Source organism: Oryzomicrobium sp. (assembly GCF_021287045.1).
Classification (GTDB): Bacteria; Pseudomonadota; Gammaproteobacteria; order Burkholderiales; family Rhodocyclaceae; genus Oryzomicrobium.
This window is the reverse complement of sequence record NZ_JAJTBG010000002.1, coordinates 224,719-338,669: the sequence shown is the minus strand read 5'-3', so window position 1 is coordinate 338,669 and position 113,951 is coordinate 224,719. Positions and strand designations below refer to the sequence as shown.

At 66.8% G+C, this 113,951-nt stretch carries 97 protein-coding genes and 1 pseudogene (1 of these 98 running past the window's edge); 56 read left to right on the top strand and 42 right to left on the bottom strand.

Translation table 11 applies throughout. From position 1 onward, the window contains the following. The 8 genes from LWW89_RS03445 to rpmH form a co-directional block, all read right to left on the bottom strand. Positions 1-826: the 5' portion of an ABC transporter substrate-binding protein gene (locus LWW89_RS03445; RefSeq protein ID WP_293261078.1), read on the bottom strand. The gene continues 320 nt to the left of window position 1, outside the view; only the first 826 of its 1,146 coding nucleotides appear in the window; the start codon lies at positions 824-826; its stop codon lies beyond the left edge, outside the window. 165 nt (positions 827-991) lie between these two features. Continuing rightward, entirely contained in the window at positions 992-1,774 is a 783-nt protein-coding gene (locus LWW89_RS03440) for a TSUP family transporter (RefSeq protein WP_293261075.1), read from the bottom strand. Between the two features lie 420 nt (positions 1,775-2,194). Beyond that, positions 2,195-2,665, bottom strand: coding sequence for a hypothetical protein (locus LWW89_RS03435; RefSeq protein WP_293261072.1), 471 nt, complete (start codon positions 2,663-2,665; stop codon positions 2,195-2,197). A gap of 527 nt (positions 2,666-3,192) precedes the next feature. Beyond that, complete coding sequence (gene mnmE, locus LWW89_RS03430) at positions 3,193-4,548, bottom strand: tRNA uridine-5-carboxymethylaminomethyl(34) synthesis GTPase MnmE (protein ID WP_293261069.1); 1,356 nt, start codon at positions 4,546-4,548, stop codon at positions 3,193-3,195. 91 nt (positions 4,549-4,639) lie between these two features. Next, positions 4,640-6,277, bottom strand: a complete 1,638-nt coding sequence (yidC, locus tag LWW89_RS03425; protein ID WP_293261066.1) for a membrane protein insertase YidC — start codon at positions 6,275-6,277, stop codon at positions 4,640-4,642. A 72-nt stretch (positions 6,278-6,349) separates the two neighbouring features. Continuing rightward, the gene (yidD, locus tag LWW89_RS03420; RefSeq protein ID WP_293261063.1) at positions 6,350-6,559 is read right to left on the bottom strand and encodes a membrane protein insertion efficiency factor YidD; all 210 of its coding nucleotides are present in this window, start codon (positions 6,557-6,559) and stop codon (positions 6,350-6,352) included. Beyond that, positions 6,544-7,044 (bottom strand): ribonuclease P protein component, encoded by a 501-nt coding sequence (rnpA, locus tag LWW89_RS03415; RefSeq protein WP_293261060.1) that lies wholly within the window; start codon positions 7,042-7,044, stop codon positions 6,544-6,546. Before rnpA ends, yidD begins: the two co-directional genes overlap by 16 nt. Beyond that, on the bottom strand, positions 7,041-7,175 hold the full coding sequence (rpmH, locus tag LWW89_RS03410) for a 50S ribosomal protein L34 (RefSeq protein ID WP_293261057.1): 135 nt from the start codon (positions 7,173-7,175) through the stop codon (positions 7,041-7,043). Before rpmH ends, rnpA begins: the two co-directional genes overlap by 4 nt. A gap of 355 nt (positions 7,176-7,530) precedes the next feature. Between rpmH and dnaA the strand changes: the two genes are divergently transcribed. The 9 genes from dnaA (at position 7,531) to LWW89_RS03365 (ending at position 22,262) form a co-directional block, all read left to right on the top strand. Further along, positions 7,531-8,949 (top strand): chromosomal replication initiator protein DnaA, encoded by a 1,419-nt coding sequence (gene dnaA / locus LWW89_RS03405; RefSeq protein ID WP_293261054.1) that lies wholly within the window; start codon positions 7,531-7,533, stop codon positions 8,947-8,949. A gap of 226 nt (positions 8,950-9,175) precedes the next feature. Next, on the top strand, positions 9,176-10,294 hold the full coding sequence (gene dnaN, locus LWW89_RS03400) for a DNA polymerase III subunit beta (protein ID WP_293261051.1): 1,119 nt from the start codon (positions 9,176-9,178) through the stop codon (positions 10,292-10,294). Between the two features lie 70 nt (positions 10,295-10,364). Beyond that, on the top strand, positions 10,365-12,854 hold the full coding sequence (gyrB, locus tag LWW89_RS03395; protein WP_293261048.1) for a DNA topoisomerase (ATP-hydrolyzing) subunit B: 2,490 nt from the start codon (positions 10,365-10,367) through the stop codon (positions 12,852-12,854). A 415-nt stretch (positions 12,855-13,269) separates the two neighbouring features. Then, on the top strand, positions 13,270-15,612 hold the full coding sequence (gene hsdR, locus LWW89_RS03390; protein WP_293261045.1) for an EcoAI/FtnUII family type I restriction enzme subunit R: 2,343 nt from the start codon (positions 13,270-13,272) through the stop codon (positions 15,610-15,612). Positions 15,613-15,628: 16 nt separating this feature from the next. Continuing rightward, positions 15,629-17,122, top strand: coding sequence for a class I SAM-dependent DNA methyltransferase (locus LWW89_RS03385; RefSeq protein WP_293261042.1), 1,494 nt, complete (start codon positions 15,629-15,631; stop codon positions 17,120-17,122). Positions 17,123-17,124: 2 nt separating this feature from the next. Further along, positions 17,125-18,837, top strand: a complete 1,713-nt coding sequence (locus LWW89_RS03380) for a restriction endonuclease subunit S (RefSeq protein ID WP_293261039.1) — start codon at positions 17,125-17,127, stop codon at positions 18,835-18,837. Between the two features lie 10 nt (positions 18,838-18,847). After that, positions 18,848-20,692: an SIR2 family protein gene (locus LWW89_RS03375; RefSeq protein WP_293261036.1), complete on the top strand. Its 1,845-nt coding sequence runs from the start codon at positions 18,848-18,850 to the stop codon at positions 20,690-20,692. Positions 20,693-20,967: 275 nt separating this feature from the next. Beyond that, positions 20,968-21,558, top strand: a complete 591-nt coding sequence (locus LWW89_RS03370; RefSeq protein ID WP_293261033.1) for a YigZ family protein — start codon at positions 20,968-20,970, stop codon at positions 21,556-21,558. 263 nt (positions 21,559-21,821) lie between these two features. Then, positions 21,822-22,262 (top strand): lytic transglycosylase domain-containing protein, encoded by a 441-nt coding sequence (locus tag LWW89_RS03365; protein WP_293261029.1) that lies wholly within the window; start codon positions 21,822-21,824, stop codon positions 22,260-22,262. 173 nt (positions 22,263-22,435) lie between these two features. Here the strand turns inward: LWW89_RS03365 and LWW89_RS03360 are convergent, their stop codons facing one another. The 6 genes from LWW89_RS03360 to flgB all read right to left on the bottom strand — a co-directional run bounded on the left by LWW89_RS03360 (position 22,436) and on the right by flgB (position 27,497). Beyond that, positions 22,436-23,407, bottom strand: coding sequence for a GyrI-like domain-containing protein (locus tag LWW89_RS03360; RefSeq protein WP_293261026.1), 972 nt, complete (start codon positions 23,405-23,407; stop codon positions 22,436-22,438). A gap of 86 nt (positions 23,408-23,493) precedes the next feature. Next, positions 23,494-24,345 (bottom strand): DMT family transporter, encoded by an 852-nt coding sequence (locus LWW89_RS03355; RefSeq protein WP_293261023.1) that lies wholly within the window; start codon positions 24,343-24,345, stop codon positions 23,494-23,496. A gap of 34 nt (positions 24,346-24,379) precedes the next feature. Beyond that, positions 24,380-25,480 carry a LysR substrate-binding domain-containing protein gene (locus tag LWW89_RS03350; RefSeq protein ID WP_293261020.1) on the bottom strand — a complete coding sequence of 367 codons (1,101 nt, stop codon included), beginning with the start codon at positions 25,478-25,480 and terminating at the stop codon, positions 24,380-24,382. 78 nt (positions 25,481-25,558) lie between these two features. Next, positions 25,559-26,365, bottom strand: coding sequence for an enoyl-CoA hydratase (locus tag LWW89_RS03345; protein ID WP_293261017.1), 807 nt, complete (start codon positions 26,363-26,365; stop codon positions 25,559-25,561). A gap of 64 nt (positions 26,366-26,429) precedes the next feature. Next, positions 26,430-26,879 (bottom strand): OsmC family protein, encoded by a 450-nt coding sequence (locus LWW89_RS03340; RefSeq protein WP_293261014.1) that lies wholly within the window; start codon positions 26,877-26,879, stop codon positions 26,430-26,432. Positions 26,880-27,050: 171 nt separating this feature from the next. After that, on the bottom strand, positions 27,051-27,497 hold the full coding sequence (gene flgB, locus LWW89_RS03335; RefSeq protein ID WP_293261011.1) for a flagellar basal body rod protein FlgB: 447 nt from the start codon (positions 27,495-27,497) through the stop codon (positions 27,051-27,053). A gap of 137 nt (positions 27,498-27,634) precedes the next feature. Between flgB and LWW89_RS03330 the strand changes: the two genes are divergently transcribed. Next, a complete protein-coding gene (locus LWW89_RS03330) occupies positions 27,635-28,336 on the top strand; it encodes a 16S rRNA pseudouridine(516) synthase (protein WP_293261008.1) in 702 nt (233 codons plus the stop codon). Positions 28,337-28,545: 209 nt separating this feature from the next. On the opposite strand, the gene LWW89_RS03325 is transcribed toward LWW89_RS03330, so the two are convergent. Further along, positions 28,546-29,517: a ZIP family metal transporter gene (locus LWW89_RS03325; protein WP_293261005.1), complete on the bottom strand. Its 972-nt coding sequence runs from the start codon at positions 29,515-29,517 to the stop codon at positions 28,546-28,548. Positions 29,518-29,525: 8 nt separating this feature from the next. Beyond that, the gene (locus LWW89_RS03320) at positions 29,526-29,657 is read right to left on the bottom strand and encodes a hypothetical protein (RefSeq protein WP_293261002.1); all 132 of its coding nucleotides are present in this window, start codon (positions 29,655-29,657) and stop codon (positions 29,526-29,528) included. 118 nt (positions 29,658-29,775) lie between these two features. On the opposite strand from LWW89_RS03320, the gene LWW89_RS03315 reads away from it, so the two are divergent. Continuing rightward, positions 29,776-30,735, top strand: coding sequence for a LysR substrate-binding domain-containing protein (locus LWW89_RS03315; protein WP_293260999.1), 960 nt, complete (start codon positions 29,776-29,778; stop codon positions 30,733-30,735). A 149-nt stretch (positions 30,736-30,884) separates the two neighbouring features. On the opposite strand, the gene LWW89_RS03310 is transcribed toward LWW89_RS03315, so the two are convergent. The 4 genes from LWW89_RS03310 to LWW89_RS03295 all read right to left on the bottom strand — a co-directional run bounded on the left by LWW89_RS03310 (position 30,885) and on the right by LWW89_RS03295 (position 36,432). Continuing rightward, positions 30,885-33,449, bottom strand: coding sequence for a DNA topoisomerase III (locus tag LWW89_RS03310; RefSeq protein ID WP_293260997.1), 2,565 nt, complete (start codon positions 33,447-33,449; stop codon positions 30,885-30,887). A gap of 251 nt (positions 33,450-33,700) precedes the next feature. Beyond that, a complete protein-coding gene (locus LWW89_RS03305; protein ID WP_293260994.1) occupies positions 33,701-34,162 on the bottom strand; it encodes a DUF494 domain-containing protein in 462 nt (153 codons plus the stop codon). 88 nt (positions 34,163-34,250) lie between these two features. Continuing rightward, positions 34,251-35,366 carry a DNA-processing protein DprA gene (gene dprA, locus LWW89_RS03300; RefSeq protein ID WP_293260991.1) on the bottom strand — a complete coding sequence of 372 codons (1,116 nt, stop codon included), beginning with the start codon at positions 35,364-35,366 and terminating at the stop codon, positions 34,251-34,253. Between the two features lie 13 nt (positions 35,367-35,379). Then, positions 35,380-36,432: a LysM domain-containing protein gene (locus LWW89_RS03295; protein WP_293260988.1), complete on the bottom strand. Its 1,053-nt coding sequence runs from the start codon at positions 36,430-36,432 to the stop codon at positions 35,380-35,382. A gap of 239 nt (positions 36,433-36,671) precedes the next feature. Here LWW89_RS03295 and def point away from each other — a divergent pair, with 239 nt between their 5' ends. From def to htpX, 3 genes are all read left to right on the top strand, one after another. After that, the gene (def, locus tag LWW89_RS03290; RefSeq protein ID WP_293260985.1) at positions 36,672-37,175 is read left to right on the top strand and encodes a peptide deformylase; all 504 of its coding nucleotides are present in this window, start codon (positions 36,672-36,674) and stop codon (positions 37,173-37,175) included. 141 nt (positions 37,176-37,316) lie between these two features. Then, on the top strand, positions 37,317-38,258 hold the full coding sequence (gene fmt, locus LWW89_RS03285) for a methionyl-tRNA formyltransferase (protein WP_293260982.1): 942 nt from the start codon (positions 37,317-37,319) through the stop codon (positions 38,256-38,258). 83 nt (positions 38,259-38,341) lie between these two features. Further along, entirely contained in the window at positions 38,342-39,190 is an 849-nt protein-coding gene (gene htpX / locus LWW89_RS03280) for a zinc metalloprotease HtpX (protein ID WP_293260979.1), read from the top strand. Between the two features lie 103 nt (positions 39,191-39,293). Here the strand turns inward: htpX and LWW89_RS03275 are convergent, their stop codons facing one another. Further along, complete coding sequence (locus LWW89_RS03275; RefSeq protein WP_293260976.1) at positions 39,294-40,247, bottom strand: S1/P1 nuclease; 954 nt, start codon at positions 40,245-40,247, stop codon at positions 39,294-39,296. 82 nt (positions 40,248-40,329) lie between these two features. Here LWW89_RS03275 and rsmB point away from each other — a divergent pair, with 82 nt between their 5' ends. The 9 genes from rsmB (at position 40,330) to LWW89_RS03230 (ending at position 53,987) form a co-directional block, all read left to right on the top strand. Further along, complete coding sequence (gene rsmB / locus LWW89_RS03270; RefSeq protein WP_293260972.1) at positions 40,330-41,736, top strand: 16S rRNA (cytosine(967)-C(5))-methyltransferase RsmB; 1,407 nt, start codon at positions 40,330-40,332, stop codon at positions 41,734-41,736. Then, the gene (locus tag LWW89_RS03265; protein ID WP_293260969.1) at positions 41,699-42,340 is read left to right on the top strand and encodes a DUF4390 domain-containing protein; all 642 of its coding nucleotides are present in this window, start codon (positions 41,699-41,701) and stop codon (positions 42,338-42,340) included. Before rsmB ends, LWW89_RS03265 begins: the two co-directional genes overlap by 38 nt. Continuing rightward, entirely contained in the window at positions 42,337-44,508 is a 2,172-nt protein-coding gene (locus LWW89_RS03260) for an ATP-binding protein (RefSeq protein WP_293260966.1), read from the top strand. Before LWW89_RS03265 ends, LWW89_RS03260 begins: the two co-directional genes overlap by 4 nt. Before the next feature lie 30 nt (positions 44,509-44,538). Further along, positions 44,539-45,801, top strand: coding sequence for a response regulator (locus LWW89_RS03255; RefSeq protein ID WP_293260963.1), 1,263 nt, complete (start codon positions 44,539-44,541; stop codon positions 45,799-45,801). A gap of 171 nt (positions 45,802-45,972) precedes the next feature. Next, entirely contained in the window at positions 45,973-47,403 is a 1,431-nt protein-coding gene (gene trkA, locus LWW89_RS03250; protein WP_293260960.1) for a Trk system potassium transporter TrkA, read from the top strand. 44 nt (positions 47,404-47,447) lie between these two features. Then, the gene (locus LWW89_RS03245) at positions 47,448-49,055 is read left to right on the top strand and encodes a potassium transporter TrkG (protein WP_293260957.1); all 1,608 of its coding nucleotides are present in this window, start codon (positions 47,448-47,450) and stop codon (positions 49,053-49,055) included. A gap of 244 nt (positions 49,056-49,299) precedes the next feature. Beyond that, positions 49,300-50,382, top strand: a complete 1,083-nt coding sequence (gene hemE / locus LWW89_RS03240; RefSeq protein ID WP_293260954.1) for a uroporphyrinogen decarboxylase — start codon at positions 49,300-49,302, stop codon at positions 50,380-50,382. 394 nt (positions 50,383-50,776) lie between these two features. Beyond that, on the top strand, positions 50,777-52,795 hold the full coding sequence (locus LWW89_RS03235) for a primosomal protein N' (protein WP_293260951.1): 2,019 nt from the start codon (positions 50,777-50,779) through the stop codon (positions 52,793-52,795). Between the two features lie 55 nt (positions 52,796-52,850). Further along, positions 52,851-53,987 carry a hypothetical protein gene (locus tag LWW89_RS03230; RefSeq protein ID WP_293260948.1) on the top strand — a complete coding sequence of 379 codons (1,137 nt, stop codon included), beginning with the start codon at positions 52,851-52,853 and terminating at the stop codon, positions 53,985-53,987. Between the two features lie 16 nt (positions 53,988-54,003). Here the strand turns inward: LWW89_RS03230 and LWW89_RS03225 are convergent, their stop codons facing one another. The 4 genes from LWW89_RS03225 to can all read right to left on the bottom strand — a co-directional run bounded on the left by LWW89_RS03225 (position 54,004) and on the right by can (position 57,449). Next, positions 54,004-54,756, bottom strand: coding sequence for an MOSC domain-containing protein (locus tag LWW89_RS03225; RefSeq protein WP_293260945.1), 753 nt, complete (start codon positions 54,754-54,756; stop codon positions 54,004-54,006). A gap of 45 nt (positions 54,757-54,801) precedes the next feature. After that, positions 54,802-55,716, bottom strand: coding sequence for an ROK family protein (locus LWW89_RS03220; RefSeq protein WP_293260942.1), 915 nt, complete (start codon positions 55,714-55,716; stop codon positions 54,802-54,804). 108 nt (positions 55,717-55,824) lie between these two features. Further along, entirely contained in the window at positions 55,825-56,775 is a 951-nt protein-coding gene (gene dmeF / locus LWW89_RS03215) for a CDF family Co(II)/Ni(II) efflux transporter DmeF (RefSeq protein ID WP_293260939.1), read from the bottom strand. A gap of 2 nt (positions 56,776-56,777) precedes the next feature. Further along, positions 56,778-57,449, bottom strand: a complete 672-nt coding sequence (can, locus tag LWW89_RS03210; RefSeq protein ID WP_293260936.1) for a carbonate dehydratase — start codon at positions 57,447-57,449, stop codon at positions 56,778-56,780. A 155-nt stretch (positions 57,450-57,604) separates the two neighbouring features. Here can and LWW89_RS03205 point away from each other — a divergent pair, with 155 nt between their 5' ends. After that, entirely contained in the window at positions 57,605-57,955 is a 351-nt protein-coding gene (locus tag LWW89_RS03205) for a DUF1840 domain-containing protein (RefSeq protein WP_293260933.1), read from the top strand. 57 nt (positions 57,956-58,012) lie between these two features. Here LWW89_RS03205 and ptsP read toward each other — a convergent pair whose 3' ends face one another. The 7 genes from ptsP to gshA form a co-directional block, all read right to left on the bottom strand. Next, complete coding sequence (gene ptsP, locus LWW89_RS03200; protein WP_293260930.1) at positions 58,013-59,755, bottom strand: phosphoenolpyruvate--protein phosphotransferase; 1,743 nt, start codon at positions 59,753-59,755, stop codon at positions 58,013-58,015. Positions 59,756-59,798: 43 nt separating this feature from the next. Further along, a complete protein-coding gene (locus LWW89_RS03195) occupies positions 59,799-60,077 on the bottom strand; it encodes an HPr family phosphocarrier protein (protein WP_293260927.1) in 279 nt (92 codons plus the stop codon). A gap of 45 nt (positions 60,078-60,122) precedes the next feature. Continuing rightward, complete coding sequence (locus LWW89_RS03190) at positions 60,123-60,536, bottom strand: PTS fructose transporter subunit IIA (protein WP_293260924.1); 414 nt, start codon at positions 60,534-60,536, stop codon at positions 60,123-60,125. A 38-nt stretch (positions 60,537-60,574) separates the two neighbouring features. After that, positions 60,575-61,726, bottom strand: a complete 1,152-nt coding sequence (locus LWW89_RS03185) for an FAD:protein FMN transferase (RefSeq protein ID WP_293260921.1) — start codon at positions 61,724-61,726, stop codon at positions 60,575-60,577. A gap of 85 nt (positions 61,727-61,811) precedes the next feature. Continuing rightward, positions 61,812-62,408 carry a gamma-glutamylcyclotransferase family protein gene (locus LWW89_RS03180; protein ID WP_293260918.1) on the bottom strand — a complete coding sequence of 199 codons (597 nt, stop codon included), beginning with the start codon at positions 62,406-62,408 and terminating at the stop codon, positions 61,812-61,814. Continuing rightward, positions 62,405-64,924, bottom strand: a complete 2,520-nt coding sequence (locus LWW89_RS03175) for a hypothetical protein (RefSeq protein ID WP_293260915.1) — start codon at positions 64,922-64,924, stop codon at positions 62,405-62,407. The genes LWW89_RS03180 and LWW89_RS03175 overlap by 4 nt, the downstream gene beginning before the upstream one ends. Before the next feature lie 269 nt (positions 64,925-65,193). Next, entirely contained in the window at positions 65,194-66,486 is a 1,293-nt protein-coding gene (gshA, locus tag LWW89_RS03170; RefSeq protein WP_293260913.1) for a glutamate--cysteine ligase, read from the bottom strand. A 204-nt stretch (positions 66,487-66,690) separates the two neighbouring features. On the opposite strand from gshA, the gene LWW89_RS03165 reads away from it, so the two are divergent. Both LWW89_RS03165 and ubiB read left to right on the top strand, forming a co-directional pair. After that, a complete protein-coding gene (locus LWW89_RS03165; protein WP_293260910.1) occupies positions 66,691-67,161 on the top strand; it encodes an Sbal_3080 family lipoprotein in 471 nt (156 codons plus the stop codon). Between the two features lie 147 nt (positions 67,162-67,308). Beyond that, complete coding sequence (gene ubiB / locus LWW89_RS03160) at positions 67,309-68,829, top strand: ubiquinone biosynthesis regulatory protein kinase UbiB (protein WP_293260907.1); 1,521 nt, start codon at positions 67,309-67,311, stop codon at positions 68,827-68,829. A gap of 205 nt (positions 68,830-69,034) precedes the next feature. On the opposite strand, the gene corA is transcribed toward ubiB, so the two are convergent. Together corA and LWW89_RS03150 are read right to left on the bottom strand one after the other, a co-directional pair. Continuing rightward, complete coding sequence (gene corA, locus LWW89_RS03155) at positions 69,035-69,997, bottom strand: magnesium/cobalt transporter CorA (protein WP_293260904.1); 963 nt, start codon at positions 69,995-69,997, stop codon at positions 69,035-69,037. A gap of 438 nt (positions 69,998-70,435) precedes the next feature. Further along, on the bottom strand, positions 70,436-71,014 hold the full coding sequence (locus LWW89_RS03150; RefSeq protein WP_293260901.1) for a TMEM165/GDT1 family protein: 579 nt from the start codon (positions 71,012-71,014) through the stop codon (positions 70,436-70,438). 339 nt (positions 71,015-71,353) lie between these two features. Here LWW89_RS03150 and rocD point away from each other — a divergent pair, with 339 nt between their 5' ends. The 10 genes from rocD to LWW89_RS03100 all read left to right on the top strand — a co-directional run bounded on the left by rocD (position 71,354) and on the right by LWW89_RS03100 (position 85,066). Then, positions 71,354-73,612, top strand: coding sequence for an ornithine--oxo-acid transaminase (rocD, locus tag LWW89_RS03145; RefSeq protein ID WP_293260898.1), 2,259 nt, complete (start codon positions 71,354-71,356; stop codon positions 73,610-73,612). Further along, positions 73,609-75,081, top strand: a complete 1,473-nt coding sequence (locus tag LWW89_RS03140; protein ID WP_293260895.1) for an aldehyde dehydrogenase family protein — start codon at positions 73,609-73,611, stop codon at positions 75,079-75,081. The genes rocD and LWW89_RS03140 overlap by 4 nt, the downstream gene beginning before the upstream one ends. Before the next feature lie 103 nt (positions 75,082-75,184). Beyond that, on the top strand, positions 75,185-77,107 hold the full coding sequence (locus LWW89_RS03135) for a PrkA family serine protein kinase (protein WP_293260892.1): 1,923 nt from the start codon (positions 75,185-75,187) through the stop codon (positions 77,105-77,107). 111 nt (positions 77,108-77,218) lie between these two features. After that, positions 77,219-78,496, top strand: a complete 1,278-nt coding sequence (locus LWW89_RS03130; RefSeq protein WP_293260889.1) for a YeaH/YhbH family protein — start codon at positions 77,219-77,221, stop codon at positions 78,494-78,496. Between the two features lie 45 nt (positions 78,497-78,541). Next, positions 78,542-80,113, top strand: coding sequence for a SpoVR family protein (locus tag LWW89_RS03125; RefSeq protein WP_293260886.1), 1,572 nt, complete (start codon positions 78,542-78,544; stop codon positions 80,111-80,113). A gap of 327 nt (positions 80,114-80,440) precedes the next feature. After that, positions 80,441-81,892 (top strand): sodium:solute symporter family protein, encoded by a 1,452-nt coding sequence (locus LWW89_RS03120; protein WP_293260883.1) that lies wholly within the window; start codon positions 80,441-80,443, stop codon positions 81,890-81,892. 36 nt (positions 81,893-81,928) lie between these two features. Beyond that, complete coding sequence (locus LWW89_RS03115; protein ID WP_293260880.1) at positions 81,929-83,035, top strand: VanZ family protein; 1,107 nt, start codon at positions 81,929-81,931, stop codon at positions 83,033-83,035. Positions 83,036-83,146: 111 nt separating this feature from the next. Continuing rightward, positions 83,147-83,455, top strand: coding sequence for an NAD(P)H-dependent oxidoreductase subunit E (locus tag LWW89_RS03110; RefSeq protein WP_293260877.1), 309 nt, complete (start codon positions 83,147-83,149; stop codon positions 83,453-83,455). Next, positions 83,452-84,105 (top strand): alpha/beta fold hydrolase, encoded by a 654-nt coding sequence (locus LWW89_RS03105; RefSeq protein WP_293260874.1) that lies wholly within the window; start codon positions 83,452-83,454, stop codon positions 84,103-84,105. The genes LWW89_RS03110 and LWW89_RS03105 overlap by 4 nt, the downstream gene beginning before the upstream one ends. 13 nt (positions 84,106-84,118) lie before the next feature. Continuing rightward, positions 84,119-85,066, top strand: coding sequence for an ATP-binding cassette domain-containing protein (locus LWW89_RS03100; RefSeq protein WP_293260871.1), 948 nt, complete (start codon positions 84,119-84,121; stop codon positions 85,064-85,066). A 16-nt stretch (positions 85,067-85,082) separates the two neighbouring features. On the opposite strand, the gene LWW89_RS03095 is transcribed toward LWW89_RS03100, so the two are convergent. Continuing rightward, a complete protein-coding gene (locus LWW89_RS03095; RefSeq protein WP_293260868.1) occupies positions 85,083-85,544 on the bottom strand; it encodes an MEKHLA domain-containing protein in 462 nt (153 codons plus the stop codon). Between the two features lie 108 nt (positions 85,545-85,652). Here LWW89_RS03095 and LWW89_RS03090 point away from each other — a divergent pair, with 108 nt between their 5' ends. The 5 genes from LWW89_RS03090 (at position 85,653) to purU (ending at position 90,446) form a co-directional block, all read left to right on the top strand. Then, positions 85,653-86,498: an ABC transporter permease gene (locus LWW89_RS03090; RefSeq protein ID WP_293260865.1), complete on the top strand. Its 846-nt coding sequence runs from the start codon at positions 85,653-85,655 to the stop codon at positions 86,496-86,498. 13 nt (positions 86,499-86,511) lie between these two features. Further along, positions 86,512-86,889, top strand: a complete 378-nt coding sequence (cutA, locus tag LWW89_RS03085; protein ID WP_293260862.1) for a divalent-cation tolerance protein CutA — start codon at positions 86,512-86,514, stop codon at positions 86,887-86,889. A gap of 5 nt (positions 86,890-86,894) precedes the next feature. Further along, entirely contained in the window at positions 86,895-88,781 is a 1,887-nt protein-coding gene (dsbD, locus tag LWW89_RS03080; protein ID WP_293260859.1) for a protein-disulfide reductase DsbD, read from the top strand. Positions 88,782-88,888: 107 nt separating this feature from the next. After that, positions 88,889-89,497, top strand: coding sequence for a bifunctional phosphoserine phosphatase/homoserine phosphotransferase ThrH (gene thrH, locus LWW89_RS03075; RefSeq protein ID WP_293260856.1), 609 nt, complete (start codon positions 88,889-88,891; stop codon positions 89,495-89,497). Between the two features lie 76 nt (positions 89,498-89,573). Next, positions 89,574-90,446 (top strand): formyltetrahydrofolate deformylase, encoded by an 873-nt coding sequence (gene purU / locus LWW89_RS03070; RefSeq protein ID WP_293260853.1) that lies wholly within the window; start codon positions 89,574-89,576, stop codon positions 90,444-90,446. A 93-nt stretch (positions 90,447-90,539) separates the two neighbouring features. On the opposite strand, the gene LWW89_RS03065 is transcribed toward purU, so the two are convergent. From LWW89_RS03065 to LWW89_RS03050, 4 genes are all read right to left on the bottom strand, one after another. Then, positions 90,540-91,337, bottom strand: a complete 798-nt coding sequence (locus LWW89_RS03065; protein ID WP_293260850.1) for a phosphodiesterase — start codon at positions 91,335-91,337, stop codon at positions 90,540-90,542. A gap of 110 nt (positions 91,338-91,447) precedes the next feature. Next, a complete protein-coding gene (gene amt, locus LWW89_RS03060; RefSeq protein ID WP_293260847.1) occupies positions 91,448-92,974 on the bottom strand; it encodes an ammonium transporter in 1,527 nt (508 codons plus the stop codon). Positions 92,975-92,987: 13 nt separating this feature from the next. Then, complete coding sequence (gene glnK, locus LWW89_RS03055) at positions 92,988-93,326, bottom strand: P-II family nitrogen regulator (protein WP_054619821.1); 339 nt, start codon at positions 93,324-93,326, stop codon at positions 92,988-92,990. Positions 93,327-93,346: 20 nt separating this feature from the next. Further along, entirely contained in the window at positions 93,347-94,213 is an 867-nt protein-coding gene (locus tag LWW89_RS03050; protein WP_293260837.1) for a TorF family putative porin, read from the bottom strand. Positions 94,214-94,689: 476 nt separating this feature from the next. Here LWW89_RS03050 and LWW89_RS03045 point away from each other — a divergent pair, with 476 nt between their 5' ends. From LWW89_RS03045 to LWW89_RS03015, 7 genes and pseudogenes are all read left to right on the top strand, one after another. Beyond that, on the top strand, positions 94,690-94,935 hold the full coding sequence (locus tag LWW89_RS03045) for an accessory factor UbiK family protein (RefSeq protein WP_293260834.1): 246 nt from the start codon (positions 94,690-94,692) through the stop codon (positions 94,933-94,935). 7 nt (positions 94,936-94,942) lie between these two features. Continuing rightward, on the top strand, positions 94,943-95,560 hold the full coding sequence (locus LWW89_RS03040) for a YceI family protein (RefSeq protein WP_293260831.1): 618 nt from the start codon (positions 94,943-94,945) through the stop codon (positions 95,558-95,560). Further along, positions 95,557-96,468 (top strand): annotated as a pseudogene (locus LWW89_RS03035) (ATP-binding protein); the annotation flags it as partial. The gene LWW89_RS03040 and the pseudogene LWW89_RS03035, both read left to right, overlap by 4 nt. A gap of 329 nt (positions 96,469-96,797) precedes the next feature. Further along, positions 96,798-97,916, top strand: a complete 1,119-nt coding sequence (locus LWW89_RS03030; RefSeq protein WP_293260829.1) for a tyrosine-type recombinase/integrase — start codon at positions 96,798-96,800, stop codon at positions 97,914-97,916. Continuing rightward, positions 97,913-98,326 carry a helix-turn-helix transcriptional regulator gene (locus LWW89_RS03025; RefSeq protein ID WP_079434297.1) on the top strand — a complete coding sequence of 138 codons (414 nt, stop codon included), beginning with the start codon at positions 97,913-97,915 and terminating at the stop codon, positions 98,324-98,326. The genes LWW89_RS03030 and LWW89_RS03025 overlap by 4 nt, the downstream gene beginning before the upstream one ends. 161 nt (positions 98,327-98,487) lie before the next feature. After that, positions 98,488-100,164 carry a hypothetical protein gene (locus LWW89_RS03020; RefSeq protein ID WP_139379466.1) on the top strand — a complete coding sequence of 559 codons (1,677 nt, stop codon included), beginning with the start codon at positions 98,488-98,490 and terminating at the stop codon, positions 100,162-100,164. Further along, complete coding sequence (locus LWW89_RS03015; RefSeq protein ID WP_079434299.1) at positions 100,164-100,484, top strand: GIY-YIG nuclease family protein; 321 nt, start codon at positions 100,164-100,166, stop codon at positions 100,482-100,484. The genes LWW89_RS03020 and LWW89_RS03015 overlap by 1 nt, the downstream gene beginning before the upstream one ends. Here the strand turns inward: LWW89_RS03015 and LWW89_RS03010 are convergent. The 3 genes from LWW89_RS03010 to LWW89_RS03000 form a co-directional block, all read right to left on the bottom strand. After that, entirely contained in the window at positions 100,458-101,273 is an 816-nt protein-coding gene (locus LWW89_RS03010; RefSeq protein WP_079434300.1) for a hypothetical protein, read from the bottom strand. The two genes, LWW89_RS03015 and LWW89_RS03010, sit on opposite strands and share 27 nt — an antisense overlap. Continuing rightward, positions 101,270-101,917 carry a hypothetical protein gene (locus LWW89_RS03005; protein WP_079434301.1) on the bottom strand — a complete coding sequence of 216 codons (648 nt, stop codon included), beginning with the start codon at positions 101,915-101,917 and terminating at the stop codon, positions 101,270-101,272. Before LWW89_RS03005 ends, LWW89_RS03010 begins: the two co-directional genes overlap by 4 nt. A 78-nt stretch (positions 101,918-101,995) precedes the next feature. After that, entirely contained in the window at positions 101,996-102,304 is a 309-nt protein-coding gene (locus tag LWW89_RS03000) for a helix-turn-helix transcriptional regulator (RefSeq protein WP_079434302.1), read from the bottom strand. Positions 102,305-102,462: 158 nt separating this feature from the next. On the opposite strand from LWW89_RS03000, the gene LWW89_RS02995 reads away from it, so the two are divergent. From LWW89_RS02995 to LWW89_RS17535, 8 genes are all read left to right on the top strand, one after another. Then, positions 102,463-103,554 carry an ankyrin repeat domain-containing protein gene (locus LWW89_RS02995; protein WP_079434303.1) on the top strand — a complete coding sequence of 364 codons (1,092 nt, stop codon included), beginning with the start codon at positions 102,463-102,465 and terminating at the stop codon, positions 103,552-103,554. A gap of 2 nt (positions 103,555-103,556) precedes the next feature. Next, entirely contained in the window at positions 103,557-104,504 is a 948-nt protein-coding gene (locus tag LWW89_RS02990) for a hypothetical protein (RefSeq protein ID WP_079434304.1), read from the top strand. Between the two features lie 719 nt (positions 104,505-105,223). Beyond that, complete coding sequence (locus LWW89_RS02985) at positions 105,224-106,696, top strand: hypothetical protein (RefSeq protein ID WP_293260820.1); 1,473 nt, start codon at positions 105,224-105,226, stop codon at positions 106,694-106,696. A gap of 131 nt (positions 106,697-106,827) precedes the next feature. After that, positions 106,828-107,178, top strand: coding sequence for a hypothetical protein (locus LWW89_RS02980; RefSeq protein ID WP_079434306.1), 351 nt, complete (start codon positions 106,828-106,830; stop codon positions 107,176-107,178). A gap of 88 nt (positions 107,179-107,266) precedes the next feature. Continuing rightward, positions 107,267-108,607 carry a TolC family protein gene (locus tag LWW89_RS02975; protein ID WP_079434307.1) on the top strand — a complete coding sequence of 447 codons (1,341 nt, stop codon included), beginning with the start codon at positions 107,267-107,269 and terminating at the stop codon, positions 108,605-108,607. A 9-nt stretch (positions 108,608-108,616) separates the two neighbouring features. Further along, the gene (locus tag LWW89_RS02970) at positions 108,617-110,221 is read left to right on the top strand and encodes an efflux RND transporter periplasmic adaptor subunit (RefSeq protein WP_293260814.1); all 1,605 of its coding nucleotides are present in this window, start codon (positions 108,617-108,619) and stop codon (positions 110,219-110,221) included. A gap of 15 nt (positions 110,222-110,236) precedes the next feature. Further along, positions 110,237-113,416: a CusA/CzcA family heavy metal efflux RND transporter gene (locus LWW89_RS02965; protein WP_079434309.1), complete on the top strand. Its 3,180-nt coding sequence runs from the start codon at positions 110,237-110,239 to the stop codon at positions 113,414-113,416. 24 nt (positions 113,417-113,440) lie between these two features. Next, on the top strand, positions 113,441-113,809 hold the full coding sequence (locus LWW89_RS17535; RefSeq protein WP_365780915.1) for a zinc ribbon domain-containing protein: 369 nt from the start codon (positions 113,441-113,443) through the stop codon (positions 113,807-113,809). Positions 113,810-113,951: the final 142 nt, after the last annotated feature.

Sequence of the window (113,951 nt, the reverse complement as noted above, 5' to 3'; positions counted from 1 at the left end):
CGTTGGGCAGCTGGTTAGCCACCACCACCGGGCCCACCGGCAGGTAAGCGCCTTCCACGTCCTTGCCGCCGACGCGCAGGAAGTCCTGGTTGGCCACGCCGTGGGTCTGGTAGACCAGGCCCTTGTAGCCCTTTTCCTTGAGGGTCTTCTGCGGCAGCACGGCCGGGGTGCCGGCGGCACCCACCAGCACGGCGTCGGGCTTGGCGGCGAGGATCTTGAGGGCCTGGCCGGTGACCGAGGTGTCGTTGCGCTGGTAGCGCTCGGAAGCGACGATCTTGAGCTTGCGCGCTTCGGCGATCTTGGCGAATTCCTTCCACCAGCCTTCGCCGTAAGCGTCGGCGAAACCGATGAAGGCCACGGTCTTCACGCCGTGGGTGGTCATGTGCTCGACGATGGCGGTGGCCATGTGGGCGTCGTTCTGCGGGGTCTTGAACACCCAGTAGCGCTTGGCGTCCATCGGCTCGACGACGATGGCCGAACCGGCCATGGAGATCATCGGCGTCTCGGTCTCGGCGGCCACGTCGGCCATGGCCAGGGAATTCGGCGTGGTGGTGGAACCGACGATCACGTCCACCTTGTTCTCGGAGGTGAGCTTCTTGACGTTCTTGGTCGCGGCGGTGGGATCGGTGGCGTCGTCGAGGACGATGTAGTTCACCTTCTGGCCGGCGATGGTGGTCGGCAGCAGGGCGAAGGTGTTCTTTTCCGGAATGCCCAGGGATGCGGCCGGCCCGGTGGCGGACAGGGACACGCCCACGTTGATGTCGGCGTGGGCCAGATTGGCGCCCAGCGCGGCCAGGGTCGCGGCAAGCAGGGTCAGACGACGCATGGTCTCTCCTCTCGTAACCTTCTTGTGGTGAAAACGGCCGGTCGATCCGGCACTGGTGCGGCGAAGCCAAAAGCGGGACAAGCGCGGGATGATAGCAAATCGCCCCGGCGGCCGCCTCCCGGAGGTCTTGGCGACGAGGTGGCGAAACGGTGCCGCCGGGCCGATTCAGCGCGTGAAGGTGTCCCAGGCGAACTTGACGATCATCGCCCCCACTACCACCAGGAAGAACTTGCGTACGAAGCGGCTGCCGCCGGAGAGGGCCAGCCGCGTGCCGACCACGGAGCCGCCCATGTTGGCCAGGGCCATGGCCAAAGCCAGGGCCGGAATCCAGTGGCCGGTGGGAACGAAGAAGGCCAGTGCTGCCAGGTTGGTGGCCACGTTGACCACCTTGGATGCTGCCGAGGCGTGCAGAAAGTCGAAACCGAAGAAGCGGATGAACAGGAAGATCAGGAACGAGCCGGTGCCTGGACCGAAAAAACCGTCGTAGAAGCCAATCACCGCCCCGAGGGCCAGCGCATAGCCCTTTTCGCGCAACCCGGCGTGGGCTGGCGCATGCAGAGCACCGAAATCCTTCTTCCAGTAGGTGTAGGCCGCCGAGCCGATCAGCAGGGCCAGGATCAGGGGGCGCAGGGATTCCTTGGGCAGCCATGCCACCGCCATGGCGCCGAGGAAGGAAAAGGCGAAGGCCGCCATGGCAGCCGGCAGGGTAGTGCCCCAGGGCATCCTCACCCGGCGGGCATAGCGCCAGGCGGCGTTGGCGGTGCCCACCACGCTGGCGCACTTGTTGGTGCCGAACAGGGTGGCCGGGGTTTCCCCGGGTAGCACGGTGAACAGGGCGGGGATCTGCACCAGGCCGCCGCCGCCCACCACCGCATCGATCAAGCCGGCGACGAACGCCGCAGCCAGCAGGGGCAGAAGAACGGCAGGTAGGTCGGCGAACAGGTCCATGACTGCTTCAGGAAGGCGGAAGAAGGGGGTTCAAGGTAGCAGAAACGGTCTTCCGGGGATAAAACCGACTCGATTCCTGTGCACAAGAGATGGATAAGTAGAGGAAAGCCAGCCTGTGGATAACTTGTTCTACTTTTATCCACAACCCCCAGGGCAGCTTTCTCACACCCAAAAAAATGCAACAACGATTTGTTTTTACAGTACAAATTTTAGTTATCCACAGACTTTGGCTTTGGTTAACTAATCTTTATCGGTTTACATACTTAAATCCTATAAGGAAAACCGATGTACAGCCGGCACCTTCAGAAACGGCACGAAAAAAGCCACGGAAAACCTCCGTGGCTTCGCAGGATCGACGAAGATGAATGAACGATCGGCGCTTTTAACTACGAAAAACGCTAATTCCAAAACCGTGGGTTGTTAGTGAACGAAGGTGAATTCGTAGGCCGGACTGGCCGGATCAGTGGTCGACCTGACCGTGTAGTACTTGCTTCCGAGCTTGAAAATGAAGTGGCACCACTGCTCGGAAGTCACCGGCCATTCGATGTGGACGCAGTAGGTGCCGTTGTCGCCAAGGCGCCAGGAGCCCTTGCCGGTGAAACGGGCGTAGTTGAGCCCAGCCGTTGGGTTGGTGGCGGAAGCAACGAATTCCCTGCCCTCGATGTTCTCCCAATGACGCACGGAGCCGTTACGGCTGACGTTGCTCACCTTGGCACCGGGCAGGAGCGACAGGAGGTCGTCCCGGGATTGCTGGACGGCGCCCTGGTTCATCAGGTCGCCCAAGGTCAGGTTGGCTGAGGTATCGGCCAGGGCCAACGACGGGATGATCAGCAGGAATATGGCTGAAATTCCGGTTGCGACGTAGCCAATGGCGATCGGGCTGGGTTTCATGGTGTTTTCCCCTTCCGCCGCCGGTGGACGGCAGATCAGAACATCCGGCAGAGAATTCTTTTCCTGCCGGAACACTGATGGATCAAAGTCGTTTACGCCACCACGACTTGCTCTGCCGATGAGCGAAGAGAAGGAATTGCATTTGGTGTCGGACGACCAGCTCGGGATTCGATTTCCCTTCCCCGTTTTATAGACGCCGAATTCTGTCGTGTTTTATAAAAAAATCTTTTAAAAACATTGTGTTGATTATTTTTAATGTATTTTATTTGATAGACTCTGGCATGCTTCTTAGGCCGGTCGGGAGGATTGGCTGAAAACTGTGATGTGAGAATTTTGGGTTGGCCTGATACTGTTTTTTTCAGAGAAAAATCAAGGTTAATAACGAACCAGCCGTAAAAGTCGTCATTTCTTCTGTAGATGGAAATTGTGAATTCCCTGCAAATCACTGCCCCATTGCACTGTTCGGCAACAAAAAAGCCCGCAGAAACGCGGGCTTTTTTGTAACTACGTGAAAATCGTCGACGGTACTATTTACCGATGCAGAAGCGGCCGAAGATTTCGCCGAGCAGGTCGTCGGCGGTGAATTCGCCGGTAATGCTGTTGAGGGCCTGCTGGGCCAGGCGCAGTTCCTCAGCAAACAGTTCCAGGGGGGGAGGCACGAGCTTGGCCTGGTCGCGGGCGGCATCCAGGTGCAGGTTGGCCTCGGCCAGGGCCCGCAGGTGCCGTTCCCGGGCAATGAACACGTCTTCCTGGGGGTGCCAGCCGGCGATGTCGAGCAGGGCCTGGCGCAGTTCGGCCATGCCGGCCCCGGTCTTGGCGGAGAGACGGATGCGCTGGCTGCCTTGGCCTTCCGGAACCAGGCCCGGCGCGTCGCCGGTCAGGTCCACCTTGTTTTCCACGGTGAGGCGGATGGCGTGGGCCGGCAGGCGGGTCAGAATCGCTTCCTCGGCGGCGGTGATGCCGTGCTGGGCATCGGTGAGCAGCAGCACCACGTCGGCCTCGTCCACCGCCTTCCAGGTGCGGGCGATGCCGATCTGTTCGACCTGGTCCTCGGTGTCGCGCAGGCCGGCGGTGTCCACCACGTGCAGGGGAATGCCTTCGATCTGCAAGGTGCCGCGTACCACGTCCCGGGTGGTGCCGGCGATAGGGGTGACGATGGCCAGCTCGTCGCCGGCCAGGGCGTTGAGTAGGGAAGACTTGCCGACGTTGGGCTGGCCCACCAGCACCACGTGCAGGCCGCCCTGGAGCAGCTTGCCCTGGCGGGCCTTGGCGAAGATGGCGGCGAGGCGCTGGCTCAGGGCGTCGAGGCGGGCAAAGGCGTTGGCCGCCTCCAGGAAGTCGATCTCCTCCTCAGGAAAGTCCAGGGTGGCCTCGGTGAGGGCACGCAGTTCGATCAGCTCGTCGTTGAGTACGTGGATTTGCCGGGAGAAGTCGCCTTGCAGCGAGCGTACCGCCGAACGGGCGGCGGAGGCCGTGGAGGCGTCGATCAGATCGGCTACGGCTTCAGCCTGGGCCAGATCGAGCTTGCCGTTCTCGAAGGCGCGCCGGGTAAATTCGCCGGGTTCGGCCAGCCGGGCCCCCAGGTCGAGGCAGCGGGACAGCAGCAGTTGCAGCACCACCGGGCCGCCGTGACCGTGCAGTTCGATCACGTCCTCGCCGGTGAACGAACCCGGGCCGGGGAAGTGCAGCAGCAGGCCTTGGTCGAGGGGGGCGCCGGCGGCGTCGCGGAAGGTGGCGAGCACCGCCTGGCGCGGCGGGACGTCGCGGCCGGCCAGGGCGGCTACGTAGGCCCCCAGATCGGGGCCGGAGATGCGGATCACGCCGATGCCGCCCCGGCCGGGGGCGGTGGCCACGGCGGCGATGACGTCGCGCTTGGGCATCATGGGGCTGGTCTCCAATGACAACAATGAAAAAGGCCCCCGGGGCGAATGTCGCCGGGGGCCTGTCGCCGCGGTGCGGGGCAGAGGGGGCCGGTCAGGCCTTGGCCGCCTTGCCGTCGCCCATCATGCGGTTGATCGACCACTGCTGGGCGATGGACAGCAGGTTGTTTACCGTCCAGTACAGCACCAGGCCGGCGGGGAAGAAGAAGAACATCACGCCGAAGACCAGGGGCATCATCCACATCACCTTGGCCTGGATCGGGTCCGGCGGGGTGGGGTTGAGCTTGGTCTGGATCAGCATGGTGACCATCATGAACACCGGCAGGATGTAGAAGGGATCGGCCACCGACAGGTCGGTGATCCAGCCCAGCCAAGGCGCCTGACGCATTTCCACGGCGCCGAGCAGTACCCAGTAGAGGGCGATGAACACCGGAATCTGCACGACAATGGGAAGACAGCCGCCCAGGGGGTTGATCTTCTCCTTCTTGTACAGCTCCATCATCTCCTGGTTCATGCGCTGGCGGTCGTCGCCGAAGCGCTCCTTGATCTGGGTCAGGCGCGGCGTCACCTGGCGCATTTTGGCCATGGACTTATAGGACGCGGCGGACAGCGGGAAGAACAGCAGCTTGAGGCCGATGGTGAGCAGGATGATCGCCCAGCCCCAGTTGCCGGTGAGCTTGTGCAGGGCTTGCAGCACCCAGAACAGGGGCGCGGCGATGATGGTCAGCCAGCCGTAGTCCACCACCAGATCCAGGCCATCGGCCAGCTTCTTCAGCTCGCTCTGCACCTGGGGACCGGCGTACATGGGCACGGTGATGCCGCCCTTAGCGCCCGGGGCGATGCTTTGCACCGGCAGGATCACGCCGGCGGCGACGGCGCCGTTGCCCACCTTGCGGGTGTAAAACTCCCGGGTCACGTTGCCCTGGGGCAGGAAGGTGGTGACGAAGTAGTGCTGCACCATGGCCACCCAGCCGTTGTCGGCGGTCTTGACGTGCTTGGCCTTGTCCTTCTCGATGTCGGAGAAGTCCACCTTCTGGTACTTGTCGGCGGCCGAATAGAAGGCCGGGCCGGTGAAGGTGCTGACCATGCGGGCCTCGCCGGCGGGCTTGGTCTCGTCGCGCTGCAACTGGAAGTAGGCGTGGGGCGCCACGGCGGCCTGGCTGTGGTTGTCGATCTCGTAGCCCACGTCGATGACGTAGCTGTCGCGGTGGAAGGTGTAGGTCTTGATCACCTTCACGCCGTTGGCGGTATCGGCTTCCAGGGACAGGGTCAGGGTATCGCTGCCCTCGGCCATCTCGCGCTTGCCCGGCAAGACCTTGAAGGTGCTGCGGTGGGTAGGCAGGTTGTCGCCGATCAGGCCGGTCTGGGCTTCGTAGCGGTGGGCCGGATCGATCAGCACCAGGCGGTGGTCCGGGGAGGCGTTTTCGTCGGCGGACTTGTGCTTGAGCAGTTCGAGGCGCACCAGGTCGCCGCCCTGGCTGGAGATTTCGGCCTTGAACAGGTCGGTGGTGACGGTCACCTTCTCGGCGGCGGACTGGGAAGCCGCGTCACCGGCGGGAGCGGTCACGCCCGCCTGGAGGCTGGCCGAAGGCACCGGCGCGCCGGACTGGGCCGACGCCTGGGCGGCGCTGCCCGCCACGGGCTGGGGCGCGTGCTGCCGGTTCCAGGCCTCCCACAGCATGAAGATGGAGACGAAGAAGATGATCGAAAGGAGCAGACGACGGTTATCCATGAGCCCTGTCAGCCTTGTTTAGCCGTGTGGTGGGAATCGGCCGCCCGGAGGCGGGTTAAAAAAGAGGCGCCATTATGGCACCGGATCGTGGCCGCCGGGGTGCCAGGGGTGGCAGCGGCAGATCCGCCGCGTGCCGAGCCACAGGCCCTTGACCGCGCCGTGGCGCCGCAGGGCTTCGACCATGTACTCGGAACAGGACGGGGTGAAACGGCAGGAAGGCCCCAGGAAGGGGCTCAACGCATACTGGTAGAGACGGACCAGGCCGATCAGCAGGATGCGCATGGCGCGTCGGGGGAGGCGGGCTTGCCAGACATGCCGGACTTGGCGCGGTCGCGGACCAGATTGCGGGCGAAGAGGCCGCGCAGTTCGCTGGCCAGGGCCTGGCGGTCGAGGCGCACCGGGGCGGGCTGCCCCTTGCCGGATTTCTTCTTGCCTGGAACCGGGGCCGGAGCCGGCCCGGAACGGGGAACGGCGGCCATGCGCAACACGTAGTCGCGGGGCTTGAGTTCCGCCTGCATCATCCGGAAGGTTTCCCGGGCGATGCGCTTCACCAGGTTGCGCCGCACGGCATGGCGCAGATGGCGCTTGCCGATCACCAACCCGAGCCGGGGCTGACCGGGGGCAGTGGCGTCCCGATCCGCTGCCGGCTCAAGATAGTGCAGTACGAAATGCGGGCTTCGCGCCACGCGCCGGAAGTCGAAGACGGCCGTGAATTCCTCGGATTTCAGCAGCCGCCGGGCGCGGGGGAAGCCAAAGGGCTTCTTCAAACGGCCAGACGATGACGGCCCTTGGCGCGGCGGGCAGCGATCACTTTCTTGCCGCCGCGGGTCTTCATGCGGACGAGGAAACCGTGGGTGCGCTTACGGCGCACGACGGAAGGCTGGTAGGTACGCTTCATGATAAGTCCTTGATGCTTCGGGAAAGATAAACGCGTGATTAAACCCGGGCTGGCCTCATCTTGTCAAGGTTCCCGATCTTTGCCCTGTGGATAACTCGGGCCGGAACGGGTAGAATGGTGGTCAATCTTCGGAGGACGGCGGCGGCAGGTCCGGTCATCGCCGGTCTTGCTTTTCGGTACCGCCATGGCTTTCCAGCAGGGCTTTCGCGTTGAATGCCCGATGCCCGGGCCAGCTGTCCGCGATCCCTCCCCTCCTCCCCCGGCCCGGTGCGCAGCCTCGCCTCGGCGAAACTGCACCGGGCGCTGTTTTTATCTGGCCCGCTAGCCTGCACGGGCCGGGTGCCTTCTGCACTCAATGAGCGAATTCTGGTCTTCCTGCCTGTCCCGGCTTGAGCAAGAGCTGCCGGCGCAGCAATTCAACACCTGGATCAAGCCCTTGCGGCTTGAAGCGGGCCCCGACCCCGCCGAGGGGCTGCGTCTGTACGCCCCCAACGGCTTCATCCTGAAGTGGGTGCGCGACCGCTACCTGAGCCGCATTCAGGAATACGGACGGGAATTTTTCAACAGCGACGTTTCCATCGACCTGTCGATCGGCCAGGGCAGCGCCCCGGCGCCCCGCCCGGCAGCGGTTTCGCTCCCGTCCACCGCCACTTCCGCCGAATCTGCGGGGGCCGACAGCGGCGAACTGCCCGCCTCCGTCCCACGTCCCGCCCCGGCCGCCAAGGCGCCCAACCGGGAGAAGACCGGTTATGAGAAGACCCGGCTGAATGCCGCCTTCACCTTCGACAACCTGGTAGTGGGCAAGGCCAACGACCTGGCCCGGGCTGCTGCCATGCGCGTGGCCGAGAATCCGGGTAGCGACTACAACCCCTTGTTTATCTACGGCGGCGCCGGCCTGGGCAAGACCCACCTGATCCACGCCATCGGCAACCGCATCCTGGCCGATCGGCCGGACAAGGTGCTGCGTTATGTGCACGCCGAGGATTATTACCAGGACGTGGTGCGCGCCTACCAGCAGAAGTCGTTCGACGTGTTCAAGCGCTACTACCGTTCGGTGGACGTGCTGCTGATCGACGACGTGCAGTTCCTGAACGGCAAGAACCGCACTCAGGAAGAATTCTTCTATGCCTTCAACGCCCTGATGGAGGCGAAGAAGCAGATCATCATCACCTGCGACACCTACCCCAAGGACATCACCGGTCTGGAAGACCGGCTGATCACCCGCTTCGACTGGGGCCTGACCGTGCAGATCGAGCCGCCCGAGATGGAAATGCGGGTGGCCATCCTGGAAAAGAAGGCCGAGGCCGAAGGGGTGCGCCTGGACAAGGAGGTGGCGTTCTTCATCGCCAAGCACCTCAAGTCCAACGTGCGCGAGCTGGAAGGGGCGTTAAAGAAGGTGCTGGCCTATTCCCAGTTCCACGGTCGGGCCATCGGCCTGGACATGGCCAAGGAAGCCTTGAAGGACGTGATCGGCGCCTACAATCGCCAGATCACAGTGGAAAACATCCAGAAGACGGTGGCCGAGTACTACAAGATCAAGGTCGCCGATCTCTATTCGAAGAAGCGCACCCGGATCATCGCCCGTCCCCGCCAGGTGGCGATGTGGCTGGCCAAGGACCTTACCCCGCACAGCTATCCGGCCATCGGCGACGCCTTCGGCGGGCGCGACCACACCACGGTGCTCCATGCCGTTCGCACCATCGAAGACCTGAAAATGAAGGACAATCAGCTCAACCACGACCTGCACGTGCTGTTGCAGGTGCTCAAGGGCTAGCGCTTGCAGAGTGCGACCCGTGGACAAGCAGGCGGGAAGCCTGTGGAAAGAATGGGGGGAAGTTCCTGTTTTTTCCCGTCCGAAAAGTTGTTCCACTTGGCTCCACAGCGTCCTACAGAGGTTTTCCACCCTGTTTTTTTGGACCTAAGCCAAGGATAATCAAGGCGTTTTTTTCGTTATCCACAGAGTTGTCGTTCGGTTAACTAATCACTAGGGTTTTATTTATATGCTTCTCATAAAAGCGTCTCGCGAGACCTTCCTCGCGCCTCTGCAGTCGGTGTCCGGCATCGTCGAGAAGCGGCACACCCTGCCGATCCTGTCCAACGTGCTGCTGGAAAAACGCGGTGACCAGCTGACCCTGCTGGCCACTGACATCGAAATCCAGATCACCACCTCCACCGGCGGGGCCGAAGACGGCGCCGACGGCGCGGTGACCGTGGGCGCCAAGAAGCTGCAGGACATCCTGCGCTCCCTGCCCGAAGGCACCGACGTTTCCCTGGTGCTCGAAGACAAGCGCCTGACGGTGCGCGGCGGCAAGAGCCGCTTCGCCCTGCAGACCCTGCCGGCCGAGGATTTTCCGCGCATGGCCCTGGCCGACGGCGACACCCGCACCTTCACCGTCACCCAGAAGCAGTTCCGCCAGCTGCTGGCCCAGACCCAGTACGCCATGGCCGCCCAGGACGTGCGCTACTACCTGAACGGCCTGCTTCTGCTGGTGGACGGTGGCGAACTGCGCGCCGTCGCCACCGATGGCCATCGCCTGGCCTACGCCAGCATGGCGTTGCAAGGCGACGGCGTGGACAGCCTGCCCCGCCAGGAAATGATCCTGCCGCGCAAGACGGTGATCGAACTGAACCGCCTGCTGGCCGATTCCGACGAGCCCCTGGAACTGGCCCTGACCCCCAACCAGGTGCGCTTCACCTTCGGCAACGTGGTGCTGGTCTCCAAGCTGATCGACGGCAAGTTCCCCGACTACGAGCGGGTCATCCCCGCCCAGCTACGCAACACCCTGACCCTGGAACGCTCCACCCTGCTCTCCTCCCTGGTGCGGGTGAAGATCCTGACCAACGAGAAGTTCTCCGGTGTGCGCCTGGTGGCCGCCGACAACGCCCTCAAGCTCAACGCCGCCAACGCCGAACAGGAAGAAGCCCAGGAAGAGCTGGAAGTGGCCTATGCCGGCGAGCCGCTGGACGTGGGTTTCAACGTCAACTACCTGCTCGACGTGCTCAACAACACTCACGCCGAGACCATCGAGTGGCACTTCAACGACGCCAACTCCAGCGCCCTGATCACCCTGCCGGGCAACGATCGCTTCAAGTACGTCGTCATGCCGATGCGCATCTGATCCGGCGTGTGCAGCGATTTAAGGTCCGCCGCTCGGCGGGCCTTTTGCAGTTTTTAGTGGAACAGGAACAATGAGCGAAGAAAACCCGCAAATGAACAACCCGCAGGAAGCCTCACCGGCCTACGGCGAATCCAGCATCCAGATCCTTGAAGGCCTGGAGGCCGTGCGCAAGCGCCCGGGGATGTACATTGGCGACACTTCCGACGGCACGGGTCTGCACCATCTGGTCTTCGAGGTGGTGGATAACTCCATCGACGAAGCCCTGGCCGGTCATTGCGACGACATCGTCGTCACCATCCACGCCGACAACTCCATCTCCGTCACCGATAACGGCCGCGGCATCCCCACCGGGGTGAAGATGGACGACAAGCACGAGCCCAAGCGCTCCGCCGCCGAAATCGCCCTCACCGAACTGCACGCCGGCGGCAAGTTCAACCAGAACTCCTACAAGGTTTCCGGTGGTCTGCACGGGGTCGGCGTGTCCTGCGTGAACGCCCTCTCCAAGTGGTTGCGCCTGACCATTCGCCGCGACGGCAAGCGTCACTTCATCGAGTTCAACCGGGGCGTACCCGTCGAGCGCGTGCTGGAAATGCGTGACGGTTTCGAAGTTTCCCCCCTCAAGGTTCTGGGCGACACCGACAAGCGCGGTACCGAAGTGCACTTCCTGGCCGACGACGAGATTTTCGGCAACGTGGAATTCCACTACGAAATCCTGGCCAAGCGCCTGCGCGAGCTGTCCTTCCTCAACAACGGCGTCAGCATCCGCCTGGTGGACCAGCGCAGTGGCAAGGAAGAGCTGTTCGCCTTTGCCGGCGGTGTGCAGAGCTTTGTCGAGTACATCAACCGCAACAAGTCCGTCCTGCACCCCAACATCTTCTACTCGGCCGGCGAAGCCAAGGTGGCCGACGGCGTCACCATCGGCGTCGAAGTGGCCATGCAGTGGAACGACACCTACCAGGAACAGGTGCTCTGCTTCACCAACAACATTCCCCAGTCTGACGGTGGCACCCACCTCACCGGTCTGCGGGCGGCGATGACCCGCATCATCAACAAGTACATCGAAGAGAACGAGATCGCTAAGAAGGCCAAGGTGGAAATCACCGGCGACGACATGCGCGAAGGCCTGGCCTGCGTGCTTTCGGTGAAGATGCCGGACCCCAAGTTTGCTTCCCAGACCAAGATGAAGCTGGTCTCCTCCGAAGCCCGCCCGGCGGTGGAAGAAGTGGTGGCGGCCAAGCTGTCCGAGTTCCTGCTGGAACGTCCGCTCGATGCCAAGACCATCACCGGCAAGATCGTCGAGGCCGCCCGCGCCCGGGACGCGGCGCGCAAGGCTCGGGAAATGACCCGGCGCAAGGGCGTGCTCGATGGCGTCGGCCTGCCCGGCAAACTGGCCGACTGCCAGGAAAAAGACCCCAGCCTGTGCGAGCTGTACCTGGTCGAGGGTGACTCCGCCGGCGGCTCCGCCAAGCAGGGCCGTGACCGTAAGTTCCAGGCCATCCTGCCCCTCAAGGGCAAGATCCTGAACGTGGAAAAGGCCCGTTTCGACAAGCTCATCTCCAGCCAGGAAATCGCCACCCTGATCACCGCCCTGGGCACCGGCATCGGCAAGGACGAGTACAAGCCCGAGAAGCTGCGCTACCACCGCATCATCATCATGACCGATGCCGACGTGGACGGCGCCCACATCCGCACCCTGCTGCTCACCTTCTTCTACCGGCAGATGCCCGAGCTGGTCGAGCGCGGCCACATCTACATCGCCCAGCCGCCGCTGTACAAGGTCAAGCACGGCAAGACCGAGCGCTACCTCAAGGACGACCACGAGTACCACCAGTTCCTGCTCAAGATGGCCCTGGAAGAATCGCGGCTGATCCCCAAGGCCGGCGCCGAGCCCATTACCGGCGCGGCCCTGGAAGAGCTGGCGCGGGAATACCTGCTCTCCGAGGCGGTCATCAACCGCCTCTCCAACCTGATCAACCCCGAGGTGCTGCACGCCATCGTCGCCAAGGACCTGCAGGTGGACGTCTCCAGCGAGGCCGTCGCCCGTGCCTCCGCCGAGGCCCTGTCGGCCCACGTCAACCACGGCACCCAGATCGTCGCCCACTTCAACGAGGCCGACGAGCGCTGGCAGCTGCGCGTCGAGCGCATGCACCACGGCAACCTCAAGGTCGGCGTGATCGACGAGGACTTCGTCCGCTCCGGCGACTACACCCAGCTACGCAAGGCCGCCACCCTGCTCTCCGGCCTGTTCGGGCCCGGTGGCAGCATCGAACGCGGTGAGAAGAAGCAAGCCGTGGCCGACTTCGCCGAAGCCATGGCCTGGCTGCAGAACGAGGTGGAGCGCGGCATTTCCAAGCAGCGCTACAAGGGCCTGGGTGAAATGAATCCGGAGCAACTGTGGGAAACCACCATGGACCCCACCGTGCGCCGCCTCCTTCGCGTCGGCATCGAAGATGCCATCAGCGCCGACGGCGTGTTCACCACCCTCATGGGCGAATTGGTGGAACCCCGCCGGGCGTTCATCGAAAGCAACGCGCTGTATGCGCGGAACATCGACGTTTGATGGTGTAGGATCCCACGATTGTCTAGATTTTTCCCAAAAGTCTAGATTTCTTGGGAACTGTTCATACAAAAAGGCCACTCGCATAGGGTGGCCTTTTTTGTTTTTTTGTCTAGATTAGCTGGCTGTTATTCGGCCAGAGCGGACCTTGGGCCTCTGGTCAGGATTAGGCTGCAATGCGCTGGTTACCCGCCGCTCAACCAGAAAAGCCGTGAACGGCAGCTTACCGAGTGCCGCTGCCGTTAAGGGCAAGTGCTGAATACGAACTCCACGGCCACCGCGGACTTACCGACCTATTTTACAGAGTGGGCGAAATATGCCGCCAAGCTGACATTGCAGAAACCGGATAAAATTTTCAGCCCGGCAGCGCACCGATGGCGCAAACAAGCCACGCCCCATCCAACTTTGGATTCCCCTGATGGATAGCAACGAGAAGAAGGAACTCAGCGAGTCTGACATCAAGGCCAAGTTCATCACGCCGGCCATCGTCCAGGCAGGTTGGGACGAGATGACGCAGATTCGCCGTGAGGTGACCTTGACCCCGGGGCCGGTCGTTGTTCGCGGCAATCTATCCTCGCGCAACAAGAAAAAGAAGAAATTCGCCGACTACGTGCTCCAGAAGGAAAAAGGCGTGCCGGTAGCGGTGGTCGAAGCCAAGGAAAACAACTACACCATCAGCCATGGGTTGCAGCAGGCTTTGGGCTATGCCGAAATCCTGGACGTACCCTGCGCCTTCAGTTCCAACGGCGACGGATTTGCCAGCCATAACAAGACGGCTGCCGAAGGCGAAGACACTGAAACCGAATTCAGGCTGGATGCCTTTCCCTCGCCAGCGGAACTCTGGGCGCGCTACAAGCGTTTCAGAGGCATTGCAGACGATCAGGAATCCCTGGTCACCGAACCCTACCACGATGACGGCAGCAACAAGGAGCCGCGCTATTACCAGGCGGAAGCCATTAACCGCGTGATCGAAAAAGTGGCCCAAGGCGAAAAACGCCTGCTACTGGTCATGGCCACCGGCACCGGCAAGACCTATACCACCTTCCAGATCATCTACCGTCTCTGGAAGGCTAAGAAGGCAAAACGCATTCTTTTCTTGGTGGACCGCAACATTCTGGCAGACCAGACACTGGTCAACGACTTCAAGCCCTTTGGCACGGTCATGACCAAAATCCGCAATCGCAAGATCGACCCTTCCTACGAGGTTTATCTGGGCCTGTATCAGGCACTCACCGGCCCCGATGAGGAAGACAAGATATTCAAGTCGGTCAAGCGCGACTTTTTTGATCTGATCGTGATCGACGAGTGTCATCGTGGCAGCGCCAACGATGATTCCGCCTGGAAAGAAATCCTCGAATATTTTGACGGTGCCATCCAGCTGGGCATGACTGCCACGCCCAAGGAAACCAAGTACGCCTCCAACATCACCTATTTTGGCGAACCGATCTACACCTACTCCCTGAAGCAGGGCATTCAGGACGGATTCCTTGCACCTTACAAGGTGGTGCGTATCGACATCGACAAGGACATTCACGGCTGGACGCCGCCGCCCGGCATGAAAGACGATCTCGGCAACGAGATCGAGCAGCGCGAATACAACCAGATCGACATGGACCGCATCCTGGTGCTCAACCAGCGCACCCGGCTCGTCGCTGAGCGCGTCATGAAGCTACTCAACGCCACCGACCCGTTCCAGAAGACCATCATCTTCTGCGAAGACATCGACCACGCCGAGCGCATGCGCAAGGCCATCGTCAATGCTTCCGGACCACTGGCGAAAGCCAATAGCAAGTACGTGATGCGCATCACCGGCGACAGCGTGGAGGGCAAGGCCGAACTGGACAACTTCATCGACCCGGAAAGCAGATACCCCGTCATCGCCACCACCTCGGAGCTACTGACCACCGGAGTGGACGCCAAGACCTGCAAGCTCATCGTGCTCGACAAGACCATCAACTCGATGACCACCTTCAAGCAGATCGTAGGCCGTGGTACGCGCATCGAAGAATCGCAGAACAAATACTTCTTCACCATCATGGATTTCAAGAAGGCCACCGAGCTCTTCAAGGATCCGGATTTCGATGGTGAACCGGTCGTCATCTACGAGCCAGAACCTGACGACGACCCCGTTCCCCCCGATCCCGAAGGCGACGGAGAAGAGGGTGAAGCGGGGGGCGAAGAAGGCGAAGGCATCAAGAAGTATCACGTCGGCGGTGTCACGGTTCACATCGTTGCCGAGCGTGTCGAGGTCTATGGCGAAGACGGCAAGATGGTCACCGAAAGCTACCGCGACTACAGCCGCAAGAACATCCGCCAGGAATTCACCTCGCTGGATGACTTCCTGCAAAAGTGGAATAGCAGCAAGAAAAAGGCCGCTATCATCGAGGCCCTCGCCGAATACGGCATCGAGCTGCCCAAGCTCGCCAAGGAAGTGGGCAAGGACTACGGCGACTTCGACCTCATCTGCCACATAGCCTTTGACCAGCCGCCCCTCACCCGAGCCGAGCGGGCAAACAACGTCAAGAAGCGCAACTACTTCACCCAATACGGCGACCAGGCGCGCGCCGTGCTGGAAGCCCTGCTCGACAAATACGCCGACGAAGGCATCGTCAGCATCGAGAACAACAACGTCCTCAAGCTTGATCCCTTCAAGCAGCTGGGCACGCCCGTGGAAATCATCAACGGCGTATTCGGCGGCAAGGCTCAATACGAAGCAGCTTTGCAAGCCCTTGAAACCGAACTCTTCAAACAAGCAAGTTAAGTAGTCAGAAAGCACCATGAGCAACGTTAGCGGCATCATCAAATCCATCCAGGACATCATGCGCAAGGATGTCGGCGTCGACGGCGATGCCCAGCGCATCAGCCAGTTGGTTTGGATGTTCTTCCTCAAAATTTACGATGACCGCGAAGCAGAAATCGAACTGCTCGAAGATCACTACAAGTCGCCGCTGCCCGAGCATCTGCGCTGGCGCAACTGGGCGGCCGACCCTGAAGGCATGACCGGCGACGAGCTGGGCGACTTCGTGAACCTCCAGCTCTTTCCCACGCTGAAGAACAAGCTTGCGGTCAGCGGCCCCACCGGCGAGCGCGCCAAGGTCATCCGCAACGTCTTCGAGGATGCCTACAACTACATGAAGTCGGGCACCCTCATGCGGCAGGTCATCAACAAGATCTGCGAGATCAATTTCAACAACACGCAAGACCGCCACACCTTCGGCAGCATTTACGAGCAGATCCTCAAAGACCTGCAAAGCGCCGGCAACGCCGGCGAGTTCTACACCCCCCGCGCCGTCACCAAGTTCATCGTCGACCGGGTTGATCCCAAGCTTGCCGAAAGCGTGCTCGACCCCGCCTGCGGCACCGGCGGCTTTCTCGCATGCGCCATCGACCACAAGCGCAACCGCTACGTGAAGAACGCGGCGGACGAAGCCGTCCTCGTTGCCAGCATCCACGGGGTCGAGAAAAAAGCCTTGCCGCACATGCTGTGCACCACCAACATGATCCTGCACGGCATCGACACCCCGACCCAGATCGAGCACGACAACATGCTCAGCCGACGCGCCTACACCGACTACGGCGAGGCCGACCGCGTCAATGTCATCATCACCAACCCGCCCTTTGGCGGCATGGAAGAGGATGGCGTCGAAAACCAGTTCCCCGCGACCCTGCGCACCCGCGAAACCGCCGACCTGTTCATGGCGCTGGTCGTCCGCCTGCTCAAGAGTCACGGCCGCGCCGCCGTGGTCCTGCCCGATGGCTTCCTGTTCGGCGAAGGCATGAAGACCCGCCTGAAGCAGACGCTGCTGGAGCAATGCCATCTGCACACCATCGTCCGCCTGCCCAATGGCGTGTTCAATCCCTACACCGGCATCAAGACCAACATCCTTTTCTTCACCAAGAAGCCCGAGGCCGAATGGCCGGCAACGAAGGACGTCTGGTTCTACGAGCATCCCTACCCCGAGGGTGTCACCAGCTACAACAAGACCCGCCCCATGCAGTTCGAGGAATTCGCCACCGAATGCGCCTGGTGGGGCGAGGAAGCCGACGGCTTCGTGGCCCGCGTGGAAACCCCGCAGGCGTGGAAAGTCAGCCTCGAAGAGATTGCCGCCCGCAACTACAACCTCGACATCAAGAACCCGCACGTTGGCGAGCAGATCAGCCACGACCCTGAAGAACTCCTGCAGCAGTATCGGGCACAGCAGCAGGACATCCAGTCGCTACGCGACCAGCTCAAGGACATCCTCTCCGCTGCGCTCACGGGAGCGCAGTGAGCATGGCCGCTGTTGAAACACTGGTCACGGATCACCTCGATCTGTGGACCGCCGCCCTCAAGCGCAAATCCACCGCCGGCCGGGGCTCTTCCAGCAAGGTCGAGATGTACGGCATCAAGAAGCTGCGCGAGCTGATTCTGGAACTGGCTGTGCGCGGCTTGTTGGTGCCGCAAGACCCGAACGACGAACCGGCGAGCGAACTGCTCCAAAAGATTGCTGCCGAGAAGGCGAAGCTGGTGAAAGAAGGGAAGATCAAGAAGGAAAAACCGCTGTCACCTGTCGCAGAAGAGGAAAAACCGTTCCGAGTGCCCAACACTTGGGCGTGGGAGCGATTAGGAAAAGTTTGCCAAAAGCTAACAGACGGCTCACACAATCCACCGGCCGATGCAGGTACCGGTTACGCGATGCTAAGCAGTCAGAATATCAACTACAACAAAATCGACTTTCAGAACCCTTCGCGCTTCGTTTCGGAAGATGACTTTCAGAAGGAAAATCAAAGGACTCTCATCGAGCCAAATGATGTGCTGTTAAACATTGTCGCCTCGATTGGTCGTGCAGCGGTTGTTCCGGCTGACGCTCCGAAGTTTGTCCTTCAACGCAGCGTCGCAGTTCTCAAATCCGGATTGTCACCTCAGTTTCTGGCAAAGCAACTTGTTGCACCCTCGTGCCTCCATTACTACGAAGTGCACGCAAAGGGTACGGCTCAGAAGGGCATATACCTGGGACAACTGTCCATAATGCCGATGGTAGTGCCTCCGCTCGCTGAACAACACCGCATCGTCGCCAAAGTCGACGAACTGATGGCGCTGTGCGACCAGCTTGAGCAACAAACCGACGCCAGCCTCGGCGCCCATCAAACGCTGGTGGAAACCTTGCTGAACGCGCTGACCAGCGCTGCCGATCACACACAATTTGCCAGCGCCTGGCAGCGCATCGCCGGCCACTTCGACACGCTGTTCGTGACTGAAGAGAGCATCGACCAGCTCAAGCAAACCATCCTGCAACTGGCGGTGATGGGCAAGCTCGTCCCGCAAGACCCGAACGACGAACCCGCCAGCGAACTGCTCAAGAAGATCGCCGCCGAGAAAGCAAAGTTGGTGAAGGAAGGCAAGATCAAGAAGGACAAGCCGCAACTACCAATTGCAGAAGAGGAAAAGCCGTTCAAGGTCCCGGCTGGGTGGAAGCTCATTCGTTTTGGCAATCTCTTGATCAATCGAGATTCTGAGCGCATCCCATTGTCAGTAGATGAGAGAGCAACGCGGCGAGGTGAATACGACTACTACGGCGCTTCCGGAGTCATCGATGCAATTGACGCCTACCTTTTTGATAAGCCGTTATTGTTGATCGGTGAGGACGGAGCGAACTTGATAAATCGCTCTACTCCAATCGCTTTCATGGCGTACGGGAAGTATTGGGTGAACAATCATGCCCATGTGCTTGATGGTTACTCAGAAGGGTTACTCCTGTACGTTTGCCTGTATATCAACGCTATATCGCTTGAGCCATATGTAACTGGGACAGCTCAGCCAAAGATGAATCAGGCAAAAATGAATGGAATTGTTGTGGCGATTCCGCCGCTCGCCGAACAACACCGAATCGTCGCCAAAGTCGACGAGTTGATGGCTCTGTGCGACCAGCTCAAATCCCGCCTTAGCGACGCCCAAACCACCCAGCTCCACCTCGCCGACGCTCTCGTCGAGCGGGCCATCGGCTGAGTAGCAGGACATGACGCTGGCGCTGCACAAAATCTGGTGCGACGAAGACGAGCATTATCGTTACCAGCACTTTGCTGATTTCAACGAGTGGCTGGATAGCGAGGAAGGGCAGGGGGCCCGGATTGATTACGGTGTCGATGCTTTGCCCCAGCCCAGCAAGGCACTGTTTGCGGGGGATAGAAAAAGCTACGACGAAGCGTTTCAGGCATTTCGCAAAGTCTGTCGTCACGAGGCGCTGGGCGAGTCCTGGTTTCAGGAGCAGCTTGGCGATGACCATTGGTTCCAGCGCAATGTGGATCACTTCGTCCAGCTAGTCGATCTCATGGCAGCCGGGGCGGTGGTGCCGTTTGTCGGGGCGGGCATTTCGGCATCGGCGGGGTTTTCAAGCTGGAAGGAGCATCTGCGCCACCAGGGAAAAACAGCGCATATCGCTGCGGAACGCATCGAAGACCTGTTGGCTGCCGGCGCTTACGAAACGGTGCTGGAAGAGATCGAGGCTATTCGGGGCCGCGAGGTGTTCATCAACGAAATTCGCGATGAATTCTCCCGCAACCCCACTATCCCCGATGTGGTCTGGCGCATCTCCGAGCTGTTCACGGATACGGTGATCACCACCAACTATGATCGCTTGCTTGAGCAGTCGTTTGAAACCGGCGAGGCCGGCAGGGTTCAGGTGATCAATGGCCTGAATGCGCTGGAGCAGCCCGACCCGAAGAAGATCACGGTCATCAAGCTGCACGGGGATATTCGCGAGCCGGGACGCTGCATCCTCAGCAAGAACCAATACGACGATGCCTATGGCAACGGCAGCCTGAATTTGCACAAACCCATCCCCAAGCTGCTTGCCTACCATTACAAGAACAGCAGTCTGCTCTTTTTGGGCTGTAGCCTGAGTAATGACCGAACGGTGCAGGTATTCAGGAAGATCAGGGAAGACATGGGCGAAGAGGAGGAGATCAAACAGCACTTCTCCATCGAGCAGGCCCCGGAGACCCCCGCGGGGATCGCCCTGCGCAACGCGGAGCTGGCCAAGCTGGGCATCACCCCGATCTGGTTCGAGAAAGATCGGTATGAGCTTGTCGAAAACCTGCTCAGTCTGGCCAAGAATGAACTGCGACACCGGGGTGTTGCACCTGAGCCGCTACCGGTGGAAGAACCGCCCATCAAACTGGCGATGGACCTGAGCCATTTCCTTGGCGACTTCATTGACCTGATGCCCTTGCTGCACTGGCTGCACCGGGCTGTTCCGCAGTCCGCAACAGGCCAGTATCTTTCCGCCATGCAGCGCGTGTTTTATGGCCGCTCGTTTGCGACTCGGCAGACCGACGAGAATCTGAGGGTGGCGCTGGATAATCTGCTTCGCGTTTTGTCGAGTTCGCCTGAGTTTGATGGCTACGCCCATGGAAAACTGTCAGTGGCCTTCAGCTGCCTGCAGCAATATCTGAAGTCGATTGGCGAATGGAATCATCTGAACGATGATTTTGAGTGGAACATCCACGAAATGTTGTCCATTCCTGCGTTGCAGCTTGAACCGCTGCTGGCGCACAAAGCTGGCGGGAGCTTTGATTACCACGCCATTCGTTTGATTTCCGCCTTGTTGCAGCACGGGAAGCGGCAACATCGATCGAAAGAGTCATTTTGTGAATTGCCGGGCGCGGTAAACCATGAGTTTGGTGACTACATTGCTTTGTCACTTGCTGCGAATCTGGGTCTCACGGTTCCTGATCGCCTTGATCAAATCTACACGGGTGACATTCAGAGCCTGTGTGAAGACGCCTGGGGAAACCTGGATAAGCCAATCAACCTCGGGTTTGTCGAGAGAGTGAAGTTGATGATCGCTTTAATTCTCAAGTAGCGATAAGAGACGATGGCCTTTTTAGATCGACGTCATGCTTATGTCTGGATCCCATTCCATATATGACGTTGGCGAATCTAATTGCCACCGGCAGCTAAGGCCGAGGAGTTCGCGTCTAGCAGATGCTCTGAACGTCTGCTGCGCTCAGTAAGCTGACGTTACCAAGTCAGATAGCTGAAGGTCCGGAATGGGTCGGGAGCTGTCCTACGTTGGTTACTGAAGCAGTCATTGATCAGCATTAGTAGCGCAACGGCAGGTACCCCCTTCTTTCCGCGATGTCCCAAACCCTTGCCGCTGCCGTCCACAGCGAACTGCTGATCAAAAAAAGCCGTTTCATCGGCTGCGTGCAGCCGGTGGCCGATCGGGCCACGGCGCAAGTCATCGTTACCGGGTTACGTGCCGAGCATCCGGGGGCGGCTCATGTCTGTTGGGCGCTGCTGGCCGGTGGGCAGTCGGCGGCGGTGGATGACGGCGAGCCTAGCGGCACGGCGGGGCGGCCGATGCTCGATGTGCTGCGCCACCAGGACCTGGAAGGGGTACTGGCGACGGTGGTGCGTTACTACGGCGGTGTGAAGCTGGGGGCCGGTGGTTTGGTGCGGGCCTATACGGATTGCGTGGCCCAGGCGCTGCGCGGTGCCGAGAAGGTCGCCATCGTCCGGAAGCGGGATCTGTGCTGCCAGGTGCCCTACGCCCTCGAAGATCTGTTGCGCCGGGAACTGGAGGCCGCAGGGGCAACGTTGCACGCGGTACGGCACGGGGATCAGGTCGAGTTCGCCTTCACCCTGGCCGAAACCTTGGCCGATGCGTTTGTCGTGGCGCTCAGCGAGGCCGGCCAGGGGCGCATCGTCTGGTTGCCGCTGGCGTGATCGGAGCAAGCGGGTGGCTCACCCTTGATGCCCCTGGGATGTGCTGGAAAAAAAGTAAACTTTCCATTATTATCAATGGCTTGCTCCGGGATCACTCTCTTCCCTCAACCACCCCGGAGAAAAATCCCATGAAGGCCCACTGCGCATCCCCGAGATAGGTAAGAGTTCGCCCGCCCTGCGGTGACGACACCATGCCCGGCAAGTTTCGTGACTTGCATCTTGCGCGGCCTGGGTTGTGACCAACACCTTGACGAGGAGCTCCCATGACCCCGCGCCAATGGTTTTTTCGGGTGATGCTTACCCTGTTCTGTTGCTTTCCCCTGGTAGCCCAGGCCTGCTTCGAAGAAGCGGCGGAACAACACGATGTGCCGGTCGATGTCCTCAAGGCCATCGCCAAAATCGAATCCGGCGGCAATCCAAATGCGGTGGCCCGCAGCAAGAACGGCACGATGTACATCGGCCTGATGCAGATCGGCACCGGCTGGCTGCCGACCCTGGCCAAGTTCGGGATCACCCGGGAAAAGCTCAAGGACCGCTGCACCAACGTCCAGACGGCGGCCTGGATTCTGGCCGGTTACGTGGCCCGCTATGGCGATCTCTGGGCGGCGGTGGAGGCCTACCACTCCGGCTTTCCGCGCAAAGCCCAGCTGTACAGCAAACGGGTGCAACGGCTGATGCCGCCCTCGGCCCTGGCCCAGGAGTGATCCGCGCTATCCCGGTATTCATGCACCGGCTGACGCTTTTTCACAGCGTTCGATGAGTGCCGGCGAGAGGCGCGTCGTTGGGCCGTCTACAGCCTGCAACCTGACCCGATTGAGCAAAACAACAACGGCCCGCATTGGCGTGGCCGTTGCCTTTTCACGGTCGCGGCAGAAAGCTACAGGGGCCGCACTGGCACACACAGCTGGCATTCCATGATGCCGCTGGCGGCATCGTAGTAGGCATCGGCCGGGTAGTACTCGAAGAACGGCCGGCTGTCAGGCTGCATGCCGCTGCTGGGCAGCCAGCGGCGCAGCAGCTCGGTCCAGGCGCCGCCGATGGCCGGGCCGTCGCCACGGAAATCGGCCACGGCATAACGTCCCCCCGGCAGGGTGGCGATGCTGACGGGGGCATGGGCGACGAATTCCTCCGGAACCACCACGCAGGCATCGTAGCGGCACTTGCCGGGCGGGGTGACGTCGGGGTCGTCGTAGCCGATGCCGTAGCAGGAGGCCTGCTCCAGCCCATTGGCGTGGCGCCAGGGCAGGAATTGCTCTTGCCAGAAGCGGCTGATGCTCGGGCCGTAGGGGCCGATGTGGCGCATATAGGCGACCCGTACCGGGGCCAGGGTGGCAATCGTGACGTTCATGATGGGCTCCTCGAAAAGGGGTTCGCCATCATGGCCGCTCCCCTCCCCCGGCACCTGATCGCGCTTGCTTTCCGCCTGATCGGGATTGCGTTGCGCCGCCAGGCTGGCCTCCCGGCGGGCGGGGGCGCTCTTGCGCCAATCGCTCGGGGTCATGCCGAAGTGCTGCTTGAAGGCCCGGGAAAAGGCCTCGCTGGAACCAAAGCCCACGTCCAGGGCGATGTTGAGCACCGGCGTGTGGCGCTGGTGGTTCAGCATCAGGGCTCCGGCTTCGAGGCGCCGCCGCCGCACGTAGTCCCCCAGGGTTTCGCCCATCCAGGCGAGGAACAGCCGATGAAAGTGATAGGGCGAAAAATTGGCCACATCGGCGATGCTGGCCAGGTCCACCGTACCGGCCAGGTGCCGGTCGATGTGGTCGATCACCCGGTTCATGCGCTGGGCGTACTCGCGCCACGAATGCCGCGAATCGGCGCCGGAGAATGCGCCGTTGCTTTGGGAAGTCATTCTTGTCGCCTGGCCGTGAAAGGAAACACCGCCATGGCAATGGCGGCCCGGGCGGCGATTTTATTCCATCGGAGTGGAAAGGGCGGCTAGCGGCTGCCCCGGCGCGGGCTGCGGATCACCAGGGCGATGCCGCCCAGCACGGCGAGCGACGCCAACATCAGCCGCAGGGTGATGGCCTCGCCGAGGAAGGCCGCCGCGCCCAAGGCGGCGAGCACCGGCACGCTCAGCTGCACCGTGGCGGCGGTGGTGGCGCGCAGCATCGGCAGGGCGCCGTACCACAGGGCGTAGCCCAGGCCCGAGGCCAGGGCGCCGGAAGCCACGGCGTAAGCGGCACCGGCGGCATCGACGCTGGCGCTGGAAAGCTGGACCAGGCTCAGGGCCAGGGCGAAGGGCACGGCGCGCAGGAAGTTGCCGGTGGTGCTGGCGGCCGGGTTGGCGACGCCGCGGCCGCGCAGCGAATAGACCCCCCAGGCGACGCCGCTGGCCAGCATCAGCACGGCACCCTGCAACGGTGGGGCGGACAATCCGGGCAGCAGCAATCCCACCAGACCGGCCGCAGCCAATGCCATGCCGGCGGATTGGCGGGCGCCGAGGCGTTCGCCGCGCCACAGGCCGTAGCCGATCATGGTGGCCTGCACCGCGCCGAAGAGCAGCAGCGCTCCGGCCCCGGCGGGCAGGGTACGGTAGGCGAAGGAAAAGGCGGCGGCGTAGGCGAACAGGGCCAGGGCCGAGGCCCAGCTGCCGTGCTTTCCACCATTGGCCCCGCCGCGCAGACGCACCAGCAGCCACAGCATGAGCGCCCCGGAAACCAGTCGCAGGGTGGTGAAGCTGGCGGCGTCGATGCCGGTTTCGCGCAGGGCCAGACGGCAGAACAGGGAGTTGGCGGCAAAGGCCACCATGGCCAGTGCGACGAACAGCAGGAGGCGCAGCGGGGGCATGGGAGAAGTCCCGGGTGGGGTTGATGGTCGTTCGTCAGGGCGCTGCGGCCGCCGGCCCGTGCGCATCCCGCGCCAGCTCTTCGCGCAGCCAGTCGCGGAAGGCGGCGACGATGGGCCGTTCCAGGGCGCCTGGGGGGCACACCACGTGGTAGGCGACAGGGGCGCGGAGCGGCTGGGGGAAGGCCACCACCAGCTTGTCCGCCGCCTGCTCGGCCTGGGTCAGGGCGGCGCTGCCGAGCAGCACCCCCTGACCGGTGGCGGCGGCCTCCAGGGCCAGCAGGCCGTTGCCGAAGCGCTGTTCGCGCAGCGGCGCGGGCACCGCCACCCCGGCAGCGCGCAGCCACTCGGCCCAACCGAAGCGTTCCGCCGGGCGCAGCAGGGTGCTGTCGCACAGCAGGGGTACGGCGAGTAGGTCGGCCGGCGTCACCAGGCGCGGCGCCAGGGCCGGGGCGCACAGGGGCACCAGGTCGAGATCGAGCAGGGGCGCGGCCTCCAGGTCGGCGTACTGGCCGTAGCCGAGGCGTACCGACAGGTCGATGCCGGCACGGCGAAAGCTGGCCGCGGTGACCGGGCCGCCGGGGGCGGAGTCCACCGAACTCAAGCTGGCCTGCAGGCGTACCTCGGCCTCGGGGCAGCGGGCGTAGAAGCGGTGCAGGCGCGGCACCAGCCACTTGGTGGCGAACAGGGGCTCGGCGCAGACCGTGACTACGGCCTGATCCTCATCGTGGGCGCGCAGTTGCTCCACCGCCTCGGCCAGGGCGGCAAAGCCCTCTTGCAGGCGCGGCAGGGCGGCCTCGGCGGACCGGGTCAGCACCACCCGGTGCGGCTGGCGGACGAACAGTGCGATGCCCAGGTGGGCCTCCAGGGCCTTCACCTGGTGGCTGATGGCGGCGGGGGAAACGTGCAGCAGCCGGGCGGCCTCGACGAAGCTGCCGGTGCGGGCGGCGGCTTCGAAGTAGGACAGGGCGATCAGCGGCGGCAGGCGGCGCGGCGCTTCCCGCTGACGCGGGGGCGCATCGGCCCGGCAGGCGGGGCCGGTGGAGTCGGCAGAATCGGCGAAATTGCCGGAGTCGCCTGCGGTTGCCGTATCCGGCGGTGGCTTGGGCAGGTGGGAAGAAGGTGCGCTTCGGGACATGGCCGCATCCTACGCGATGCCGGGCCGGCGCTGCGGGCGTGGCGCCCCGGCCGGTCCGTATGCCGGCATGGCCGTCAGTCAGGCCGACGCGTCCGGGGAACGCCACTGCGGGGCGCGCTTGGCGAGGAAGGCGTCGATGCCCTCGGCGGCGTCCGGCTCCATCATGTTGCGCGCCATCACGTCGGCAGCGAAGGCGTAGGCATCGCCCAGGGCCATCTGCCGCTGGCGGTAGAACATGGCCTTGCCGTAGCGCACCGCCGCCGGGCTCTTGGCCAGGATTTCGCCGACCTTGGCGGCGACGGCCGCATCCAGGGCGTCGTCGGGCACGGCGGCGTTGATCAGGCCCCAGTCGGCGGCGGTGGCGGCGTCGATGAAGCGGCCGGTGACCAGCATGTCGAAGGCGCGCTTGGCCGAGACGTTGCGCGACAGGGCCACCGCCGGGGTGGCGCAGAACAGGCCGACGTTGATGCCGGAGACGGCGAAGCGGGCGCTTGCGGCGGCGATCGCCAGGTCGCAGCTGGCCACCAGCTGGCAGCCGGCGGCGGTGGCGATGCCGTGGACCCGGGCGATCACCGGCACCGGCAGGGCTTGCAGGCTCTGCATCAGGCGGCCGCAGCGGTTGAACAGGGCCTGGTAGTAGGAGAGGCGGGGGCTGGCGCGCATCTCGCGCAGATCGTGGCCGGCGCTGAAGGCCTTGCCGGCCCCGGCCAGGACGACGCAGCGCACCGCCGGGTCGCTGGCGATGCGATCCAGCTCGGTTTGCAGGGCGTCCAGCAGGCCCTCGCTCAGGGCGTTGAACTGGCCGGGGCGGTCGAGGGTGAGGGTGACCACCCCGTCCCGGTCGTCGCGGTGCAGCAGGGGTGGGGTAGCAAGTTGGGCGGTCATCGCGGGCTCCGTTGGGGTGGGGGCGTGGTCCGGTCGGTTGTAATGGGCATGCGTGGCGCTGGCGTCACGCCGCGTTGACCGTGACCTGGGCGGTGATCGAATGGGCGATGAAACAGTGGCGGTGGGCACCGTCATGCAGACGGGCCAGGGCCATGGCGTCGGGCCGCTTGTCGCCGGAGAAGGCAACCTGGGGGTTGAGCTCGATGCGCGTCACCGCCAGGCGGCCGGCCTCGTTCTTTTCCAGGTGGGCCACCGGTTCGTCCCGGTAGGACTCGACCCGGTAGCCCTGGACGTCGGCGATAGCCAGGAAGGTGAGCATGTGGCAGCTGGCCAGGGCGGTGAGGAGCAGCTGTTCCGGGTCGGCGCAGGCCGGGTCGCCCTTGTATTCGGGGGAGGCCGAGACGGCCACGGTCTGGCCGCCGGCGAGGCTGGCCAGGTGGTTGCGCGAGTAGGTGCCGGGCTCGGCGGCGTGGGGCGCGCGCTGCCAGGCGATGGCGGTGTGGTGCTGGGACATGGCGGGTTCCTTGCAGGGCCGGGGGCCACCGGGGTGGTGGGCCCGTCCTGCGCTGATCCGTTCATGCTAGGGGCACGGCGCCGGAGCGTAAAACGATCTTTTTCGGGGGTGAGGCTTAGTTTGATTGAGCCTCATGCGCTGCTACCGGCAGCGGCGTCATGGCGATGCGGCTTACGTCAGGGACGTGAGCATCTGCATCATTTCCTTGAAGTCGCTGCCCACCTGCTGCACGGCGAATTCGTAGCGGATCGAGTTCTCGGAGAACTTGGCCCGTTCCACGTCCATTTCGACGGTGTTGCCGTCCACCGCCGCCTGGTAGGGCTGGTGGTAGAGCAGGGTCTGGCCGATGGGGGCCGGGCTGCCGTGGGCCGGGATGTGGCTGGTGGCAGTGAGGTTGAGCTCCACCGGCTTGCGCTGCACGTTGTTCAGCGCGGTGTGCAGGGCCTCGGCGAAGTCGATGTCCACCGCCTTGTACTGGGGCGTGTCGGCATTGGCGATGTTGGAGGCGATCATGGACTGGCGCTTGGCCAGGACATTCAGCGCCGCTTCCTGGAAGCGGTTGTCGGAACCGCTGGTGGCGAGCGGGATGAAGGCGGGGCCCGTGATCGGATCGGACATGGCGGTGCGGCCGGAGTAACGGTGACTATGGGTGGCAATGACGGTCGGCCGAGTCTAGTGGCCCTGCCTGTCATCTCCCTGTCAGCCGCGCTTGTTGGTAAGCTTGCGGCCCGAATTTGTTTTGACAAGGTGGGCCCATGCAACTCGACCGTCTCTTGCAGAGCCAGGGCTTCGGCAGCCGCAAGGAATGCCGCCAGCTGGTGCGCAACGGCTGGCTGACGATTAACGGCGAGCGGATCGAAGACCCCTTCCTGGAGGTGGAGCCGGTCGGGCTGCGCTTCGAGGTGGACGACGAGCCCTGGGAGTACCGGGAAAAGGCCTACCTGATGGTCAACAAGCCCGAGGGCTATGAATGCTCCCGGGACCCGATGTTCAACAAGGGTGTGTTCGCCCTGCTGCCCGAGCCCCTGGTGGAGCGGGGCGTGCAGCCTGTGGGACGGCTCGACAGCGACACCACCGGGCTGCTGCTGATGTCCGACGACGGCCAGTTCATCCACGCCCTGACCTCGCCCAAGCGCAAGGTACCCAAGACCTACCGGGTCGGCCTGAAGCACGCCGCCGACGCGGCCTTTACCCAGAAATTGCTCGACGGGGTGTGGCTCAACGACGAGACCGAGGCCACCCAGGCCGCCGGCGCCGAGCTGGTGGAGCCCACGGTGCTGCTGCTGACCATCACCGAGGGCAAGTACCACCAGGTGAAGCGCATGGTGGCCGCCGCCGGCAACCGGGTCGAGGCCCTGTGCCGGGTGGCGGTGGGCGGCCTCGCCCTGCCCGACGATCTGCCCGAGGGCGAGTGGCGCTGGCTGGGCGAGGCGGAACTGGCGGCGGTCCAGGGCTGATCCGGGAGGGGCGCCCTTCCCCTGCCCTGCTCTTTTCGCCAAAACCAAACCCCGCGCCCCGCCTTGCTTTCCGGGCATCGGCCCTGGAGAGCGAGCATCCATGCGGGTCTGCAACGACGCCGCGCCAGGATCGAGTCCTGACGCGGCGTTTCACTGAGGGGCCGGAGCAAGTCCGGCCCTTTTGCCTCTCCTACCCTGCCCTCGCTGGGTCAGGCGCCCAGAGCGGTGTCGAGCAGCATCATCACCGCGAAGCCGCCCACCAGGCCCAGGGTGGCCAGAGTTTCCCGGCCGCGGCGGTGGGATTCGGGGATGATTTCGTGGCTGATCACGAACAGCATGGCGCCACCGGCCAGGGCCAGCCCCCAAGGCAGGGCCATGGCGGCGCTGCCCACCACGGCGGCGCCCACCGCCGCCATCACCGGTTCCACCAGGCCGCTGGCGATGCCGGCCACCGCTGCCCAGCCCCGCCCCACCCCGACGCTGGCCAGGGCCATGGCCACCACGAAGCCTTCCGGAATATCCTGGAGGGCGATGCCCATGGCCAGGGCGGTGGCGCCGGCCTCGCTGCCGCCGTGGCCGACGCCGATGGCCAGGCCTTCGGGCAGGTTGTGCAGGGTCACCGCCAGAACGAACAGCATCACCCGCTGCACTTGGGGATTGGCCGGCCGGGCGGCGCCGGCAGCGTTGGCGCTGATTTTGGCTATGTCGTCCTCGGCCTGGTCGAAATGCACATGGGGGATGATCCGCTCCAGGGCGAGCAGCAGCAGGGCGCCGCCGACCAGGCCGAAGGCCACCAGGGTGCCGGCGCCCCAGGGGCCGTGGCCCAGGGCTTTGGCCGATTCCAGGCCGGGCAGCACCAGGGAGAAGGCGGTGGCGCCGAGCATCACCCCGGCGCCGAAGCCGAGCAGGCCGTCGTGGGCCGCTTCCGGCAGGCGCCGGGCGAACAGCACCGGCAAGGTGCCGGCGGCGGTGGCCAGGGCCGCCAGGGTGCCGTCGCGCAGGGCGGCGCCGACCATGGGCCGCTCGGCCAGCCATGCCAGCAGCCAATCGCCGCCCTGGACCGCCAACAGGCCAGCGCCGACGAGCCAGAGGGCCAGGCCCAGGAGGCGGCGCGGCGCGACGGCGAGGACGGCGGCGGGAACGGGAGCGGGGATGGAGTCAATGACGGCGGTGGGCGGCATGGCGAACCTCAACGGCTGGGGACGGGGATGAACGCCTGGGCGGCGGTGGGCAGCGGAGCATCGAGCCAGGCGCCGGCCCACTGGGCGAACTGTTGAAGGCGCCGAAGGCGGCTGGCGCTGGGTTGGGCGGATTGGTTCATAGCGTTGCTGCATCGAGCGTTGAGTCGATGATAGGCAGTGGTCATTTATTGTTCAAATTGAATGTCGGGATAATTGCTATAGAATCATCCTATGAGACCACCTGCCGAAAGGACTGCCATGCTCACTCTCACCGACATGCGCTACCTGGTCGCCCTGGCCCGGGAACGCCACTTCGGCCGCGCCGCCGCCACCTGCCGCGTCTCCCAGCCGACCCTGTCGGTGGCCATCAAGAAGGTGGAGGAACGCCTCGGAGTGTTGTTGTTCGAGCGCAATGCCACGGAAATCCGCATCACCGAGGTGGGCCAGCGGCTGGTGGACCAGGCCGAGCGTGTGCTGGCCGAGGCCCTCAAGCTCGAAGAACTGGCCAACCAGGGCAAGGACCCGCTCAAGGGCCCGTTGCGCCTGGGGGTGATCTACACCATCGCTCCCTACCTGCTGCCCCCCCTGATCCCCGCCCTGCACGAGCGGGCGCCGGAGATGCCCCTGTTCCTCAAGGAAGACTTCACCGGCCACCTGATCCCGGCCCTGAAGCGCGGCGAGCTGGACGTGATCGTCATCGCCCTGCCGGTGGGTGCGCCGTTCAACGAGCCGGGCCTGGTGGCCCAGCCGGTCTATGACGAGCCCTTCCGTGTGGTGGTGCCGGCCGACCACCCCTGGGCCACGCGCGAATCGGTGGGGCGCGGCGAGTTGAGTGGCGAGCACCTGCTGCTGCTCGGCCAGGGCAACTGCTTCCGCGACCAGGTGTTGGAAGCCTGCCCCCACGGTACCGGCGAGGGTGGCGAAGGCGGCACCCTGGAGGGCAGTTCCCTGGAAACCATCCGCCACATGGTCGCTTCCGGCGCCGGGGTGGCGGTGATGCCTTCCACCGCCGCCGACCCGCTGCGCGACAAGGAGCCCCTGGTGAAGGTGCTGCCCTTCGCCGAGGACGTGGCCGGCGCGGGCGCCGAGGCCTTCCGCCGCGTCGGTCTGGTGTGGCGCGTCACCTTCCCCCGCCCGCCGGCCCTGGACGCGGTCAAGGCCGCCGTGCTGGCCTGCGTCAGCCAGGGCCTGCCCGGCGCCGCGCCGGTGCGCTCCTAGGCGCTGGCCGGCCCTCCCCTGCCCGTCTGGCGGATGGCCCTCCTGAAACCGACCCCTTGAAACGCCGCGCCCCGCTTCACTGAGCGGGGCGCGTGGCTGAAACTCCGCGACTGGCGCGGGGTTTCAGCGGGGGTGACTGGAGAGCCGCGTCAGCCTTCGGCCTTGGCGGGTGCCTTCTTCGCCGGGGCCTTGGCGGCGGCTTTCGGGGCCTTGGGCGCCTTGGCCTCGAACTCGAAGCCCACCTTGCCGTCGGTGCCGACCTTGAGGAAGGCCGAGAACTTGCGCCGGGTGCGGGCCGAGACGAAGTCCTTGAGCAGGTCGGTCTTGCCCGTGGCCAGCAGCTTGTTCATCTGCTCCCGGTCCACCGGCTGTTGCAGGATGATCTTGCCGGAGCGGAAGTCGCAGGTGCGTTCCGGCCCGACGCTCTTTTCGCAGACGTAGGCGTTGCCGTGCTCGAACACCCGGCTCTTGCACTTGGGGCAGGTGCCCAGGGGTTCCTGGCCGGAGAAGTCCACCGGGGCGTCGCCACCCTCTTCTCCCGCCGGGCCGTTGCCGAAGTCGAACTCCGGCTCCAGCTTGTCGTTGAGCTTGACGGCGGCGGCGAAGGGCCGGCCCATCTTGTTGCGGAAGCCGATCAGGGGGCCGACCTCGCGCTTTTCCAGCAGGGTCTCGATCTCGGCCGGTTCGAACTGGCGGCCGGCGACGATCTTCCACAGGGCGAAGTCGCAGGCGGTGCACTGGAACTTCTTGTAGGTCTCCTTCACCTTGCCGCCGCAGCGCGGGCAGGGGGTGGCCAGCTCGCCGAAATCGCCGGGGATGGTGTCCGCCTCGTAGGACTTGGCCCGTTCGACGATGCGCCGGGTCATCTCGGTGATTTCGTCCATGAACGCGGCCCGGGAGAGGTCGCCCCGCTCCATGCGCGCCAGCTTCCATTCCCACTCGCCGGTCAGTTCCGGCGCGGTCAGTTCGGCTACGCCCAGGCCGTTGAGCAGGGTGAACAGGGAGAATGCCTTGGCGGTGGGCAGCAGCACCCGGTCTTCGCGCAGCAGGTAGTTTTCGGCGATCAGGTTCTCGATGATCTGGGCGCGGGTGGCCGGGGTGCCCAGGCCGCGGCCGGCCATGGCGGCGCGCAGTTCCTCGTCGTCCACCATCTTGCCGGCGCCTTCCATGGCCGACAGCAGGGTGGCTTCGGAATAGCGCGCCGGCGGGCGGGTCTGGGTGGCCTTGATGCGCACCTCCTCGGTGGCCACGGTCTCGCCGGCAGTCACCGGCACCAGGGTGGCGTCGTCCTCGCCGGCGGCTTCCTTGCCGTAGATGGCCAGCCAGCCCGGCTGGGTGAGAATCTTGCCCTCGGTCTTGAAGGCGTGGGTGGCGCCACCGCCATTGATCCGGGTGATGCGGGTGGTGACCAGGTATTCGGCGGCGGGGAAGAACACCGCCAGGAAGCGCTTCACCACCAGGTCGTAAAGCTTCTGCTCCGGCTCGGAGAGGTGCTTGGGCGCGGCCTGGGTGGGGATGATGGCGAAGTGGTCGGAGACTTTGGCGTTGTTGAAGATGCGCTTGTTCGGCTTGACCCAGTCGGCGTGCAGGATCTTGCGCGCGTGGGGGCTGAAGCGGTGGATCAGGGCTTCGTCGTGGCCCTTGCCCAGGTCGTCGCCGGTGAGCATGGCCAGGGTGGCCTTGACCGTGGCCAGGTAGTCCTCCGGCAGGTAGCGGGAGTCGGTCCGGGGGTAGGTCAGGACCTTGTGCTTTTCGTAGAGGGCCTGGGCCAGGCCCAGGGTGGCCTTGGCCGAGAAGCCGAAGCGGCTGTTGGCCTCGCGTTGCAGGCTGGTCAGGTCGAAGAGCAGCGGCGAGAGGCGGGTCTCGGGCTTGGACTCCTCGCTCACCTGGCCGTTCTGGCCCTGGCAGGCGGCGCGGATGGCCTCGGCCTGGGCGGCGTTCCAGATGCGGTCGGCCCGGGCGTGCTCGTCGTCCTGGTCCTTGCTCTTGAAGGTCTCGTCGAACCACTTGCCGGCGTAGCTGCCGGCCTGGGCGGCGAAGTCGGCGTCCACTTCCCAGTAGTCCCGAGGCTTGAAAGCGCGGATGGCCTTTTCACGCTCGACCACGATGGCCAGGGTCGGGGTCTGCACCCGGCCGACGGTGGTGAGGTGGAAGCCGCCGGTCTTGGAGTTGAAGGCGGTCATCGCCCGGGTGCCGTTGATGCCCACCAGCCAGTCGGATTCGGAGCGGCACACGGCGGCGTCGCGCAGGCCGTTCATCTCCTCGCCGCTGCGCAGCTTGGCGAAGCCGTCGCGGATCGCCTGGGGCGTCATGGATTGCAGCCACAGCCGCTGCACCGGCTTGTCGGTCTTGGCGTGGCGGGCGATGTAGTTGAAGATCAGCTCCCCTTCGCGCCCCGCGTCGCAGGCGTTCACCAGGCTGTCCACGTCCTTGCGCTTGATCAGCTTGGTCAGCAGCTTGAGGCGCGATTCGGTCTTTTCGATCGGCTTCAGCTCGAAGTGGGGCGGGATCACCGGCAGGTGGGCGAAGGACCATTTGCCGCGCTTGACCTCGACGCCTTCGGGCAGGGTCAGTTCGAGCAGGTGGCCGATGGCCGACGAGATGACGGCGTCCTCGGATTCGAAGTAGTCGTCGTGCTTGGTGAACCCGCCCAGTGCCCGGGCAATGTCGTTGGCGACGGAGGGTTTCTCGGCAATGATCAGCTTTTTGCCCATGGGGGGACCTTCGGGTGCGGGCCCGGCGGCGATGGCCGGGCCACGGGGGTTCGGTGAGCCGTAAACGGCGAAATTGCGGCCGATGATATGCGGCCGCCTGGGGGCTGGCAACCGGAACCGGCGGCAAGGGGCCTCAGGCGGGGGCAACGGCAGGGGATGGCGGAGGGAATCCCGGACCCGCTGCGGGGGCGCGGGAACCGCGAGGGATGCGGCGCGCGCGGGGGGTGGCGAGCCCGCCCGGCACGGTCAGGTCAGTGCAGGACCTCGTCCTCGGGGTCGGTCAGCAGGGCCTCGATCAGCAGGGTGTCGAGCTCCACGGACTGGCTCCACAGCACCATCAGCACGATCACCTTGAACTCGGGCAGGGACATGCCCTCCTCACCGCCAGCCAAGGCGATGGCGCGCTCCAGGATGATCTCGCGCTGGAACGGGGAGACGATGCGGGAGTTTTCCAGGAACAGCAGGAAGCCCAGGCATTCGGTGCCCAGGCGTTGCTGCTCCTCGGTGGTGAACACTCGGTGCGGGGTGGTGCCGGCCGGATCGGCGGCGGCGTGGTCGTCCTGCTCGTTGAGCCCGTTCAGCCAAGCCAGGGCTTCATCGATTTCGCCCTGTTCGAACCCCACCGCCGAGAGCTTCTTGGCCAGGGTCCCGGGTTCCGGGCGGGCGCTGAACTCCATGTAGTGCTGGAAGAGATAGACGAGGATATCGAACATGGCTGGGTCGTGACGTGGTGCGGTGATACGGGGCGCTGCTGGAAGCTGCGGGGGGATTGCGCGCTGGTGGTGCTGGCCCCGGGTGGGGTCAGGCCAGGCGCTGGTAGCGCCCGCCGGGCAGGCGCGCGATGCGTCCGTCCAGTTCCAGCGTCCCCAGCATCGCAAGAACCCCCTCGCCCGTCAAGTTTGCGCCCCCGCCGGCCAGCCGTTCCACGAGCTCGTCCAGGGTGGCGGGGCCGTGGCCCAGAACGGCCAGGAGTGGGTTGTCGTCTGCCGGCGGGGCGGAAGGGGAAGCCTGGAGGGCTGTGGCGCTGGGCGTTGCGGCAGCGTGGGCCGGCCAGCGCAGTTCTTCCAGGATGTCGGCGGCGTCGTCCACCAGCTTGGCCCCGTCCTTGATCAGGCGGTGGCAGCCCTTGGCCAGGGGCGAGTGGATCGAGCCGGGCACGGCGAACACTTCCCGGCCCAGTTCTCCGGCCAGCCGGGCGGTGATCAGGGAGCCGCTTTCCAGGGCCGCCTCGACCACCAGGCAGCCGGCCGACAGCCCGGCGATGAGGCGGTTGCGGCGCGGGAAGTTGTGGGCCAGGGGCGGCATGCCCAGGGGGAATTCGCTGATCACCGCGCCCCGGGCGGCCACCAGCCGGGCCAGTTCCCGGTGCTGGGCCGGGTAGATGCGGTCGGCGCCGGTGCCGACCACCGCCACGGTGGGGCCTTCCGCCGCCAGGGCGCCCCGATGGGCGGCGCCGTCGATGCCCAGGGCCAGCCCGCTGACAACGGTGATGCCCTGCCCCGCCAGGTGGGCGGCGAAGGCTTCGGCGTCGCGCAGCCCCTGGGGCGTGGCATTGCGTCCGCCGACGATGGCCAGGGACGGGGTGTTGAGCAGGCCGGCGTCGCCTTTTACATAGAGCAGGCTCGGTGGATCGGGGGTGTCGAGCAGGGCCCGGGGGTAGTCCGGGTCGGCCAGGGTGACCAGGGCGTTGCCCGGCTGCTCGTTCCAGGCCAAGGCGGCGTCCACGGCGGCGGCGTTGTCGCTGTCGAACAGCTGCCGCGCCACCGGGTCGCCGGCCACCCGGGCCACCACGGCGAATCCGGCGGCGAAGACCGCCTCCGGCCCGCCGAAGGCCCCCAGCAGGTCACGCTGGGTCTTGGGACCGACCCCGGGGGCCAGGGTCAGCCGCAGCCATGCCGCCAGGGTGGCGTCGGCCATGGCACGCTCCGGGTCAGGGGTTGCGCAGGGTGTCGTTGGCCTCGACGGGCAGGGTGGCGTCGAGCACCAGGGCGTAGGCCACCCGGTCCATGACGCGGAAGACGAAGGCCAGCCCGTTGCGGTTCTCGGGGATTTCCACCGTCTCCTTGCGTCCGGCCTCGTTGCGTTGCTGGACCAGTTGGGTGCTGCGGTAGAGGGCGAGCACGTGGCCCACTGCGAGGCCGTCCTGGCTGCCCTTGTTGAGCACGATCATGGAGTAGCGCCCGGCCTGGGCCAGGCCCCCATAGATCGCCACGACCTTGGCCGAGACGTTGGCCTCGGGGCCCCGAGGGGCGTAGGTGATGATGTCCGGCTCGACGTAGGGGGTCAGCCGGTCGCCGCGGCCCACTTCCTGGTTGGCGGTGACGATGTCGACCACTGCCGGCTCGCCTTCCTTGCGCACCCGGGCGGTGCCCAGGTAGATGGCTTCGTAGCCGAGCAGCTCCTTGGTGTCCGGATCGATCAGCTTCTTGCCAGGGCGGTAGATCAGCCACTGGTGCTTGCCTTCGGGGATGCCGCTGACGATGGCGCTGTCGCCTCCGCCGAGCATGACCCGCCCTTCCTGGGGGGCGATGATGCGCGGCGCCTCGGTCAGGCTGTCGGCAGTCACCACCATCGGCTTGGATAGGAAGGGCTCGATCTCCCGGGGCGGAATGCTCGGGATGGCGTCCTTGGTGTTGGTGATGTAGGTAGTGGGCTTGAGGGTCTTGGGCGCCGTGCTGCCGCCCTCGCCGATGCGCCGGGCCAGGATCAGCTGGGGCCGGCCGTCGGCGCCCTTGCCCAGCACGATGATGTCCCCCGGGTAGATGCGGTGCGGGTTCTTCACCTCATCCTTGTTGAGCCGCCAGATTTCCGGCCAGCGCCAGGGCTGCTGCAGGAACTTGCCGGAGATGCCCCACAGGGTGTCGCCCTTGACCACCACATGCCGGTCGGGGGCGCCGTCGGCCAGGGTCAGGGGAGCGGTGGCCTGGGCCGAAGCGGTGGCCGCGATCATCCCCAGCGTCAGGGCGGCTATAATTCGTTTCATCGAGCGGTTCCTTGAGAACGGCGGATTTGGCCGAAAGGCGTGGGGCCCTGCAAACGCGGGGCGGACGTCCCGAACCGGAGGCGGCGGTTTTCGGCCGATCATGGTGCAAACCGGATCAACCGCGCGGACGACCGCGCAAACCGCCCCGTTCCCAGCCGCAACCGTTATTTTTCCCCCTGGTGCCGGGCGCCGAGTCTGTGCCGATTCTGCCCCCATTCCCTGCCCGGAGCAAGCTTGCCATGGCCCTTCTACCCATTTTGCGCTACCCCGATCCCCGACTGACGAAAATCGCCGCTCCCGTCGAGAATATTGACGACGACATTCGCCGGCTGGCTGCTGACATGGCCGAAACCATGTACGAGGCCCCGGGCATCGGCCTGGCGGCGACCCAGGTGAATGTGCATAAACGGCTCATCGTCATCGATATCTCCGAAACCCGGGATGAATTGCTTACCTTGATCAATCCGACGATCGTCGTCGCCGACGGCCACCAGGTCTACGAGGAAGGCTGCCTGTCGGTGCCCGGCATCTATGACAAGGTTGAGCGTGCCGCCACCGTGACCGTGCGCTACCTGGATCTGGACGGCCAGGAATGCAGCCTCGATACCGACGGCCTGCTGGCAGTGTGCGTGCAGCACGAGATCGACCATCTCAACGGCAAGGTCTTCGTGGACCATCTCTCCCGCCTCAAGCAGGAGCGCATCCGCTCCAAGCTGGCCAAGCAGGCCCGCATCACCGCCTGACGCAAAGGCCGGGCGCCCCGCGCTAGCGGGGCGCCGCAGACCGCCCGTGCAAGGCGGGCGGATACTTTTTGTCACAGCTTTTCCCCGCCTTATTCACAAAACTATCCACAGGTGGAGGCCGTCACCTCCGCAGGAGAAACCATGCGTGTTGCCTTTGCCGGTACGCCGGAATTCGCCGCCGTAGCCCTGGAGGCGATCCTTGCCGCCGGGTTCGACGTCCCCCTGGTGCTGACCCAGCCCGATCGCCCCGCCGGCCGGGGCCTGGCCCTGCAGCCCTCGCCGGTCAAGAAGCTGGCCGAGGCTCACGGCCTGCCGGTGTTCCAGCCCCTCACCCTCAAGGACGCCGATGCCCAGGCGCGGGTCGCCGCGGCCGGTGCCGACGTGATGGTGGTGGCGGCCTACGGCCTGATCCTGCCCCAGGCGGTCCTCGACCTGCCCCGGCTGGGCTGCATCAACATCCATGCCTCGCTGCTGCCCCGCTGGCGCGGCGCGGCTCCGATCCATCGGGCGATCCTGGCCGGCGACGACGAGACCGGGGTGTGCATCATGCAGATGGAGGCCGGACTGGACACCGGCCCGGTGCTGGCCCGGGCGGCCCTGCCGATTGCCGGCGACGACAACGCCAGTCGCCTGCACGACAAGCTGGCTGCCCTGGGCGCCCGGCTGGCGGTGGAAACTCTGGGCCGCCTGACGGCCGGACCCCTGCCCGCCGAGCCCCAGCCCGAGGCCGGGGTGACGTACGCCGCCAAGTTGGCCAAGAGCGAAGCGCCCCTGGACTTCGCCCGGCCGGCGGCTGACTTGCAGCGCCAGGTGCGCGCCTTCGATCCTTTCCCCGGGTCCACCGCCGAACTGGCCGGCGCCCCCCTCAAGGTCTGGGGCGCCCGGGATGTGGAGATGGCCGAGGCTGCAATACCGGGCACGGTCCTGTCCGCCGGCAAGGACGGCATTCTGGTGGCCTGCGGCGAGGGCGGGCTGCTGCTCACCGAACTGCAAAAACCCGGTGGCAAGCGCCTGCCGGCGGAACAGTTCCTGGCCGGCTTCCGTATTGCCGCCGGCGACCGCTTCGCCCTGCCCCAGGCTTGAAAGCCCGGGCGAAGGCCCCATTTATTGAATGATCCCCGGATGATCCGCCGACCCTACGGTCGCCCAAATCAAGGAGATTGCACATGTTTGGAAACTGGTTGAAAACGTCCGTCCTGATGGCGGCCATCATCGCCCTGTTCGGGGTGATCGGCGGTCTCATCGGCGGCAAGCAGGGGATGGTTCTGGCGCTGCTCTTCGGCGGCGCCATGAACCTGTTTTCGTACTGGTTCTCGGACAAGATGGTCCTGAAGATGTACGACGCCCAGGAGGTGGACGAGACCACCAGCCCCTACCTCTACAACATGGTCAAGGAACTGGCGGGCCGTGCCGGCCTGCCCATGCCCCGGGTGTACATCATCAACGAGGCCCAGCCCAACGCCTTCGCCACCGGACGCAACCCTGAGAATGCCGCCGTAGCCGCCACCACCGGCATCTTGCAAATGCTCTCGGCCCGTGAGCTGCGCGGCGTGATGGCTCACGAGCTGGCCCACGTGCGCCATCGGGACATCCTCATCTCGACCATCTCCGCCACCATGGCTGGCGCCATCTCCGCCCTGGCCAACTTCGCCGTGTTCTTCGGCGGGCGCGACAGTGAAGGCCGTCCGGCCAATCCTATCGCCGGCATCGCGGTGGCCCTGCTGGCGCCCTTGGCGGCGTCCCTGATCCAGATGGCGATTTCCCGCGCCCGGGAATTCGAAGCCGACCGCGGCGGCGCCGAGATCAGCGGCGACCCCCTGGCCCTGGCCGATGCCCTGGCCAAGATCGACGCCTACGCCCGAGGTATTCCCATGGCGACCGCTGAGGCCCATCCGGAAACCGCCCAGATGATGATCATGAATCCCCTTTCCGGTGAAGGGCTGGCCGGTCTGTTCCGCACCCACCCGGCTACCGAGGAACGCATTGCACGGTTGCGGCAGTTGGCGGGGCGGTGAAGTCTCCTCTTCTTCCCTATTCGCCCCGGCCTTGTGCCGGGGTTTTTGTTTCACGTGAAACATCGGGGCAAAACCCTGCCTCAATGTTCCACGTGAAACATTGTCAGCGGATCAGGAGCAAGGCATCGAGCCAGGTGGCCAGGCGACGTCCGGCGGCCACGATCTGGCGGTCGGCGGTGCGTTGGGCTGCGCTGCGATAGGCGTCGTCCAAGGTGATGGGCTCGGAACCCAGGTCCCGGTAAGCGACGGTGCGGGCAAGTTGCTGGGCTTCGCGTAGCCACTCGATGGGCGTGCGCTGAGGGGTGGCCGGGGTGGCCTCGTCCAACCGAGCTGCCCGGGAGAGCAGTTTGTCGCCGCGCAGCCAGGGTGGACCGGGGCGGTCGTCCCACCAGGCGTGCAGGGATTGCTGGGTCAGGCGGGGATGGCTCGGGTCGTGGATGGTCAGGCCGTTGCCCCCGGCATCGTCGCCATCGGGGTTGAGCCGGGTGACGGTGTGCAGGGGCTGGTGGGCGTCGCCCACCAGATGGATCAGCCAGGCCAGGGCATGGGCGCGGCGAAGGTCGGATTGCGTCGGATCGGCGAGAACGCGTGGCAGCTGTTCCAGAGCCTGGTCGAGGTTGCCACCCAGGGTGCCGGAATGCAGCCGGCCGCGGGCGTCGAGGGGGCGGTTCAGATAGTGCCAGTCGCCATGGGCGCTGCCATCCGCCGGATCGAGAACGGCGCTGCCATCGGCCTTGGCGGGCGAATGCTCGTGGCGCGGTGCCGTGCGGCGCAACTCGTCGGCCCAGGTGGAGGCGGCGATGAAGGCGCTGCGCCCGGAATCGTCCAGGCCGGCGTTGCCAGCACTCCAGCGCAGCCAGTCCGGATGATGGCGCAGCAGGCGGACCGCTTCGCCGCGGGCGGCGGGGTCCAGGTGCTGCCAGGCGATGGCGGCCACCAGACGGTGCCCGGCGCCGTTCCAGGCCAGGGCCGCCGGAGGCGACGGCAGAAAGAGAACGGCACAGGTCAGCGCCCGGAGGGAGGGGCGGATTCGAGGGCGGGGAAAGGAGCGCGGCATGGCCCGGATTATCCCCGCAAACCCGCCCAATCAGGCCGCCGGCCTGGGCGGGACGGGCATAGGGGCATGCTAAACTGCCCCCATGCTCAAACGTCCCACCCGTTCCCCGGCCCATGCCGGTTCGCCGTCCCGTTCCGCTCCGTCGCGCCCGCAGGCTCCCGGTCGCCCCAGAACCGATTCCGCGCCGCTGCGGCTACCTCCCTGGCCGCCGGCCGACGCCCTGGCCACCGCTTTTCTGCTGGCCGTGCCCGTGGTGGCCGGCGTGCTCGCCGGGCGCAGCCTGGCCGAACTGCTCGGGCGCGGCGTGCCCGTGCCCCGGGGGCGGGACGTCACCGGCACGGTGCGGGCCCAGGCCCAGGACATGATCTACTGGACCATGCGCCGTTACGGCATCGGCGACGCCATCCTGGGTGAGCTGCTCGAACGTCCGCTGCCCAGCGAAGATATCCATGCCCTGCTGCTGCTCGCCCTGTACCGTCTGGTGGCGGAGCCCGAGGACAACCACACGACGGTGGACCAGGCGGTGGAAGCAGCCGGCCACCTGGCCGGCGGACGTTTCCGCGCCCTGGTGAACGGGGTGCTGCGCAATGCCCTGCGCCGCCGCGAACGGCTCGCTCAGGCCCTGGCCGGCAATGAGGATGCCCAGACCTGGCACCCGGCCTGGTGGCGCGACAAGCTGCGCCTGGCGTATCCGGACCGCTGGCAGGAGCTGCTCGTCGCCGCCAATCTGGCGCCGCCCATGGCCCTGCGGGTCAACCGCCGCCGCGCCGCGGTGGCGGAGATGGCGGAGCGGCTGGCGGCAGTGGATTGCCCGAGCACGCCCGTCGGCGCCGAGGGCCTGGCCCTGGCGCGACCCCGGCCGGTCCAGGACATTCCGGGCTTTGCCGAAGGCCTGGTGTCGGTGCAGGACCCGGGCGCCCAACGCGCCGCCCACCTGCTGGAACTGGCCGCCGGCCAGCGCATCCTGGACGCCTGCGCGGCCCCGGGGGGCAAGGCTGCCCATATCCTGGAACTGGCCGACGTGCGCCTGCTCGCCCTGGACGTTTCCCCGGAGCGCTGCCAACGCATCGAGCAGAACCTGGAGCGGCTCGGCCTGGCGGCGGCGGTGAAGGCGGCGGATTGCCGCGACACGGCGCGCTGGTGGGACGGCAAGCCCTTCGACCGCATCCTGGCCGACGTGCCTTGCTCCGCCTCCGGCGTGGCCCGCCGCCACCCCGACAGCAAATGGCTGCGCCGCCCCGAGGACATCGCCTCGTTCGCCCGCACCCAGGGCGAAATCCTGCGCGCCCTATGGCCGACCCTGGCCCGGGGCGGAAAAATGCTCTACGCCACCTGCTCCGTCTTCCCCGAGGAAAACACCGGACAAATCGCCGCGTTCCTTGCCGACCCGGCCATCCAGGGCCAGGCGGCGCTGCTCCACGAGGAAACCTGGCTGCCCGGCCCCGACCACGATGGCTTCTATTACGCCCTCCTGCACAAACCGCTGTGACCCCCGCCGCGGGGACGCCGGCTGGCGGCGCCGCTTCGCCGGGCCGCTGCTGGCCCTGCTCGCCTGGTGCTGCCTCGCCGTCCTGCCGGCAGCGGCGGCGGAAATTGAAATCCGCCAGCCGGCCCTGAGCGCCGGGGACGACGGCTACGTCCTGTCCGCCGACTTCGCCTTCGAGCTGCCCGCCCGTCTTGAAGAAGCCGCGACCCGGGGCGTGGTGCTGCCCTTCGTCATCGACTTCGAGGTGACCCGGCGGCGCTGGTGGTGGCTCGACGAAACCGTGGCCAGCCGCAGCCAGACCTTCCGCCTCTCCTACCACGCCCTGACCCGCCAGTACCGCTTGTCCGTGGGCGCCCTGCACCAGAGCTTCGCCTCCCTGGACGACGCCCTGCGCCTGCTTTCCCGCCTGCGCCAGTGGCCGGTGCTGGACCGCCACCAGCTGCGCCCGGGCGAGACCTACGAGGCCGCCCTGCGCCTGCGCCTGGATACCTCCCAGCTGCCCAAGCCGTTCCAGATCAGCGCCCTGGCCAACCGGGACTGGACCCTCACCTCCGACTGGGTGCGCTGGTCCTTCGTCCCCCCGGCCCTGCCGAGCGAGACGCGATGAAGCTGTTGATCGCCGCCGCCGCCGCCTTGGGGGGCTTCCTGCTGCTGCTGCTCACCCTGGCCTCGGGCAACACCCCCTTGTTCACTCGCCAGTACCCCTGGCTGTTGGTGGGCAACCTGGTGGTGGCCCTGAGCCTGGTCGGACTGGTGGTGTGGCAAATCGCCCAACTGGCCCGGGAGCACCGGGCCCAGGTGTTCGGCTCCAAGCTCAAGCTGCGTCTGGTGCTGTTCTTCGGCCTGATGGCGGTGGTGCCCGGGGCCCTGGTCTATGGGGTGTCGGTGCGCTTCGTCACCAAGAGCATCGAGAGCTGGTTCGACGTGCGGGTGGAAAAAGCCCTGGAGGCCGGCCTCAACCTGGGCCGTTCCGCCCTCGATACGCGCCTCGCCGAGTTCTCCGCTCGGGGCCGCGCCGCCGTCCAGGAACTGGCGGACCGCCCCGATGCCCAGCGCCGGGTGATGCTCAATCGGCTGCGCGAGCAGGTGGATGCAGACACCGCCCTGCTCGTCACCCCCCAGGGCCAGCTGCTGGCCTCGTCCTCAGCCGGCCTGGCCAACCTGCTGCCCAGCCTGCCCTCCCCTTCCCAGCTCAAGCAGGCCCGCCTCAACCGGGGCACGGCCGAGGTGGAAGGGGAAAGCGGCCAGGACCTGACCCTGCGCATCGTGCTGCCGATCAGCACCTTCCACCTGGGCGAGGAGCCGCGCTACGTGCAGTTCACCCAGCCGGTGCCCAACGCCCTGGCGGCCAACGCCGACGCGGTACAGGCGGTGTACCGGGACTACCAGGAACTGGCCCTGGCCCGCTCCGGCCTGACCCGGCTGTATGCCCTGTCCCTGACCCTGACCCTGCTGCTCGCCCTGCTCGGCGCCATCGCCCTGGCCTTCGTCCTGGCTCGGCGCCTATCGGCGCCCCTGTCGATCCTGGCCGAAGGCACCCAGGCGGTGGCCGCCGGCGACTTCACGCCGCGCCAGGCCATCTACAGCCGCGACGAGCTGGGGGTGCTGACCCAGTCCTTCTCGCGCATGACCCGCCAGCTTGACGACGCCCGGCGCGACACCGAGCGGCACCGGGCGGAACTGGAATCGGCCCGGGCCTATCTGGAAGAAATCCTCGGCAACCTGTCCGCCGGGGTGCTGGCCTTCGACCGCCGCTTCGTCCTGCACGCCGCCAACCAGGGCGCCGGCCACATCCTCGGCGACGACCTGGTCGGGCTGATCGGCGTGGCGGCGGAAGACTGGCCGCGCCTGGGGGAATACGTCCAGGCCATCCGGGAATCCTTCGCCGCCCATCCGGACGAGGACTGGCAGCGGGAAGTGAACATGGTCGGCGCCGACGGCGCCCACCGCATCCTGCTGGTGCGCGGCTCATCCCTGCCGGCCGCGTCCGGCGGTGGCTACGTGGTGGTGTTCGACGACGTCAGCCAGCTCATCGCCGCCCAGCGCGCCGCCGCCTGGGGCGAAGTGGCGCGGCGTCTGGCCCACGAGATCAAGAATCCCCTCACCCCCATCCAGCTGTCCGCCGAGCGCCTGCAACTCAAGCTTGCCGACAAGCTGGGCAACGGCGACGCCGAACTGCTGCAACGTTCCACCACTACCATCATCAACCAGGTTCAGGCGATGAAGCACATGGTGGACGATTTCCGCGACTACGCCCGCTTGCCGCCGCCGGAACTGAAACCCCTCGACCTGAATGCCCTGGTGGGCGAGGTGCTGGGCCTCTACGAGGCCTCCCAGGCTCCGGTGGTGGCCGAGCTGGCCCCGGACCTGCCGCCGGTGCTGGGGGATGCCACCCAACTGCGCCAGGTGATCCACAACCTGTTGCGCAACGCCCAGGATGCGGTGGAGGGCCTGGGCGACCCGGCGGCGCCGGATAGCGGAGCGGGGGGCGATTCTCCCGCCGAACCGCCTCCGGCGCCGCGCATCGAACTGAGCACCACTATCGCCGGCCGCTACGCCGAACTGGTGGTGGCCGACAACGGCTGCGGCTTCCCCGCCGAGGTCCTGGCCCGGGCTTTCGAGCCCTACACCACCACCAAGGCCAAGGGTACCGGCCTGGGCCTGGCCATCGTGCGCAAGATCGCCGACGAGCATGGTGGCGACGTGACCCTGGCCAACCGGGCGCCCCGGGGCGCCCTGATCCGGGTGCGCATCCCCCTGGCGGCCGCCGCCTGACCCCCTGAACTGGACGAACCGAGTACTCCCATGGCCCAGATCCTCGTAGTCGACGACGAAGTCGGCATCCGCGAGCTCCTCTCCGAAATCCTCGCCGACGAGGGGCACGCCGTGCTGCTGGCGGAAAACGCCGCCGCCGCCCGGCGGGCACGCGCCGAGCGCCGCCCCGACCTGGTGCTGCTCGACATCTGGATGCCCGACACCGACGGCATCAGCCTGCTCAAGGAATGGGCGGCGGCAGGGCAGCTGACCATGCCGGTGATCATGATGTCCGGCCACGGCACCATCGATACCGCTGTCGAGGCCACCCGTTTCGGCGCCGCCGACTTCCTGGAAAAACCCATCGCCCTGCAAAAGCTGCTGGCTACGGTCAAGCGCGTGCTCAAGCACGAGACCCCGGCGGCCAAGCCGGTGATGACCCTGGAAGCCTTCGCCCACGTGCCCCTGCTTAAGGAATTCCGCAAGCGCCTGGAGCAGGCCGCCGCCCGCACCCGGGCGGTGCTGCTGCGCTGTCCCGCCGGCGGCATGGCCGAAGTCTGCGCCCGCACCTTGCAGGCGCCCCAGGCGCCCTGGCTCGACCTGTCCGTCGAATCCGGCCCCCTCACCCAGGAGCGCCTCCAGGAAGTGGCCGGCGGCCTGCTGTTCGTCCCCGAGCTACCCAGCCTGGGACGTTTGCAGCAGATGAACCTGGCCTTCGCCCTGGAGCGGCTGGAGCGCCACAAGCTGATGCTGGTGGCCGCCAGCAGCAAGTCCGCCACCACCCTGCCCGAGGCCGGCTGGGACCCGGCCCTGGTCAGCCGCTTGGCCGAGGTGCGCCTGGCCCTGCCACCCCTCGCCGACCGGGGCGACGAAGTGCCCGAGATCGCCACCCTGCTCCTCACCTTGCTCGCCGAGCGCGGCGAGGTGCCGCACAAGCGCCTGTCCAGCGGCGCCCTCAACCTGCTGCGCCAGCAGCGCTGGCCCGGCGACGACGGCGGCTGGTCGGCCCTTTCCGCCACGGTCAAGAACCTGGCCCTCACCGCCCTCGACGACGAGATCAGCGCCGAGGAGGTGGGACGCCTGCTCACCGCCGAAAGCAGCGGCAACGACGGCCCGGGGCAGGCCCTGGCCGCCCTCTTCGGCGAGCCCCTGCGCGAGGCCCGGGAAGCTTTCGAAAAAGCCTACTTCGCCCACCACCTGGCGGTGGCTGGCGGCAACATGACCCGGGTGGCCGAGCAGACCGGCCTGGAGCGCACCCACCTCTACCGCAAACTCAAGCAACTGGGCCTGCCCGTGGGACGCAGCAAGGAATAAACGAACCAGCGGCCGGGCGACAGCGCCGCCCGCAGCACACGTGCGCCATGCAACCCACGCCGCATCGAGCCCCAGGCTCGCGGCATGGCGAAGAACAAACCGACAGGCCGCCGCAGCGGCCGCCAATGGCCGCCACGCCCGCATACCGGGTGGGCTGGGAGGGAGAGCCCCGTGAAGATCGTCATCCTCGGCGCCGGACAGGTCGGCGCCAGCCTGGTCGAGCACCTGGCGTCCGAAGCCAACGACATCACGGTGGTGGACACCGACCGGGAGCGGCTGGTCCTGCTCCAGGACCGCTACGACCTGCGCACCGTGGTCGGCGACGCCGCCACCCCGGCGGTGCTCGACGCCGCCGGCACCGGGGACGCCGACCTGCTGGTGGCGGCGACCCGCAGTGACCCGGCCAACCTGGTGGCCTGCAAGCTTGCCCACAGCCGCTTCAACGTGCCGCGCCGGGTGGCCCGCCTGCGCAGCGCCGACTTCTTCGCCGATCCCGGCCTGTTCGCCCCGGAGCACTTCGCCGTCACCGAGGCCCTGTGCCCCGAGCAGGAGGTCACCGACACCATCGTCCGCCTAGTGGAATTCCCCCGGGCCTTGCAGGTGCTGGAGTTCGGCGCGGGACGGCTGACCCTGGTCGGCGTGCGCGCCTACGAGGGCGGGCTGCTGGTGGGCCACCCGATCCGCGAGATGCGCCGCCACCTGCCCCCGGACATCGACGCCCGCATCGCCGCCCTATACCGGCGCGACCGGCCCCTGATGCCGGACGGCGACACCCGTATCGAGGTGGGAGACGAGGTGTTCTTCATCGCCCCCACCGAGCACCTGCCGGCGGTGCTGCGCGAGCTGCGCCGCGAAGAGCAGCCGGTGCGCCAGGTGGTGGTGGCCGGGGCCGGTAACATCGGCGCCCGGGTCGCCGCTGCCCTCCAGGGCCGCTGCCGGGTGACGGTGGTGGAAGCCAGCCGCCAGCGCGCCGAGGAGGTGGCCGACCGGCTCGACGACGCCCTGGTGTTGTGCGGGGGCGCCAGCGACGAGGACGTGTTGGAGCAGGCCAACATCGCCGAGGCCGACCTGTTCCTGGCCCTGACCAACGACGACGAGGACAACATCCTGGCCGCCAGCCTGGCCAAGCGCCTGGGCAGCCGCCGGGTGCTGGCCCTGATCAACCGCCGTGTCTATGCCGACATGGTCCAGGGTGGCCCCATCGACATCGCCCTGTCCCCGGCCGAGGTGTCCGCCGGCGCCTTCCTCGCCCACGTGCGCCAGGGCGACGTGGTCCAGGTGCACCGCCTGCGCCGGGGCGCCGCCGAGGCTCTGGAACTGGTGGTGCACGGCGACGCCCGCACCTCCAAGGTGGTGGGCCGGCGCATCGCCGACCTGGACCTGCCCGAGGGCGTCTCGGTGGCCGCCCTGGTGCGCAACATGGAAATCCCCGAGGTGCTGGTGGAAACCGAGGACGAGGTGGAAACCCGCTTCGGCCAGGTGATCATGGCCCACCACGACACGGTGGTGCAGGCCGGCGACCACGTCATCCTGTTCTGCACCCGCAAGGAGCTGGTGCCCAAGGTGGTGCGCCTGTTCCAGGTGGCCTTCGGCTTCCTCTGATCCCGCTCCCCGCTCCCCGCTCAACCTCGCCCCCCGCCTTCGCCATGACCGACGCCACCCTCGCCGGCCGCCCCCGTCACCCGGCCGCCTCCGTCGCCGACGCCGATGCCCCCAGCCAGCCGGTGCGGCGCCGGGTGCGCCGTCGCCTGCGCCTGCTGTTCGCCGGTGAGCTGTCCCGGCCGCGCCAGTCCCGGGGCTGGTTTCCCTACCTGCCGGTGCTGCGGGTGTTTTCCCTGATCCTGTTCTTCTTCACCCTCACCCTGCTGCTGCCCCTGGGCCTGTCCTGGGGGCTGGACGACGGGGCCCTGGGCGCCCTGGGCGCCAGCCTGGGGATGGGGCTGGGCGCCGCCGCCCTGCTGTTTCTCGCCACCCGTCGGGCCGGCGGCGAGCTGACGGTGCGCGACGGCTTTCTGCTGGTGGTGCTGACCTGGGCGGTGCTGCCGGTGTTCGCCGCCCTACCCCTGATGCTGCAACTGGGCACGAGCTTCACCGGCGCCTATTTCGAGGCGGCCTCGGGCCTTACCACCACCTGCGCCACGGTGCTCTCCGGGCTGGACGGCCTGCCGCCGTCGATCAACCTGTGGCGCTGCCAGCTGGCCTGGGTCGGTGGCATGGGCCTGATCGTGCTGGCGGTGGCGATCCTGCCCCTGCTCGGCATCGGCGGCCGGCAGATGTTCAAGGCTGAGACTCCGGGGCCGATGAAGGAGCGCAACCTGACGCCGCGCATCGCCGAGACGGCCAAGGGCCTGTGGGGCGTCTACGTGCTGCTCACCGCCCTGTGCGTGGGCGCCTACCGCTGGGCCGGCATGACCTGGCTGGACGCGGTGATGCACGGCTTCTCCACCCTGGGCCTGGGCGGCTATTCCAGCCACGACGCCAGCTACGGCTACTGGAACAACCCGGCCATCGAGGCGGTGGCGGTGGTCTTCATGCTGGTGGCCGGCCTCAACTTCGCCACCCACTACCTGGCCCTACGCCGCCTCTCCCTGAGCGCCTACCGCCACGACCCGGAGGCCGGCTGGTTTCTCGGCCTGATGCTGGGCAGCGTGGTCGGCATCACCCTCTTCCTGCTCGCCCGGGGCGTCTATCCGGACGCCTGGACGGCCTTCCGCCACGCCGCCTTCAACGTGGTGTCGATCGCCACTACCACCGGCTTCGCCACCGTGGACTACGGCCAGTGGCCCCATTTCGCCACCCTGTGGATGCTGTTCCTGTCCAGCTTCGCCACCTGCGCCGGCTCCACCGGCGGGGGCCTCAAGATGATCCGGGCGGTGATCCTCTACAAGCAGGTCAAGCGCGAGATCCTGCGCGCCCTTTACCCCAGCGCCGTGGTGCCGGTGCGCCTGGCCGGCACCTCGGTGCCCTCCCCCATCCTGTTCGCCGTGCTGGCCTTCGCCTTCATGTACATGGCCAGCACCGCCCTGCTCACCATGCTGCTGGTGGGGGTCGGCCTGGAGCCCCTCACCGCCTTTTCGGCCGTGGTGGCGATGATCAACAACACCGGCCCGGGGCTGAACGAGATCGGCCCGGCGGGCAACTTCGGCGGGCTGACCGACCTGCAACTGTGGATCTGCTCGTTCACCATGCTGCTCGGCCGGCTGGAAATCTTCACCCTGCTGGTGGTGCTCTCCCCGGCGTTCTGGCGGCGCTGACTGTCCGGGGGGGCGAAATCGAGCATTGGCGCGGGTTTCCGGCAGCCCTACGTGAAGGTCCGCGCCAGTGGCCGATCTTCACGCCACATGCCTGGAAAGCCAATACTGGCGCGGGGTTTGCCGGGGCGGGGTAATTTCCGCCCGGTCCGCCGGCGGCCCTGGCCCGCCGCCTTTTTGACCCAACCGGTGTCTCGCCCCGGCGGTTTTGGGATAATCCCCCTTTTGCCTCTTTTCGGAGTGCCCCATGGCCCGCCCGCAGAACGACACCTTCCTCCGCGCCCTGCTGCGTGAGCCCACCGAGTACACCCCGGTCTGGCTGATGCGCCAGGCCGGCCGCTACCTGCCCGAGTACTGTGCCACGCGCAAGCAGGCCGGCAGCTTCCTCAACCTGTGCAAAAACCCCCGGGCGGCCTGCGAGGTGACCCTGCAACCCCTGGAGCGCTACGACCTGGATGCGGCCATCCTCTTTTCCGACATCCTCACCGTGCCCGACGCCATGGGCCTGGGGCTGTACTTCGCCGAGGGCGAGGGGCCGCGCTTCGAGCGCCCCCTGGCCGACGAGGCGGCGATCAAGGCGCTCAAGGTGCCGGACCCCTACGGCGAGCTGAAGTACGTCATGGACGCAGTGTCCGAGATTCGCGGAGCGCTCAATAACCGGGTGCCCCTGATCGGTTTTTCCGGCAGCCCCTACACCCTGGCCTGCTACATGGTCGAAGGCGGTTCCAGCGACGACTACCGCAAGATCAAGACCATGCTGTACTCCCGCCCCGACCTGCTGCACCACATCCTGGCGGTGACGGCGGACGCGGTGACCGCCTACCTGAACGCCCAGATCGATTCCGGCGCCCAGGCGGTGATGATCTTCGACTCCTGGGGCGGCGGCCTGTCGGCGGCGGCTTACCAGGAATTCTCGCTGCGCTACATGGAGCGCATCGTCGCCGGGCTGAAGCGCGAGAAGGACGGCGAGAAGGTGCCGGTGATCGTATTCACCAAGGGCGGCGGCCTGTGGCTCGAATCCATCGCCGCCATCGGCGCCGACGGCGTCGGCCTGGACTGGACCATCGACCTGGGCGAAGCCCGCCGCCGCGTCGGCGACAAGGTCGCCCTGCAGGGCAACCTGGACCCGTCGGTGCTGTTCGCCCCGGCCGAGGTGGTGGCCGCCGAGGCCGTCAAGGTGCTGGCCTCCTTCGACCGCCCGGGGCCGAGCAACACCGGCCACGTCTTCAACCTGGGCCACGGCATCTCCCAGTTCACCCCGCCCGACGTGGTCAAGACCCTGGTGGACACGGTCCACGCCGAAAGCCGCCGGCGCCGCCAGGTCGCCTGAGGCTCAAGCGCACCAGCCACCGGCGTCGCCCTTGCCCCGTACCCGGAACCCGTCCCTCGGGTTCCGGGCACCAAACTGGGGAGAAGGGCGATAAAAACGTCAGGAAAACGGTCGTTTCAGTCCGGACTTATGCACAGTCCGCCATGTCATGCCCAGGACTGGTGCGTTGTTGACGGTTTTATGACGTAAATCCGGGGTGCGTTTCCAACGCATTGAAAAATAACGGATTTAATTTTGCCGGTTTTTTCGGCAATATGACAGCAAGCCTTGCCCTACCGGGCTTTCGCCGGATTTTTCGGCCTTTCCCCACAGAGTTATCCACAGGTTCTGTGAACAACCTCCGCCAAGCCCGCAGCGGCGGCCTTTCCCACGGTTTCTCCAGACGGAGACGGCCGTGCCGGTAGTCCGCGTCGCCCTCGACGTACCCCTCTACCGCACCTTCGACTACCTGGCCGACGACGCCACGGCGGCGGACGTCGGCTGCCGGGTCAAGGTGTCCTTCGGGCGCGGGCGCAAGGTCGGCATCGTCGTCGCCGTGGGCGAGGACAGCGACCTGCCGCGCCACCAGTTGAAGCCGGTGGATGGCATCCTGCGCGACCTGCCGGCCCTGCCGGCGGACTGGTTCCGCCTGTGCGAGTTCGCCGCCGCCTACTACCAGGCGCCCCTCGGCGAAGTGATGCTGCAAACCCTGCCCACCGCCCTGCGCCGCACCGACCCGCCCAAGGCCCGGGCGATCAAGCCCAAGGCGGCCAAGGCCGCTACCGCCCCGGCCCTGCCGGAGCTGACCGCCGACCAGCAGGCCGCCCTCGACGCCCTGGGCGCCGCGCCGCCGGGCTTTGCCGGCTGGCTGCTGCACGGGGTCACCGGCAGCGGCAAGACCGAGGTGTACCTGCGCCTGATCGCCGACACCCTGGCGGCGGGCCGCCAGGCCCTGCTGCTGGTGCCGGAGATCAACCTCACGCCCCAGCTGGAGGCGCGCATCGCCGCCCGTTTCCCTGGCGTGCCCCTGGTCAGCCTGCACTCGGAACTGACCGAGGCGGCCCGGCTGCGCCACTGGAAGGCGGCCTTCGAGGGCAGCGCCCGCATCGTCGTCGGCACCCGGCTGGCGGTGTTCACCCCCATGCCCGAACTGGGGCTGATCGTGGTCGATGAAGAACACGACCCCTCCTTCAAACAGCAGGACGGCATGCGCTACTCGGCCCGGGACGTGGCGGTGCTGCGCGCCCGCGGCCTGGGCATCCCGGTGCTGCTCGGCTCGGCCACCCCGTCCCTGGAATCCTGGGCCAACGCCCAGCCCGGGCCGCAGCAGCGCTACCGCCTGCTCACCCTGGCGGCGCGAGCCGTGGCCGGCGCCCGGTTGCCGGACATCCGCCTGGTGGACACCCGCCGCGAGACCCTGGAGGACGGCCTGTCCCCGGCCCTCATCGCCGCCCTGGAGGCGCGCCTGGCCCGGGGCGAGCAGAGTCTGGTGTTCCTCAACCGGCGCGGCTACGCCCCGGTGCTGGCCTGCCCCTCCTGCGGCTGGGTGTCGCGCTGCAAGCGCTGCGCCGCCAACCTGGTGCTGCACCTCAAGGACCGGCGCCTGCGCTGCCACCACTGCGGCCTGGAGGCCGGCATCCCGCGGGCCTGCCCGTCCTGCGGCAACCAGGACATCCACCCCTTCGGCCGGGGCACCCAGCGCCTCGAAGAACGGCTCGTGGCACGCTTTCCCGAGGCCCGCATCCTGCGCGTGGACCGGGACGCGGCGCGCAGCCGCAAGCAGTGGGAAGCCCTGCTCGAACAGATCCACCCGGACGAGGCCGCGGGCACGCCCCGGGCCGACATCCTGGTGGGCACCCAGATGCTGGCCAAGGGCCACGACTTCCCCCACCTCACCTTTGTCGGCGTGGTGGGGGCCGATTCCGGCCTGTTCGCCGCCGACTTCCGCGCCCCGGAGCGGCTCTTCGCCATGCTCATGCAGGTGGCGGGGCGGGCCGGCCGGGCCGAGCTGGCCGGCGAGGTGCTGATCCAGACCGAGCAGCCCGGCCATCCCCTGTTCGCCGCCCTGCTCGCCCACGACTACCCGGCCTTCGCCGCCCGGGAGCTGGAAGAGCGCCGCCAGGCCGGCTTCCCGCCCTACACCTACCAGGCCATGCTGCGCGCCGAGGCGCCGGACATGGCCGATTCCCTGGCCTTCCTCAAGGCGGCAAAGGCCCTGCCCATCCTGGCCGCCCATCCGGCGGTTTTTGCCTACGACCCGGTGCCGATGCGCATGGCCCGCCTGGCCAACCTGGAACGGGGCCAGTTGCTCTTCGAATGCGGCGCCCGCCCCGCCCTGCAAGCCTTCCTGGCCGATTTCACCCCGGCCCTGGCGGCCCTGCCCGCCCCCGGCCGGCTGCGCTGGCACCTGGAGGTGGACCCCCTGGAGTGCTGAAAACCGGCTGGCACGGCGGTTGCAAATGAACGGGCCCACCCACGAGGAGGCGCCCATGAAGATCACCGACAGCCAGCTGCAGCAAAGTGCAGCCCACCGGGAATCGTCCCGGACCGAACTGAGCCAGGAAACCCGCTACGCCGTACGCACCGGACTGTTCGGTGCCCTGATGGCCGACGGCCTGGCCCGCAACACCGGCGGCGCCACGGCCACGGCGCAAGGCGCCGACGATGGCGCGGCGACCGGCAGCGATGCCCTGCCCCCGGGCTTTTTCTCCATCAGTGCCGCCCGTGGGGCGGAGTCCACGAACCAGGGCGACGGCCTGCGCCTGAGCAAGATCCTGGAGCGGCTGCTCGCCGACCTGCTGGCCATCCTGCGCGGCGAGGGAACGGATGGGGCGGAGGGCTCGGCCCCCCTCACCCTCACCGACCTGTGGCCGGCCAAGGCGGGCGGCACCGGCACCACCGCCAGCGTGCTCGACCAGCGCCCGGCGGTGGCGGTGGAATGGCATAGCACCACCACCGCTGCCCGCTATGAGAGCGAATCGGTCAGCTACTGCGCCCGGGGCCAGGTATGCACCGCCGACGGCCGGAAGATCGACGTATCCATGGACTTCGCCCTGGCCCGGGAGAGCGTGGCGGTGAGCCGGGTCGAGCAGGACGGCAAGGCCTACGCCTTCAAGGACCCCCTGGTGCTCACCCTGCCCGGCGGCACCGCCAACCTGGACGGCCCCGGGCTGCGCTTCGATCTGGACGGGGATGGCACGCGGGAGTCGATCCCCTTCGTCGGCCCCGGCTGTGCCCTGCTCGCCTGGGATCGTAACGGCAACGGCTGCATCGACGACGGGCGGGAGCTGTTCGGCGCTGTCAGCGGCGACGGCTTCGCCGAGCTGGCGGCCTTGGACAGCGACCACAACGGCTGGATCGACGAATCCGATCCGGTCTGGGGCCAGTTGGTGTTGTGGCAGCGCCAGCTGGAGAACGGCGTGGCGACGGACAAGCTGACCAGCCTCAAGGACGCGGGCATCGGTGCCCTGGCATTGGGCAGCGTGGCCACCCCCTTCCTCTACCGCGGCGCGGCCAGCAGCGACGATCCCCTGGGCGACGTCCAAGGCCGGTTGCGCGCCTCCGGGCTGTACCTGATGGAAGACGGCCGGCCCGGTAGCCTGCAACAGGTGGATCTGGCGGTTTAGGCCCGCCGGCGGGCGTTCAGTCCGCCGGACGGTTGTGCCACAGGGGCGGCGCGGCGACCGCAGGCTGGGCGCTGGCGGGCCGGTTGGCCTCCAGCCAGGCGGCTCGTTCGGTCAGCTTCTTCTGCCAGCTCGCCGGCAGGGCCGGTACCGTCGCCACCAGGTGGCGCAGCCAAGCCGGCGAAGGATCGGCGCTGCCCTCCGGCAGGCCGTGCCAGCCGTTCCACAGGGCCGCCAGGCTGAGGCGTCCGGCGCCCTCCGCCACCTGCGTCAGGGCGTCGCCGGGCTGCACCGTGCCGGCTTCCACCACCCGGTAGTACCAGCCGGTCAGGCCGTGCTGGGCGATGTAGCGGGCCAGCCCGTGGCGCCCCGAGTCGATGCCGAAGCGGGCGTCGATCTTCCAGCACGGCGAGCGGGGCTGGCTCACTTCGAGCAGCGCCGTGCCGAGGCGAAAGCGGTCGCCGATGCACACGGCGGCCTCGTCGAGGCCGGCCACCGACAGGTTCTCCCCCAGGCTGCCCGGTACGAAGGGGGCCTCGGCTTGGGGAAAGGCGGCGGCCAGTCGGGGATAGTGGTCGGCGCAGTACTGGTGTACCGCCTTTTCCACCCCGCCGTGCACCCGCAGGTCGGCCTGCTGGTCGCCGGCGATGCCCAGGGGGCCGACGGCCGCCGGCGCCGCCAGGGGGGCCTTGAAGATGCCGGTGGGTTGGCCTTCCGGCGGCAGGGGGCGGATGGCGCCGACGAAGATGCGGGTTTCCAGAGGAGCGGTCATGGCGGTTGCGTCGAAAGGGTCAAGGGGCGGCCGGGAATCGGCGCGTCAGGCGGTCAGGGGCCACAGCCAGGCGGCACCGCGCACCCCGGACGAATCGCCATGCACCGGCGGCACGAGGCGGGTCACCACCCGGTTGGAGAAGACGTGGGGCAGCCACAGCCGGGGCACGTTCTCGTACAGCCGGGCGATGGCCGAGAGGCCGCCGCCGAGGACGATCACCTCCGGGTCGAGCAGGTTGATCACCTGGGCCAGGCCCCGGGCCAGGCGTTCCTCATAACGGGCCAGGGTGGCGGCGCAGGCCGGATCGCCGGCTTCGGCCCGAGCGACGATGGCCGGGGCGTCCAGGGGCTGGCCGGGAGCGTGAGGATTATGGCGCAGGTGGTCGGCGGCCAGCCCGGGGCCGGACAGGTAGGTCTCGATGCAGCCGGCACGGCCGCAGTAGCAGGCCGGCAGGGGCAGGTCGTCGCCGGCGGGCAGCGGCAGGGGCATGTGGCCCCATTCCCCGGCGATGCCGTTGGCCCCCGTCAGGGGCTGGCCGTTAAGGACGATGCCGCCGCCCACGCCGGTGCCCAGGATCACCCCGAACACGCTGGCGGCGCCCTGCCCCGCGCCGTCGATGGCCTCGGACAGGGCAAAGCAGTTGGCGTCGTTGGCCAGGCGCACTTCGCGCTGCAACAGGGCTTGCAGGTCGCGCTTGAGGGGATGGCCGATCAGGCAGGTGGAGTTGGCGTTCTTGATCAACCCCCGGTGGTCCAGGGCGCCGGGGTGGCCCACGCCCACAGTCGCGCGGGCGCGGCACTCGTGCTCGATGGCCTCCACCAGGGTGGCCACGGCACCCACGGTGGCCGGGTAGTCCCCCTGGGGGGTGGGCACGCGGCGACGCGCCACCGCCCGGCCGTCGGCGGCCAGGGCGATGGCTTCGATCTTGGTGCCGCCGAGGTCGATGCCGATGCGCAGCATGGAAGAAAAAGGCAAAAGGGGAGGACGGCATTAGATGCCGCCGCGGCCCGCCTGGCAATGGGTTGCGCCCATTGGTTGTGCCCATTCCGCAGGCTGGTTCCACCGGCGTCAGGCGCGGTGGCTCACCTCGACGGTGATGTGGGCCAACTCCTTGCGCCGGGCGAGGCGCCGCCGGTAGTGGTCGGGGCCAGCGCCGGAGGCGTTGGAGAGGGCGACGATCACCGCGTACTGGTTGCGGCTGACCCGCCACACGTGCAGGTCGGTGAGCTGGGCCGGGTGCTCCGGGTCGTGGCGCAGGTCGTCGAGAATCTTGGCCACCACCGGGGAATCCATCTCGGCGTCGAGCAGCACCCGGCCGGTGTCGCGCACCAGGCCCACGGCCCAGACGGTGATGATCGCCGAGCCGACCAGACCCATCACCGGGTCGAGCCAAACCCAGCCGAAGTACAGGCCGCCCAGCAGGGCGACGATGGCCAGCACCGAGGTGGCGGCATCGGCCACCACATGCACGTAGGCGGCGCGCAAATTGAGGTCGCCATGATGGGCGTGATCGTGGTCATGGTCATGGCCGTGGTGGTCGTGTCCGGCGTGGTCGTGGCCGTGCCCCCCTTCCAGCAGCCAGGCGCTGCCCAGGTTCACCAGCAGGCCAACCACCGCCACCACCAGGGCTTCGCCGTAATGCACGTCCAGGGGATTGCGCAGGCGCTCCACCGATTCCCAGACCATGGTCACCGCCACCACCAGCAGGAACAGGGCGCTGGTGTAGCCGCCCAGCACCTCGATCTTCCAGGTGCCGAAGGCGAAGCGCGGGTTGTCCCGGTGGCGCCGCGCCAGGGCATAGGCCAGGGCGGCCAGGCCCAGGGCGAAGGCGTGGGTGCCCATGTGCCAGCCGTCGGCGAGCAGGGCCATGGACTGGCTCAGGTAGCCGACGGCGATCTCCACCACCATCATCGCCAGGGTCAGGTAGGTGACCCAACGGGTGCGCTGCTCGGCGGCGCCGCTGGCGACGACGAAGGCGTGGGAGTGGGCGCAGCCCGGGGCGTTCGGCGGCGGGGCCATGGTCATTCCTGGGTAGGCTGGGCCGGGGGGAAGGTGCCGAGGCGGGCCAGGGCGCTCTCGTAGGCGCTGTGCACGTCGTCGTGCTGGGCGACGGAGATGCCCATGTCGTGGGCCAGGCCGTTCTCCAGGCTGTACACCCAGCCGTGCACGGTCAGGTCCTGGCCCCGGTCCCAGGCGTCGCGGACGATGGTGGTGTGGCTGACGTTGAACACCTGCTCGATCACGTTCAGTTCGCACAGGCGGTCGTGGCGTACCTCGGGGGCGGCGGCGTCGATCAGGGCGGCGTGCTTCTGGCGCACGTCCTGGATGTGGCGCAGCCAGTTGTCCACCAGGCCGACGCGCAGGCCGTGCAGGGCGGCCTTGACGCCGCCGCAGCCGTAGTGGCCCACCACCAGCACGTGCTTCACGCGCAGCACGTCTACGGCGTACTGCAACACCGACAGGCAGTTCAGGTCGGAGTGCACCACCACGTTGCCGACGTTGCGGTGCACGAACACCTCGCCCGGGTCCAGGCCGGTGATCTGGTTGGCCGGCACGCGGGAGTCGGAGCAGCCGATCCACAGGTACTCGGGGGCCTGCTGCTTGGCTAGGCGGTCGAAAAACTCCGGGTCTTCGGCGCGGATCTTTTCCGCCCAACTCCGGTTGCGTTCGAAGAGGTGGTCAAGGCTGGGCATGATGGGGACGCTCCGGGAGGCGCCGCTGCGCCAAGGCCGGGTGGCCGGGGCAGGACGCGGAATGATGGAATGGAATTCATTCTACCCCAGGGGGGGCGGCGGGTCGGGGCGGCGGCGCTCGGGTAGAATGGTGCGATCAGCCAGGAGAAAATGCCATGATCGTCAAGTTTTTCTGCAAGAACGCCGCCGATCTCATCATGTTCGACGATGTTGCCCGCAAGCTTCTTACCGTCCTGGGCAAGGAGCCGGTGGCCCGGGGCATCATCCTCGCCGAGGAGGTGCCCGAGGCCCTGGAGCGCCTGGCGGCGGTGGTGGCCCACGACAAGGCCCTCAAGGAAAAGGGCCACGAGGCGGCGGTGGAAGTGCCCGAAGTGGGCATCGAGCCCCACGAGCTGGTGGGCTTGGGTATCCGCGCCCAGCCCCTCATCAACATGCTCGGCCGGGCCCGGGAGAAGGACGAGCCGGTGCTGTGGGAAGCGGCCAAGGATTTCTACCCGCCGCGCTGAGCGGCATCCCCCGGGGCCGGGCCGCCAGCGGTCACGGCCCAGCGGTTGCGCTTCGGGTCAGTCGCTCGCCGGCGGGGCGTTGAGCCGGTCCAGGGCCTCGCGGATCTTGCCCGGCTCTTCCAGGCGCAGCATGCGCCGCACCTGGGGGGTGAGTTCGCTCACGTCGGACTTGAGTACCCGCTGCTTCACTTCCAGGATCTGGGCCGGGTGCATCGAAAACTGGCGCAGGCCCATGCCCAGCAGCAGCCGGGTCAGGGCAATGTCGCCGGCCAGTTCGCCGCACACCGACACCGGCACCCCGGCCTTTTCGCCGGAGGCCAGGGTGTGGGCCATCAGCATGGTCACCGCCGGATGCAGCGGGTCGTACAGGTGGGCCACTTCCTCGTCGGCCCGGTCGATCGCCAGGGTGTACTGGATCAGGTCGTTGGTGCCGATGGAGAGGAAGTCCAGGCGCTTGAGGAACATGTTGATGGCCAGGGCCGCGGCGGGAATCTCGATCATGCCGCCGATGGGTACCGACTCGTCGAAGGCAATCTTCTTCTCGCGCAGGGTGGCCTTGGCCTGGGCCAGGGCGGCCAGGGTGGCGTCGATCTCGCTAGCATGGGCGAGCATCGGCACCAGGATCTTCAGCCGGCCGTAGCGCGAGGCGCGCAGCAGGGCGCGCAGCTGCACCTGGAACATCTTCGGCTCGGACAGGGACAGGCGGATGGCGCGCCGGCCCAGGGCCGGGTTGGTCGAGTGGCGCGAGGTGTCGAGGGCCTTGTCGGCCCCCAGGTCGAAGGTGCGGATGGTCACCGGGCGGCCTTCCATGCCCTTCACCACCTTGCGGTAGGCCTCGAACTGTTCGTCCTCGTCGGGCATGTCGCCCCGGTTGAGGAACAGGAACTCGGTGCGGAACAGGCCCACGCCCTGGGCGCCGGCCTCCATGGCCGCCTCCACGTCCTCGGGCAACTCGATGTTGGCCAGCAGCTCGATCTTCACCCCGTCCAGGGTTTCGGATTCGGCGGTCTTCAGGCGCTTCAGCTTTGAGCGCTCGATCTCCCGCTCCGACTTGCGCAGCCGGTATTCCTCCAGCACCCGGGGGTCAGGATTGACGATCACCACGCCCCGGGTGCCGTCGATGATCACCAGTTCGTTGTCGCGGATCGCCGAGCGTGCGTCGCGCAGGCCGACGATGGCCGGAATGGCCATGCTGCGCGACAGGATGGCGGTGTGGGAGGTAGCCCCGCCCACGTCGGTGATGAACGAGGCGAAGCGGTGTTCCTTGAAGGTGATCACGTCCGCCGGCGACAGGTCGTGGGCGACGATGATCTGGTCCTCCTCGCGCACCCCCTTGGCCGATTTCATCGCCGCCCGGCCGGGGCGGCCCATCAGCTCCTTGATCACCCGCTCCACCACTTGGCGCACGTCGGCGCGGCGCTCGCGCAGGTAGGGGTCGTCGATGGCGTCGAACTGGGCCACCAGGGACTCCATCTGCTGCACCATGGCCCATTCGGCGTTGCAGCGCCGCTCGCGGATGATCTCCAGGGGCACCTCGGCCAGTTCCGGATCGGCCAGGAGCAGGGCGTGGATGTCCACGAAGGCCTGCAACTCGGGGGCGGCGCTGGCGGTTTCCTCGCGCAGTTCCTCCAGCTCGGCATGCACCGCGGCAACGGCCGCCTTCAGGCGCGCCACTTCCTTCTCGACCATGCGCGGAGCGATGGTCAGGTGCGCCACCTCCAGGGTGGCGTGGGACATCAGCTGGGCGTAGCCGATGGCGATGCCGCCGGACACCCCCAGTCCATGCAGGGTGAAGCTCATCTCGGCGGCCGCCGGGCGGGTCGGTGCGGCGGGGGCGGGCAGCTTATTCTCCTTCGCCGAACTTGTCGGCAATCAGGGCCAGCAGCGCCTCCATGGCCTGGGGGGCGTCGCCGCCGATGGTCTCCAGGGTCACCTTGGAGCCCTTGCCGGCGGCCAGCATCATCACCCCCATGATGCTCTTGGCGTTGATGCGCTTGCCGCTCTTCTCCATCCACACCTCGCACTGGAAGCGGCCGGCGGTCTGGGTCAGCTTGGCCGAGGCGCGGGCGTGCAGGCCGAGTTTGTTGACGATTTCCGTTTCGGTGCGGATCGCCTGGGTCATGGTTCGAAGTCCTGTTCGAGTGTTGTTATCGATGGCGAAAAACGGTCACGGCTGGGGGTCGGCCGCCTCCGGCGCCGGCACGGCCACGGTGCATTCCACGGCGGCGGCCTGGACCCGTTCGATCAGGGTGGCCAGTGGCTGGTCGCGGAAACGGATGGCGCGCAGCACCATGGGCAGGTTCACCCCGGAGAGGGCCGCCACCTTGCCCGGCACGAGCAGCTCCCGCACCAGGTTGCAGGGCGTGGCCCCGAACAGGTCGGTGAGCACCAGCACCCCGGCCCCGTCGTCGAGCTTGGCCACTTCGGCGCGCAGGCGCACGAGCATGGCGTCATGGGGCTCGTCCTGGCCGGCGGAAACGGCGTCGAGCCGCTCCGGCGGGGTGCCGTAGACGTGGGTGGCGCAGTCGATCAGGGCGCGTCCCTGGTCGCCGTGGGCAACGATCAAGATTCCAGCAGTCATTCCGTTTTCATGCAACAGCGCGGGGCGGATGCTCCAAATTAGTTCGTGGCGGCGGCGGGAGGTTTCCCGGCGCCGGGCAGGTCGACCTCGGTATGGGCCGGCAGGGTCTTGCCGTCTGCGCCGGGTACCCACTGCAAGCGGGCCGCCAGGGGCCGGGTGACCTCGATGGCCCCGTTCTGGTCCACCCGCAGTACCTGAGTCAGGCCGAAACGGGCCGCCTGGGCACGCCATTCCTTGGGCCCGGCGATGAACACCGGCTTGGAGGCGGCGTCCGACAGGGCGCCCACCCCAGCGGGCAGGCCCGGCCCCGGGCTGACCAGCACGGTCACCGCCTGGGTATGGGTCACCGGCCGGCCGGTGCGCGGGTCGAGAAGGTGACTATACCGGTGCCCGTCCACTTCGAAGAAGCGCTGATAGTCGCCGGAGGTGCCGATGGCCTCCCCGTCCTTCAAGGTCAGGGCCGCCAGGGGGCCGGGTTGGCGCGGGTGCTGGATGCCGACCCGCCAGGGCTGGCCGAACTTGTCGCCAAGGGCCATGACGTTGCCGCCGATGTTCACCAGGGCGTGGCTCACGCCGTGCTGGCGCAGGATGGCGGCGGCGCGGTCGAGGGCCACGCCCTTCAGGTAGCCGCCGAAGTCCAGGGCGACGCTGCCCTTGCGGCTGCGCACCTCGAAGCCGTTGGCCGTGGGGGTGACGGTCACGTCGGCCACCGAGGGGCGCGAGGCCAGCCAGCCGGCCACCTGGCCCGGGTCGGGCAGGCGCGGCGCGAAGGTGTCGGAATGGAAGCCCCACAGGGCCACCAGCTTGCCGATGCCCGGGTCGAACAAGCCGTTGCCCAGGGCGGAGAGGCGCTGGGATTCCTGGATGAGGCCGGCCATCTCGGCATTCACCGGTGCCGGCCGCTCGGCGGCAAAGGCCTGGTTCAGCTCGGTCAGGGGCGAGGGCTGCCAGGCGTGGTAGGTGCGGTGCAGCCGGTCGAACTCGGCCAGCACGGCGCCGATGGCGTCCTCGGCCTCGCCCTTGGAGACCTTGGGTTCGGCCACCAGCACCTCGACCCGGGTGCCAAAGACGAAGGCTTCGCGTTGCACCGTGGACGGCGCGCCGCAGGCGGCGAGCAGCAGGGCGGCGGCCAGGGCAAGGCAGAGGCGGCGGGCGGTGGGGAGGAACGGCAGGGACTGAGACTGCGGCATGGCGTGGCGCGGCCGGCGCGGGGACGGCGCCGGCGGTGAAGGCGGAGCCCCACAGTGTAGCGCCCCCTGCCGGGCAGGCCCAGGGTCAGGTCAGGCTGCGCTGCACCGGGTCGGCGAAGCGGTAGGCGCCGGGCACCCGGGGCAGGTGGGCCGCCGGGGGCCGGGTGCTGGCCCGGTAGCGGGCGATGAAAGCCTCGCCCAGGGGCGCGCAGGCGGTCAGCACCTTGGCCTCGTAGGCGTCGAGGAAAACACAGTCGCCGTCGCCGGCGCTGCCCTCCCCCAGCCCCCGGGGGTCGATGAAGGTCCATACCGGTTCGTCCGGGGGAAAGCCCAGGGCCGGACCCACGTCCACCCGCCCGTAGCCCTTCTCCCGGGCCGCCAGGCGTTCCAGTTCGGCCGGGCTGACGGTGTAGACCATGCCGATGGCCGATTCGCCCGGGGCGGCGGCCAGGTTGAGGAAGGCGGCGTCGGTTTCCCGCCCCAGGGCTTCGCAGAACACCCGGTGGCGCGAATCCCACACCCGCACGTAGCCGGGCAGCTCCATCGCCTGGATTTCATGGGGCGCCAGGGGGCGTTGCAAGGCCCGTTCGGCACTGGCCGGGTTCATCAGGGAACCGTAGGCGAAGACGCGCAGAACGCGCGGGGATGGAGCGGTGGCCGGCGTCGGCGTGGCTGGACTCATGCCAGCAGCTCCAGGCACTGCACGCGGCGGCCCAGCTCGTCCAGGGCGGTGGCGCGGGCGGCCTCGTCCGGGGCGGCGGCGAGCAGGTCCCGGGCGCGCCGCTCGGCCGGCGCCAGGGCGCTGTCGGGCAGGGCAAGCAGGGCCGCCAGGGCGGCCGGGTCCGCGTCGGCGCCGGCCGCCCGGCCGGCCAGCAGGGTTTCCAGCAGCAGGGCGCCGCGCTTCTTGTCCGAATCGGCCTTGTCCAACCAGGCCAGCCCTTCCCGGGCGGCGGCGGCGGCGGCGCCGAGGCGCTCGTCCCGGGCGGCGCCAGCCTCGTCCAGAGCGGCGCGGCAGTAGCGCGACACGGCCAGGTTGTGCAGGGCCACCGGCAACTCGTCCTCGTCGCCGAGGCGCTCCTTGAGGTCGGCGGCCAGGCCGGCGGCGGTGACCGCATCGTCGAGGCGGTGGCGGCGCGCGGCCGGTGCGTCGTTGGCCGCGGCCAGGGCCGCCTTGCGCGCCACGTAGGCGATGTTGCTCAGGGTGCCGCTGTACCACTTGCCGCTCACCCCGGGAATGGCCAGGGCCCGGCGGTGCTCGGCCAGGGCGGCGGCGTAGTCCCCGGCCCAGTCCAGGTAGAGGGCCAGGTAGTTGTGGTAGCGCCAGTAGGCGATGGCGACGGCATTGGCTGCGGCGGCGTCCGGCGGGCTGGCCAGGAGCCAGCGGCGGGCGGTGGCGAGGCGCTGCAGGCCCTCATCGCGGCGGGCGTCGTCGAGCACCGAGTAGATGATCCAGGCCCCTTCCAGGTAGGCCTCGGCGCGCAGCAGGGGCGGCACGGCCAGCACTTCGCCGCCGGCGTCCGCGGCGGCGTCCAGTTCGGCGAGCAGCGGGTCGATGGCCCGGGCGGCGGCCTGGGGATCGCCGCTGCGTTCTTCGAGGCGGGCTAGGCGCACCCGGGCCCGGGTCGGGTCCAGGGGGGCGAGCTTGGTCCAGATGGCGATGGCTTCCGGATAGGCGCCGACCACTTCGAACAGCCGGGCCAGGCGGGCCAGGGTGTCGTAGCCGAAGGCGTTGAAGCGGGCGGTTTCGGCCAGATCCAGGGTGAAGGCGGCGTCGGCGTCGCCGCGTTCCTCGCCGGCGTCCACCACCCGGGGCAGGTAGCGGCCCAGGTCCTGCAGATTGCGCCGCCCGGGGCCGGCCAGAACCCGCTTCATCAGGTCGTAGCGCTCGCTCTTCTCGACCGCGGCGATGAAGCCGCCGACCACCTCCAGCAATTGTTGGGCAAGGCGCCGCCGGGTGCCGGCCGAGGCGGGGGGCAGGTCGTGCAGCAGGGCGCACAGGGCGCCGCTGGCGACCAGGTGGGTGAGGGGATCGTCCCCGTCCACGAAGGCCTGGGCGTTGGCGGTGAGGGCGTGGAACAGGGCGGTCCACAGGGCGCCCTGGCGGGCCGGGGGGGCGTCGGCATCGCCGGCCAGGAACCACAGGCCGCTGTCCGGATCGTCGCGCAGCAGGCCGTAGTCGTTCAGGCAGCGGTTGAGGAAGCGGCTTGCCTCGGCCCGGGTGACGCCGTTGCCGGCCAGGGGCAGCAGGCGGTGGAAGGCGTTCTCGCTGAAGACGCGGGCGGCGCCGGCCGGAGCCAGGGGCGTGAGGGCTTCCGGGTCGAAGGCGGCCAGGGCCAGCAGCGGCAGCCAAGCCTGTTCGGCGGCGGGGATCAGGTTGCGCGGGGCGGCACCGGCAGCTGTCGCGGTGGGCGCCGCCTGGGCGGCCATGTCCACCGCCAGGCCGGGCAGGGCCTGGGCGGCGGCGCGCACGTCGGCGGTTTCGTCCTGGCGGATGTGCAGGGCCAGGGCGCAGTCGGGGCGGCTGACGTCCACCAGGGCCGGCAGCAGGATGCTCCAGGCCAGGGGGTCGGTGGGGGCTGCGCCGTGGCCGGCGCTACCGGTGGCGCCCGGGGCGCTCTGGGGGTTCCACACCTCGATGCGGGCCACCTGGTCGGCGCCCAGGCGCTTCAAGCGCTGGCGCAGGCGGCGGCGTTGGCGGCGCTTGCTGTTGAGGAAATCCTCCACCACCAGGCGCACGGTGTGGCCGACGCTTTCCAGGTTCTCCTCGAACAGGGGCAGGCGGCGGAACAGGCGCACCGCCACCATGCCGCCGAAGAACAGCAGGGTCGAGAGGAGCAGCAGGCGCCCTTCGCGGATGGCGTCGTCGTGGTTGGCGCCCTCTTCGTGCACCCACTCGCCGATCACGTGATGCAGCGAATTGCCAAAGATGTCGAGGATGCCCAGGGTGAGCAGGAACACCAGGCTGGTGAGCAGCATGCCCGAGATTTCGACCAGGCCGGCGCCGACGCGGCCGCTGCCGCCGTGGGCGTGGTGGGCCCGGTCCAGGCCGCGCAGCAGTTCCACCGGGGTCAGGCCCTCGCGGCAGACGATGTGCAGGGTGTCGCCGGCGCGCAGGGCGATCTGGTCGCCGTCGGGAGCGTGGCGGAAGGTGCCGGGGTGCAGGGTGAGGGTGCGGGAGGCGGGTTGGCTCGGACTCATGGCGGGGTGGGGAAAGAGGGCCCGGGGGCGGAGGCGGGGATCGCGCCGATCTTACCGGCTCGTCATGACGATTCCCAGACGCGGCACCGAGGCCGGGAAGCGGCGCCCCGGGCGGAGGGCCGCGCCAGTGCTCGATCCTGGCGGCATGGCCCGCAAAAGCCGCGCCCCGCCTTGGCCTCCGCGATGGGGGGGCGGAAAGCGAGGCGGGGCGCGGGGTTCCGGCGAGGGCCGGGGTGAAGCGGGGAAAAACGCTGGGGAAGAGGCTCCGTTCAGGCCGCCAGGGCGTCGGCCGGGGCGGTCCGCTCCAGCTCCAGGGACGCGGCCAGCAGGGCCAGCCGGGCCACCACGCCGTAGGCGTAGAAGCGGTTGGGCGGGGCGTCCGGGTTGCCGCCGTACTCGGGCTGGTTGCAGCAGGTGTCGAAGGCCAGGGGGGTGAAGTGCATGCCCGGGGCGTTGAGGTTCTCGTCCTTGCCGCGGCCGCCGTGGACCCGGTAGAAGCCGCCGACCACGTAGCGGTCGATCATGTACACCACCGGCTCGGCCACCTGCTCGGCGACCCGCTCCACGGTGTGCACCCCTTCCTGGATCAGCACCGCCGAGACCTCCAGGCCCTCCTTGATGACGCTCATCTTGTTGCGCTGCTTGCGGTTCAGGCCCACCACCTCGGAGGCGTCGTGCACCGTCATCACCCCCATGCCGTAGGTGCCGGCGTCGGCCTTGACCACCACGTAGGGCTTCTCGTCGATGCCGTATTCCTGGTACTTGGCGCGGATGCGCGCCAGCATCATGTCCACGTTGCCGGCCAGGCATTCCTCGCCGGTGCGCTCGTGGAAGTTGATCTGCTCGCACACCGCGAAGTAGGGGTTGAGGCGCCACGGATCGATGCCGAGCAGTTCGGCGAACTCGTTGGCCACGTCGTCGTAGGCGGCGAAATGGTGCGACTTGCGCCGGGTGGACCAGCCGGCGTGCAGCGGCGGCAGCAGCCACTGCTCGTGCAGGTTGGTGAGAATCTCCGGGATGCCTGCCGACAGGTCGTTGTTGAGCAGCACCACGCAGGGGTCGAAGCCCTCCAGGGTGAGCCGGTTGCCGACCCGCTTCAGGGGTTCGAGCAGCAGGGCGTGGCCGTTGTGCAGGTCGATGGCGGTGGGCTCGGCGATCTCCGGGTTGAGGGAGCCGATGCGCACGTTCAGCCCGGCGTGCTTGAGGATGCCGGCGAGCTGGGCCACGTTTTGCAGGTAAAACAGGTTGCGGGTGTGGTTTTCCGGCACCAGCAGCAGGTTGCGCGCCTCGGGGCAGAGCTTTTCCACCGCCACCTGGGCGGCCTGGACGCACAGCGGGTGGAAGGCGGCGGTGAGGTTGTTGAAGCCGCCGGGAAAGAGGTTGGTGTCCACCGGGGCCAGCTTGAAGCCGGCGTTGCGCAGGTCCACCGAGCCGTAGAAGGGCGGGGTGTGGTCCTGCCACTTGCCCCGCAGCCATTGTTCGATGCGGGCGCTCTCGTCGAGGAAACGCTGCTCCAGCTCCAGGATCGGGCCGGTCAGCGCGGTGGTGAGGTGAGGAACCATGGTGTCTCCGGGGCGGCGGTGCGGGGTGGTAGAACCGGGGCCGCCCGATGGGAAAGTCGGTGAGGGGCAGATGTTACCCCGAGCGCCCCGGGCGTAGCACGTCCGGGTGCGGCCGGGACGGGCATCCTTGCCGCTGGGAACTTCTCCGGGCATGCTCCGGCCCCGCCGCATCGCGGCTCACGACAACGACATCAGGGAGTTTCAATGACGCTGCACCGACTCATCCCCATTGGGGCGCTGGCCCTGGCCTGCGCCGCCTGTTCGATCAGCACCACCGTCAAGCCGGTGGAGAAGCCGCTGACCGCCCTCTGCCTGCAGTACAACGACGACGTGTTGATGGATGGCTTCCACCCCGAGTTGGACGCCCAGATCCGTAGCGCCGGCATTGCCACCCGCACCTACAAGGGCGCGCTCCCGGCCGACTGCGGCGCCTACCTGGAATACACCGCCTCGTGGCGCTGGGACCTGGCTATGTTTCTGCGTTATGCCCAGCTGCGCGTGTTCGAGAGCAACCGGCTGATCGGCGAGGCCACCTACGATGCACGCTACGGCGGCGGCCGGCCGGACAAGTTCGGTCCCACCGCCGGCAAGCTGCGCAAGCTCACCGATCCCCTGTTCGCCGCCAGCCGCCAGGCGGCTGGATTGCCTGCCACCACCGTGGCCGAGGCCGAGTAAGGCCGGGCCTGCCGCCCCGGGGCGCCAGACCGTCCCGGGGCGCTTGAGCGGGGGGGCGCCAATCCCGGTAAACTCCGGCCTTTCCCCCGGCGCCGGCAGGGCCGCGCCGGGCTGCTTTCTTACCTCCTTCGATTGCCGATCGCGCCCATGCGCCTCTTCCGACTCGCCCGCATCGTTTCCGTCGCGCTCCGCCACGGCCTGGATGGCATGCTCATCGAGGCCGAGCCCACCGGCCGGGCCGCCCGCTGGCTGGCGCCCCTGCTGCGCTGGCGGCGTTTTTCCGAGCCCCGGGCGGTGCGCCTGCGCAAGGCCCTGGAAGCCCTCGGGCCGATCTTCGTCAAGTTCGGCCAGGTGCTGTCCACCCGCCGCGACCTGCTGCCGCCGGACGTGGCCGAGGAACTGGCCAAGTTGCAGGACCGGGTGCCGCCCTTCCCCTCCGAGCAGGCGGTGGCCGAGATCGAGGCCGCCTTCGGCCGGCCCCTCAACCAGGTCTTTCCCGAATTCGACCTCACCCCGGTGGCCTCGGCCTCGGTGGCCCAGGTGCACTTCGCCAAGCTGCCGGATGGCCGCGAAGTGGCGGTCAAGGTGCTGCGCCCGGGCATGCGCCCGGTGATCGCCCACGACCTGGCGCTGATGGACACCCTGGCCCGGCTGGTCGAGGCCGTCTCCGTGGACGGTCGGCGCTTGAAGCCCCGGGAGGTGGTGGCCGAGTTCGCCAAGTACCTTTACGACGAGCTGGACCTGATGCACGAGGCGGCCAACTGCTCGCAATTGCGGCGCAACTTCGAGCATTCGCCGCTGCTGGTGGTGCCCGAGGTGTACTGGGACTACTGCGCCACCACGGTGATGACCATGGAGCGCATGCACGGCACGCCCATTTCCCAGACCGACGTGCTGCTGGCCAAGGGGATCGACCTGAAGGCCCTGTCCCGGGCCGGGGTGGAAATCTTCTTCACCCAGGTGTTCCGCGACGGCTTCTTCCACGCCGACATGCACCCGGGCAACATCCTGGTGGCCGACGACGGCCGCTACATCGCCCTGGACTTCGGCATCGTCGGCACCCTCAACGAAGTCGACAAGAACTACCTGGCGCAGAACTTCCTGGCCTTCTTCCGCCGTGACTACAAGCGGGTGGCCGAGGCACACATCGAATCCGGCTGGGCCCCGGCGGACACCCGGGTGGACGAGCTGGAGGCGGCGGTGCGCACCGTCTGCGAGCCGATCTTCGACCGGCCCCTGAAGGACATCTCCTTCGGCAAGCTCTTGCTGCGCCTGTTCCAGACCAGCCGCCGCTTCAACGTGGAAATCCAGCCCCAGCTGGTGATGCTGCAAAAGACCCTGCTCAACATCGAGGGCCTGGGCCGCCAGCTCGACCCGGAGCTGGACCTGTGGAAGACCGCCAAGCCCTTCCTGGAGCGCTGGATGAGCCGCCAGATCGGCTGGCGCGCCCTGGTGGACGGCCTCAAGCACGAGGGCCCCTACTGGGCCAAGGAGCTGCCCCAGTTGCCGCGCCTGATCTACCGGCGCCTGGCCGAGGAGCCGCGCCGTGACGATTCCGCCCTCAAGCTGCTGCTCGCCGAACAGCGCCGCCAGCGCGTCGCCCTGCTGCTGATCGCCCTCGTCGCCGCCGCCGCCCTGGCGCTGGAGGCGAGCCGCGCCCTGGGCTGATTCCCCCGGGCTGGTTCCCGATTCCCGCCCCCGGCGGCGCTTCATCCTGCCCGGCCCCGCCAAACCCCAGGCGGGGCGCCGATCTCCACAGGGTATGCCCCAAAAGCAAGATGGGGCGCGGCGTTCCCGCCGCACCCCGTGAAGATGCCCTATTGGCGCGGGGTTTCAGATAGCGCCTGAAATCCCGCCCATTTGCGACCCCTCCCTACTTCAGCCAGCCGCGGCGGCGGAAGTAGGTGAACGGGGCGATCACCGACAGGATCATCAGGATCAGGGAGAAGGGGTAGCCGTACTCCCATTGCAGCTCGGGCATGCGCCCGAAGTTCATGCCGTACACACTGGCGATCAGGGTCGGCGGCAGCAGGGCCACCGAGGCCACCGAGAAGATCTTGATGATCTTGTTCTGGTTGATGTTGATGAAGCCGACGGTGGCGTCCATCAGGAAGTTGATCTTGTCGAACAGGAAGGTGGTGTGGCCGTCCAGGGAGTCGATGTCGCGCAGGATCTGGCGCGCCTCCTCGAACTGCTCGTTGGTCAGGCGCTTGCCGCGCATCAGGAAGGACACGGCGCGGCGGGTGTCCATCACGTTGCGGCGGATGCGCCCGTTGGTGTCCTCTTCCTTGGCGATCGACGACAGCACCTCGCCGGCGGCCTCGTCCGAGAGCTGGTTGCCGAGCACGTGGCGGCTCACCTCGTCTAGGGCCCCGTAGATTTCCTCCAGGGCGTCGGCGGAATACTCCACGTCGGTGGCGTACAGGTCGAGCAGCACGTCCATGGCGTCGGAAACGTGGCCCGGCTGGGTGCGGGCGCGCATGCGCGACAGGCGGAACACCGGCAGGTCGTCGTCGCGGATCGAAAACAGCAGCCCGCCGCGCAGCACGAAGCGCACCGGCACGTTGTGGTCGTCGTCGTCCTTGTCGAGCAGAAAGTCCGAGCGCAGGTGCAGGGCCCCGTCGTCGGTCTCGTAGAAGCGTGCCGACGCCTCGATGTCGGTCAAGTCCTCCGGCGTCTCCAGGTCCAGGCCCCACTGTTCGTGGGCCCAGGCGGATTCCTCCTCGGTGGGCTCGACGATGTCGATCCAGATCGGCGCCTTGCCCGCCAGGTCGCTGTGGCGGATGGCCTGGGTCTGACGCAGGCGGCCATTCAGCAGTTCGAAGATGTTGATCATGCTCGCGCCTTACCGGAGTGGTCCGGAGTGACGGGGCACGGCGGCATGCGCTCGGCGCTGACTGGCAACCGGCAACGATCGCGCCACCCTCGCGGCCACAGGCCAGCGAAAGCGGGTGAGGAAGCGGTGTAAAAGTGTCCCCCAGGACGGGGGACGCTAGGCGGGCGGCGCGTTCTGGCGCAGGCCCGGGGAGGCGGTCACCCCGTCGTGGCGGTCAGCGGGAGCGGCGTATCGGCGGTGCGGCAACTGCCACCGTCCGAGCCACCCAGGCAACTGCCCACGTCGGAATCTCCGGAGATGAAAACGGGCGCGAGGTTAGCACGCTTGCTGCACTGCGCCAAGGCCGCTTGCCCCGGCTTGCGGGGCCGGGGTCGTGGTGCCGGGAACAGGCCGGAACAGCCCGGAAAAGGCCGGCGGCGGGGGCGCCGCCGCGCCGGTTCAGCCCAGCCAGGCGGCGAAATCGGCCCCGGCCAGGGCGGCCACGCCGAGGGCGGCGAAGATCAGGGCGCAGACTACGTGGATGGCCTTCACCGGCAGCTTGTGGGCCAGCTTGTCGCCCACCAGCACCGCCGGCACGTTGGCCAGCATCATGCCGAAGGTGGTGCCCAGCACCACCGCCGCCAGGGAGTCGAAGCGGGCCGCCAGGGCCACCGTGGCCACCTGGGTCTTGTCGCCCATTTCGGCAAGGAAGAAGGCGATCAGGGTGGTGGCGAAGGCGCCGTAGCGGGCTTGCGGCGCCTCGTCGTCGTCGAGCTTGTCCGGCACCAGGATCCAGCCGGCCATGGCCAGGAAGGACAGGCCCAAAATCCAGCGCATGGTGTCCGGGCCGATCAGGTGGGTCAGCCAGGCCCCCACCGCGCCGGCGGCGGCGTGGTTGAAGACGGTGGCGACGAAGATGCCGGCGACGATCGGCCAGGGGCGCTTGAAGCGGGCGGCCAGGACGAAGGACAGCAGCTGGGTCTTATCGCCGATTTCGGCCAGGGCGACGATGCCGGTGGAGACGAGGAAGGCTTCCATGGGGTCGGGAGATGGGGGCCGGTAGGGGTGGTCGGACGGAACGCAGGAACGCCACGGCCACCGGCTCCCCGGGGTTTCCTGGAAGAAGGCCGCATCGTCCCTGGTCTCGCCAGACCCGGCGGCGCAGACGCGCCTGCGGGCCCGCACCGGCCAGGAGGCGGCGATGACCGCGCTTCCAGCATGTTGACCGGCGCCCCCACCGTTGCGGCGGGGCGGCTACTCCCCAAAGAGCGGGCGCAGTATAGCGCACGCCGGGCCGGGACGAACCCCGCCGGGCCGGCCCTTGTCCAATGGGCATATTGCATACGGCTACGGCTGCATCCCACCAGGAGGTGTGCCATGAACGACCGACTCAAGGCGGCTCCACAAGAGCGCCCCGCCCATGTCGCCGACCCCGCGCCCGCAGCGGCGCCGGCCCGCTCGCCCGATTCTTCTGATTCTTCCCCGGGCCATCCGGCCACTCATCCGGCCACGCATTCCGCCACCCGGGCCACGGGGGGCGATCTGCCCCCGGTGGTCCTGATCGACGCCGCCTGCGGCCTGGGCGGCCCCCCGGCGGCCGAGGACGACCTGGCCGCCGGCCCCGCCGCCCTGGCGCATCTTGGCGTGGCCGGGGCGGTGCGTCGTGCCGGCGGCCGGGTCGGTGCTGTCGAACGGATTGCGCCGGTGGCCGAGGACGCCCCGGCGGACGCCGGCCGCCTGGCCCGGCTGGGCGGCTACCTGCGCCGGCTGGCGGCGGCGGTCGGCCAGGCGGCGGGCGGGGGCGGCCGGCTGGTGATCCTGGGCGGCGATCACAGCGTCGCCGCCGGCACTTGGCGCGGCGTCGGCCAGGCGCTGGGCGAGGCCCCGGGCCTGGTGTGGATCGACGCCCACCTGGACGCCCACGTGGCCGAATCCTCCCCCACCGGCAACCCCCACGGCATGCCCCTGGCCGCCCTGCTCGGTCTGGGTAGCCCGGAATTGGCCTGGGTGGACGGGCCGGTGCTCGACCCGCAGCGCATCACGGTGATCGGTGCGCGCAGCTTCGAGGCCGCCGAGTTGCGCCATCTGGTGCGCCTCGGGGTCAAGGTAGTGCCCCCGGACGACCTGGCCAGGCTGGGCTTCGCCCGGGTCTTCGCCGACGCCGTGGCCCGGGCCGGCCGCCACGGCACCGCGCCCTTCGGCGTGACCATCGACCTGGACGCCTTCGATCCGGAGGACGCCCCGGCCACCACCGTGCCGGCCCCCCTCGGCCTGGCCGCCGGAGAGGTGCTGCCAGCCCTGCGCGGCGTGCTGCGCCGCCCCGGGGCGGTGGCCCTGGAGATCGTCGAATACCGTCCCGGCCTGGACCGGGACCTGCGCACCGGCCGCCTGGCGGTGGACCTGGTGGAAACGGCCCTGGCCCCGGACGCCGCCACCCTGGCCGATTGGGAAATGGCCCACGGCGCCCACAACTACGAGCCCCTGCCCCTGGTGGTGAGTCACGGCGAGGGGCCCTGGCTGGTGGATACCGAGGGGCGCCGCTACATCGACATGATGGCCGCCTACTCGGCGGTGTCCTTCGGCCATAGCCACCCGCGCCTGGTGGCGACTCTCGCCGCCCAGGCCCGGCGCCTGGCGGTGACGTCCCGGGCCTTTTCCAACGACCGGCTGCCGGTGCTGCTGAAGCGCCTCACCGAGATCACCGGCTTCGACCTGGCCCTGCCCGCCAACACCGGCCTGGAGGCGGTGGAAACCGCCCTCAAGGTGGCGCGCAAGTGGGCCCACGTGGTCAAGGGCGTGCCCGACGGCGACGCCGAGATCATCGCCTGCGCAGGCAACTTCCACGGCCGCTCCATCGCCATCGTCGGCCTGTCCACCGAACCCCAGTACCGGGCCGGCTTCGGCCCCTTCCCGGGGGGGCTGCTGACCATTCCCTACGGCGACGCGGCGGCCCTGGAGGCGGCCATCACCCCCAACACCGCCGCCTTCCTGGTGGAGCCGATCCAGGGCGAGGGCGGCATCGTCGTGCCGCCGCCGGGCTACCTGGCGGCCTGCGCCGAGATTTGCCGGCGCCGCAACGTGCTGCTCATCGCCGACGAGGTGCAGACCGGCCTGGGCCGCACCGGCCGGCTGCTCGCCTGCGAGCACGAGGGCGTGCGCCCCGACGGCCTGTGCCTGGGCAAGGCCCTGGGCGGCGGCCTGCTGCCGGTGTCGGCCTTCCTCGCCCGGCGCGAGGTGCTCGGCGTGCTCAAGCCCGGCGACCACGGCTCCACCTTCGGCGGCAACCCCTTGGCCGCCACGGTGGCCCTGGAGGCCCTGGAACTGCTGCTCGACGAGGATCTGCCGGCCCGTTCGGCCCGGCTCGGCGCCTGGCTGCTGGCGCGCCTGCAAGGCATCGCCTCGCCGTTGATCAAGGAAGTGCGCGGCCGGGGCCTGTTCGTCGGCGTCGAGGTCCAGGGTGTGAGCGCCCGGGCGGTGGTGGACGGCCTGCTCGCCGCCGGGGTGGTGACCAAGGACACTCACGGCACGGTGATCCGCCTGGCCCCGCCCCTGACCATCGACGAGGCCACCCTGGCCCAGGCGGCGGATGCCCTGGAGCGGGTGCTGGCCGGGCTGGAGATGGAGGCGCGGCCATGAATGTCCCGGGCGGGCCGCGCCAGCTGCTCTCGGTGAATCCGGCCACCGGCCACGATCTGGGCCGGGTGGCGGTGACTTCGGCGGAAGAGGCCGCCGACCGGGTGGCGGTGAGCGCCGCCGCCTTCCGCCGCTGGCGCGAGGTGCCGGCGCCGCGGCGCGGCCTGTTGGTGCGCGCCATCGCCGACGCCCTGCGCCGCGACAAGGCGCGCCTGGCCGCCCTGCTCGGCGCCGAGGTGGGCAAGATCAGGAGCGAAGCCGAGGGCGAGATCCAGGAAATGATCGACATGGCCGACTACGCCGTGGGCCTGTCGCGCCAGCTGCACGGTCTGACCCTGCCCTCGGAGCGGCCCGGCCACCGGCTGCTGGAGCAGTGGCATCCCCTCGGCCCGGTGCTGGTCGTCACCGCCTTCAACTTCCCCGCCGCGGTGTGGGCGTGGAACGCCTTCATCGCCGCCGTGTGCGGCGACACGGTGGTGTGGAAGCCCAGCTCCAAGGCGCCCCTGACCGCCCAGGCCGTTTCCGCCCTGGTGGAAGAGGTGGTGGACGCCCGAGTGGCCGAGGTGGATGGCCGGGGCGTGTTTGCCACGGTCTATTCCGACGAGCCGGCCACCCTGGACGGCCTGGTGGGCGACGGGCGCCTGCCCCTGGTGTCGTTTACCGGCTCTTCGGCCACCGGCCGCCACGTCGCCGTGGCGGTGGCCCGGCGCCTGGGCCGCAGCCTGCTCGAATGCAGCGGCAACAACGGGGTGATCGTGGACGAGACGGCCGACCTGGAACTGGCTGCCCAGGCCCTCTTCTTCGGTGCCATGGGCACCGCCGGGCAGCGCTGCACCAGCACCCGGCGGGCCTTCGTGCACCGCGCCGTGCTGCCCGCCCTGGAAGCGCGCCTGGCGGCGGCCTGTCAGGCGGCGCCGGTGGGCGATCCGGCCGATCCGGCCACCCTGGTGGGGCCCCTCATCGACGAGGCGGCGCGGCAGCGTTTCCTCGCCGCCGTGGCGGCCCGGGAGGCGGCCGGCGAAACGCGCCTGACCGGCGGCCGGGCCCTGCCCGGCCCGGGCCACTTCGTCACCCCGGCCCTGTTCCGCGCCGAGGCCATGGCGGCCCGGCACCGGGACGAGGTGTTCGGGCCGCTCCTCACCCTCTTTCCCTACGACGATTTCGCCGCCGCCATCGCCTCCCACAACGACGTGCCCCAGGGCCTCTCCGGCGCCCTGTTCACCCGGGACCTGGGCCGGGCCGAGCGCTTTCTCTCGGCGGCGGGGGCCGACACCGGGCTGGCCAACGTCAACACCGGCACTTCGGGGGCCGAGATCGGCGCGGCCTTCGGCGGCGAGAAGGACACCGGCGGCGGCCGGGAGGCCGGTTCCGACAGCTGGAAGGCCTACATGCGCCGCCAGACCAATGTAATCAACGACGGCGCCGCCCTGCCACTTGCCCAAGGTGTGCGTTTTTTCCTGCCGGGCGGTTGATGTTGCAGAAAAAAGGCAAAACTTTTTCGCCGGGGGGTAGCCCAATCTCACAAGCGATTCCGGGAAAGAGCTAACGGGACCGCGCACCGCACAGGAGGCCACCATGTCCATCTTCGCCAAGTACCAGAGTCGCTACGAAGCGGCGCAGGAAGAGGAAATGTCGCTCCAGGAGTATCTGGAGTTGTGTCGCAGCGACAAGTCGGCCTATGCCAGCATCGCCCAGCGCATGCTGATGGCGATCGGCGACCCGGAGGTCGTCGACACCCGTCAGGACCCACGTCTGTCGCGGCTGTTCGCCAACAAGCTGATCCGCATCTACCCGGCCTTCCGCGAGTTCTACGGCATGGAGGAGGTGATCGAGTCGATCGTCGCCTACTTCCGCCACGCCGCCCAGGGCCTGGAGGAGAAGAAGCAGATCCTCTACCTGCTGGGCCCGGTGGGCGGCGGCAAATCGAGCCTGGCCGAGCGCCTGAAGCAACTGGTGGAGAAGGTGCCGTTCTACTCGGTCAAGGGCAGCCCGGTGCACGAGACGCCCCTGGCCTTGTTCAACCTGGAAGAGGACGGGCCGATCCTGGAAGAGGACTACGGCATCCCGCGCCGCTACCTCAACAGCATCATGAGCCCCTGGGCGGTGAAGCGCCTGCACGAGTTCGGCGGCGACATCACCAAGTTCCGGGTGGTCAAGCTGCGCCCCTCGGTGCTGTCCCAGATCGCCATCGCCAAGACCGAGCCGGGGGATGAGAACAACCAGGACATCTCGTCCCTGGTGGGCAAGATCGACATCCGCAAGCTGGAGAACTACTCCCAGGACGATCCGGACGCCTACAGCTACTCCGGCGGCCTGTGCCTGGCCAACCGGGGCATCCTGGAATTCGTCGAGATGTTCAAGGCGCCGATCAAGGTGCTGCACCCCCTGCTGACCGCCACCCAGGAAGGCAACTACAAGGGTACCGAGGGCTTCGGTGCGATCCCCTTCGACGGCCAGATCCTGGCCCACTCCAACGAGGCGGAATGGACCGCCTTCAAGAACAACCGCAACAACGAGGCCTTCCTCGACCGCATCTACATCGTCAAGGTGCCCTACTGCCTGCGGGTCGGCGAGGAGGTGAAGATCTACGACAAGCTGATCGCCAACTCGTCCCTGGCCAAGGCGCCCTGCGCCCCGGACACCTTGCGCATGATGGCCCAGTTCTCGGTGCTGTCGCGGCTCAAGGACCCGGAGAATTCCAGCATCTACAGCAAGATGCGGGTCTATGACGGCGAGAACCTGAAGGACACCGACCCCAAGGCCAAGAGCTTTCAGGAGTACCGGGACTACGCCGGGGTGGACGAGGGCATGACCGGGCTTTCCACCCGCTTCGCCTTCAAGATCCTGTCCAAGGTGTTCAACTTCGAGCACAAGGAGATCGCCGCCAACCCGGTGCACCTGATGTATGTGCTGGAGCAGCAGATCGCCCAGGAGCAGTTCCCCCCCGAGGTGGAAGAGAAGTACCTGCGCTACCTCAAGGAGTACCTGGCGCCGCGCTACGCCGAGTTCATCGGCAAGGAGATCCAGACCGCCTACCTGGAGAGCTATTCCGAGTACGGCCAGAACATCTTCGACCGCTACGTCACCTATGCCGACTTCTGGATCCAGGACCAGGAATTCCGCGACCCCAACACCGGCGAGATCCTCGACCGGGGGGCCCTCAACGAGGAACTGGAGAAGATCGAGAAGCCGGCGGGCATCAGCAATCCCAAGGACTTCCGCAACGAGGTGGTGAACTTCGTGCTGCGCGCCCGCGCCAAGCACGACGGGCGCAATCCGGCCTGGACCTCCTACGAGAAGCTGCGCGCGGTGATCGAGAAGAAGATGTTCTCCAACACCGAGGAGCTGCTGCCGGTGATCTCCTTCAACACCAAGGGCAGCACCGAGGAGCACAAGAAGCACCAGGACTTCGTCAATCGCATGATGGAAAAGGGCTACACCGAGCGCCAGGTCCGGCTGCTCACCGAGTGGTACCTGCGGGTGCGCAAGTCGTCGTGAGCCCGGCCCTGTGGCGGCCTGCCCCCGGGGCGGCGGCGCGTTCGCGCGCCCGCACCCGCCCCGGGCGGCCGGACGCGGCACCCGCGACATAGAACAGCCCAAGGAGGCACCATGACCGTCCGCATCATCGATCGGCGGTTCGACAGCAAGCACAAGAGCGCGGTCAATCGCCAGCGCTTCATTCGCCGTTTCAAGGGGCAGATCCGCAAGGCGGTGGCCGACGCCATCACCCGCCGCGGCATTACCGACATCGACTCCGGCGAGAACATCGCCATCCCCGGCAAGGATATTTCCGAGCCCCAGTTCCAGCACGGCCAAGGCGGCGTGTGGGAAGGAGTGCAGCCGGGCAACGACCGCTTCCACTCCGGCGACGAGATCGAGCGCCCGGCCGGGGGCGGTTCGGGCAAGGGCCGGGGCGGCGGTGCCAGCAACGAAGGCGAGCATCTGGACGACTTCGTGTTCACCCTGTCCCGGGACGAGTTCCTCGACATCTTCTTCGACGACCTGGCTCTGCCCAACCTGGTCAAGCGCCAACTCGCCAAGCTGGAGGAATTCAAGCGGGTGCGCGCCGGCTTCACCCACAGCGGGGTGCCCACCAACATCAACATCGTGCGCACCATGCGCGACGCCACCGGCCGGCGCATCGCCGCCAGTGCGCCCTACCGGGCCAAGATCCGCGAGTTGCAGGCGCGCCTCGACGAATTGCTGCGCGACCACCGCACCGAGATCGACCCGGAGGTGGTGGCCCTGCGCAAGGAGATCGCCCGGCTCAAGCTGCGCATCGAGGCGATACCCTTCATCGACGATTTCGACTTGCGCTACAACAACCGCATCCGCATTCCCCAGCCCTCCACTCAGGCGGTGATGTTCTGCCTGATGGACGTGTCCGGCTCCATGGACGAGCAGAAGAAGCAGACCGCCAAGCGCTTCTTCATGCTGCTCTACCTGTTCTTGCAGCGCAGCTACGAGAAGATCGAGCTGGTCTTCATCCGCCACCACACCACCGCCACCGAGGTGAACGAGGACGACTTCTTCCACTCCCGGGAATCCGGCGGCACCGTGGTGTCCAGCGCCCTGGACCTGATGCAGAAGATCATGGCCGAGCGCTACTCCTCGTCCCTGTGGAACATCTACGCCGCCCAGGCCTCCGACGGCGACAACTGGGAAAACGATTCGCCGCGCTGCGCCGAGCTGCTGGCCGAACGCATCCTGCCCGGGGTGCAGTATTTCGCCTACATCGAGATCACCCCCGGGGAGCCCCAGAACCTGTGGAAGGAATACCAGGGCCTGGAGCCCCGCTTCCCCGGCCGCTTCGCCATGCAGCGCATCGAGGGGCTGGAGGACATCTACCCGGTATTCCGCGAACTGTTCAGGAAGAAGCTGGCCTAGCCGGCACCGACGTCGCGGCGCCCACGCATCCCCGAGGAAGTCGCCATGGACATCCCCCTCCTCTCCCCGCCCCCCGAAACCCCGCCCCTGGCGGCTCCCGGCAGCGGCCAGTTCCTGCCCGACGGCTCGGAATGGACCGAGGAACTGCTCACCCTCTACGACGAGGAGATCGGCAAGGTGGCCGCCCGCTACGCCCTGGACTGCTACCCGCACCAGATCGAGGTGATCACCGCCGAGCAGATGATGGACGCCTACGCCTCCATCGGCATGCCCGTGTTCTACCACCACTGGTCCTTCGGCAAGCAGTTCCTGGCCACCGAGCGGCGCTACAAGCGCGGCCAGATGGGGTTGGCCTACGAGATCGTGATCAACTCCGACCCCTGCATCGCCTACCTCATGGAAGAGAACACCCTGACCATGCAGGCCCTGGTGATCGCCCACGCCGCCTACGGCCACAACAGCTTCTTCAAGGGCAACTACCTGTTCCGCCAGTGGACCAGCCCGGACGCCATCATCGACTACCTGGTGTTCGCCCGGCACTACATCGCCGAGTGCGAGGAGCGCTACGGCGCCGACGAGGTGGAGCAACTGCTCGATGCCTGCCACGCCCTGATGAACGTGGGGGTGGACCGCTACCGGCGGCCGCCCAAGCTGTCCACCGACCAGGAGCGGGTGCGCATCCGCGAGCGGGCCGAGTACCTGCAACAGCAGGTCAACGACCTGTGGCGCACCCTGCCGGCCAAGGGCGGTGACCGGACGGTGGAGGCGGCGCGGCGCTTTCCCGAAGAGCCGGAAGAGAACCTGCTCTACTTCATCGAGAAGCACGCCCCCCTGCTGGAACCCTGGCAGCGCGAGATCGTGCGCATCGTGCGCAAGGTGGCCCAGTACTTCTACCCGCAGCGCCAGACCCAGGTGATGAACGAGGGTTGGGCCTGCTTCTGGCACTACACCCTGCTCAACACCCTGTACGACGAGGGGCGCCTGTCCGACGGCTTCATGCTCGAATTCCTCCAGCACCACAGCAACGTGGTGCTGCAGCCGCCCTACAACCACCCCTGGTTTTCCGGCATCAACCCCTACGCCCTGGGCTTCGCCCTGTGGCGCGACCTGCGCCGCATCTGCGAGGAGCCGGACGACGAGGACCGGGAGTGGTTTCCCGAGATCGCCGGGTCCGACTGGCGCGCCACCTTCGACTTCGCCATGCGCAACTACAAGGACGAAAGCTTCATCGCCCAGTTCCTCTCGCCCCGGCTGATGCGCGAGTTCCGCCTGTTCACCCTGGTGGATGACGACCAGCGGGAGCACTTGGCGGTGGGGCCGATCCACGACGAGCAGGGTTACCGCCAGCTGCGCCAGACCCTGGCCGACCAGTACAACGTCCATTCCCGGGAACCCAACATCCAGGTGTGGAACGTGAACCTGCGCGGCGACCGCTCCCTGACCCTGCGCCACTTCCAGTACCGGCGCCGGCCCGTGGCCGTGGAGACGGCGGAGGCGGTGCTGTCCCACGTGGCCACCCTGTGGGGCTTCCCGGTCACCCTGGAGACCCAGGCCGAGGACGGCAGCGTCGCTCCGGTGGCCGAGTGCTGCCGCGCGCGGCGCACTCCTTCTCCCTGAGCGGCGGGGCGGCGGGCCTGGCCGGGGCCGGTCGGAAGAGTGCCCCATATCGGGGCGCGCCGTCGAGAAGGCCCGGGCGGCCGGTGTTTCCGCACGTTTTCCCCTGACTGCGCCATGGGCGGAAAGACGTCGCCGCCCCAGGCAGGGCGCGGGATTGCCCCGGGTTTTCGGGGTATGGCTATAATCCGCTCTTTCCCCGCTCGACACCCCCTCCGCCGGCCCGGTTTGGCATCGTCCAGCTGCTCCTTTGGCCGCGCGGCGCCCGGCTGCCCGGCCGGCCCGTCGGGTCCCCCACCTGCCGCTGCCCTTCGCCTAGGCCCTGGAATCATGCTCGTCTGGTTCGTCGGACTCTACCTGCTCGTCACCATTTCCATCGGCCTCTACGCCGCCTCCAAGGTGAAGAACGCCGCGGACTTCGTCGTGGCCGGGCGCCACCTGCCCCTGCCGGTGATCGTGGCCACCGTGTTCGCCACCTGGTTCGGCTCGGAAACCGTGCTCGGTATCCCCGCCGCCTTCGTCAAGGACGGCCTGCGCGGCGTGGTGGCCGACCCCTTCGGCTCGTCGATGTGCCTGATCCTGGTGGGCCTGTTCTTCGCCCGGCCCCTCTACCGCCTCAAGCTGCTGACCATCGGCGACTTCTTCCGCGGCCGCTACAACCGCACCGTGGAACTGCTCACCGCCATCGCCATCGTCATCTCCTACCTGGGCTGGGTGTCGGCCCAGATCAAGGCCATGGGCCTGGTCTTCTCGGTGGTTACCCAGGGGGCGGTGACGCCCGAGCAGGGCATGTTCATCGGCATCGCCATCGTGCTGGTCTACACCCTGATGGGCGGCATGTGGGCGGTGGCCATGACCGATGCCTTCCAGATGACCGTGGTCATCGGCGGCCTGCTCTTCATCGCCTGGATCGTCGCCGGCCTGGCCGGCGGCGTGGGCACCGTGGTGGCCCACGCCGAGGCCGCCGGCAAGCTCAATTTCCTGCCCCGCTTCGAGGCCCGTGACATGGTGGCCTTCATCGCCGCCCTGGTGACCATGGGCTTCGGCTCGATCCCCCAGCAGGACGTGTTCCAGCGCGTCTCCTCGGCCAAGAGCGAGAACGTCGGCGCCGTGGGCTCGGTGCTCGGTGGCAGCATCTACTTCGTGTTCGCCTTCGTGCCCATGTTCCTGGTCTATTCGGCGACCCTGATCGACCCCCAGCTGGTGGCCCGCTACCTGGAGGCCGATGCCCAGTTCATCCTGCCCCAGCTGATCATCCAGCACACCCCGTTCATCGCCCAGGTGCTGTTCTTCGGCGCCCTGCTGGCGGCGATCATGAGCTGTTCCTCGGCCACCCTGCTGGCCCCCTCGGTGACCTTCACCGAAAACATCCTGCGCCCCTTCCTGCCCGACATCACCGACGGCCAGCTGCTGCGGGCCATGCGCATCGTGGTATTCGTCTTCGGCATGGCGGTGCTGACCTTCGCCCTGGCCTCCGACAACTCGATCTTCGAAATGGTCGAGAACGCCTACAAGGTGACCCTGGTGGCCGCCTTCATCCCCCTGGCCGCCGGGGTGTACTGGCCCCGGGCCACCACCCAGGGCGCCCTGTGCTCGATCGTCGGCGGCGTCGGCGTGTGGCTGGCTGGCGAGATGCTGGCCCCCGAGGGCTACCTGGACGGCTTCCTGCCGGTGCAGTTCGCCGGGCTGCTGGCCGCCCTGGCCGGCATGGTGGCCGGTTCCCTGCTGCCCCAGCGCGTCGGCCGCTTCTCCCCGGAGGCGGCGCGTAGCCATGTCTATTGACCCCGTGGCGCCGCGGCCGGCGGCGCCCGCCAGGCCATGAACGCCGCTCCCGCCGCAACGCCCCCCGCCGCGCCGGCCCCCTCGCCCCGGGACGGGCACAAGCTGGCGGTGCCCCTCGCCCTGGCCTACCTGGCCCTGGTGGTCTACGCCAGCCTGCATCCCTTCTCCGGCTGGACCGACCGGGGCGTGCCGCCCCTGGCCTTTCTCGGTGCCGCCTGGCCGCGCTACTGGACCGTGTTCGACCTGGCGGTCAACGTGGCGGCCTACATTCCCCTCGGCCTGCTGCTCACCCTGGCCCTGGACCGGCTGCCCACCCGGGTGCTGCCCGCCCTGATGGCAGCCCTGCTCGGCTGCGGCCTGTCGCTTTCCATGGAAGTGTTGCAGAACTGGTTGCCCACCCGGGTGCCGTCCAACGTGGACTGGGGCACCAACACCCTGGGGGCCGCGATCGGCGCCCTGATCGGCCTGTTCGGCGGCGCCCGCTGGCTGATCGCCCTGGCCCGCTTCCGCAACCGGCTACTGGCCCCGGTGCCTTACGCCGAGGTGGGGCTGACCCTGTTGATGGTGTGGTGCGTCACCCAGCTGTCGCCGGAATTCACCCTGTTCGCCACCGGCGACCTGCGCGCCTTCCTGCCCCTGCCTCCGGCCCTGCCCTTCGACGTGCCCCTGTTCCGGGTGCTCGAATCGGTGATCACCGGGCTCAACGTGGCGGCGGTGGGGCTGTTCGCCCGCACCCTGTTCGGCGGGCCGCGCCTGCCCTGGTGGGGCGGCCCCCTGGCGGTATTGCTGCTGCTCGTCTTCGGCCTGCTCACCCGCACCCTGGCCACGGCCCTGATCCTCTCCCCCGCCGAGGCCCTGGCCTGGGCCACCCCGGGAGCGCTGGCGGGGCTCAAGTGGGGCGCCGTCGCCCTGTTCGTGCTGGTCTGGCTGCCGCCGGTGCCCCGGGCGATCCTGGCCGCCTTCCTGCTCACGATGGCGGTGGCCCTGGTCAACATCGCGCCGGAGAACCCCTATTCCCCGGCGGCGCTCAACGTCTGGCGCCAGGGCCACTTCCTCAACTTCAACGGCCTGACCCGGTTGGCCGGCGGGCTGTGGCCCTTCGTCGCCCTGCCCTTCCTGATGCTGGCCGGGCGCAAGCTCTAGCCGCCGGCCGTTCCTACTTCCCCTGCCGCCTCCCTGACCGCGCGCCGCCCGTATAATCGTCGGGTCCGGCGTCCCGAGAAGGCCGGGCCCCATCGTTCCAGGAGTCTTTCGGTGAGCTACTTCAAGCACCACGTCTTTTTCTGCTGCAACCAGCGCGGCCCCGGTGAAACCTGCTGCAACAACCACGGCGCCTCCGACCTGCAGACCTACGCCAAGGAGCGGGTCGCCGAACTCAAGCTGAAGGGGCCGGGCAAGGTGCGCATCAACAAGGCCGGCTGCCTCGACCGCTGCGACGCGGGCCCGGTGATGGTGGTCTATCCGGAAGCCGTCTGGTACACCTACGTGGACAAGTCCGACATCGACGAGATCATCGAGGAGCACCTGATCCACGGCCGCGTCGTGGAGCGCCTCAAGGTATGAGCCCGACCGCTGCCAGCGCCGTGCTGATCCCCGGCCCGATCGGGGACATCGACACCCTGGTCGACCTGCCCCGCGGCGAGGCCCGGGGCATCGCCCTGGTGGGCCATCCCCATCCCCTGTTCGGCGGCGCCAACACCAACAAGGTGGCCCAGACCCTGGCGCGCACCTTCGTCCAGCTCGGCTACATCGCCCTGCGCCCCAACTTTCGCGGCGTCGGCAAGAGTGCCGGCAGCCACGACAACGGCCAGGGCGAGAGCGACGACATGCTGGCGGTGCTCGACTGGGCGCGCCGCCAGTACGATCCGGCAGGGGCGCTGCCGGTGGTGCTGGGGGGCTTTTCCTTCGGCGCCTACGTCCAGGCCCGGGTGGCCTCCCGCCTCAAGGAGGCCGGCACCCCGGTGCTGCGCATGGTGCTGGTGGGCACCGCTTCCGGCCACGTGGAAGGCGCCCGCCACTACGTCACCGACGCGGTGGCGCCCGACACCATCGTCATCCACGGTTCCGCCGACGAGACCGTGCCCCTGGCCAACGTGCTGGCCTGGGCCGAGCCCCTGGAGCTGCCGGTGATCGTGGTGCCCGGCGCCGACCATTTCTTCCACCGCCGCCTGCACATCCTCAAGGACATCATCGTGCGGGCCTGGAGGGACTGAGGCCGTGATTCCCGTGGATGTTCCGGCCGCCGGCCTGCACGACGCCCCGCCCCTGTCCGTCACCGGCCTGGTCAAGTGCTTCGGCGACCAGGTGGTGGTGCGCGACCTGTCCTTCGCCGTGCCCAAGGGCACCTGCTTCGGCCTGCTCGGCCCCAACGGCGCCGGCAAGACCACCACCCTGCGCTGCTGCCTGGGGCTTACTGCCCCGGACGGCGGCGAGGTGCGCCTGGCCGGCCTGCCGGTGCCCGAGGCGGCGCGCCAGGCGCGCATCCGGGTCGGCGTGGTGCCCCAGTTCGACAACCTGGACCCGGACTTCACCGTGGCCGAGAACCTGCTGGTCTACGGCCGCTATTTCGGCCTGGCCGACAAGGCGGTGCGCGCCGAGATTCCCCGGCTGCTCGACTTCGCCGGCCTGGGCGGCAAGGAGAACGCCCGCATCCAGGCCCTTTCCGGCGGCATGAAGCGGCGCCTGACCCTGGCCCGGGCCCTGGTCAACGACCCGGACGTGGTGTTCCTCGACGAACCCACCACCGGCCTCGATCCCCAGGCCCGCCACCTGATCTGGGAACGGCTCAAGCAGCTGAAGGCCGCCGGCAAGACCCTGCTGCTGACCACCCACTTCATGGACGAGGCGGAGCGCCTGTGCGACCGCCTGGCCATCATGGACCACGGCGCCCTGGTGGCCGAGGACACGCCCCGGGGACTGATCGCCGGCCACATCGAGTCCCAGGTGGTGGAAGTGTTCGCCGAGGCCGACCACGGCCTGACCGCCTGGGCCGAGGCCCGGCGCGACCTGGCCAGCCGCCTGGAGATCGCCGGCGAGACCGCCTTCTTCTACTGCCAGGACCCGCGTCCGCTGCTGGCCGAGCTGGAACGGGCCCCCCAGTTGCGCTACCTGCACCGGGCGGCCAACCTGGAGGACGTGTTCCTCAAGCTCACCGGCCGGGACCTGCGCGACTGAGGACAGTCCGGCCGCTTCAGTTCGGCAACGGCTCCCAGTGCGGCAGACGGGCGGCCTGGCCCCGGTAGGCGCCGGTCTCGTCCACCAGGTTCCACACCGTGGCGCCGCTGATGCGGAAGCGCTGGCCGGTGCTGGCGATGCGGATGCCTTGGTAGTCGGCGATGTAGCCGTGGTCGGCGACCCGTTGCAGCAGCCGGGCCCGTTCCTCCCGGTTCGGCGCCTCGGCGGAAAAGCGTGACGGCAGGGCGACCAAGGTCGGCCAATCCATGGCGAACAAGGCCTGGGCCGTCGGGTTGGCGAAGTTGAACAGCGGATCGTCCCGGTTGTCGTGGGAAAGCAGGGCGTAGGGGGCGGTCAATACCGCTGCCAAGGCTTGCGTCGGCGACAGATGGGGCGGCACCAGATCGTCGCCGGTGAGGCGGCGGTAGCTGGCGCGCAGCAGGGCGACGTGGTCGATCAGCCAGGAGCGGTCGGGCATGGCGGGTGGCTCGCGGAAGATGAAAATGCAGGCCGGAACAGCAGGCCGGAACAGGCGCCGCGGCCCGGGTCGGACACCGGGCTGGCGCGCACAAACGAGGTTGTCAGTATGCCGTTCGAATCGAATGCCGCCAATGCGGCCCAATCCCGCCTGGGGCGCCCGGCGCGCCAGTCCGGCCTCGACCTGGGGCCGCCGCGCTTTTCGCTGCGCTTCCTGCCGGTGTGGCGGCGCAACTTCCTGGTATGGAAGAAGTTGGCTTTCACCTCGGTGCTCGGCAACCTGGCCGACCCGCTCATCTACATGCTCGGCCTGGGCTACGGCCTGGGGCGTCTGCTGCCGCAGATCGAGGGCCAGCCCTACGTGATGTTCCTGGCCGCAGGCACGGTGTGCGCCTCGACCATGAATGCCGCCACCTTCGAGGCCCTCTACTCGGCCTTCTCGCGCATGCACGTGCAGAAGACCTGGGAGGCGATCCTCAACACCCCCCTGGCCCTGGACGACGTGCTCACCGCCGAGCTGGTCTGGGCAGCGTGCAAGAGCCTGCTCTCGGGCGTGGCGATCCTTGTGGTGGCCACGGTGCTCGGCCTGATCACCTCGCCCCTGGCCCTGCTGGCGGTGCCGGTGATCTTCCTCACTGGCCTGGCCTTCGCCGCCCTGGGGCTGATCTGGAACGCCCTGGCCAAGGGCTACGACTTCTTCATGTATTACTTCACCCTGTTCGTCACGCCGATGACCTTGATTTCCGGGGTGTTCTTTCCCGCCGCCGAACTGCCTCCGGTGGTGGCGGCGGTGGGCGAGGTGCTGCCCCTGTCCCACGCGGTCAAGCTGATCCGCCCCCTGCTCGCCGGGCAGTGGCCGGCGGCGGCCTTCACCCACCTGGCGGCGCTGCTGGCGATCACCGGTGTGGCCTTCTGGGTCGCCACGGTTTTGACCCGGCGCAGGTTGCTCAAGTAAGGCCCGCCGTACAATGGACGCCATGACCGCCCCTCCGTCCGCCGACTGCCTGCTGGTCCTGTGCAACTGCCCCGACACCGCCACCGCCGACGCGCTGGCGGCCGCGGTGGTGGAGGCGCGCCTGGCCGCCTGCGTCAATGTGCTCGCCCCGTGCCGTTCGGTGTATCGCTGGCAGGGCGCGGTGGAGCGGGCCGAGGAAGTGCCGCTGCTGATCAAGACCACCGCCGCCGCCTACCCGGCCCTGGAGTCGGCCCTGCGCGCCGCCCACCCCTACGACGTGCCCGAGATCGTCGCCGTGCCGATGGTCCGGGGCCTGCCCGATTACCTGGCCTGGTTGGCGGCGGAAGTCGCCCCCGTGCCCGGTTCCTCCGGCTCTACTTTTTCCTGCTGATGCCCATGCTCGCCCGCCTCACCGCCCTGTTCCTCCTGGCCCTCGCCCTGGCGGCCCCCGCCGCCGCCCAGGAATTCCTCGATCCCCAGGTCGCCTTCCAGCCCAGCGCCAGCAAGGTGGATGCGGCCAGCGTCGAGGTGCGCTTCACCATCGCCAAGGGCTACTACCTGTACCGGGACAAGTTCCGCTTCGCGGCCCCGGGCGCCACCTTCGGCACGCCAGCCTTCCCCAAGGGGCAGATGAAGAAGGACGACCTGTTCGGCGATGTGGAGGTGTTCCACGACCAGGTGACGATCCGCCTGCCGGTGCAGGGGACGCTGCCGGCCACGATCACCGTCACCTCCCAGGGCTGCGCCGAGGGCGGCATCTGCTATCCGCCCCAGGAAATGGACGTGGCGGTGGCCCAGGCCGGAGGCCCAGGGCTGGCGGCCTTCACCAAGGGGGCGGGCGCGAATGCCGCGTCTGGCGCGGCGTCCGGCATCAGCACCCCGGAGAGTGGCGCCAATGCTGGATCTTCGGCCGATACCCCGGCGGCACCGGAAAAAAACACGGCTGCCGCCGACGCGGCAGACGGCGACGAGAGCGGCGCCATCGCCCGCATGCTGCGCCACGCCGGCTTCTGGGCCAACCTGGCGGCCTTCTTCGTCGCCGGCCTGGGGCTGTCGCTGACCCCCTGCATGCTGCCCATGGTGCCGATCCTGTCCGGCATCATCGTCGGCTCGGGCAAGGTCAAGCCGGCCCGGGGCCGGGCCACCGCCCTGGCCGTGGCCTACGTGCTGGGCATGGCGGTGACCTACGCCCTGGCCGGGGTGGCCGCCGGCCTCACCGGCACCCTGCTCTCGGCCCTGATGCAGAACCCCTGGGTGCTCGGCTTCTTCGCCCTGGTGTTCATCGCCCTGTCCCTGGCCATGTTCGGCTTCTACGAACTGCAGATGCCGGCCTTTCTGCAAAGCAAGGTGTCGGAAGAGGCGTCCCACCTCAAGGGCGGCTCCCTGCCCGGGGTGGCGGCCATGGGCGCCTTGTCGGCCCTGATCGTCGGCCCCTGCGTCGCCGCGCCCCTGGCCGGCGCCCTGCTCTATATCGGCCAGACCCGGGACGCCCTGCTCGGCGGCGCCGCCCTGTTCACCCTGGCCCTGGGCATGGGGGCCCCCCTGATCGCCCTGGGCGCTTCCGCCGGCACCTTGCTGGTCAAGGCCGGCCCGTGGATGGCCCGGGTCAACCAGACTTTCGGCGTGCTGCTGCTGGCCACCGCCCTGTGGCTGGTGGGGCCGGTGCTGCCCGAAGCCCTGGTGATGATCGGCTGGGGCCTGCTCGCCCTGGTGCCGGCCATCTACCTGCATGCCCTCGATCCCCTGCCCGCCGGCACCCGCCCCTGGCAGCGCTTCTGGAAGGGCCTGGGGGTGGTGCTGCTGGTCTACGGCGCGGCGGTGCTGGTGGGCGCCTTGGCCGGCGGGCGCGACCCGCTCCAGCCGCTCAAGCCTTTCGCCGCCCCGGCGGGGGCGGTCGGCACCGTCCAGGCTGCCGCCAGCGAAGGGCCGCGCTTCGAGCGGGTGGCCAGCCTGGCCGAGCTGGACGCCCGGCTGCGCACCACCGACCGGCCGGTGATGCTCGACTTCTATGCCGACTGGTGCGTCAGCTGCAAGGAGATGGAGCGCTTCACCTTCACCGATCCCAAGGTGCGCGCGCGGCTCGACCAGTTTCTGCTGCTCCAGGCTGACGTCACCGCCAACAGCGCGGCGGACAAGGCCCTGCTCGCCCGCTTCAACCTGTTCGGCCCGCCGGGCATCCTGTTCTTCGACGCCGCCGGTGAGGAAGTGCGCGGCCACAAGGTGGTGGGCTTCCAGAGCGCCGAAAAGTTTGCCGCCTCCCTGGACCGGGTCCTGTCCAAGTGAGCGGAACGCCCCCGGCCGGGTCGGGGGGCAGGGGCGAGGAACCGGGGTGGCGATGCTAGAATCCCCGTTTTTTCGCCCCCGGGCGCAGCTAAAACAGGGAGTGTTCCGTGCAAATCGTCTGTCTTGACCTGGAAGGTGTCCTGGTCCCCGAAATCTGGGTCGAATTCGCCGAGCGTACCGGCATCCCCGAACTCAAGCGCACCACCCGGGACGAGCCCAACTACGACGTGCTGATGCAGTACCGCCTGGGCATCCTCAAGCAGCACGGCCTGGGCCTGCCGGACATCCAGAAGGTCATCGCCGAAATGGGCCCCCTGCCCGGCGCCAAGGAATTCATCGAGTGGCTGCGTCCGCGCTTCCAGGTGGTGATCCTGTCCGACACCTTCTACGAATTCGCCATGCCCCTGATGGAGCAGCTCGGCTTCCCCACCCTGTTCTGCCACAAGCTCGAAGCCGACGCCCAGGGCTTCCTGGTGAACTACCACCTGCGCATGCCCAACCAGAAGCAGGAGGCGGTGAAGCGCTTCAAGGAGCTGAACTTCAAGGTGATCGCCTCCGGCGACTCCTACAACGACACCACCATGCTCGGCGAAGCCCACGCCGGCATCCTCTTCTGCCCGCCGGACAACGTCATCCGCGAGTTCCCCCAGTATCCGGTGGTGCTCGACTACGCCCAGCTGCAGGACGAAATCCTCAAGGCCAGCGCCCGCATCTGAGGCGCGCCCTCCGGGGCGGTCGCGGCCATTACGCTGCGCCGCCTCTGCCACCCGCCGCATTCCCGACCGTACCGCCATGCACCGCGAACGCTTCTATACGCTGACTGCCTCCTGTCCCGACCGGGTCGGCATCGTCGCCACCGTGTCAGGGTTCTTTGCCCAGCACAAAGGCTGGATCCTGGAGACGGCGCTGCACGCCGAGCCCGATTCCGAGGCCGCCCCGGGGCGCTACTTCATGCGCCTGGAAGTGAAGGCCGATTCCTTGCCCTTCATGCTCGCCGAACTGCGCGAGCGCTTCGCCCCCCTGGCCGCCGAGCTGAACATGGACTGGCGCATCACCGACAGCGCGGTGAAGAAGCGGGTGGTGCTGCTGGTGTCCAAGCAGGAGCACTGCCTGTACGACCTGCTGGCGCGCTGGCAGGCCAAGGAGCTGGACGTGGAGATTCCCTGCATCATCTCCAACCACGACACCTTCAAGGGCTTCGTCGAGTGGCACGGCATCCCCTTCCACCACATCCCGGTGACGGCGGACAACAAGGTCGCCGCCTTCAAGGAAATCCAGCGCATCTTCGAGGAGGTGAAGGGCGACACCATGGTGCTGGCGCGCTACATGCAGATCCTCTCGCCGGAACTGTGCGCCGCCTACCCGGGGCGCATCATCAACATCCACCACAGCTTCCTGCCCAGCTTCGTCGGCGCCAAGCCTTACCACCAGGCCTACACCAAGGGGGTAAAGCTGATCGGTGCCACCTGCCACTACGTCACCGCCGACCTGGACCAGGGCCCGATCATCGAGCAGGACGTGATCCGGGTAGACCACTCGGACACCCCGGACGACCTGGTGCGCTACGGCAAGGACATCGAGAAGACCGTGCTGGCACGGGGCCTGCGCTACCACCTGGAAGACCGGGTGCTGACCCACGGCAACAAGACCATCGTCTTCCGCTGATCGTCGCTTCGGCACGGCACTGCACAAGGGGCGCTTCGGCGCCCCTTGTTCGTTTGCGGCGCAGCGTGCGCAACTACCGGCCGTGCCGGCCGATCAGCCGCCCAGGGCGGCGTAGCGGTAGGCCGGCGCGGGGGCGCAGGGTACGCAGTGGGTGGTCAGGGGACGTCCCGGGGCCCACAGGTGCAGGAGGAAGGCGCCGGGCTCCAGGGTGAACGCCAACTCCCCGGGGGCTCCGTCCAGGTCCAGGGCGATCTGGTGGGCCGGCGACGGCGCGGTCAGGGCCAGCCGGCCGGCGAAGGTGGTGGCGACGAAGCGGTGCACGTGGCCGCACAGCACCGCTTCCACGTTGGGGTGGCGCGCCAGCCAGGCGTCCAGGGCCTCGGCGCCCCGGCAGGCGATGGTGTCCATGCCGGCCACGCCGATGGAAAAGGGCGGATGGTGCATGACCAGCAAGGTGCGGGTCCGGGCCGGGCAGGCGGCCTCCAGCCAGTCCAGGGCGGCGGCGTCCACCAGGCCATGCTCCTGGCCCGGCACCACGGTGTCGAGCAGCAGCAGGGTGCCCGTGGCCACGTCGAGACGGCGGTGGCAGGGGGCGTCGTCCTCCCCCGTCCAGCCCTGGCCGGGAAAGGCGGCGCGCAACGTCTCGCGCCGGTCGTGGTTGCCGGGCATCAGGGCCACCGGGCTGGACAGGGGCGCCAGGGCCCGGTCCAGCCAGGCGTACTCCGTTGCGCTGCCCCGGTCGGACAGGTCGCCGCTGATGAGCAGCAGGTCCGGCGCCAGGGCGGCGATGCGGGCCAGGGCCGCCTCCAGGCAGGCGGCGGTGTCTACCCGGCCGTAGAGCCGTTGCCCCGGGGGCTGCAGGTGCAGGTCGCTGAGTTGAACGATGCGCATGGTTCCAGCATAGCAGTCGCATCGTGGAGCGCGGCCCGGGGGGCTGGGGGGCACAAACGACAACGGGCGCCCGAAGGCGCCCGTTGCGGCATCGCGGGGAGGAGCCGCGCTTACAGGTGGTAGGCGGACTCGCCGTGGGAGGTGATGTCCAGGCCTTCCCGCTCTTCTTCCTCGGGGACCCGCAGGCCGATGAACATGTCCACCAGCTTGTAGGCGACCAGGGCGACCACGCCGGACCAGACCAGGGTCACGCCCACGCCGGTCAGCTGCACGATCACCTGGTCGGCGATGGAGTAGGAGTCGGCGACCTTGTTGGCGACGTAGTCGTAGATGCCGGCACCGCCCAGGGCAGGGTCGGCGAACACGCCGGTGAGGACCGCGCCGAGGATGCCGCCCACGCCATGGACGCCGAACACGTCCAGGGAGTCGTCGGCACCGATCAGGCGCTTCAGGCCATTGACGCCCCACAGGCAGACCACGCCGGCCAGCAGGCCCAGGACGATGGAGCCGATGAAGCCGACGAAGCCGGCGGCCGGGGTGATCGCCACCAATCCGGCCACAGCACCGGAGGCGGCGCCCAGCATGGAGGGCTTGCCCTTGATCATCCACTCGGCGAAGACCCAGGAGAGGGCTGCGCAGGCGGTGGCCACCCAGGTGTTGAGGAAGGCCAGGGCGGCGGAGCCGTTGGCTTCCAGGGCGGAACCGGCGTTGAAGCCGTACCAGCCCACCCACAGCAGGGAGGCGCCGATCATGGTCATGGTCAGGCTGTGCGGGGCCATGGACTCGCGGCCGTAGCCGACGCGCTTGCCCACCAGGATGGCGCCCACCAGACCGGCCACGGCGGCGTTGATGTGCACCACGGTGCCGCCGGCGAAGTCCAGTGCGCCCTTCTGGAAGAGGAAGCCGGCCGTGGCGTTGAGCTTGTCGGCGGAGGCGGCATCCAGGTAGCCGTCCGGACCGGCCCAGTACCACACCATGTGGGCCATCGGCAGATAGGCCAGGGTGAACCAGATGGTGATGAACAGCAGCACCGCGGAGAACTTGATGCGCTCGGCGAAGGCGCCGACGATCAGGCCGCAGGTGATGCAGGCGAAGGCCCCCTGGAAGGCGATGTAGGCCATTTCAGGCACCACCACGCCCTTGCTGAAGGTCGCCGCCAGGCTGTCCGGCGTCACGCCCTTGAGGAACAGCTTGTCGAGGCTGCCGAAGAAGGCGTTGCCCTCGGTGAAGGCCAGAGAGTAGCCGTAGATCGTCCACAACAGGGTCACCAGGGCGAAGACCATGAACACCTGCATCAGCACGGAGAGCATGTTCTTCGAGCGCACCAGGCCGCCGTAGAAGAGCGCCAGGCCGGGGATGGACATCAGCATCACCAGCGCAGTGCTCATCAGCAGCCAGGTGGTATCGCCCTTGTTGGGCACCGGTGCCGGCGCAGCGGCTGCCGGTGCTTCCGCCGCCGCAGCGGCGGCAGGGGCGGTGGTTGGAGCAGGAGCCGCCGCGGCAGCGGGTGCCGCGGCGGGTGCAGAGGCCGCCGGAGCGGGAGAGGCCGGCTTGTCGTCGGCAAAGGCCGGGGAGGCGAACGCCACCGTTCCGACCAGAGCCAGGGCGAGGCCGAGGCGCGCAAAGAGCCGTTTCATCGTGGAACTCCCTTTAGAGGGCGTCCTCACCGGTTTCGCCGGTGCGGATGCGGATGACTTGTTCGAGCGGGAAGACGAAGATCTTCCCGTCGCCGATCTTGCCGGTGCAGGCCGACTTCTCGATGGCTTCCACCACCTGGTCGAGGATCTCGTCGCGCACGGCGGCTTCGATCTTCACTTTGGGGAGGAAGTCGACCACGTATTCGGCGCCCCGGTACAGCTCGGTGTGCCCTTTTTGCCGGCCGAAACCCTTGACCTCGGTCACGGTGATGCCCTGCACGCCGACGGCGGCGAGGGCTTCCCGGACTTCGTCAAGCTTGAACGGCTTGATGATGGCGGTAACCAGTTTCATGGTGTGCCTCTGCGGTGAAGTTAGAACGTGCGGGAAACCGACAGCACGGCGGTGGCCTTGCCGCCATCGTGCTTGCTGGTGCTGGCGTTACCGTCGGTATCGACGGTCTTGGCCAGGCAGTAGGGATTCACGCCGGTGCTGTTGCAGCTGCCCTTGGCGTTGGTATCCACGTAGGCGAGGCCCACCACCCAGCCGCTGAAGTCCTTGGTGACACCGACCTTCCAGTCGGTGTAGTCGCCGTTATGGACGTTCTTGTAGTACAGCTGGCCGACGTGGGCGTTGACGCCCCAGCCGTTGCCCAGGTCGTAGTTGGCCGACAGGTCCAGGTAGGAAGTGCCGGCGGTGCTGCGGCCGGTGGACGCGCCGTTGGCGTCGATGCCCTTGGTGGCGAAGTAGTCGTCCACAGCGTAGGAATACTTCAGGCTGAGGAACTTCCACGAACCGCCCACGTACAGTTCCTTGTTGGTGACGGTGTCGCCGCCGGTCTTGCCGACCAGGGGACCCTTGGCGGAACCGGGGTAGTAGTAGAGGATCGCGCCCACATCCACGCCGAAGTCACCGAAGGTCTGCTTCCAGCCGCCATAGAGGTCCATCTCCAGGTTGCCGCCGGGGTAGCCGGCGCCGGAGGTGACGTTGGAGTTCCAGTTGCCCACGTAGAAGCCGCTGGAGTGGGAGTAGTCGAAGCCGCCTTGCAGCGCGGGATGACCGTTGGTCTGGTCGATGCCGCGGAACCGGTAGCTGGAGAACAGGCCCACGTTGGCGGTCAGGGTATGGGGGCTGGCCGGGTCGGCAGCGGGGGCGGCGGCATCGCCAGCGGACTGGGCGAAGGCCGGCAGGGCGCCCAGGCCCAGGGAGGCGACGGCAACGGTGAGAAGGGTTTTGCGCATGTTGGACTCCTTTGTCTCAGCAAGTGAAAAAACTACAACGCGGTATGAGCACGCTCTGTGCCAGTTTGGAAAGTGCCTAAAAATCAAACGGATGCTGCGTTGGCTTGTATGCTGGAAGACGAATCCGCACCGCTGCGGCGCGAACATCATGGCATACGCACCATGACGGTGCGAAGCTCTGTTGCGGGGTGAATAACGCTCTGCCGGCTCTGGTACAGAGGCTCTCCACCGCCGCGGCAAAGGCCCCGGCCGGCAGCCCGTTCGACGTTGGCAGCCCTCCCGGGCGGGCCGGGAAGGCGGGCAGAGCATCCCCCGGGCGGAATAAAAATGGACTCAAGAGAAAGGACGGGCACGTAAAAACCGCGTCATGGCGTCGCCGCCCCGAAATTGGCCGCCAAGGCTTGCCGGCGGGCGGAAACGGCCCCCTGTGCTACACTCAAAAATAGTGCCGCAATGCTTTTTTTAAGGATGTTGTCATGATAGACCCGAAGGCTTTCGAAGAGTTCTCCAACCGCATGAGCGCCATGTTCGCCGCCTCCCCCGCAGCCGACATCGAAAAGAACGTGCGCAGCCTGATGAGCGGCTTCTTCAGCAAGCTCGACCTGGTCAGTCGCGAGGAATTCGACATCCAGAGCCAGGTGCTCGCCCGCACCCGGGAAAAGCTCGACGCCCTGGAAGTCCGGGTCGCCGAACTGGAAAAGCAGCTCGGCGCCAAGGGCTGACTCCGCCATGGCCGGCGCGCTCCGGGAGCAACGGCGGGCTACTGGGCGCGCCCTGCCCGGGGTGCTGTTGACCGCGTTGGCCCTGGCCGCCGGCCCCGCCACGGCGGCGCCGGAGCATTTCACCATCGACCCGGCCCACACCTTTCCCCAGTTCGAAGTCAGCCACCTGGGTTTTTCCCTGCAACGGGGACGGTTCGACCGGACCCGGGGCACCCTGGTCCTGGACCGGGAGGCCGGGCGGGGCGAGGTGGACGTGACCATCGAGGCGGCCAGCGTCGATACCGGCCTGGACGCCCTGGAAAAGGCCCTGCGCGGCGATTCCTTCTTCGCCGTGGAGCGCTACCCCACCCTGACCTTCCGTAGCCGTCAGATGTATTTCCGCGACGGCCGCCCGGTAGGGCTGGACGGGGAGCTGACCCTGCGCGGCGTGACCCGGCCCGTGTCCCTGGTGATCGACCACTTCGCCTGCGGCACCCAGCCCCTCACCCGCCAGGCGGTGTGCGGCGCCAATGCCCGGGGCAGCCTGCGCCGTTCCGAGTTCGGCATGGCCGCCTACCTGCCCTTCGTCGGCGACGAAGTGGCGATCGCCATCCAGATCGAAGCCATCCGCGACCCGGCGCCATGACCCTGGCCCTCGTCCACAGCCGCGCCCTGGCCGGCGTGGCCGCCCCGCCGGTGACGGTGGAGGTGCACGTGGCCAACGGGCTGCCGGCCTTCTCCCTGGTCGGCCTGCCCGAGGCCGAGGTGCGGGAATCCCGGGAGCGGGTGCGGGCGGCCCTGCTCACCAGCGGCTACGACTTCCCGGCCCGGCGCATCACCGTCAATCTGGCCCCGGCCGACCTGCCCAAGGATTCGGGCCGCTTCGACCTGCCCATCGCCGTCGGCCTGCTGGCCGCCTCCGGCCAGTTGCCCACCAAGGGATTGGACCAGGTGGAACTGGCGGGGGAGTTGTCCCTGTCCGGCGAACTGCGCCCGGTGCGCGGCGGCCTGTCCATGGCCCTGGCGGCCCGGGACGCGGGGCGCGCCCTGGTGCTGCCCGCCGCTTCCGCCGCCGAGGGCGTGCTGGCCCCGGGCAGCGCCGTGCTCGCCGCCGGCACCCTGGCGGCGGTGTGCGCCCACCTGACCGGCCAGGCGAGCCTGGCGCCCCCGGCGGTGGCCCCGGCGCCGCTGCCTGCTTATCCAGACCTGGCCGACGTGAAAGGCCAGGCGGCCGCCCGCCGCGCCCTGGAAATCGCCGCCGCCGGCGCTCATGCCCTGTTGCTGGTGGGGCCGCCGGGCACCGGCAAGTCCATGCTTGCCGCCCGGCTGCAAGGCATCCTGCCGCCCCTGGATGAGGACGAGGCCCTGGAATCGGCGGCCCTGCTGTCCGCCGCCGGCCTGTTCGACCCGGCCGCCTTCGGCCGTCGCGTGCAGCGTTCGCCGCACCACTCCGCATCGGCCCCGGCTCTGGTGGGGGGCGGCAACGACGCGCGCCCCGGCGAAATCTCCCTGGCCCATGCCGGCGTGCTGTTCCTCGACGAGTTGCCGAAGTTCTGATTTAGCCAATGTAGCAACGAACAAGGCAAAAATTCGGATAACCCACTGACTATAAAGGAATCCCAAAGTATCCAATGTCGCATTACTTGCAGGAATCCTGTGAGTGATGTCACAGCATTAGAAGTATCCCAGCTCCTGCCGAAATCCTCGAAACATCGATAAATCATATAGTTAGCATCGGATGATGAGCGATTCGAGATTTAAACAACAAATGCAGGAATGTTGCATTACTCGTCACTTTCCGATATTATGTGTTCCATTCCTGCATCACTTGCAGGTAGCAATATTGGAAATTCCAGTTTTTTGCGGCTAGGAGGACGAGGGAAATGGCGAATCCGAAGATAGTGCTGGCGACATCCGATGTCGCTTCGAGCGCTCTCGCGCCAGCAGATGCCGAACTGTTCGGGACCATCATTGATGCATGGACTCGTCGCCGCATCGGCTCGCTGCGCCATACCCACAAAGCCGTAGCCAGGGACGTCTCGGTGCTGCGGGAGTTTGCTGCCCACTCAGGTCTGCCGCCTTGGCTCTGGAATGAGGATGCATTTGACTGCTGGTGCGATCATCTCGGATTGGAGCGCCGGTTGGCCAATAGCACCCAGCGGCATTACCAATGCTCGATCCGATCCTTCCTCGAATATCTCACGACGAACGTCAAGTTCAGGAACGAGATCCGGCGCTTGTATGGCGTCGAGCCACGACAGATTTGCACGGAAGAGAACTGCATCCCCCATACCGTCGAAAAGGAGTCCTCCAAAGAGCGCCGAGCCTTCACACATGAGGAAATCGAGTTGTTTTTTGACGGGCTGCGGCGCGCTTCTGTCGAGGCCGGCCGCTTCAGGACCAAGGATTACAACCCTCTTCGTCGGGACCGTACTTTCTTTTTCACCCTCTACTCCGGAGGGCTCAGGATTTCCGAAGGCCTCAACCTAAACGTAAATTCGTTTGCGCCGAATCCAGCTTTACCTGAACTTGGCCCCTATGGATTCATCAAGGTCTGGGGCAAGGGAAGCCGGGGAAGTGGGAAGCGCTTTCGGACCGTACCGGTCACCCATCCTGACTTCCCTGAGCTCATGGACTGGTACATCACAAGAGTCCGCCCTGAATTCCTTCATCGAGCGGACCCCAATGAGGAAGCCTTGTTCCTCTCGGAGCGGGGAACTCGTCTCAAGTCGTCCAGCGCCGACGCACGCTTCAAAATCGCAACTCGCTATTGCGGCCTGGAAGGCGAAGGACTGACGCCACACTGTCTGCGCCACTCGAGCGTTACCCACGAATCCTTGCGCTTCAGCATCGAGATGGTTCGTCGGAAGCATGGCCACGCTTCTGCGGCAACAACACAAGGCTATATGCACGTCCCCGACGTTATGGTCGACGACGAAATCAGCAGCGTCGTCTCCCGCGAGCTCGATGACGCGCTCAACACACAGGAGAAGAAAGAATGAGCGATACGCCCAATATCAGACTTGGTTGGCGCCTCCGCGTGCGGATGGCGGAAAACCGAATACCGACCGCCACGGAACTCAAGCGACGGCTCGACGCGATCGGCTACGACATCACCAGCGCCCAACTCTCCCGAATTGTGGACGAGCGACCGGCCCAGGTGAAAACCGCGCTACTGGAGGCTTTGCTTAAAGTCCTGGGGGGAACCCTAGACGATCTCATGCCCGCGGAGGGCCGTGTTGAGCAGCCGAGTTCTGCGCCTCAAGGTGGTGAGGAAGTTGCGCCAAGCCCAGCGCCGGCGGCCACCCCCACCCGTAAGCGCAAACCGGCGCGCCCCGCCTCGGAAGCAGTCGATCCGGACGATGCCGGTGGCCCCAGGGTACGCCCCTTCTCGGTCCCACCGAAGAAGTGAAATAGCGTTCCTACATGGCGACCTCTGCTCATACCTGTTGCGATGAATGCAGCCGTCCGATGGCCAAGGCGCGTCTCGTCCGGAACGGGAAGGCCTTGTGCGACACCTGCAGCCAGCGGATTCCCTACGCCCCTTGTGGCAAGTGCGGAAAGCAGACGCGCATGCTCAATGACCAAGGGGAACCGCTCTGCAAGGTCTGCCGTGCCCTCAACCGCACCTGCGTGCGTTGCGGCAAGCCAGTGCGCAAGGCTGGGCGCTTGGTCGATGGCGGTGCTGTCTGCGGCCCCTGCGCCAAGTATTACCGTGAACCGCAGGCCTGCGATCAATGTGGGGCAATGGAGAAGGTTCTTACCGGCGTACAGACAGAAACTGGGCGGCGCCGTCTCTGCGGCAGGTGTTTCCGGCGCCATAAAGGCTACAAGAGCTGCAGCATCTGCCGGAAAGACAGGCTGCCTGTCGGCGTGACCGCTGACGGCAAGCCTATATGCAAAACCTGTTTGAGTGCGGCCGGAAAACCTTTCGTGTGCCCAACCTGTGGCCAGGAAGGAATACGCCATAGTAGAAGGCGTTGCCAGAAGTGCTACGTTCGCGATACGGCGAAAAGCCGTGTCGAGGAATATGCTCCCCTTTTTAGTCATGCATGGACCCGGGAAGCCTGGCTGGGATTTGGTGCAGAGACCCTGGAGGCAATGAATCCAGAAAAGCTAGTGCATCGAATCAACAGCTACTACCTCTTCTTCGTCCGGCTTGATCTCGCCTTCAGCAAACCTACAGAAATCACGCCGGTCGCGCTGTTGAAAAGCGTCGGCGGCTTGGATGGGCTCCGTCGATACACCGTGCCCTATGGCTATCTCCTGAAGCACCGAATCATCCCCGAGACAACGCGCAGTCTCCTGCAGGACGAGGCTGAATCCATCAGGCAGGAAGCCATGATCGCCAAGCTGGATGGCAAGTGGTATGCCCCAGTCATGGCACGCTACCGGAATCACCTGCTGACTGTCCGCGCCCGATACGACAGCCGGGGCTGGAAAGGGGAAGATACCCGGATGAAGGCGCGCTCGATTACGCTCAACCTCCGGGCGGCTCGGCGTTTATGCGAAACGCTGGATGCCATAGGTGTCCAGATGATTCAGCAGACGACGCCAGAGATGCTGGACAAGTTCTTCATGGACTATCCTGGACTGGCCGTCTCAATCCGTGCCTTCGTCCGATACCTGAACCGGAAGGAAAAACTCTTTCAGCGCCTGCGCCTGAAGACAGTTGCCCGGAGTGTGCCGGAAGGGATTTTCCTGCCCCGCGAAAAATCCACTGCGCTCATTCAAGCGTGGATGACGCCGACTGATGAGACGCTTCGGCAGTCCCTCATCGGCCTGTTCATGCTGCTCTATGCCCAGACGGTCAAGAACTGTGTTCGGCTTCGTCTGGATGCACTCATCCAACGGGCTGACGGGCGTTATCGCATAGCATTTGGCCGCGCGGAAATCCACCTGGATGCTCGGATCAGCGCGATACTCGATCGCTATTTGAACGTGCGGCAAACACTGGTTGCTCTGGACCATGCCGACGAAAATCCGTATCTCTTTCCGGGACGGCAGTTAGGCAGTCACCTGAGTGCCGAATCGGTATCCGGTTGGTTGAAAAAGGCGGGCGTCAGCTCCGATCAGTTGTTTGCAACATCAATCTATAACGCCTATCAAAATGGCCTGCGACTTCCCAAGGTCTTGGTGCGAGCGTTTGGCATCACCGATACGACCGCGATCAAGTATCTCAACATGCTGGATCCCCGCCTGGTCATGGAGATCGAACGCAAACCACTGGGCGGCGGGGACGAACCCTGATGGCTGGCGAACTTACCGTTCGGAAAAATCCATACGCCAGCGGTCAGCCGTGGTGGCTCTATATGCTCGAATGCAAGGGCGGAGGCATCTACACCGGCATCGCGCTGGATGTGGATGCGCGGTTTGAGCAACACGTCGCAGGCAAGGGCGCCAAATACACGCGCATGAACCGGCCCATCCGGGTCGTCGCGCGCATCCGCTACGACACGCACCGGGAAGCCGCTCAGGCTGAAGTTGCGCTGAAACGCCTCAAGCCCCTGGAAAAGCTGCGGTGGGCCTATGCCTTGGCTGGGTTAGTCGGCATGGACAAGTCGGCGTAACGCGTGGGGCGTCTCCGGATCGTTGAGGGGCAAAAGCATCGCGGCCCCCGCGATCCGCTGCAACAGGTGGGCAAGTCGGGCTTTGGGTTCGTCGTGAAGGACGATGCAGCGATCGCGTCCCAGTATCCCATGGGCCGTCAAGGCCGCGAATCCGTACAGGACGTCGTTCGCCTGGTCGGCCACTTCTGCCGCCGTCCTGCCATTGAACCGCAGCAGCTTGATTCCCAGTGGCACCGGCGCCTCAACGAAAGCCGCCAAGCGGACAAATTGAGGCTGTCCGGGCACTTCGATTTCCAGCTCGACATCGCGATGGAAGGTCGAGACGAATTCGAGTTCCGAGCGGCGGAAGGTATCATCGACGTCATGCTGAAAGGTGGATCGCTTCGGAATCTTCGGCACCGTGACCATGCTGCCAAATAGCCGCCGGGCCACAACAAGCGGACTTTCCCCGGCTGGGACGATTGCGTTGATGGGTTCGCCGGCGTCGAAGCGGGCACCGGATTTCGCCAAATGGTTCAGTTCGTCCTGAATTTCGGCGGCCGTCCGGGCCTCCATCGCCAGCGCCTTGAACCAGCGCTCCCATTCACGAAATACCCAGCTGACAGCCTCGCCATAGCCGAATGCGCGGCAGAAATAACGGGCATCGGAATCGCCTGAAGGTTGGTCGCCCAGCATGGCCAGGTGCGTCTCGCCCTGACCATGGACGAGCACGCCGATATTCCGATGCTCCTGGCGGAAGGGGTCGGCCGCATAGCGGATCGTCCAGCAAGTTACCTCGCGGGTGGTCATGGTCGCATCGCCGCGGCGGGGATGATTTCCGACAGGCGCCGGGATCGCACTGACAAAGCTTGGTAGAGGGCTTCCTGGGTTTCCGGCAGGACGGTCCGGAATGCCTGGCCGAAGACACAGCAGTTCCGCAGGGTGTCATCCGGTAGGCAGGCGATGCGAACCAGCCACTGTTCCAACCGGGTCTTCTCGACAAGCCCCTGGAAAGGGTGGAATTTGACGATGGGCTCGGTGCTCTTCAGGCGCTCGACACTTCGGGCTGGGTCCTGCTCGACGTCAAGCAGCGCGAACTGATGGTCGAAGGCGCGGAACAGCGGCAGGTGCTCGCTCAACATCGCCGCCTTGATGTTGCCGCCACGATCCCGGTTGCCGATCCAATAATCGAACGCCAGGATTGCGGCCGCTGCCTCGGGGTACCGGGCGGCCACTTTCCGGTAATCCGACTTGCGCATGTCCGGCAGGTCCAGGCCGGGCAGCGCCACCTCGAGGCTGGCATAGGCATAGCCGTCGGCGGCGACGGTAAGCACGCCGTCAGCGACCGGCACACGTAGCGCCTGCGCCAGCCGCATGGCCGCGAACTCGTTGTACACCAGGTGTGGCGAGTCGGGACAGTCGAATTTCAGGATGCCGTGCAGGGTACAGGCCACGGGGTGGGTAATCCCCTGGACATTCCGGCGAGGCGGGAACAGTTTGTGAATGCGGTAGGGCGTTGGCATAAGACCGCCCTATGCCGAGCCGGCCGAACGTCGGGATTGCCCTTTTGCCTTTGGCTGGGAACCCTCGCCGCCCTGGCCGGGCCCCTCGGTATGCGCCAGAAGATCGAGCACGTCGACATGCAAGGCATTCGCCAGCCGCTCCAATCCATCAAGCGAGATGTTCGTGACGCAGCGCTCCAGCTGCGACACGTAGGTCCTGTGGAATTCCGCCAACTCGGCCATTGCCTCCTGGCTCAGTCCGCGTTCCTTGCGTAAGCGCCGGAGGTTTTCGGCAACGCGCTGGCGCGCCTCCCCAATTGTTTGATCTCTCGTACCCATAGTGGTCTGGAGAGTGGCCGCCTACGGGTTTTGTATCTACAGCGCATTACTCTACTGTTTTTAAATCTCATTCGGTAGAATCGCTATGTCATCTACTTAACCCTCTTCGTTCCGCCATTCCCTACCGGGAACGGTGGGAGCGAGTTTCAGGAACGACCATGAAACTGCTTCGCCTCCTGGCGGTGTTGACCATCGCCGTCGCTGGCTTTCCGGTCCAGGCTCAGAACATCCTGACCGAGCTCAGCGGCTCCACCTACCGGGAAAAGACGGTGTATGCCGTCTATGACGTGCCCGGCAAGGACCTCAAAGTTGATGCCATCGAAACCGCCGTCCTCGATGCCATTCATCTCTACGCCCGCGATGCCCAGGTGCGTCAGGGCATCCCGCCGTCCGTCTTCCCCGACTATCCTGCCCAGATGACCCTGGGGCGCCGGCTGAGCGGCGGCCCCAAGCCGAACTGCGCCGGCGAGCTGTTCTCCATCGAGGGGATCGATTCGTCCATGGCGAAGTACGGCGAGAAGACCTACCACCGGGTCTGCCTATTCCCCTACGCCGCGGGATACCGCATCAACTACTTCGCCATCTATGGCCAGCAGTCCGGGGCGGGCAATTCCAATCCGAACGTCCTGGCGGCGATGCTCGGTCGGGCGATGGGTAGCGCCGTGGGTCTGGGCGACAGCAGCGGCGCGATCAACAAGCTGCTGGGACGCCTGGAAGGCAATCTGCAGGGCGCCGGCATGGCCTTCAAGCTGGTGCAACTGCACCCGAAGGATCTGGCCGGCCGAGTGGTCGTGGAGGATGATCTGCCGCGGCCGGCCACCCAGGCCGTAGTGGTGGCCCAGGCTCCCGCGGCATTGGCGACGGTACAGCCTGCCCCGGCTGTGCCGGGACAGCAGATCGACCCGAGAGCCCTTCCCCCGGAGTTGGCTCAACTGCGGACGGCGCTGATGCAGCAGCGCGAAGCCCGTCAGCAGTTGGTGGCGCAGCAAGCGGCCGCAAGCGCCACCGGCAAGAAGCTCACCGCCGCGGACGCCCGCAAGGAGCTGACGGCCATGGGGCTGCAATACTTCAACCAGGAGCAGTTCGTGGCGGCGATCCGCCGCGGCGATGCCCTGGCGGTCGACCTCTTCATCACCGGCGCCGGCGTCGACCTGAATAGCGGGTCTCCAGGATCGACTCCCCTGGTCATTGCTGAGAGTAGCGGACGACAAGATATCGTCGCTTTGCTGAAAAACAACGGGGCGCACTGACCATGCCGCGCCTAGCCCCGTGGATCTTATGCTGGGGGCTGGTGACGGGACTGCCGGCCGCGGCCCAGCAGGTGGGAAACGGCGACCACGTTCAGCCGGTTGCGGGCTACCGGCCGGGCTCAGTGTTGAAGGCCGTCCCCATCTATCTGCAGCATGTCGATGGGCGGTGGTCGGCCAGCCTGACGGGCGATCTCAAGGATCCAGCCACGGAACGGGTCGATATTTCGTTACCGAGCAGTTCCACCCGGGTGATGACCCAGCCGGTCCCTGGAGGCAGGCGGCAGTGCCTGACCAAGATGAAGGACCGGGGCGAGTTCGGCTACCTGGAGTGCAATTCCGCCTTCTACTCGGTCAACAAGGGCTCGGCGGCCGCCGCCACCCTGCTCCGGGGCGTCTTGACCCTTGGCATCCTGACGGCAACAGATGCAGCGTCAGGTAATACGTCCTTCACCGTTTCGATCGATCAGCCCGCCCTCGATGCCGCCGTCAGCGAGTCCAAGGCCGTCGAGCTGGCCAGGGAATCGGTGCCGTTGCTCGAGTACCGACATCTGTTCGCCAGAGCCGGCACCCCGCAGCAGTTGCGCGCCTTCATCGCCGCCTTCGAGGAGGGTTTCGATCCTGAGTCATTGGTGGCGCAGGCCAAGGCGAAGCTGCCCACCGCCATCGCGCAGGAGGAGGCCCAGGCCCGACAGAAGGCGACGGAAGCGACGCAGCGAGCTGAGGTCCTGCACCAGCAGGAAATCCGGCGCCAAGCCGATGAGGAGGCCCTAGCGGCGTTCCGTGGCCGGCTCCGGCCTGGTGACCGGGTGGCTGCGATGTGGCGGGATGGCCGCAACCTGCTGGTCGGAATGGTCGTCGAAATGAAGCCGCCGTTGGCATATGTGCAGTGGGAGAACGCAACACCCGCCATGCAGTGGGTCCGCCTGGAAAATCTGCTGCCGCCCAGGTAGAACCTGAAACCTACGGTGCAGTCAGACGAGAGCCGAGTCGGCTGACCATTCTGGCCTTAAACTTGGCCAACTTGGTTTCAATCGGTGATTGGCGCCGCGACAACAGCAATCGGTTGCCTTGCAGTTCGAGGACAAGGCTATCCGGCCGACCGCCCAAGGCCTTAAGCATGGCGGGCGGAATGACGATCCTTCCTCCGGGGCGGATGCGCGATTGGAATCGTTTGCTCAAGGAGCGGTGGCACAACATTTGGCGTTATTCGCGAGGGACGTGAATGGACATTATTACAGAGGTAAGGCGGTATTTCCGGCCGCTGACCATCCACCCGTGGCGTGCCGCGTGGCGAGTTCGACACCGTGGCCCGCTGGTCGCTTGCTCGACTTGGCTAACCGACCTCATCGAGGTAGGCAACAGGGGAAGATGAACAATAGTGTCGACCTACAACTTTTCGTAGCCATCTAGTCCGCCGACACCAGGTGCTTCGAGCATTTCCCAGAGGTGGTCACCGACTGGCAATAAGTTGTAGGCCTGCACCAAGACCGCACTTGCATTGTTCTCACAACTGGATAACATACGAAATCGGTTGTCCGACACCAGCCAGTGCGCGTCGCAATTGCGATAGGGCGAATCAGGACACATCCTCTGCTACATCATCATTTTTCCATTGAGCGTTGCTCTGGAATGCGCACACCAGGATTCATAGCGCTCGGACTTGGAGAAAATGATGACTGTTAACACCTCTTCCTTCCCCGAAGATTCCAGCAATTTCTATAGCTTCGGCGCCCGCCGCATTGGCCGATATCTTGCCAAGCTTGGCATGCCAATTCCCGACGAAGATGCCGTGCGTAAGGAACTGCTCAACCGCTTTGAAGGAGTGGACTACTTAGCCGCCAAGCGGCTGCTTGAGAAAGAAGATTCCGCTGATTGGCACACTGTTGTCGCCGGCGAAGTGGATAGTGACCTTTCAGGTTTTTCGGTCCAAGCCGCACGTACCTTCGTTGACGGACTGGCCGCCGTTCTAGACATATGCGACCGCGAGCGCATCTTCCCCTCTGCAATTGACCGGCTTTCTGATGGAATCCGCTTACGGGTGCACGACAAGACGTTTGCCGAAATCCGGCGGATGTGTTTTGAGCCCTACCAGCCCAGACATCGCGAACGTGTCCACAGTGCCTTGAAAGGCATCCGTACCCGCGGCGAGAACGAACGGATGGTAGCCAGGCTCCGATCACTACCGGGATTTGCTTCCATCAACATTGAACTCGACCAGGATAGTTGCACTGAACCTTACGGGTTCCTGCTTGTTCCGTTCCCAGCCAACTGGGCAACGGCCATGATGTCGGCGATGGTGTCACTTGGCCTCCCGGTGAAGCGCCATGTCGCCCAGGAACTCGTGGCGCAACTGTTCGGCGCCAGCAACTGGCAACACCTGGTCGCCAATGATGGCGAGGCACGGGTCTGGGCGACGCCGTTTGCGGTAGCGAAAAGCGAGACCGATACCACTAGCTGGCGCTATTACCGGACTGTGGGCGAAAGTGTCTGGGCCTTCGGAAAGACGCTGGAATCCTGGAATGGCAAGCCATTGCTGATCGACAGCTGTAGAAGTGCCACATTGTCGGATGGTTTATACATTGCCACAGCCTTAGTCGAGAGCCCCAGAGATCATGATCGCGAAGGCTTACCCTTCTCTACGCCAGTCGACATTATCGACCCAGAGGATTCCGACGATTACTATCCGCTGGCCAGACAGGCCGCGGCACTGCTGAATTCGGGCGGTGATCCCATGGCGGCACTCGGCTGGAGCGGCGATTTCAGCCGGAACATGCTCTCGGCGAACGTCCGTCTTGGATCGACTGGCGACAGGACGTTGCAACTCGGTGCTTGGTGGCTACGCGTGTTCGACGCTCACCAGAGAGCATATCTTTCACTCGAGCAATTTGACGCTGACGGCACGCGTATGAAGGCAGACAGTATCCCGCTTTACAAAACTACTCTGCGCCACGATGCCGAGAACAACATTCTCACAGTGCTTGGCGACTATGACCGAGAGGATGTTGCGACAATCCCGAATGTTTCGACTGAACAGATCGAACAGCTCCGACTAATGGTCAGTGAGCCAGCCGACAACCCATCGGCACCGGCCTATTGGGGACAAGGCGATATTCGGGGAGAATGGCCGCCACTGCCTAACTGAAGCCGCTGCGGTGCGAAAACCGGCCAATGCACCAATAGCCTAATGAGGATCCCAGCCCCGTTTGCCATTCTGCCTATCCGACGCAGACGGGGCTTGGCATTCCTCCACCAACCTCTGATAAACTTACTCGGGTGAAAAAGCTGCTCGTGTTTCTTCTCGTGGTCATATTACCCTTCCAGTTCGCTTGGGCTGGGGTGGGTGTGTATTGCCAACACGAGACAGGCCAAGCCGCGCAGCACTTCGGCCACCACGATCACCAGCACAAAGCGCTTGGAGATCAGGGCAAGAGCGAGTCGGGCAAGGTTAACCCGAGCGCCGACAATGATTGCAGTTCCCATCTAAATGGCCACAACTGCTTTCTCAGTAGTCTGGAAGCTTTAGTCGTAGCTCCAATTGTGGTGTTCGACGGCTTCAGCCCGCATTACTTCGCATCGCATATCCCCGACGGGCCCGAGCGCCCTGATAGACAGCTCGCCGCGTAAGCCCGGCGAGACATCCCCCTTTTTTCTGCGGCTGACGTAGCCGCCTTTTCGGTCTCGCCGGATTGTCCTGTTCATTTAGGAGAATTCGATGCGTAGACCACGCACATCCCTGATCGGGCTGCTGGGGTTGGCAGCCACCATTTTCAACCCCTTGGTTTCCCCTGCACTGGCGCAGTCTTCAACGGCGCCGGGCAACGTCAACTCGGCAGCCCTCCTGCCGAATCCACAGACCGGCAAACTCGAGCCGATCGGGCCGCTGGGCCTGGCCGCCGCGATCGATCTCGCCCTGTCGGCCAACCCTACGTTGGCCGCTGCCGCGCGCGAATTGCAGGCCGTCGAGGGGGCCGTCATCCAGGCCGGCGTACGTCCCAACCCCGAAATTGCGACTCTGGTCGAGGACACCCAGAACAAGGCCACCCGCACGACGACCTTGCAGATCAATCAGGCCATCGAACTGGGCGGCAAGCGGGCCGCCCGTATCGAGTCGGCTGAACGCGGGCGTGACGTAGCCGCCGCCGATCTGGCCACCCAACGCCTGGAAATCCGTGCGGCGACCGTGGCAGCCTTCTTCGACGTGCTTGTCGCGCAAGAGCGCGTCCGGCTGGCCGAAGCGTTGCTTGACCTCGCCCAGCGTGCGACCCAGGCTGCGTCACGACGTGTCATGGCAGGCAAGGTTTCGCCGGTGGAGGAAACCAAAGCCCGGGTGGCGGAAGGATCCGTTCGGGTGGAGTTCAATCAGGCACAAGCGGAATTGGCGAGCGCACGCAAACGCCTGGCCGCGACCTGGGGTAATCCGTCACCGCGTTTTGAGCGGGCCGATGGACGAGCCGAGACATTGCCTGCCGTACCAACGTCGGAAGAGATTACCAATCGTCTGGCGGCGTCCCCCGCCCTCGCTCGTGCTCGCCTCGAAGTCGATCGCCGCTCTGCGCTAGCGGAGGTCGAGCGGACGCGCCGGATACCTAACGTAACGGTGAGTCTAGGCGCCAAACGTGCCGAAGAGTTGGGGCGTGACCAAGCCGTTGTGGGCTTGTCGATTCCACTCCCACTGTTTGATCGTAACCAGGGCAATCTGCTGGAAGCCTTGCGCCGTGCCGACAAGGCACGGGACGAACTGGCCGCGACGGAAGTCCGCCTCTCCACCGAAATCGCCCAGGCCCACGAACGGCTCAAGGCGCTCAGCCTGGAAGTCGGGACCTTGCAGAAGGAAATTCTGCCGGGCGCCCAGAGTGCCTATGAGGCAGCCAGCAAGGGGTACGAGCTGGGCAAATTCAGCTTCCTAGAGGTGCTGGATGCACAGCGCACCTTTTTCCAGGCACGGTCCCAATACCTGCGAGCGCTGGCTGACGCCCATCGGGCAGCGGCCGACATCGACCGCGTGCTTGGCGCCGTAGCTGCGTCATCCCCAATCGGCGGTGGACAACTCTAGGAATTCATCATGAAAACAAATTTGAACAAACTCCGCTCCCAACTCAACAAGAAGCAGAGCATCGCCATCGCCATCATCCTGGTCGCAGGTTTGGCGATCAGCGCCGCGATCCTCGGCACGGGGACATCCCAACCCGCCGGCGACGGCCATGGCCACGGCAGCCATGCCGAGTCAAAGGGACACGCCGATACCGAGCACCATGGCGGGCAAGCAACCGATGGCCATGAACACGCCAAGGAGCACGGCGATGCCGAACATCATGAAGAGGGGCCACAAACCGGCCCTCACGGCGGGAAGCTTTTTGCCGAAGACGGCTTCGGCCTCGAAATCCTGCTGGCAGAAGAAGGCGGCGAACCCCGCTTCCGGGTCTGGCTCTTCCAGCAGGGCAAGCCGGTATCGCCCAGCACCGCCAAGGTTTCCGTTTCGCTTGCTCGGCCCAGTGGGGACAAGCAGGAAATCGCCTTCGCCGTGGAAAAGGACTATCTGAAGAGCGTCGTGGCGATTGAGGAGCCCCATGTCTTCGACGCGACCGTCGCGGCGCGGATGGCAAATGCCCCCTATCTCTTCACCTTTGCCCAGGAGGAAGGCAAGGTGGAACTGAGTGATGCGCAGGTTCAGGCCGCCGCTATCACCATTCAGAAAGCAGCGCCGGCCCGAATTCGAACCGCCGTGCAGTTGCCGGGAGAGATTCGCTTCAATGAAGATCGGACGGCCCACGTCGTCCCTCGGCTGGCCGGCGTGGTGGAAAGCGTTCCGGCCAACCTGGGGCAAACGGTGAAGAAGGGCCAGATTCTGGCTGTGATTGCCAGCACGGGTCTGTCTGAACAGCGCAGTGAATTGCTTTCTGCCCAGAAGCGCCTTGCCCTCGCGAAGTCGACTTATGAACGCGAAAAGAGGCTCTGGGAGGAAAAGATTTCCGCCGAGCAGGACTACCTCCAAGCGAAGCAGGTCCTGCAGGAAGCCGAAATCGCCATGGCTAACGCCCAGCAAAAACTCGTTGCCCTCGGCGCTTCCCCGCAAGCGACGGGAGCCCTCAACCGCTATGAAATCCGGGCTCCATTCGACGGCATGGTGGTGGAAAAACATATAGCCCTGGGCGAGGCCGTGAAAGAGGACGCCAGCATCTTCACCGTCTCCGACCTGTCCTCGGTCTGGGCCGAGATCATCGTACCCGCCAAGGATTTGAACACGGTCAGGGTCGGCGAACCGGCCATCGTGAAGGCCACTGCCTTCGACTCGAAGGCGGAAGGCAAGGTCTCCTATGTCGGCGCGCTCCTTGGCCAGGAAACCCGTACTGCCCGAGCGCGAGTGACGCTTCCCAATCCGCAGATGGCATGGCGCCCCGGACTCTTCGTCAACGTTGAGGTGCAGTCGGGCGAAGCAGATGTCCCGGTCGCCGTAGCAGCCGATGCCATCCAGACCGTCAATGACAAGCCCGTGATCTTCACCCGAGTACCCGGCGGCTTTGTCGCTCAACCGGTCACTCTGGGGCGATCCGACGGAAAGATCGTCGAAGTGGCCCGTGGCCTGAAACCGGGCATGTCCTACGCAGCCGCGGGAAGCTTCGTCGTCAAGTCGGAGCTGGGCAAGGGCAGTGCCGAGCACAGCCACTAAGCGAGGGAGCCGATTATGTTTGAACGCATTATCCGTCTGGCCATCGAGCATCGCTGGCTGGTACTGCTCACCGTCATCGGTATGGCCGGGCTGGGCATTTACAACTACCAGCGCCTGCCCATCGATGCTGTGCCGGACATCACCAATGTCCAGGTCCAGATCAACACCGCTGCGCCCGGCTATTCCCCACTCGAGGTGGAGCAGCGGGTCACCTATCCCGTAGAAACGGTGATGGCGGGTCTCCCGAATCTGGAACAGACCCGCTCGCTCTCACGCTACGGGCTCTCCCAGGTGACGGTGATTTTCAAGGACGGCACGGACATCTACTTTGCCCGCCAACTCGTCAATCAGCGCATCCAGGAGGCCCGTGAAAAGCTGCCGGCCGGAATTGCTCCAGCGATGGGGCCGATCTCGACCGGACTTGGGGAAATCTACTTGTGGACCGTCGAAGCCAAGGAAGGCGCCAAGAAGCCCGACGGCACGCCCTACACGCCGACCGATCTGCGCGAAATCCAGGACTGGATCATCAAGCCCCAGTTGCGCAATGTACCCGGGGTCACCGAGATCAATTCCATCGGCGGCTACGCCAAGGAATACCAAGTGGCGCCCAGCCCGGAAAAGCTCGCGTCCTATGGCCTGACCTTGCAGGAGCTGGTGACCGCCATCGACCGCAACAACAACAATGTCGGTGCCGGCTACATCGAGAAGCGCGGTGAGCAATACCTGGTTCGCGCCCCAGGCCAGGTGCATTCAATGGAAGATATCCGTAATGTCATTCTCGGCAATGTCCAGGGCGTACCCATCCGTATCCGCGACGTAGCGGAAGTCAGCATCGGCCGCGAATTGCGTACCGGCGCTGCCACCGACAATGGCCGCGAGGTGGTGCTGGGGACCGTCTTCATGTTGATCGGCCAGAACAGCCGAACCGTCTCCCGGGCAGTTGACGCGAAGATGGTCGAGATCAACCGCAGCCTGCCGGAGGGCATTCATGCTGTGACGGTCTACGACCGGACCGTACTGGTGGATAAGGCCATCAACACGGTCAAGAAGAACCTCCTCGAAGGAGCGATCCTGGTCATCGCCATTCTCTTCTTGTTCCTGGGCAATCTACGGGCGGCGGTCATCACTGCCATGGTGATTCCCCTCTCCATGCTGTTCACCTTCACCGGCATGGTGACCTACCAGGTCAGCGCCAACCTGATGAGCCTGGGCGCCCTCGACTTCGGGATCATCATCGACGGCGCGGTCGTCATCGTCGAGAACTGCGTGCGCCGTCTGGCCCACGCCCAAGCCCACCATGGGCGGGCACTAACCCGGACAGAACGCTTCCACGAAGTCTTCGCCGCCTCGCAGGAGGCACGCCGGGCACTGCTCTTCGGCCAACTCATCATCATGATTGTCTATCTGCCCATCTTCGCCCTGACCGGTGTGGAAGGAAAGATGTTCCATCCGATGGCCTTTACCGTCGTGACGGCCCTGGTTGGCGCCATGATCCTGTCGGTGACCTTCATTCCAGCAGCCGTTGCGCTCTTCATGAGTGCCCCGGTTGCCGAGAAGGAGAACAGGCTGATGTTGGCTGCCAAGCGCTGGTACGAACCCACGCTGGATCGTGTCATGTCCAACCAGCCGGTCGTACTCGTCTTCGCGACTGTCATGATCCTTTTGTCCGGTTTGTTGGCGACGCGCATGGGGAGTGAATTCGTTCCCAGCCTGAACGAAGGGGATTTCGCTATCCAGGCCCTGCGCATCCCTGGCACCAGTCTGTCGCAGTCGATCACGATGCAGCAGCAACTGGAAAAACGGCTGAAGACGGATTTCCCGGAAATCGATCGCGTCTTTGCTCGCACCGGGACCGCCGAAATTGCCTCCGATCCGATGCCGCCGAATATCTCCGACGGCTACATCATGCTGAAGCCGCAGGATCAATGGCCGGAGCCCAAGAAATCCCGGGACGAGTTGCTGGCCGCTGTGCAGGAAGTGGTTGGCAGTTTGCCGGGCAACAATTACGAGTTCTCCCAGCCTATCCAGCTGCGCTTCAACGAATTGATCTCCGGCGTGCGCAGCGACGTGGCGGTGAAGGTCTTTGGCGATGACATGAATGTCATGAACGACACTGCAGCTCGCATCGCCGCCATCCTGGAAAAGATCCCCGGCGCTTCAGAAGTCAAGATCGAGCAAACCACGGGTCTGCCCATGCTCACGGTGGACATCGATCGTGACAAGACCGCCCGTTACGGCCTCAACGTCGGCGATGTGCAGGAAACCATCTCCACGGCGATCGGGGGACGGGAGGCGGGCACGATGTTCGAAGGCGACCGTCGTTTCGACATCGTGGTGCGTTTGCCCGAAACCTTGCGTGCCGATCTCGATGCCTTACAACGCCTGCCGATCGCGTTGCCGCGTACGAACGGAAAAAGCGAGGGCCGCACGACCTACATTCCCTTGGGCGAGGTTGCCAGCCTCCAACTGGCCCCCGGACCGAACCAGGTTAGTCGCGAAAACGGCAAGCGCCGGGTTGTAGTCAGCGCCAATGTGCGAGGCCGCGATATCGGCTCCTTCGTGGCGGAGGCGCAGCGTCGTTTGGAGGAGGTGAAGGCGCCTGCCGGCTATTGGACTGCCTGGGGCGGGACGTTCGAGCAGTTGGAGTCGGCCACCCGGCGGCTGCAGATCGTTGTTCCCGTCGCGCTATTGCTGGTCTTCACGCTGCTTTTCGCCATGTTCGGTAACGTCAAGGACGGCTTACTCGTCTTCAGCGGCATTCCCTTCGCGCTGACTGGCGGCTTTATCGCACTATGGCTGCGAGGTATTCCATTGTCGATCTCCGCGGCAGTTGGCTTTATCGCCCTCTCGGGCGTCGCGGTGTTGAACGGCTTGGTCATGATCTCTTTCATCCGCAACCTGCGTGAGGAAGGCCGGCCGCTCGATGCCGCCATCCGGGAAGGCGCGCTCACCCGCCTGCGACCGGTATTGATGACAGCGTTGGTGGCCTCTCTCGGTTTCGTACCGATGGCCATCGCGACCGGCACCGGTGCCGAAGTCCAGCGGCCGCTGGCGACGGTGGTGATCGGCGGGATCCTGTCTTCGACTGCGCTCACCTTGCTCGTCTTGCCCATTCTCTATCGCCTCGCCCACGGCAAGGATGCCGATGAGGAAGACTTCACCACCGACCCAGTGCCCGGGCCGAGCGAGGCATAGCGTTTTCCAGGTGTGACCGGTGGTATGGCGCCAGATGCGGCAAAAGCTGTCGGTCACACTTTAATCCACTCACCTACGGAGGTTGATATGGGATTCTTTGAAAAACTCTTGCGAGGAGCCGCTGGTTCGCATGGCGGAGGTCATCATGGCGGTGACCGGAACAGCGGCCATCATGGCTGGGGGAACAGTTATCCCTCAAATTCAGCGCCACCCACCAATAGCGCTGCTGGTAGCCTCTCATGCCCGAAGTGCGGCTCCGCGACCACCCCTGGGGGTCGCTACTGCGCCCAATGCGGCACAGCCTTGGTTCCCGGCAATTGTGCGGCCTGCAATGCGAACCTCGCCCCGGGGACGAAGTTTTGTCCGAATTGCGGCAAGGCGCAGCAGCCATGAGCTTGGTGCCGACATTTCATGCTTAAGCACATGATCCACAGCCACCTTGAGTTTCGACTACTCATGGTCACCTTAGGGATGATGCTCACCCTTCTGGCACTTTACGGATGGGTTTGCTGGCGGGAAGGTAGGCGCGGCAAGG

What these genes read in the sequence shown, in the direction of transcription:
- gyrB (WP_293261048.1), top strand. Translation starts at nt 10,365, where the DNA reads ATGAGCGAAGAAAACCCGCAAATGAACAACCCGCAGGAAGCCTCACCG.
- amt (WP_293260847.1), bottom strand. Translation starts at nt 92,974, where the DNA reads ATGAAACGGCTCTTTGCGCGCCTCGGCCTCGCCCTGGCTCTGGTCGGA.
- LWW89_RS03330 (WP_293261008.1), top strand. Translation starts at nt 27,635, where the DNA reads ATGCAACTCGACCGTCTCTTGCAGAGCCAGGGCTTCGGCAGCCGCAAG.
- LWW89_RS03165 (WP_293260910.1), top strand. Translation starts at nt 66,691, where the DNA reads ATGACGCTGCACCGACTCATCCCCATTGGGGCGCTGGCCCTGGCCTGC.
- LWW89_RS03120 (WP_293260883.1), top strand. Translation starts at nt 80,441, where the DNA reads ATGCTCGTCTGGTTCGTCGGACTCTACCTGCTCGTCACCATTTCCATC.
- LWW89_RS03175 (WP_293260915.1), bottom strand. Translation starts at nt 64,924, where the DNA reads ATGAGTCCGAGCCAACCCGCCTCCCGCACCCTCACCCTGCACCCCGGC.
- ptsP (WP_293260930.1), bottom strand. Translation starts at nt 59,755, where the DNA reads ATGAGCTTCACCCTGCATGGACTGGGGGTGTCCGGCGGCATCGCCATC.
- LWW89_RS03095 (WP_293260868.1), bottom strand. Translation starts at nt 85,544, where the DNA reads ATGCCCGACCGCTCCTGGCTGATCGACCACGTCGCCCTGCTGCGCGCC.
- LWW89_RS17535 (WP_365780915.1), top strand. Translation starts at nt 113,441, where the DNA reads ATGGCGCCAGATGCGGCAAAAGCTGTCGGTCACACTTTAATCCACTCA.
- purU (WP_293260853.1), top strand. Translation starts at nt 89,574, where the DNA reads ATGCACCGCGAACGCTTCTATACGCTGACTGCCTCCTGTCCCGACCGG.
- mnmE (WP_293261069.1), bottom strand. Translation starts at nt 4,548, where the DNA reads ATGATGCCCAAGCGCGACGTCATCGCCGCCGTGGCCACCGCCCCCGGC.
- LWW89_RS03040 (WP_293260831.1), top strand. Translation starts at nt 94,943, where the DNA reads ATGGCCGGCGCGCTCCGGGAGCAACGGCGGGCTACTGGGCGCGCCCTG.
- LWW89_RS03380 (WP_293261039.1), top strand. Translation starts at nt 17,125, where the DNA reads ATGGCCGCTGTTGAAACACTGGTCACGGATCACCTCGATCTGTGGACC.
- dmeF (WP_293260939.1), bottom strand. Translation starts at nt 56,775, where the DNA reads ATGGCCCCGCCGCCGAACGCCCCGGGCTGCGCCCACTCCCACGCCTTC.
- LWW89_RS03385 (WP_293261042.1), top strand. Translation starts at nt 15,629, where the DNA reads ATGAGCAACGTTAGCGGCATCATCAAATCCATCCAGGACATCATGCGC.
- LWW89_RS03310 (WP_293260997.1), bottom strand. Translation starts at nt 33,449, where the DNA reads ATGGGCAAAAAGCTGATCATTGCCGAGAAACCCTCCGTCGCCAACGAC.
- dnaA (WP_293261054.1), top strand. Translation starts at nt 7,531, where the DNA reads ATGAGCGAATTCTGGTCTTCCTGCCTGTCCCGGCTTGAGCAAGAGCTG.
- LWW89_RS03370 (WP_293261033.1), top strand. Translation starts at nt 20,968, where the DNA reads ATGTCCCAAACCCTTGCCGCTGCCGTCCACAGCGAACTGCTGATCAAA.
- LWW89_RS03340 (WP_293261014.1), bottom strand. Translation starts at nt 26,879, where the DNA reads ATGTCCCAGCACCACACCGCCATCGCCTGGCAGCGCGCGCCCCACGCC.
- LWW89_RS03435 (WP_293261072.1), bottom strand. Translation starts at nt 2,665, where the DNA reads ATGAAACCCAGCCCGATCGCCATTGGCTACGTCGCAACCGGAATTTCA.
- ubiB (WP_293260907.1), top strand. Translation starts at nt 67,309, where the DNA reads ATGCGCCTCTTCCGACTCGCCCGCATCGTTTCCGTCGCGCTCCGCCAC.
- LWW89_RS03275 (WP_293260976.1), bottom strand. Translation starts at nt 40,247, where the DNA reads ATGCCGCGCTCCTTTCCCCGCCCTCGAATCCGCCCCTCCCTCCGGGCG.
- corA (WP_293260904.1), bottom strand. Translation starts at nt 69,997, where the DNA reads ATGATCAACATCTTCGAACTGCTGAATGGCCGCCTGCGTCAGACCCAG.
- gshA (WP_293260913.1), bottom strand. Translation starts at nt 66,486, where the DNA reads ATGGTTCCTCACCTCACCACCGCGCTGACCGGCCCGATCCTGGAGCTG.
- LWW89_RS03020 (WP_139379466.1), top strand. Translation starts at nt 98,488, where the DNA reads ATGCTCAATGACCAAGGGGAACCGCTCTGCAAGGTCTGCCGTGCCCTC.
- LWW89_RS03255 (WP_293260963.1), top strand. Translation starts at nt 44,539, where the DNA reads ATGGCCCAGATCCTCGTAGTCGACGACGAAGTCGGCATCCGCGAGCTC.
- LWW89_RS02965 (WP_079434309.1), top strand. Translation starts at nt 110,237, where the DNA reads ATGTTTGAACGCATTATCCGTCTGGCCATCGAGCATCGCTGGCTGGTA.
- LWW89_RS03000 (WP_079434302.1), bottom strand. Translation starts at nt 102,304, where the DNA reads ATGGGTACGAGAGATCAAACAATTGGGGAGGCGCGCCAGCGCGTTGCC.
- LWW89_RS03050 (WP_293260837.1), bottom strand. Translation starts at nt 94,213, where the DNA reads ATGCGCAAAACCCTTCTCACCGTTGCCGTCGCCTCCCTGGGCCTGGGC.
- LWW89_RS03315 (WP_293260999.1), top strand. Translation starts at nt 29,776, where the DNA reads ATGCTCACTCTCACCGACATGCGCTACCTGGTCGCCCTGGCCCGGGAA.
- hsdR (WP_293261045.1), top strand. Translation starts at nt 13,270, where the DNA reads ATGGATAGCAACGAGAAGAAGGAACTCAGCGAGTCTGACATCAAGGCC.
- LWW89_RS03295 (WP_293260988.1), bottom strand. Translation starts at nt 36,432, where the DNA reads ATGAAACGAATTATAGCCGCCCTGACGCTGGGGATGATCGCGGCCACC.
- htpX (WP_293260979.1), top strand. Translation starts at nt 38,342, where the DNA reads ATGTTTGGAAACTGGTTGAAAACGTCCGTCCTGATGGCGGCCATCATC.
- LWW89_RS03365 (WP_293261029.1), top strand. Translation starts at nt 21,822, where the DNA reads ATGACCCCGCGCCAATGGTTTTTTCGGGTGATGCTTACCCTGTTCTGT.
- LWW89_RS03205 (WP_293260933.1), top strand. Translation starts at nt 57,605, where the DNA reads ATGATCGTCAAGTTTTTCTGCAAGAACGCCGCCGATCTCATCATGTTC.
- LWW89_RS03345 (WP_293261017.1), bottom strand. Translation starts at nt 26,365, where the DNA reads ATGACCGCCCAACTTGCTACCCCACCCCTGCTGCACCGCGACGACCGG.
- LWW89_RS03350 (WP_293261020.1), bottom strand. Translation starts at nt 25,480, where the DNA reads ATGTCCCGAAGCGCACCTTCTTCCCACCTGCCCAAGCCACCGCCGGAT.
- hemE (WP_293260954.1), top strand. Translation starts at nt 49,300, where the DNA reads ATGGCCCGCCCGCAGAACGACACCTTCCTCCGCGCCCTGCTGCGTGAG.
- cutA (WP_293260862.1), top strand. Translation starts at nt 86,512, where the DNA reads ATGGACGCCATGACCGCCCCTCCGTCCGCCGACTGCCTGCTGGTCCTG.
- LWW89_RS03010 (WP_079434300.1), bottom strand. Translation starts at nt 101,273, where the DNA reads ATGACCACCCGCGAGGTAACTTGCTGGACGATCCGCTATGCGGCCGAC.
- LWW89_RS03180 (WP_293260918.1), bottom strand. Translation starts at nt 62,408, where the DNA reads ATGAGTCCAGCCACGCCGACGCCGGCCACCGCTCCATCCCCGCGCGTT.
- rocD (WP_293260898.1), top strand. Translation starts at nt 71,354, where the DNA reads ATGAACGACCGACTCAAGGCGGCTCCACAAGAGCGCCCCGCCCATGTC.
- LWW89_RS03225 (WP_293260945.1), bottom strand. Translation starts at nt 54,756, where the DNA reads ATGACCGCTCCTCTGGAAACCCGCATCTTCGTCGGCGCCATCCGCCCC.
- LWW89_RS03375 (WP_293261036.1), top strand. Translation starts at nt 18,848, where the DNA reads ATGACGCTGGCGCTGCACAAAATCTGGTGCGACGAAGACGAGCATTAT.
- LWW89_RS03090 (WP_293260865.1), top strand. Translation starts at nt 85,653, where the DNA reads ATGCCGTTCGAATCGAATGCCGCCAATGCGGCCCAATCCCGCCTGGGG.
- dprA (WP_293260991.1), bottom strand. Translation starts at nt 35,366, where the DNA reads ATGGCCGACGCCACCCTGGCGGCATGGCTGCGGCTGACCCTGGCCCCC.
- glnK (WP_054619821.1), bottom strand. Translation starts at nt 93,326, where the DNA reads ATGAAACTGGTTACCGCCATCATCAAGCCGTTCAAGCTTGACGAAGTC.
- LWW89_RS03230 (WP_293260948.1), top strand. Translation starts at nt 52,851, where the DNA reads ATGAAGATCACCGACAGCCAGCTGCAGCAAAGTGCAGCCCACCGGGAA.
- LWW89_RS03355 (WP_293261023.1), bottom strand. Translation starts at nt 24,345, where the DNA reads ATGCCCCCGCTGCGCCTCCTGCTGTTCGTCGCACTGGCCATGGTGGCC.
- LWW89_RS03045 (WP_293260834.1), top strand. Translation starts at nt 94,690, where the DNA reads ATGATAGACCCGAAGGCTTTCGAAGAGTTCTCCAACCGCATGAGCGCC.
- LWW89_RS03065 (WP_293260850.1), bottom strand. Translation starts at nt 91,337, where the DNA reads ATGCGCATCGTTCAACTCAGCGACCTGCACCTGCAGCCCCCGGGGCAA.
- LWW89_RS03190 (WP_293260924.1), bottom strand. Translation starts at nt 60,536, where the DNA reads ATGACTGCTGGAATCTTGATCGTTGCCCACGGCGACCAGGGACGCGCC.
- rpmH (WP_293261057.1), bottom strand. Translation starts at nt 7,175, where the DNA reads ATGAAGCGTACCTACCAGCCTTCCGTCGTGCGCCGTAAGCGCACCCAC.
- LWW89_RS03185 (WP_293260921.1), bottom strand. Translation starts at nt 61,726, where the DNA reads ATGCCGCAGTCTCAGTCCCTGCCGTTCCTCCCCACCGCCCGCCGCCTC.
- LWW89_RS03220 (WP_293260942.1), bottom strand. Translation starts at nt 55,716, where the DNA reads ATGCTGCGCATCGGCATCGACCTCGGCGGCACCAAGATCGAAGCCATC.
- LWW89_RS03320 (WP_293261002.1), bottom strand. Translation starts at nt 29,657, where the DNA reads ATGAACCAATCCGCCCAACCCAGCGCCAGCCGCCTTCGGCGCCTTCAA.
- LWW89_RS03115 (WP_293260880.1), top strand. Translation starts at nt 81,929, where the DNA reads ATGAACGCCGCTCCCGCCGCAACGCCCCCCGCCGCGCCGGCCCCCTCG.
- LWW89_RS03195 (WP_293260927.1), bottom strand. Translation starts at nt 60,077, where the DNA reads ATGACCCAGGCGATCCGCACCGAAACGGAAATCGTCAACAAACTCGGC.
- LWW89_RS03015 (WP_079434299.1), top strand. Translation starts at nt 100,164, where the DNA reads ATGGCTGGCGAACTTACCGTTCGGAAAAATCCATACGCCAGCGGTCAG.
- LWW89_RS03140 (WP_293260895.1), top strand. Translation starts at nt 73,609, where the DNA reads ATGAATGTCCCGGGCGGGCCGCGCCAGCTGCTCTCGGTGAATCCGGCC.
- flgB (WP_293261011.1), bottom strand. Translation starts at nt 27,497, where the DNA reads ATGTCCGATCCGATCACGGGCCCCGCCTTCATCCCGCTCGCCACCAGC.
- yidC (WP_293261066.1), bottom strand. Translation starts at nt 6,277, where the DNA reads ATGGATAACCGTCGTCTGCTCCTTTCGATCATCTTCTTCGTCTCCATC.
- LWW89_RS02990 (WP_079434304.1), top strand. Translation starts at nt 103,557, where the DNA reads ATGCCGCGCCTAGCCCCGTGGATCTTATGCTGGGGGCTGGTGACGGGA.
- LWW89_RS03105 (WP_293260874.1), top strand. Translation starts at nt 83,452, where the DNA reads ATGAGCCCGACCGCTGCCAGCGCCGTGCTGATCCCCGGCCCGATCGGG.
- LWW89_RS03360 (WP_293261026.1), bottom strand. Translation starts at nt 23,407, where the DNA reads ATGACTTCCCAAAGCAACGGCGCATTCTCCGGCGCCGATTCGCGGCAT.
- LWW89_RS03440 (WP_293261075.1), bottom strand. Translation starts at nt 1,774, where the DNA reads ATGGACCTGTTCGCCGACCTACCTGCCGTTCTTCTGCCCCTGCTGGCT.
- LWW89_RS02995 (WP_079434303.1), top strand. Translation starts at nt 102,463, where the DNA reads ATGAAACTGCTTCGCCTCCTGGCGGTGTTGACCATCGCCGTCGCTGGC.
- fmt (WP_293260982.1), top strand. Translation starts at nt 37,317, where the DNA reads ATGCGTGTTGCCTTTGCCGGTACGCCGGAATTCGCCGCCGTAGCCCTG.
- LWW89_RS03325 (WP_293261005.1), bottom strand. Translation starts at nt 29,517, where the DNA reads ATGCCGCCCACCGCCGTCATTGACTCCATCCCCGCTCCCGTTCCCGCC.
- yidD (WP_293261063.1), bottom strand. Translation starts at nt 6,559, where the DNA reads ATGCGCATCCTGCTGATCGGCCTGGTCCGTCTCTACCAGTATGCGTTG.
- LWW89_RS03150 (WP_293260901.1), bottom strand. Translation starts at nt 71,014, where the DNA reads ATGGAAGCCTTCCTCGTCTCCACCGGCATCGTCGCCCTGGCCGAAATC.
- LWW89_RS02985 (WP_293260820.1), top strand. Translation starts at nt 105,224, where the DNA reads ATGATGACTGTTAACACCTCTTCCTTCCCCGAAGATTCCAGCAATTTC.
- dnaN (WP_293261051.1), top strand. Translation starts at nt 9,176, where the DNA reads ATGCTTCTCATAAAAGCGTCTCGCGAGACCTTCCTCGCGCCTCTGCAG.
- rsmB (WP_293260972.1), top strand. Translation starts at nt 40,330, where the DNA reads ATGCTCAAACGTCCCACCCGTTCCCCGGCCCATGCCGGTTCGCCGTCC.
- dsbD (WP_293260859.1), top strand. Translation starts at nt 86,895, where the DNA reads ATGCTCGCCCGCCTCACCGCCCTGTTCCTCCTGGCCCTCGCCCTGGCG.
- LWW89_RS03135 (WP_293260892.1), top strand. Translation starts at nt 75,185, where the DNA reads ATGTCCATCTTCGCCAAGTACCAGAGTCGCTACGAAGCGGCGCAGGAA.
- LWW89_RS03245 (WP_293260957.1), top strand. Translation starts at nt 47,448, where the DNA reads ATGACCGACGCCACCCTCGCCGGCCGCCCCCGTCACCCGGCCGCCTCC.
- LWW89_RS03125 (WP_293260886.1), top strand. Translation starts at nt 78,542, where the DNA reads ATGGACATCCCCCTCCTCTCCCCGCCCCCCGAAACCCCGCCCCTGGCG.
- LWW89_RS03305 (WP_293260994.1), bottom strand. Translation starts at nt 34,162, where the DNA reads ATGTTCGATATCCTCGTCTATCTCTTCCAGCACTACATGGAGTTCAGC.
- LWW89_RS03030 (WP_293260829.1), top strand. Translation starts at nt 96,798, where the DNA reads ATGGCGAATCCGAAGATAGTGCTGGCGACATCCGATGTCGCTTCGAGC.
- def (WP_293260985.1), top strand. Translation starts at nt 36,672, where the DNA reads ATGGCCCTTCTACCCATTTTGCGCTACCCCGATCCCCGACTGACGAAA.
- LWW89_RS02970 (WP_293260814.1), top strand. Translation starts at nt 108,617, where the DNA reads ATGAAAACAAATTTGAACAAACTCCGCTCCCAACTCAACAAGAAGCAG.
- can (WP_293260936.1), bottom strand. Translation starts at nt 57,449, where the DNA reads ATGCCCAGCCTTGACCACCTCTTCGAACGCAACCGGAGTTGGGCGGAA.
- LWW89_RS03025 (WP_079434297.1), top strand. Translation starts at nt 97,913, where the DNA reads ATGAGCGATACGCCCAATATCAGACTTGGTTGGCGCCTCCGCGTGCGG.
- LWW89_RS03265 (WP_293260969.1), top strand. Translation starts at nt 41,699, where the DNA reads ATGGCTTCTATTACGCCCTCCTGCACAAACCGCTGTGACCCCCGCCGC.
- LWW89_RS03260 (WP_293260966.1), top strand. Translation starts at nt 42,337, where the DNA reads ATGAAGCTGTTGATCGCCGCCGCCGCCGCCTTGGGGGGCTTCCTGCTG.
- LWW89_RS02975 (WP_079434307.1), top strand. Translation starts at nt 107,267, where the DNA reads ATGCGTAGACCACGCACATCCCTGATCGGGCTGCTGGGGTTGGCAGCC.
- LWW89_RS03130 (WP_293260889.1), top strand. Translation starts at nt 77,219, where the DNA reads ATGACCGTCCGCATCATCGATCGGCGGTTCGACAGCAAGCACAAGAGC.